This is a genomic window from Seohaeicola saemankumensis (assembly GCF_021021435.1).
Lineage (GTDB): Bacteria > Pseudomonadota > Alphaproteobacteria > Rhodobacterales > Rhodobacteraceae > Seohaeicola.
The window spans coordinates 170,477-274,788 of sequence record NZ_JAINWI010000012.1 but is presented as its reverse complement, the minus strand read 5'-3'; the positions used below and the strand labels follow the sequence as shown (position 1 = coordinate 274,788).

General features: G+C 61.6%; 100 protein-coding genes and 4 tRNA genes (1 of these 104 cut by a window edge). 60 read left to right on the top strand and 44 right to left on the bottom strand.

Annotation, left to right across the window (positions count from 1 at the left end):
* Nucleotides 1-350: 350 nt before the first annotated feature.
* Nucleotides 351-983, top strand: coding sequence for a hypothetical protein (locus tag K7H22_RS11205; protein ID WP_230800898.1), 633 nt, complete (start codon nt 351-353; stop codon nt 981-983).
* Nucleotides 984-1,210: 227 nt separating this feature from the next.
* On the opposite strand, the gene K7H22_RS11200 is transcribed toward K7H22_RS11205, so the two are convergent.
* The 4 genes from K7H22_RS11200 to K7H22_RS11185 all read right to left on the bottom strand — a co-directional run bounded on the left by K7H22_RS11200 (nt 1,211) and on the right by K7H22_RS11185 (nt 5,100).
* Nucleotides 1,211-1,285, bottom strand: a tRNA-Glu gene (locus tag K7H22_RS11200).
* A gap of 139 nt (nt 1,286-1,424) precedes the next feature.
* Entirely contained in the window at nt 1,425-3,170 is a 1,746-nt protein-coding gene (gene recJ, locus K7H22_RS11195) for a single-stranded-DNA-specific exonuclease RecJ (protein WP_230800897.1), read from the bottom strand.
* Between the two features lie 103 nt (nt 3,171-3,273).
* Complete coding sequence (locus K7H22_RS11190) at nt 3,274-4,560, bottom strand: homoserine dehydrogenase (RefSeq protein WP_230800896.1); 1,287 nt, start codon at nt 4,558-4,560, stop codon at nt 3,274-3,276.
* A 177-nt stretch (nt 4,561-4,737) separates the two neighbouring features.
* Nucleotides 4,738-5,100: a hypothetical protein gene (locus tag K7H22_RS11185; RefSeq protein WP_230800895.1), complete on the bottom strand. Its 363-nt coding sequence runs from the start codon at nt 5,098-5,100 to the stop codon at nt 4,738-4,740.
* 158 nt (nt 5,101-5,258) lie between these two features.
* On the opposite strand from K7H22_RS11185, the gene K7H22_RS11180 reads away from it, so the two are divergent.
* Both K7H22_RS11180 and K7H22_RS11175 read left to right on the top strand, forming a co-directional pair.
* Nucleotides 5,259-5,846: a TetR/AcrR family transcriptional regulator gene (locus K7H22_RS11180; RefSeq protein ID WP_230800894.1), complete on the top strand. Its 588-nt coding sequence runs from the start codon at nt 5,259-5,261 to the stop codon at nt 5,844-5,846.
* A 97-nt stretch (nt 5,847-5,943) separates the two neighbouring features.
* Nucleotides 5,944-6,417 carry a hypothetical protein gene (locus tag K7H22_RS11175; protein ID WP_230800893.1) on the top strand — a complete coding sequence of 158 codons (474 nt, stop codon included), beginning with the start codon at nt 5,944-5,946 and terminating at the stop codon, nt 6,415-6,417.
* A 39-nt stretch (nt 6,418-6,456) separates the two neighbouring features.
* On the opposite strand, the gene K7H22_RS11170 is transcribed toward K7H22_RS11175, so the two are convergent.
* Genes K7H22_RS11170 through K7H22_RS11160 form a run of 3 tightly spaced genes read right to left on the bottom strand, consistent with a single transcriptional unit; the run spans nt 6,457 to nt 9,337 of the window.
* Nucleotides 6,457-7,017 (bottom strand): TadE/TadG family type IV pilus assembly protein, encoded by a 561-nt coding sequence (locus K7H22_RS11170; RefSeq protein ID WP_230800892.1) that lies wholly within the window; start codon nt 7,015-7,017, stop codon nt 6,457-6,459.
* On the bottom strand, nt 7,014-7,580 hold the full coding sequence (locus K7H22_RS11165; protein ID WP_230800891.1) for a TadE/TadG family type IV pilus assembly protein: 567 nt from the start codon (nt 7,578-7,580) through the stop codon (nt 7,014-7,016). Before K7H22_RS11165 ends, K7H22_RS11170 begins: the two co-directional genes overlap by 4 nt.
* Nucleotides 7,577-9,337 (bottom strand): TadE/TadG family type IV pilus assembly protein, encoded by a 1,761-nt coding sequence (locus tag K7H22_RS11160; RefSeq protein WP_230800890.1) that lies wholly within the window; start codon nt 9,335-9,337, stop codon nt 7,577-7,579. The genes K7H22_RS11165 and K7H22_RS11160 overlap by 4 nt, the downstream gene beginning before the upstream one ends.
* A 421-nt stretch (nt 9,338-9,758) precedes the next feature.
* On the opposite strand from K7H22_RS11160, the gene K7H22_RS11155 reads away from it, so the two are divergent.
* The 12 genes from K7H22_RS11155 (at nt 9,759) to ribD (ending at nt 23,806) form a co-directional block, all read left to right on the top strand.
* Entirely contained in the window at nt 9,759-11,189 is a 1,431-nt protein-coding gene (locus K7H22_RS11155; RefSeq protein ID WP_230800889.1) for a Glu/Leu/Phe/Val family dehydrogenase, read from the top strand.
* Between the two features lie 223 nt (nt 11,190-11,412).
* On the top strand, nt 11,413-12,666 hold the full coding sequence (locus K7H22_RS11150) for a sarcosine oxidase subunit beta family protein (protein WP_230800888.1): 1,254 nt from the start codon (nt 11,413-11,415) through the stop codon (nt 12,664-12,666).
* Nucleotides 12,667-12,699: 33 nt separating this feature from the next.
* Nucleotides 12,700-12,972: a sarcosine oxidase subunit delta gene (locus tag K7H22_RS11145; RefSeq protein ID WP_230800887.1), complete on the top strand. Its 273-nt coding sequence runs from the start codon at nt 12,700-12,702 to the stop codon at nt 12,970-12,972.
* Nucleotides 12,969-15,899: a sarcosine oxidase subunit alpha family protein gene (locus tag K7H22_RS11140; RefSeq protein ID WP_230800886.1), complete on the top strand. Its 2,931-nt coding sequence runs from the start codon at nt 12,969-12,971 to the stop codon at nt 15,897-15,899. The genes K7H22_RS11145 and K7H22_RS11140 overlap by 4 nt, the downstream gene beginning before the upstream one ends.
* Complete coding sequence (locus K7H22_RS11135) at nt 15,892-16,443, top strand: sarcosine oxidase subunit gamma (protein ID WP_230800885.1); 552 nt, start codon at nt 15,892-15,894, stop codon at nt 16,441-16,443. Before K7H22_RS11140 ends, K7H22_RS11135 begins: the two co-directional genes overlap by 8 nt.
* 48 nt (nt 16,444-16,491) lie before the next feature.
* Entirely contained in the window at nt 16,492-16,818 is a 327-nt protein-coding gene (locus K7H22_RS11130) for a hypothetical protein (protein ID WP_230800884.1), read from the top strand.
* A 64-nt stretch (nt 16,819-16,882) separates the two neighbouring features.
* Entirely contained in the window at nt 16,883-18,859 is a 1,977-nt protein-coding gene (gene dnaG, locus K7H22_RS11125) for a DNA primase (protein ID WP_230800883.1), read from the top strand.
* A 155-nt stretch (nt 18,860-19,014) separates the two neighbouring features.
* Nucleotides 19,015-21,003: an RNA polymerase sigma factor RpoD gene (gene rpoD / locus K7H22_RS11120; RefSeq protein WP_230800882.1), complete on the top strand. Its 1,989-nt coding sequence runs from the start codon at nt 19,015-19,017 to the stop codon at nt 21,001-21,003.
* Between the two features lie 134 nt (nt 21,004-21,137).
* A complete protein-coding gene (locus K7H22_RS11115; protein WP_230800881.1) occupies nt 21,138-21,566 on the top strand; it encodes a hypothetical protein in 429 nt (142 codons plus the stop codon).
* 38 nt (nt 21,567-21,604) lie between these two features.
* Complete coding sequence (locus tag K7H22_RS11110) at nt 21,605-22,045, top strand: hypothetical protein (RefSeq protein ID WP_230800880.1); 441 nt, start codon at nt 21,605-21,607, stop codon at nt 22,043-22,045.
* Nucleotides 22,046-22,231: 186 nt separating this feature from the next.
* Complete coding sequence (gene nrdR / locus K7H22_RS11105) at nt 22,232-22,699, top strand: transcriptional regulator NrdR (RefSeq protein WP_230800879.1); 468 nt, start codon at nt 22,232-22,234, stop codon at nt 22,697-22,699.
* A gap of 33 nt (nt 22,700-22,732) precedes the next feature.
* Nucleotides 22,733-23,806, top strand: a complete 1,074-nt coding sequence (gene ribD / locus K7H22_RS11100; RefSeq protein WP_230800913.1) for a bifunctional diaminohydroxyphosphoribosylaminopyrimidine deaminase/5-amino-6-(5-phosphoribosylamino)uracil reductase RibD — start codon at nt 22,733-22,735, stop codon at nt 23,804-23,806.
* Between the two features lie 47 nt (nt 23,807-23,853).
* Here ribD and K7H22_RS11095 read toward each other — a convergent pair whose 3' ends face one another.
* The 3 genes from K7H22_RS11095 to K7H22_RS11085 all read right to left on the bottom strand — a co-directional run bounded on the left by K7H22_RS11095 (nt 23,854) and on the right by K7H22_RS11085 (nt 28,484).
* Nucleotides 23,854-25,887 (bottom strand): capsular polysaccharide biosynthesis protein, encoded by a 2,034-nt coding sequence (locus tag K7H22_RS11095; protein WP_230800878.1) that lies wholly within the window; start codon nt 25,885-25,887, stop codon nt 23,854-23,856.
* A 6-nt stretch (nt 25,888-25,893) separates the two neighbouring features.
* Nucleotides 25,894-27,030, bottom strand: a complete 1,137-nt coding sequence (locus tag K7H22_RS11090) for a polysaccharide biosynthesis/export family protein (protein ID WP_230800877.1) — start codon at nt 27,028-27,030, stop codon at nt 25,894-25,896.
* 140 nt (nt 27,031-27,170) lie between these two features.
* The gene (locus K7H22_RS11085; protein ID WP_230800912.1) at nt 27,171-28,484 is read right to left on the bottom strand and encodes a capsule biosynthesis protein; all 1,314 of its coding nucleotides are present in this window, start codon (nt 28,482-28,484) and stop codon (nt 27,171-27,173) included.
* Between the two features lie 188 nt (nt 28,485-28,672).
* On the opposite strand from K7H22_RS11085, the gene K7H22_RS11080 reads away from it, so the two are divergent.
* The 8 genes from K7H22_RS11080 to K7H22_RS20065 all read left to right on the top strand — a co-directional run bounded on the left by K7H22_RS11080 (nt 28,673) and on the right by K7H22_RS20065 (nt 34,176).
* A complete protein-coding gene (locus tag K7H22_RS11080) occupies nt 28,673-29,275 on the top strand; it encodes a riboflavin synthase (protein ID WP_230800876.1) in 603 nt (200 codons plus the stop codon).
* Nucleotides 29,276-29,427: 152 nt separating this feature from the next.
* Nucleotides 29,428-30,411, top strand: coding sequence for an MBL fold metallo-hydrolase (locus tag K7H22_RS11075; RefSeq protein WP_230800875.1), 984 nt, complete (start codon nt 29,428-29,430; stop codon nt 30,409-30,411).
* 147 nt (nt 30,412-30,558) lie between these two features.
* Nucleotides 30,559-31,695, top strand: a complete 1,137-nt coding sequence (gene ribB / locus K7H22_RS11070; RefSeq protein WP_230800874.1) for a 3,4-dihydroxy-2-butanone-4-phosphate synthase — start codon at nt 30,559-30,561, stop codon at nt 31,693-31,695.
* Between the two features lies 1 nt (nt 31,696).
* Nucleotides 31,697-32,248 (top strand): 6,7-dimethyl-8-ribityllumazine synthase, encoded by a 552-nt coding sequence (locus K7H22_RS11065; RefSeq protein ID WP_230800873.1) that lies wholly within the window; start codon nt 31,697-31,699, stop codon nt 32,246-32,248.
* On the top strand, nt 32,245-32,736 hold the full coding sequence (nusB, locus tag K7H22_RS11060; protein ID WP_230800872.1) for a transcription antitermination factor NusB: 492 nt from the start codon (nt 32,245-32,247) through the stop codon (nt 32,734-32,736). Before K7H22_RS11065 ends, nusB begins: the two co-directional genes overlap by 4 nt.
* A gap of 52 nt (nt 32,737-32,788) precedes the next feature.
* Nucleotides 32,789-33,022 carry a hypothetical protein gene (locus K7H22_RS11055; RefSeq protein WP_230800871.1) on the top strand — a complete coding sequence of 78 codons (234 nt, stop codon included), beginning with the start codon at nt 32,789-32,791 and terminating at the stop codon, nt 33,020-33,022.
* Nucleotides 32,944-33,906, top strand: coding sequence for an NAD(P)H-dependent flavin oxidoreductase (locus tag K7H22_RS11050; RefSeq protein WP_269063092.1), 963 nt, complete (start codon nt 32,944-32,946; stop codon nt 33,904-33,906). The genes K7H22_RS11055 and K7H22_RS11050 overlap by 79 nt, the downstream gene beginning before the upstream one ends.
* Before the next feature lie 147 nt (nt 33,907-34,053).
* A complete protein-coding gene (locus K7H22_RS20065; RefSeq protein ID WP_269063084.1) occupies nt 34,054-34,176 on the top strand; it encodes a hypothetical protein in 123 nt (40 codons plus the stop codon).
* Between the two features lie 116 nt (nt 34,177-34,292).
* Here the strand turns inward: K7H22_RS20065 and K7H22_RS11045 are convergent, their stop codons facing one another.
* Both K7H22_RS11045 and K7H22_RS11040 read right to left on the bottom strand, forming a co-directional pair.
* A complete protein-coding gene (locus K7H22_RS11045; RefSeq protein WP_230800870.1) occupies nt 34,293-34,988 on the bottom strand; it encodes an anti-sigma factor in 696 nt (231 codons plus the stop codon).
* A complete protein-coding gene (locus K7H22_RS11040; RefSeq protein ID WP_230800869.1) occupies nt 34,985-35,527 on the bottom strand; it encodes a sigma-70 family RNA polymerase sigma factor in 543 nt (180 codons plus the stop codon). Before K7H22_RS11040 ends, K7H22_RS11045 begins: the two co-directional genes overlap by 4 nt.
* A 234-nt stretch (nt 35,528-35,761) precedes the next feature.
* On the opposite strand from K7H22_RS11040, the gene K7H22_RS11035 reads away from it, so the two are divergent.
* On the top strand, nt 35,762-36,091 hold the full coding sequence (locus K7H22_RS11035) for a hypothetical protein (protein ID WP_230800868.1): 330 nt from the start codon (nt 35,762-35,764) through the stop codon (nt 36,089-36,091).
* Nucleotides 36,092-36,433: 342 nt separating this feature from the next.
* Nucleotides 36,434-36,889, top strand: a complete 456-nt coding sequence (locus K7H22_RS11030; protein WP_230800867.1) for an MmcB family DNA repair protein — start codon at nt 36,434-36,436, stop codon at nt 36,887-36,889.
* Between the two features lie 10 nt (nt 36,890-36,899).
* Here K7H22_RS11030 and K7H22_RS11025 read toward each other — a convergent pair whose 3' ends face one another.
* Entirely contained in the window at nt 36,900-37,088 is a 189-nt protein-coding gene (locus K7H22_RS11025; protein WP_230800866.1) for a DUF6324 family protein, read from the bottom strand.
* Between the two features lie 80 nt (nt 37,089-37,168).
* On the opposite strand from K7H22_RS11025, the gene K7H22_RS11020 reads away from it, so the two are divergent.
* Together K7H22_RS11020 and K7H22_RS11015 are read left to right on the top strand one after the other, a co-directional pair.
* The gene (locus K7H22_RS11020; RefSeq protein WP_230800865.1) at nt 37,169-37,651 is read left to right on the top strand and encodes a GNAT family N-acetyltransferase; all 483 of its coding nucleotides are present in this window, start codon (nt 37,169-37,171) and stop codon (nt 37,649-37,651) included.
* 43 nt (nt 37,652-37,694) lie between these two features.
* Nucleotides 37,695-37,771, top strand: a tRNA-His gene (locus tag K7H22_RS11015).
* Nucleotides 37,772-37,783: 12 nt separating this feature from the next.
* Here the strand turns inward: K7H22_RS11015 and K7H22_RS11010 are convergent.
* Entirely contained in the window at nt 37,784-38,083 is a 300-nt protein-coding gene (locus K7H22_RS11010; protein WP_230800864.1) for a DUF6476 family protein, read from the bottom strand.
* On the opposite strand from K7H22_RS11010, the gene K7H22_RS11005 reads away from it, so the two are divergent.
* The 3 genes from K7H22_RS11005 (at nt 38,082) to K7H22_RS10995 (ending at nt 40,550) form a co-directional block, all read left to right on the top strand.
* A complete protein-coding gene (locus K7H22_RS11005) occupies nt 38,082-39,107 on the top strand; it encodes an RluA family pseudouridine synthase (RefSeq protein ID WP_230800863.1) in 1,026 nt (341 codons plus the stop codon). The genes K7H22_RS11010 and K7H22_RS11005 overlap by 2 nt on opposite strands.
* Nucleotides 39,108-39,306: 199 nt before the next feature.
* On the top strand, nt 39,307-40,203 hold the full coding sequence (rpoH, locus tag K7H22_RS11000; protein WP_230800862.1) for an RNA polymerase sigma factor RpoH: 897 nt from the start codon (nt 39,307-39,309) through the stop codon (nt 40,201-40,203).
* A 77-nt stretch (nt 40,204-40,280) separates the two neighbouring features.
* The gene (locus K7H22_RS10995) at nt 40,281-40,550 is read left to right on the top strand and encodes a DksA/TraR family C4-type zinc finger protein (protein WP_230800861.1); all 270 of its coding nucleotides are present in this window, start codon (nt 40,281-40,283) and stop codon (nt 40,548-40,550) included.
* 203 nt (nt 40,551-40,753) lie between these two features.
* Here the strand turns inward: K7H22_RS10995 and K7H22_RS10990 are convergent, their stop codons facing one another.
* From K7H22_RS10990 to K7H22_RS10975, 4 genes are all read right to left on the bottom strand, one after another.
* Nucleotides 40,754-41,089 (bottom strand): GNAT family N-acetyltransferase, encoded by a 336-nt coding sequence (locus K7H22_RS10990; protein ID WP_230800860.1) that lies wholly within the window; start codon nt 41,087-41,089, stop codon nt 40,754-40,756.
* Complete coding sequence (locus tag K7H22_RS10985) at nt 41,086-42,918, bottom strand: M3 family oligoendopeptidase (RefSeq protein WP_230800859.1); 1,833 nt, start codon at nt 42,916-42,918, stop codon at nt 41,086-41,088. The genes K7H22_RS10990 and K7H22_RS10985 overlap by 4 nt, the downstream gene beginning before the upstream one ends.
* A gap of 64 nt (nt 42,919-42,982) precedes the next feature.
* Nucleotides 42,983-44,572 carry an ATP-dependent DNA ligase gene (locus tag K7H22_RS10980; protein WP_230800858.1) on the bottom strand — a complete coding sequence of 530 codons (1,590 nt, stop codon included), beginning with the start codon at nt 44,570-44,572 and terminating at the stop codon, nt 42,983-42,985.
* Entirely contained in the window at nt 44,569-45,591 is a 1,023-nt protein-coding gene (locus tag K7H22_RS10975) for a ligase-associated DNA damage response exonuclease (RefSeq protein ID WP_230800857.1), read from the bottom strand. Before K7H22_RS10975 ends, K7H22_RS10980 begins: the two co-directional genes overlap by 4 nt.
* Nucleotides 45,592-45,721: 130 nt before the next feature.
* Here K7H22_RS10975 and K7H22_RS10970 point away from each other — a divergent pair, with 130 nt between their 5' ends.
* Entirely contained in the window at nt 45,722-46,552 is an 831-nt protein-coding gene (locus K7H22_RS10970; protein WP_230800856.1) for a fumarylacetoacetate hydrolase family protein, read from the top strand.
* A 34-nt stretch (nt 46,553-46,586) separates the two neighbouring features.
* On the opposite strand, the gene K7H22_RS10965 is transcribed toward K7H22_RS10970, so the two are convergent.
* Both K7H22_RS10965 and K7H22_RS10960 read right to left on the bottom strand, forming a co-directional pair.
* Nucleotides 46,587-47,558, bottom strand: coding sequence for an alpha/beta fold hydrolase (locus K7H22_RS10965; protein ID WP_230800855.1), 972 nt, complete (start codon nt 47,556-47,558; stop codon nt 46,587-46,589).
* A gap of 3 nt (nt 47,559-47,561) precedes the next feature.
* Nucleotides 47,562-47,852, bottom strand: coding sequence for an SCP2 sterol-binding domain-containing protein (locus tag K7H22_RS10960; RefSeq protein ID WP_230800854.1), 291 nt, complete (start codon nt 47,850-47,852; stop codon nt 47,562-47,564).
* A gap of 66 nt (nt 47,853-47,918) precedes the next feature.
* Here K7H22_RS10960 and K7H22_RS10955 point away from each other — a divergent pair, with 66 nt between their 5' ends.
* From K7H22_RS10955 to K7H22_RS10935, 5 genes are all read left to right on the top strand, one after another.
* Entirely contained in the window at nt 47,919-48,494 is a 576-nt protein-coding gene (locus K7H22_RS10955; RefSeq protein WP_230800853.1) for a tetratricopeptide repeat protein, read from the top strand.
* A 15-nt stretch (nt 48,495-48,509) separates the two neighbouring features.
* Nucleotides 48,510-51,431: a helicase-related protein gene (locus tag K7H22_RS10950; protein WP_230800852.1), complete on the top strand. Its 2,922-nt coding sequence runs from the start codon at nt 48,510-48,512 to the stop codon at nt 51,429-51,431.
* 12 nt (nt 51,432-51,443) lie between these two features.
* On the top strand, nt 51,444-51,818 hold the full coding sequence (locus K7H22_RS10945; RefSeq protein ID WP_230800851.1) for an RNA-binding S4 domain-containing protein: 375 nt from the start codon (nt 51,444-51,446) through the stop codon (nt 51,816-51,818).
* 65 nt (nt 51,819-51,883) lie between these two features.
* Nucleotides 51,884-52,222 (top strand): ferredoxin FdxA, encoded by a 339-nt coding sequence (gene fdxA, locus K7H22_RS10940; RefSeq protein WP_230800850.1) that lies wholly within the window; start codon nt 51,884-51,886, stop codon nt 52,220-52,222.
* 315 nt (nt 52,223-52,537) lie between these two features.
* The gene (locus K7H22_RS10935; RefSeq protein ID WP_230800849.1) at nt 52,538-53,047 is read left to right on the top strand and encodes a CarD family transcriptional regulator; all 510 of its coding nucleotides are present in this window, start codon (nt 52,538-52,540) and stop codon (nt 53,045-53,047) included.
* Nucleotides 53,048-53,127: 80 nt separating this feature from the next.
* Here K7H22_RS10935 and cobS read toward each other — a convergent pair whose 3' ends face one another.
* Nucleotides 53,128-53,889, bottom strand: a complete 762-nt coding sequence (cobS, locus tag K7H22_RS10930) for an adenosylcobinamide-GDP ribazoletransferase (RefSeq protein ID WP_230800848.1) — start codon at nt 53,887-53,889, stop codon at nt 53,128-53,130.
* Between the two features lie 67 nt (nt 53,890-53,956).
* Between cobS and cobT the strand changes: the two genes are divergently transcribed.
* Nucleotides 53,957-54,985, top strand: coding sequence for a nicotinate-nucleotide--dimethylbenzimidazole phosphoribosyltransferase (gene cobT, locus K7H22_RS10925; RefSeq protein ID WP_419248172.1), 1,029 nt, complete (start codon nt 53,957-53,959; stop codon nt 54,983-54,985).
* Between the two features lie 20 nt (nt 54,986-55,005).
* Here cobT and K7H22_RS10920 read toward each other — a convergent pair whose 3' ends face one another.
* Nucleotides 55,006-56,883, bottom strand: a complete 1,878-nt coding sequence (locus tag K7H22_RS10920) for a monovalent cation:proton antiporter-2 (CPA2) family protein (protein WP_230800847.1) — start codon at nt 56,881-56,883, stop codon at nt 55,006-55,008.
* Between the two features lie 21 nt (nt 56,884-56,904).
* Nucleotides 56,905-57,360 (bottom strand): Lrp/AsnC family transcriptional regulator, encoded by a 456-nt coding sequence (locus tag K7H22_RS10915; RefSeq protein ID WP_230800846.1) that lies wholly within the window; start codon nt 57,358-57,360, stop codon nt 56,905-56,907.
* Between the two features lie 146 nt (nt 57,361-57,506).
* On the opposite strand from K7H22_RS10915, the gene hppD reads away from it, so the two are divergent.
* Nucleotides 57,507-58,604: a 4-hydroxyphenylpyruvate dioxygenase gene (gene hppD, locus K7H22_RS10910; protein ID WP_230800845.1), complete on the top strand. Its 1,098-nt coding sequence runs from the start codon at nt 57,507-57,509 to the stop codon at nt 58,602-58,604.
* 382 nt (nt 58,605-58,986) lie between these two features.
* Nucleotides 58,987-59,640 carry a DUF6946 family protein gene (locus K7H22_RS10905; protein ID WP_230800844.1) on the top strand — a complete coding sequence of 218 codons (654 nt, stop codon included), beginning with the start codon at nt 58,987-58,989 and terminating at the stop codon, nt 59,638-59,640.
* A 128-nt stretch (nt 59,641-59,768) separates the two neighbouring features.
* Here K7H22_RS10905 and K7H22_RS10900 read toward each other — a convergent pair whose 3' ends face one another.
* Nucleotides 59,769-62,444: a hypothetical protein gene (locus K7H22_RS10900; RefSeq protein ID WP_230800843.1), complete on the bottom strand. Its 2,676-nt coding sequence runs from the start codon at nt 62,442-62,444 to the stop codon at nt 59,769-59,771.
* 196 nt (nt 62,445-62,640) lie between these two features.
* Here K7H22_RS10900 and K7H22_RS10895 point away from each other — a divergent pair, with 196 nt between their 5' ends.
* The gene (locus tag K7H22_RS10895; RefSeq protein WP_230800842.1) at nt 62,641-63,402 is read left to right on the top strand and encodes an SIMPL domain-containing protein; all 762 of its coding nucleotides are present in this window, start codon (nt 62,641-62,643) and stop codon (nt 63,400-63,402) included.
* Between the two features lie 118 nt (nt 63,403-63,520).
* Here K7H22_RS10895 and K7H22_RS10890 read toward each other — a convergent pair whose 3' ends face one another.
* Complete coding sequence (locus tag K7H22_RS10890; RefSeq protein ID WP_230800841.1) at nt 63,521-64,813, bottom strand: O-acetylhomoserine aminocarboxypropyltransferase/cysteine synthase family protein; 1,293 nt, start codon at nt 64,811-64,813, stop codon at nt 63,521-63,523.
* A gap of 113 nt (nt 64,814-64,926) precedes the next feature.
* On the opposite strand from K7H22_RS10890, the gene K7H22_RS10885 reads away from it, so the two are divergent.
* The gene (locus K7H22_RS10885) at nt 64,927-65,340 is read left to right on the top strand and encodes a VOC family protein (protein WP_230800840.1); all 414 of its coding nucleotides are present in this window, start codon (nt 64,927-64,929) and stop codon (nt 65,338-65,340) included.
* Between the two features lie 12 nt (nt 65,341-65,352).
* On the opposite strand, the gene K7H22_RS10880 is transcribed toward K7H22_RS10885, so the two are convergent.
* Nucleotides 65,353-66,372, bottom strand: a complete 1,020-nt coding sequence (locus K7H22_RS10880) for a hypothetical protein (RefSeq protein WP_230800839.1) — start codon at nt 66,370-66,372, stop codon at nt 65,353-65,355.
* Between the two features lie 300 nt (nt 66,373-66,672).
* Here K7H22_RS10880 and K7H22_RS10875 point away from each other — a divergent pair, with 300 nt between their 5' ends.
* Nucleotides 66,673-68,469 carry an ABC transporter ATP-binding protein gene (locus tag K7H22_RS10875; RefSeq protein WP_230800838.1) on the top strand — a complete coding sequence of 599 codons (1,797 nt, stop codon included), beginning with the start codon at nt 66,673-66,675 and terminating at the stop codon, nt 68,467-68,469.
* Nucleotides 68,470-68,535: 66 nt separating this feature from the next.
* On the opposite strand, the gene K7H22_RS10870 is transcribed toward K7H22_RS10875, so the two are convergent.
* Nucleotides 68,536-68,619: transfer RNA gene (locus K7H22_RS10870), tRNA-Tyr, on the bottom strand.
* 143 nt (nt 68,620-68,762) lie between these two features.
* On the opposite strand from K7H22_RS10870, the gene rlmB reads away from it, so the two are divergent.
* The 3 genes from rlmB (at nt 68,763) to K7H22_RS10855 (ending at nt 70,589) form a co-directional block, all read left to right on the top strand.
* Nucleotides 68,763-69,542: a 23S rRNA (guanosine(2251)-2'-O)-methyltransferase RlmB gene (gene rlmB, locus K7H22_RS10865; RefSeq protein WP_230800837.1), complete on the top strand. Its 780-nt coding sequence runs from the start codon at nt 68,763-68,765 to the stop codon at nt 69,540-69,542.
* Nucleotides 69,543-69,552: 10 nt separating this feature from the next.
* Nucleotides 69,553-69,885, top strand: a complete 333-nt coding sequence (locus K7H22_RS10860; RefSeq protein WP_230800836.1) for a hypothetical protein — start codon at nt 69,553-69,555, stop codon at nt 69,883-69,885.
* Nucleotides 69,886-70,115: 230 nt separating this feature from the next.
* Nucleotides 70,116-70,589: a CoA-binding protein gene (locus K7H22_RS10855; RefSeq protein WP_230800835.1), complete on the top strand. Its 474-nt coding sequence runs from the start codon at nt 70,116-70,118 to the stop codon at nt 70,587-70,589.
* Nucleotides 70,590-70,644: 55 nt separating this feature from the next.
* Here K7H22_RS10855 and K7H22_RS10850 read toward each other — a convergent pair whose 3' ends face one another.
* The 4 genes from K7H22_RS10850 to hisA all read right to left on the bottom strand — a co-directional run bounded on the left by K7H22_RS10850 (nt 70,645) and on the right by hisA (nt 72,879).
* Nucleotides 70,645-70,956, bottom strand: a complete 312-nt coding sequence (locus K7H22_RS10850) for a phosphoribosyl-ATP diphosphatase (protein WP_230800834.1) — start codon at nt 70,954-70,956, stop codon at nt 70,645-70,647.
* Nucleotides 70,953-71,717 (bottom strand): imidazole glycerol phosphate synthase subunit HisF, encoded by a 765-nt coding sequence (gene hisF, locus K7H22_RS10845; protein ID WP_230800833.1) that lies wholly within the window; start codon nt 71,715-71,717, stop codon nt 70,953-70,955. The genes K7H22_RS10850 and hisF overlap by 4 nt, the downstream gene beginning before the upstream one ends.
* 70 nt (nt 71,718-71,787) lie before the next feature.
* Nucleotides 71,788-72,141, bottom strand: coding sequence for a hypothetical protein (locus tag K7H22_RS10840; RefSeq protein ID WP_230800832.1), 354 nt, complete (start codon nt 72,139-72,141; stop codon nt 71,788-71,790).
* A gap of 15 nt (nt 72,142-72,156) precedes the next feature.
* Nucleotides 72,157-72,879 (bottom strand): 1-(5-phosphoribosyl)-5-[(5-phosphoribosylamino)methylideneamino]imidazole-4-carboxamide isomerase, encoded by a 723-nt coding sequence (gene hisA / locus K7H22_RS10835; RefSeq protein ID WP_230800831.1) that lies wholly within the window; start codon nt 72,877-72,879, stop codon nt 72,157-72,159.
* 148 nt (nt 72,880-73,027) lie between these two features.
* On the opposite strand from hisA, the gene K7H22_RS10830 reads away from it, so the two are divergent.
* Entirely contained in the window at nt 73,028-73,417 is a 390-nt protein-coding gene (locus tag K7H22_RS10830) for a DUF2147 domain-containing protein (protein ID WP_230800830.1), read from the top strand.
* Nucleotides 73,418-73,441: 24 nt separating this feature from the next.
* Here K7H22_RS10830 and hisH read toward each other — a convergent pair whose 3' ends face one another.
* Both hisH and hisB read right to left on the bottom strand, forming a co-directional pair.
* Nucleotides 73,442-74,080, bottom strand: a complete 639-nt coding sequence (hisH, locus tag K7H22_RS10825; protein ID WP_230800829.1) for an imidazole glycerol phosphate synthase subunit HisH — start codon at nt 74,078-74,080, stop codon at nt 73,442-73,444.
* 5 nt (nt 74,081-74,085) lie between these two features.
* Nucleotides 74,086-74,673, bottom strand: a complete 588-nt coding sequence (gene hisB / locus K7H22_RS10820) for an imidazoleglycerol-phosphate dehydratase HisB (protein ID WP_230800828.1) — start codon at nt 74,671-74,673, stop codon at nt 74,086-74,088.
* A gap of 170 nt (nt 74,674-74,843) precedes the next feature.
* Here hisB and K7H22_RS10815 point away from each other — a divergent pair, with 170 nt between their 5' ends.
* Nucleotides 74,844-75,083 (top strand): Lrp/AsnC family transcriptional regulator, encoded by a 240-nt coding sequence (locus K7H22_RS10815; RefSeq protein ID WP_230800827.1) that lies wholly within the window; start codon nt 74,844-74,846, stop codon nt 75,081-75,083.
* A 168-nt stretch (nt 75,084-75,251) separates the two neighbouring features.
* Here the strand turns inward: K7H22_RS10815 and K7H22_RS10810 are convergent.
* From K7H22_RS10810 to K7H22_RS10795, 4 genes are all read right to left on the bottom strand, one after another.
* Nucleotides 75,252-75,326 (bottom strand) — tRNA-Gly (locus K7H22_RS10810).
* Between the two features lie 99 nt (nt 75,327-75,425).
* Nucleotides 75,426-75,815 carry an MAPEG family protein gene (locus tag K7H22_RS10805; RefSeq protein WP_230800826.1) on the bottom strand — a complete coding sequence of 130 codons (390 nt, stop codon included), beginning with the start codon at nt 75,813-75,815 and terminating at the stop codon, nt 75,426-75,428.
* On the bottom strand, nt 75,812-79,258 hold the full coding sequence (locus tag K7H22_RS10800; protein ID WP_230800825.1) for a pyruvate carboxylase: 3,447 nt from the start codon (nt 79,256-79,258) through the stop codon (nt 75,812-75,814). The genes K7H22_RS10805 and K7H22_RS10800 overlap by 4 nt, the downstream gene beginning before the upstream one ends.
* A gap of 164 nt (nt 79,259-79,422) precedes the next feature.
* The gene (locus K7H22_RS10795; RefSeq protein WP_230800824.1) at nt 79,423-80,559 is read right to left on the bottom strand and encodes an alpha-hydroxy acid oxidase; all 1,137 of its coding nucleotides are present in this window, start codon (nt 80,557-80,559) and stop codon (nt 79,423-79,425) included.
* Between the two features lie 134 nt (nt 80,560-80,693).
* On the opposite strand from K7H22_RS10795, the gene K7H22_RS10790 reads away from it, so the two are divergent.
* Nucleotides 80,694-83,069 carry an ATP-dependent helicase gene (locus K7H22_RS10790; RefSeq protein WP_230800823.1) on the top strand — a complete coding sequence of 792 codons (2,376 nt, stop codon included), beginning with the start codon at nt 80,694-80,696 and terminating at the stop codon, nt 83,067-83,069.
* A gap of 52 nt (nt 83,070-83,121) precedes the next feature.
* Here the strand turns inward: K7H22_RS10790 and K7H22_RS10785 are convergent, their stop codons facing one another.
* From K7H22_RS10785 to K7H22_RS10770, 4 genes are all read right to left on the bottom strand, one after another.
* The gene (locus K7H22_RS10785) at nt 83,122-83,997 is read right to left on the bottom strand and encodes an SRPBCC domain-containing protein (RefSeq protein WP_230800822.1); all 876 of its coding nucleotides are present in this window, start codon (nt 83,995-83,997) and stop codon (nt 83,122-83,124) included.
* On the bottom strand, nt 83,994-84,470 hold the full coding sequence (locus K7H22_RS10780; protein WP_230800821.1) for an SRPBCC family protein: 477 nt from the start codon (nt 84,468-84,470) through the stop codon (nt 83,994-83,996). Before K7H22_RS10780 ends, K7H22_RS10785 begins: the two co-directional genes overlap by 4 nt.
* Nucleotides 84,467-84,808 (bottom strand): ArsR/SmtB family transcription factor, encoded by a 342-nt coding sequence (locus K7H22_RS10775; protein WP_230800820.1) that lies wholly within the window; start codon nt 84,806-84,808, stop codon nt 84,467-84,469. The genes K7H22_RS10780 and K7H22_RS10775 overlap by 4 nt, the downstream gene beginning before the upstream one ends.
* A 510-nt stretch (nt 84,809-85,318) precedes the next feature.
* Nucleotides 85,319-85,555: a DUF1127 domain-containing protein gene (locus tag K7H22_RS10770; protein WP_230800819.1), complete on the bottom strand. Its 237-nt coding sequence runs from the start codon at nt 85,553-85,555 to the stop codon at nt 85,319-85,321.
* Nucleotides 85,556-85,806: 251 nt separating this feature from the next.
* On the opposite strand from K7H22_RS10770, the gene K7H22_RS10765 reads away from it, so the two are divergent.
* A complete protein-coding gene (locus K7H22_RS10765; protein ID WP_230800818.1) occupies nt 85,807-86,877 on the top strand; it encodes an Mrp/NBP35 family ATP-binding protein in 1,071 nt (356 codons plus the stop codon).
* Nucleotides 86,878-86,951: 74 nt separating this feature from the next.
* On the opposite strand, the gene K7H22_RS10760 is transcribed toward K7H22_RS10765, so the two are convergent.
* Entirely contained in the window at nt 86,952-89,342 is a 2,391-nt protein-coding gene (locus tag K7H22_RS10760; protein WP_230800817.1) for a DEAD/DEAH box helicase, read from the bottom strand.
* A gap of 871 nt (nt 89,343-90,213) precedes the next feature.
* On the opposite strand from K7H22_RS10760, the gene mraZ reads away from it, so the two are divergent.
* The 7 genes from mraZ to mraY are packed head-to-tail and all read left to right on the top strand — an operon-like array spanning nt 90,214 to nt 97,889.
* Nucleotides 90,214-90,717, top strand: a complete 504-nt coding sequence (mraZ, locus tag K7H22_RS10755; RefSeq protein ID WP_230800816.1) for a division/cell wall cluster transcriptional repressor MraZ — start codon at nt 90,214-90,216, stop codon at nt 90,715-90,717.
* A 3-nt stretch (nt 90,718-90,720) separates the two neighbouring features.
* Nucleotides 90,721-91,713, top strand: coding sequence for a 16S rRNA (cytosine(1402)-N(4))-methyltransferase RsmH (rsmH, locus tag K7H22_RS10750; RefSeq protein WP_230800815.1), 993 nt, complete (start codon nt 90,721-90,723; stop codon nt 91,711-91,713).
* A 1-nt stretch (nt 91,714) separates the two neighbouring features.
* Entirely contained in the window at nt 91,715-92,065 is a 351-nt protein-coding gene (gene ftsL, locus K7H22_RS10745) for a cell division protein FtsL (protein ID WP_230800814.1), read from the top strand.
* Nucleotides 92,062-93,846, top strand: coding sequence for a peptidoglycan D,D-transpeptidase FtsI family protein (locus tag K7H22_RS10740; protein WP_230800813.1), 1,785 nt, complete (start codon nt 92,062-92,064; stop codon nt 93,844-93,846). Before ftsL ends, K7H22_RS10740 begins: the two co-directional genes overlap by 4 nt.
* Nucleotides 93,847-93,868: 22 nt before the next feature.
* Nucleotides 93,869-95,365 (top strand): UDP-N-acetylmuramoyl-L-alanyl-D-glutamate--2,6-diaminopimelate ligase, encoded by a 1,497-nt coding sequence (locus K7H22_RS10735; RefSeq protein WP_230800812.1) that lies wholly within the window; start codon nt 93,869-93,871, stop codon nt 95,363-95,365.
* The gene (locus tag K7H22_RS10730; protein WP_230800811.1) at nt 95,362-96,807 is read left to right on the top strand and encodes a UDP-N-acetylmuramoyl-tripeptide--D-alanyl-D-alanine ligase; all 1,446 of its coding nucleotides are present in this window, start codon (nt 95,362-95,364) and stop codon (nt 96,805-96,807) included. Before K7H22_RS10735 ends, K7H22_RS10730 begins: the two co-directional genes overlap by 4 nt.
* Nucleotides 96,807-97,889, top strand: a complete 1,083-nt coding sequence (mraY, locus tag K7H22_RS10725) for a phospho-N-acetylmuramoyl-pentapeptide-transferase (RefSeq protein ID WP_230800810.1) — start codon at nt 96,807-96,809, stop codon at nt 97,887-97,889. Before K7H22_RS10730 ends, mraY begins: the two co-directional genes overlap by 1 nt.
* A 74-nt stretch (nt 97,890-97,963) precedes the next feature.
* On the opposite strand, the gene K7H22_RS10720 is transcribed toward mraY, so the two are convergent.
* Nucleotides 97,964-98,350, bottom strand: a complete 387-nt coding sequence (locus K7H22_RS10720; protein WP_230800809.1) for a hypothetical protein — start codon at nt 98,348-98,350, stop codon at nt 97,964-97,966.
* Nucleotides 98,351-98,480: 130 nt separating this feature from the next.
* On the opposite strand from K7H22_RS10720, the gene murD reads away from it, so the two are divergent.
* A complete protein-coding gene (gene murD, locus K7H22_RS10715; protein WP_230800808.1) occupies nt 98,481-99,884 on the top strand; it encodes a UDP-N-acetylmuramoyl-L-alanine--D-glutamate ligase in 1,404 nt (467 codons plus the stop codon).
* Between the two features lie 183 nt (nt 99,885-100,067).
* Here the strand turns inward: murD and K7H22_RS10710 are convergent, their stop codons facing one another.
* Nucleotides 100,068-101,252 (bottom strand): NAD(P)/FAD-dependent oxidoreductase, encoded by a 1,185-nt coding sequence (locus K7H22_RS10710; RefSeq protein WP_230800807.1) that lies wholly within the window; start codon nt 101,250-101,252, stop codon nt 100,068-100,070.
* 131 nt (nt 101,253-101,383) lie between these two features.
* Here K7H22_RS10710 and ftsW point away from each other — a divergent pair, with 131 nt between their 5' ends.
* The 3 genes in view from ftsW to murC are tightly spaced (each overlapping or abutting the next) and all read left to right on the top strand, a layout consistent with a single transcriptional unit that may run on beyond the window.
* On the top strand, nt 101,384-102,550 hold the full coding sequence (gene ftsW / locus K7H22_RS10705; protein ID WP_230800806.1) for a putative lipid II flippase FtsW: 1,167 nt from the start codon (nt 101,384-101,386) through the stop codon (nt 102,548-102,550).
* Nucleotides 102,547-103,665 (top strand): UDP-N-acetylglucosamine--N-acetylmuramyl-(pentapeptide) pyrophosphoryl-undecaprenol N-acetylglucosamine transferase, encoded by a 1,119-nt coding sequence (locus K7H22_RS10700; protein ID WP_230800805.1) that lies wholly within the window; start codon nt 102,547-102,549, stop codon nt 103,663-103,665. The genes ftsW and K7H22_RS10700 overlap by 4 nt, the downstream gene beginning before the upstream one ends.
* Nucleotides 103,662-104,312, top strand: partial view of a UDP-N-acetylmuramate--L-alanine ligase gene (murC, locus tag K7H22_RS10695; protein ID WP_230800804.1) — the start only. The gene runs 747 nt beyond the window's last position; the window shows 651 of its 1,398 coding nt (coding positions 1-651); its start codon is at nt 103,662-103,664; the stop codon falls past the right edge of the window. The genes K7H22_RS10700 and murC overlap by 4 nt, the downstream gene beginning before the upstream one ends.

Below are 104,312 nucleotides of genomic sequence, written 5' to 3'. Positions count from 1 at the left end.
AACTCTCGGTATGAATGAGGGAGCTTCGGGGGGCAGGTCAAACCCGAGGCAGCCGCTGCGCTTACGTATCGTAACCTTCTCGACCTGACCGGTCAGGATCACGTCACGCCCGAGTTGGTTGCCGCGCTAAATGTTCTGACGACGTCTGAGTTTGCCATTTTAGATGCAGGTGGTTTTTTCATCGATGAGGAAGACGAGAGCCATGAACTGACGGCTGAAGAATTTGAAGCTGTTGTCCGAAGAAATTTTCTAATTCATCCCGATCTTGGGCAACCTGTCGAAGACGCGGCAACCAAAGTCTGTCCTTTCTTCTCGCTACGAGAAGGGGCGATTTCAAAGGGCGCGTCATAGTGGGACAGGAAATTACTGTAGATACGTTGCTGCTGCTACAAAGCGGTACGGCGCTTGAAGCCGCAAACAAGTACACCCTTGCCCAATCGCATGAGGCGAGGCTGGAGGCCGTAAGAACCGCATTAGACTACGCATGCAACGAACTGGAGATAAACAAGCATCTCAAGCAAGACCTTAGTGAAGATCAACTTACCATAGAGATTTGCCAGTTTCTGAGCGCGCTAGGGTTTCAGCCACGACATGACGAGCAAGTTGGCGGGCATTGTGACATCGTCATTCGCGGCAAAGACCTGTTTGTGTGGCTCGCTGAGGCAAAGTGGCACACACGATACGGATGGCTAGATCAAGGTTTCAAACAGCTTGCCACTAGGTACTCGACTGGCGTGCATGGCCAAGATCAGGGCGAAGTCGTCATCTACTGCAAAAACCGGGATGCCAAGGCTATGCTAGCCCGATGGCGCAAAGAACTCGGCGATAGAAACGAAGGCATAAGTACATTTGACGACCCTGCAGGCAACGAGCTTGCGTTTTGGTCGCAGCATCAACACGATGCTTCGGGCTTGCAGTTCCGAGTAAGACACAAGGTCGTTTCTCTGCACCATGAACCTGCGGACAAGAAAGAAGCCGCATAGCGGGTTCGATTTCTGCGAGTTCCAGCTGCTACTCACCTACTGGCAGCCGTTGAGAGTACCTTTGTTTCGGTTTTCCGTACGACAAAGGAGCCAACTGACACGGCATGCAACAGGATGAGACTGCCTGATACAGCAGATGTGCCGGCTACTCTATGATGGGCAAACTGATGGGAAGAGCGCCGTAGTGGCCGAAAAAGCATTTTTTATCAGTACTTTGTGGGAAAAATTGGCAGCCCGTAGGGGAATCGAACCCCTCTTTCCAGGTTGAAAACCTGGCGTCCTAACCGATAGACGAACGGGCCACTTGCTGACGTGACGCGTATCTAGGCAAAGGTGCTATCCGGCGCAAGCGGAAATTCGTGCCTTTTTGCAAAATAATTCGGATGCTGGCGTCCTCTGTCGGGAATGCTGCCAAGGGCGGTATTTCGCGTCGCCCAGCGGTCACTGCGCGGCGGGCGCGGCATCTTCGAGCCGGAGTTGCACGCTTTGCCGTCCGCCCCAGCGATTGATCTCCAGCCGTCCGGCCAGATGGAATCTGGCGCCGCCATGTGCTTCGAGCACGGGACCCAGATTCGTGTCATAGGCGCCAAAGCAGATTGCCTCGAGCCGCGTGCCCAGACCGTCGCCGAAGCCCAGTTTCAGGTGGCTGTCGCCGATCCGCTTGGCGAAATGAACCACCATATCGGCAAAGACAAAACGCGGGGCAGGGGCGCCTGCGCCAAAGGGGCCGGCGGTCTCGATCTGCTCGACCAGTTCGACGGTTGCTGCGGCGGGCATCAGCATACCATCCAGCCTCAGGTCGGCGGGACCGCCTTCGCCCGCGCCCTGACGCGCCAGCAGGTCGGTCAGACGCGCCATCGCAGGTTCCAGCTTGTCGCGTGCCACGGTCAGGCCCGCTGCCATCTTGTGCCCGCCGCCCTTGATCAGCAGACCTTCGGCGGCTACTCGCTGGATCGCGGCTCCCAGATCCACGCCCGCAACCGAGCGGCCAGAGCCTTTGCCCTCGTCACCGTCCAGCCCGATCACGACAGCAGGGCGGCCGGTGGCCTCTTTCAGGCGGGCCGCGACGATTCCCACGACGCCGGGATGCCAGCCCTCGCCCGCCGCCCAGACCAGTGGCGCCTCCAGCCCGCGGGTCTCGGCCTGTGCCAGTGCAGCAGCGCGCACCGCGGCCTCGATCTCGCGGCGCTCGGTATTGAGCTGGTCCAGACGTTCCGCCATGGCTTGCGCCTCGAACGGGTTGTCGCAGGCCAGCAAACGCGCGCCCAGATCGGCTTTGCCGATCCGGCCCCCCGCATTGACGCGTGGCCCCAGAAGGAAGCCCAGATGATAGGTCGAGGGCGGTCCGTCCATCCGCGCGACATCTGCCAGCGCCACCAGACCAGGTCTTTCGCGTCGGGCCATAACGCGCAGGCCTTGCCGCACAAGGGCGCGATTGACGCCGATCAGGGGGGCGACATCGGCGACGGTCGCCAGCGCCACCAGATCCAGCAGCGCCATCAGATCGGGGCCGCTGCGACCGGCCTCGCGCAGTTGCCGGTTGGCATCCACCAGCATCAGAAAAACTACGGCGGCGGCACAGAGATGGGCCAGATCGCCGCTTTCATCCTGCCGGTTGGGATTGACCACGGCCAGCGCGGGCGGCAGGGTTTCGGCCCCCAGATGGTGGTCCAGAACGATCACATCCGCGCCCTGCGCCGCGGAAATCGGCCCGTGCGACAGGGTTCCGCAATCGACACAGATGATCAGGGCGTGATCGCGTGCCAAGGCCGCCATGGCGGTGTCATTGGGGCCGTAGCCTTCGTCGATCCGGTCAGGGATATAGAGCGTGGCCGCAAGGCCAATCTGGCGCAACCAGAGAATCAACAGTGCCGCGGAACTGCCTCCATCCACATCATAATCCGCGAAAACCGCGATCCGTTCGCGTCCGTCCACCGCCTTGAGAAAACGCGCCGCGGCGGTTTCCATATCGCGCAGGCTGCGCGGATCGGGCAACAGGTCGCGTAGTTGCGGTTCCAGAAAACCCGCAGCCTCTTCGGGCTGGACGCCGCGTCTTGCCAGCACAAGACAAAGCGCGTCGGGCAGGCCCGTGCTCTGGGCAATCGCTTCGGCGTGACGGGTGATTTCGGTGGCTGGGCCGACCCAGCGGCGCCCGCCCAGCGATTGATCAACCCCCAGAAAGCTCATGCGCCTGCCTCTGCTTCTTCTTGCTCCAAATATCCAAGCACGGCGTATCCGTTACAGGGCGCGGTTGTGGTTCGCAGAACGCCCTGAGCGGATGCAGCCCTGCTCACACTGTCTCGATCCTAAGGGCCACGGGCGTATCCGTGACCACATCGGTTTCCGAGATCGCGACCAGCGCCTCGTCAAGGGCGGCGCGAGTGGTTTTGTGTGTCACGATCAGGACAGGCGCCTTGTCGTCCACGTGGTCATACTGCCGCATCCGGTGGATCGACACGCCTGCATTGCCCAGAATGGCCGCTACCTTGGCCAGGGCGCCCGGTTTGTCGCGCAGGCTCATCCGCAGGTAATAGGGCGCGGGCAGGACCGATTGCGCGCGCAGTGCGGTTGTCAGGCTCGCGGCCGGCTGGCCGAAAACAGGCAGGCGGAAACCGCGCGCGATATCGCAGACATCCCCCATCACGGCGCTGGCGGTCGGGCCTTCGCCCGCACCGGCTCCGCGCAGCACGATCTGGCCTACGGAATCACCCTCGATCACCACCATATTTGTGCCGCCGTCCAACTGACCCAGAGGGCTGGCTGCGGGCACAAGGCAGGGCGACATCCGCTGTTCCAGTCCACGTCCGGTCATCTGTGCTACGCCCAGGAGCTTGATCTTGTAGCCCATATCGGCGGCTTGCCGGATATCATCAAGGCTGATGCGCTGGATACCTTCCAACTCGATCCCCTCGAAATCGACACGGGTGCCGAACGCGATGGAGGCCAGCAGCGCCAGTTTGTGACCGGCATCAATGCCGCCGACATCCAGATTGGGGTCAGCCTCCAGATAGCCCAGCTTATGGGCTTCCTCGAACAGCGTGTTATAGCCTTGGCCTGTGGCTTCCATCCGCGTCAGGATATAGTTGCAGGTGCCGTTCATCACGCCCATGACGCGGCTGATCCGGTTGCCAGCCAGTCCCTCGGTCAGCGCCTTGATCACCGGAATGCCGCCCGCGACAGCCGCCTCGAAACGGATGACGCTGCCGGCGGCTTCGGCGGCTTCGGCCAAGGCTTGCCCGTGGATCGCCAGCATCGCCTTGTTGGCGGTCACCACATCCTTGTTTGCGGCAATGGCGGCTTCGGTCGCGGCCTTGGCGGGGCCGTCCGAACCGCCCATCAATTCCACGAACACATCCACATCGTCGCGGGTGGCCAGCGCGACCGGATCGTCTTCCCATGCGAATTTCGACAGAGAGACACCGCGATCCTTGTCGCGCGTCCGCGCCGAGATGGCCGAGATCGTGATCTCGCGTCCCGTCCGCGCGGCAAGAAGTGCTGCTTGCTGCTTGATGATCTTCACGACACCGATGCCGACAGTGCCCAATCCGGCAATGCCTAGGCGCAGGGGTTGGGTCATCGGTGCCTCCGTAAAATGCTGTGATCATGGGCGATGTATCGGGTTCGGATCAGCCTTGCAACGCCGTGCCTGTGGTTTAGTCCTGATCGCTTGGCGGAGTGGCGCGCGCGGTGTCTTTTGCAACTGCGGGTTTTGGGTTCTGTGCCGCTGGATGGCTCCCTATTGTCCGCCAAGTGCTCAGTCGTCTGTCAGGGTCACACCGCGTTGCATGCGGTCGCGCGTGTCGTCGTCCATGCCCGCAGCGCGCAGGCCATCGGCGCGACTGTTCAAGGCGGCGATCCTGTCCTCCAGCGTGTCCTTGGTGTCGGGTTGCAGGTTTTCCGGCTCAACCCCCGCCAGCAAGGTCTCGACCGGCACCAGCTTGGGAAAAGTCTGATTTTCCTCGGCTTGGGTCAGTCTGTCACCCATTTCAGGAAAATGGGTGCAGGCTGCCATGCCAAATCCGCTTGCCAGTAAAACAGCGGTGAGTATGACCCGTCCGCCATGCTGCGCGCGGGGCTTGGTCGAGTATGGCATCAGGTCAGGGTTGGCAGCGGGCATGATCAGCAGTCACTTTCGAGGGCTATCTTGTCATGCAACAGCCGCGCCCGCAGCGCAAGCGGCGAGGGTGCGCGACCGGCTGACACCCTGTGACGACAGGTGAACGTATCTGACAGGGAAGTCTTTGATCTGAACGGATGTTCAGTTATGAAGGTAGTATGGCACGTACCGCAGGTTCTCATTCCGATATTACCGGCCCGCGCGTCGCCCAGACAGCGCTGCGCCTGTTCGCGCGCCATGGCTACGCGGCCGTATCCATGCGTCAGATCGCGGCCGAGGTTGGCGTGCAGGCGGGCGCACTCTATAACTACACTGCTGACAAGCAAAGCCTGCTATTTGATCTCATGCGTGGGCATATGGACGAACTGCTTGACGCACGTGCCGCTGTCCCGATGCTGCAAGACCCCGTGGCGCGGCTTGAGGGTTTCACGCGGTTCCATATCCATTTCCATCTGGAACGGCTTGATGCGGTCTTTGTCTCCTACATGGAGTTGCGCAACCTCTCGCCCGAGAATTTTGCCGTGATCGAAGGGCTGCGCCGCCGCTACGAGGACGAGTTGGAAGCGATTTTGCGCGATGGTGTGCAACAGGGTCTGTTTGGCGTCGCGGATACCAAGATCACAACACTGGCCGTGATTGCGATGCTGACAGGGGTGACCACATGGTACCGGGCACAAGGCCGTCTGACCGTGCCCGAGGTGGAATCGATCTATTGGGACATGATCCGCAAGACCGTTTCAGCATAGGCAGTCGTTCAAATACTCTCGCGTCGCGGAATGAACCCCGCTAGGGAGAGGGGCAAGGATCAGGGCGCGCAGCCCGCTCAGCAGCAATGGACAGGATATGCAGCAAGAGATTTTGGCCACTGTTTCCGCCTCGGCCCCACGGCGGATGATGGGAATTGTCGTTTTGGCGTTGCTGGGTGGTCTGCTGGTCTATGCTGGATTGATGCAGCCCCCCGGCACTTTCGGCTGGCAGGTCATTTTGCTGGCCGCAGGCGTGGTGACGCTGGTGCTGACCGAAAGAATGCGCCGCGCAAGCGTTGCCTCGCTGGAACTGACGCGCGACGAATTGCGCGACAGCGACGGGCGCGTTCTGGCGCGGCTGGACCAGATCCAAAGCGTCAATCGCGGGATGTTCGCGTTCAAACCGTCTAACGGTTTTGTTCTGGTGACAACCGCACCGCAAGACCGGCACTGGAGCCCGGGCCTGTGGTGGCGCATCGGGCGGCGTGTGGGTGTTGGTGGTGTCACGCCACCGGCCCAGACGAAGTTTATGGCCGAGACGATCCAGACACTTCTGACCAAACAACGCTAGTGTCGTCTGGACTGTCTGGTTTGGCGTCGTGATCCGGTCTTAGCTTTCGAACTTCACCTGCGGCGCAAAGCGCGGGCGGGTGAAGACGAAGTTATATAGATCCTGACGGTCGATGCCCACATTGAAGGGCGGGTTATAATCGGCCCATGTCTCGACCAAGATCAGACGCTCGTTGTCCGGCACTGCGGGAAGGCGGTCCTGCATTGTCTGAACATCGGCATTGCTAAGGACTGCGACGCCGCCCCGTTCTTGCGACCAATCGCGGTAGAATTTTTGTTGTCCGGCGTTGTAATAGACAACCGTGACACGCATGCGCGACGGTGTCGCCGTGCGGGCCAGTTCATTGAACAGGTTGCGCGCGCCATCCAGATAAGCGGGCGTGATCGGTTCCACCTCGCGCGAGAGCATGTCGCTGATCGTATAGGCTGCCTTTACGTTCAGGCTGCTCTGGCGGTAGGCGTCGAAAAATACAAGCATCGACAGCAGGGCCCAGAACAGCAGCGGGAACATGATCAAGGCTTCGACAGTCAACGATCCGCGCGTGTCGCGTGCGAACCGCCGCAACCTCTGCATCACTTTGGCACAGGATGAAAATGTCATGTCGGCTCCTGAACGAATGCTGTGGCTGTGACCATGGCTTTATAGCCGTTCACACTGGTTTCCTTGAGGTCGCGACCCAGTCCCGACAAGGGGAAAATCGGTTCGAACATGGCGCAGATCCGCAGCAGGATCATCTCGTTCTCCATCCCGTTGGTGAAGGTGCGGACGGGCTGCACCTCCTCGGAATGGTCGATGCAGTCGTAATCGGCAGGCGGGGACTGCCAATTGCGCAGGTCCATACGGATCATTTCGAGTTTGATGTTGTTTTGACAATCCGGAATGACGCCTGCGCGTTCGCAGATCGTATCGCGGATCTGCGCGTATTGCGGCGCTGTTCCGGTGCCAAGGCGTATGTCGCGCACGGTCAGATCCACCGCGCGGTCCAGCATGGTGTGGCGCATGGTGATGAAACCCAACTCGACCGCCGAGACCAGCAGGAAGACAAACATCGGAAAGAGAATAACAAACTCGATCGTGGCATTGCCCTCGTCCCGCTGCGCCCTGCGCCACAGGCGCAAAGCCCATCCACGCCGACCGCTTTTTGTGCTTTTTGACCCCGTCATTGTGTCAGCCTCAATTTGCGGATGGATGTGGCGATGGATGCAAACGCGCTCTTGATTTCGAGACCGTCCACGTCGAAGGCATGGCTGACCGAGCTGGCGCAATCGCGCAGCAGACTTTTACCGACAGTCGGGGCCTCGAAGGCAATCGTGTAGATCACGACACCCTCGTCCTTGACCTTGCCGCACAGGTTCTTGAGGCGGGTATTCATCATCGACACTTCATGCGGGCCGGAACCGATGACTGTGCCCTCGCGAGTCCGGAGTGTATCAATCCAGCTGGAGAGGGAGCCGCCAAGGGCGCGGCGATAGAGCTGGTTCGCAACCCATTGTACGCGCAACTGTTGCCAGACTTGCGGCCAGTCAAGGCGCACGGCGTTGCCGTTGGACAGTGTTGTCGTACAGGTTTGGCTCCACCACCGGCCTGTGCAGGTTTGGGTTACAGACCCACCCCAGGGAACCTGGCTCCAGGTGTCGTTATGGGGCACCCAGTACTTGTTGTCGCCAGATTTGCTGGCGTGGTAGATCGAATACCGGTCATCCGAGCTGTTGCGGAACACTGTGGACGGACCAGAGCGGAAGCCGTCATTGACGTATTCATTGGGCCAATGCTCACCATCCGTCATCAGCACCATGATCTTGAGCACTTCGGGATCGCCGTAGTCCAAGGGGCGGCCCGAGAAGGGGGCGATCACCTTGCCCTCCGCGACCAGTTCGGTCACGACGCCACGGGCACTTGGGTCCAGCAATGCCGCACCCCAGCGCATACCTGCGTCGATCGAGGTAGCACCAATGGGTTGCAGTGTCTGGATGTGACCTTTCAGATGGCCCACGTTGTTGCTGTGCACGCGAATGCGGTTGGCCGAATTGGGGTCACACCAGCGGTTCGAGGAAGAGGGCGTCATACTCGACGTGTCATAGCTGTTGCTGCTATTGGAAGAGTTGTACGTATCGGCAAACACATGCTGCGGCATGGTCAGCGAGCGTGACAGCGCCGCCGTGGTATAGACCGATGTCGGCAAGTCGACGCAATAGCTCTGGTTGTGCCGGTCCGTTACGGCGTATTTCGAAATCAGATCAGGCCCGACATTGACCTGTCCGTTATAGGGGATGATGGACATCGACACTTTGTCTTCGGCGCTGTTCTCGAAAATCGCGTCAATGAAATCGTATGCGGCAGTACGCAGGTTCCCGATGCGACCGTTGCTGCCCATCGAGCCCGAGATATCGAGCACTAGCGAGATTTCCACGGCGTCCACGCGTTCTTCGGCGGCGCCCGCAGCAGGGGCGCTCATCGTGTCGACACCGAACATATGGACAAGTTGCGTCTTGATGGATTTGCTGGCTGTCGCGCTCACGGCACGATACCCCAGACCTTCCGTTACAGTCACGCTGCCGACAGAACCCTCAAGGCCGGATTTGGTGAAATAGTCGTTCACAACAGCCGAGGGATTAAGGCTCTGGTCGATATCGGCCGCGGCCAGAACAGCGCGGTCCAACGTGCTTTGTAGCTTGGAACGCTCCATCTCGAAGCGCATCAGGTCGACACCAAGCGCGCCGAGAAAAACGATGATGAGAAACATGAAGACCGAAAAGATCACGATTGCCCCGTCTTCGTCACGGCGGAAATGCGACAGTTTCAGCCAGCGGAAGGCGCGGCCCGAGACCGTCCTTTGACGGCTCTGGCCGTGGGCACATGTCGCTGTCCGTGACGCCGCAGTCGTGATGGCGCTTTGGACCGTTTTTGAAATACCGGTCATAGTGTGAACCTCGAATCAAATCGCCCTGCAAATGTTCAGGGCAAACCCGCAAGCTATCTTCGGATATCTAGAAATGCCCTTAGACTATGGCTGAATTTTGTCCTCTAGGCAAAATTTGTTCGTTTTTTTACATGAGTTTGGGGTACATTCTTGCTGCTTTTCCGTGGATTGTTCCTTGCGCAGAAACAGCGTGTCAAAGTTGAGGCGGCCTCGGATTTTCAATATTCGCCATTAAGACGATCTTGGTCGGAAGATATCTAAAGTTGAGTGCTGCGAAATGAGTCGCCGGTGCTGCGGCAAGCTGGCGAATAGATAAAAAGGTGCACAAAGTTTGGGCAACTGTTAACTCTTGTTCTACTCGGTGGTGCGACAAGCTTTGCACAGGTCGTCCCGCCCGCGACGGAACAGGAAGGAACACATTATGGCTGAACCGAATGAAACCAGTTTCCGCGAAAGCGTCGATCTCATGTTCAACCGCGCCGTGGCGCTAATGGACCTCTCGCCGGGGCTCGAGGAAAAGATCCGCGTGTGCAATTCTACCTACACCGTGCGTTTTGGCGTCAGACTGCGTGGAACGATCCACACCTTTACCGGATACAGGTCTGTTCATTCCGAACATATGGAACCCGTCAAGGGCGGTATCCGCTATGCGATGGGCGTCAACCAGGACGAGGTCGAGGCGCTGGCTGCGCTGATGACCTATAAATGCGCGCTTGTCGAAGCGCCTTTCGGTGGCTCCAAGGGCGGCTTGCGGATCGACCCGCGCGCCTATGACGAACATGAGCTTGAATTGATCACGCGTCGTTTCGCCTATGAGTTGATCAAGCGCGATCTAATCGACCCGGCGCAGAATGTGCCAGCCCCTGACATGGGCACGAGCGAACGGGAAATGGCTTGGATTGCGGATCAATATGCCCGCATGAACACCACCGATATCAACGCGCGCGCCTGTGTGACAGGCAAGCCGTTGAACGCGGGCGGTATCGCGGGGCGGGTCGAGGCGACGGGACGCGGTGTGCAATATGCGCTGCGCGAATTCTTCCGCCATCCCGAGGATGTGAAAGCAGCAGGGCTCAGCGGCGATCTGGATGGCAAACGTGTGATCGTTCAGGGCCTTGGCAACGTGGGTTATCACGCCGCGAGTTTCCTGCGCGCCGAGGACGGGTGCAGGATCACCGGGATCATCGAACGCGATGGCGCGCTGTTCAATCCGGACGGGCTGGATGTAGATGCTGTGCGCGACTGGATTGCGAAACACGGGGGTGTCAAAGGTTTTCCGGATGCCGGCCATATCGCCCACGGGGCGGATGTTCTGGAGGAGGAATGCGATATCCTGATCCCCGCGGCCCTTGAGGGGGTGATCAACCGCAGCAATGCCAGCCGGATCAAGGCGCCTCTGATTATCGAAGCAGCGAACGGTCCGGTGACTGCGGCTGCCGATGATATCCTGCGGGAGAAAGGCACAGTGATCATTCCGGACATGTATGCCAATGCAGGCGGTGTCACGGTGTCCTATTTCGAATGGGTCAAGAACCTGAGCCATATCCGCTTTGGCCGGATGCAGCGCCGCGCCGAGGAAGCGCGCACATTGATGCTGGTCAATGAACTGGAGCGGTTGAGCAGCGACAAGGGACTTGGCTGGACCTTGTCGCCGGGATTCAAGGACAAGTATCTGCGCGGCGCCGACGAGTTGGAACTTGTGCGCTCGGGGCTGGATGACACGATGCGGATCGCCTACCAGTCGATGCGCGCGGTCTGGCATGCGCGCGAAGACGTCAAGGATTTGCGGACGGCCGCCTATATCGTGTCGATCAGCAAAGTAGCTGCAAGTTATCAGGCCAAGGGGATCTGACAGAAGCACGCGCTTGTCCGTCTTGCAGACGTCCGCGCTGCGACGGGACGCGCAGACGCCCGCAGGGCGGACAAGCAGAATTGGAGACGCGGCGATCGTCAGAGAAATACGACGATCTATGTCGCGAACGGGCAAGGCTTTTGCGATTGCCTGTTGAAGACTCGGCTGTGAACCGATTGACTGCCGCGCAAGGCGGGCGTCCGGAGCACAGGGGACAGGCAAAATGCGCTTTTCGGGCCTTCGGGTTTTCAAGGAAGGTTCGACCGGCAACCGTGGCTGGGCGCCGCATTGGCGCGACCCTGCGCCGAAATCCGACTATGACATCATCATCATCGGCGGCGGAGGGCACGGCTTGTCCACGGCCTATTATCTTGCACGCGAACACGGGCTGACCAATGTCGCCGTGCTGGAAAAGGGCTATATCGGCGGCGGCAATGTCGGGCGCAACACCACCATCGTGCGCGCCAACTATTTCCTGCAGGGCAATTCGGAATTCTACTCGCATTCGCTCAAGCTCTGGGAAGGGCTTGAGGATGACCTGAATTATAATGTCATGCACTCGCAACGCGGGTTGATCAACCTGTTCCATTCCGACGGGCAACGCGATGCCTTTGCACGGCGCGGCAATGCGATGATCAATCAGGGCGATGACGCCGTGTTGCTGGACCGCGAAGGCGTGCGGAAATATCTGCCTTACCTTGATTTCGACAATACCCGCTTTCCAATTTTTGGTGGTCTGTTGCATCCGCGGGGCGGCACGGCGCGCCATGATGCGGTGGCATGGGGCTATGCGCGCGGTGCCGACCAACGCGGCGTCGATCTGATCCAGAACTGCGAGGTGACGGGGATCGATATCGAGAACGGCGTGGTCAAAGGCGTGCAGACCACGCGCGGCGCGATCCGCGCCAAGAAGGTCGGCATTGTCGTTGCAGGCCGTTCGGGTCAGGTGGCGGCCATGGCGGGGATGCGCCTGCCCATTGAGAGCCATGTCCTGCAGGCTTTCGTGACCGAAGGGGTCAAGCCGGTGATCGACCATGTTGTCAGTTTCGGCATGGGGCATTTTTATATCAGCCAGTCCGACAAGGGCGGTCTGGTGTTCGGCGGCGATCTGGATTTCTACGCCTCCTATGCCAGCAGGGGCAATCTGCCGATGGTCGAGCATGTGATGGAGGCAGGGATGACCCTGATGCCGATGATCGGCAAGGCACGCGTGCTGCGGTCATGGGGCGGGATCATGGATATGACGCCCGATGGCAGCCCGATCATCGACAAAACTCATATCGACGGGCTCTATCTTGATTGCGGCTGGTGCTATGGCGGGTTCAAGGCGGTGCCGGGATCGGGTTTTTCCTTTGCTCATCTGATCGCCACCGATGGCCATCACGCGCCCGCGGCTCGGTTCCGGCTGGACCGGTTCCGCACAGGGCGCGGGCTGATGGATGAAGAAGGCACGGGATCGCAACACAACCTGCATTAAGGGCAAGAACCGCCCATCTGGAACGGAGCAAGCATGAGGATCACCTGCCCCATCTGCGGTGAGAGAGACCGGCGCGAGTTTACCTATCAGGGTGATGCGGTCGCCCTGCGCCGTCCTGCTGTCGATGACATGCCCGAAGATTGGGACGCCTATCTGCATCTGCGCGACAACCCTGCCGGTGTGACGCGCGATCTGTGGTATCACGAGGCGGGTTGCGCTGCGTGGCTGGTGGTGACACGCGACACCGTTACCCATGCCGTACTGGATGCGGATTTGGTCAGCCGTCACCCGGGCGGTGCCGCATGAGGCTGGGCAAGGGGGGGCAGATCGACCGCAGTCAGCGGATCGGCTTCAGTTTCGACGGGCACCGCTATGAGGGATTTGCGGGGGATACGTTGGCCTCGGCTTTACTGGCGCATGATATCCGGCTGGTCGCAAGGTCGTTCAAATATCACCGGCCGCGCGGGGTTCTGACGGCAGGCTCGGAAGAGCCCAACGCGCTTGTCACGGTCGGGCGGGGCGGCACGCAAGAGCCGAATATCCGCGCCACGGTGCTGGAACTGTCCGAAGGGCTGGCGGCGCGGTCGCAAAACGCATGGCCCTCTCTCGAGATGGACCTGCTGGCGATGAACGATCTTGCAGCCCCTTTTCTGGCGGCGGGGTTTTATTACAAGACCTTCATGTGGCCACGTGCCTTCTGGGAACGCGTCTACGAACCGTTGATCCGGCGCGCTGCAGGGCTTGGTGCGCTGTCGGGCCAAAGCAATACCGACCGCTACGAGCGGGCCTTTGCCTATTGCGATCTGCTGGTGATCGGCGCGGGGCCTGCGGGTCTGATGGCAGCGCAGGTGGCGGCAAGGTCGGGCGCGGATGTGATCCTGTGCGACGAGGATACGCGCACCGGCGGACGGCTGAATGCCGAAACGTTTGAGGTGGATGGCAAGCCCGGCAGTGATTGGGCTGCCTTGGTGACGGCTGAACTGGCCGCCATGCCCAATGTGCGGATCATGACCCGCACGACCGTGACGGGGGCCTATGACCAAGGCACCTTTGCCGCGCTGGAAAAGCTGGCCCCCGAAGTGGCCGCGCGCCCCAATACCCCGCGCGAGGCGTTCTGGCGCATCGTGGCACGTCGCGCTGTGCTGGCCGCGGGGGCGCTGGAACGGCCAGTCGCGTTCCAGAACAACGACCGTCCGGGCGTGATGATGGCAGGGTCCGTGCGCGCCTATGTCAACCGCTGGGCGGTCAGCCCCGGAAGGGCGGTCACGGTTTTTGGCAATCATGACGGTGCCCATCGCACCGCCGCCGATCTGATGGCGGCAGGCGTACATGTCGCTGCGCTGATCGACAGTCGCCCCGATGCGGTGACTGATCTGGACGTGCCTTTCTACAAGGGCGCGCAGGTCTGTGACGCGCAGGGGCGCAAAGGGCTGGAATCCATCAGCATCGCCACCACCTCGGGGATCGAGAAGATGCGCACCGATTGTCTGGCCATGTCCGGCGGCTGGAACCCGACCGTGCATCTGACCTGCCACATGAATGGTCGCCCGACATGGAATGCAGATCTGGCCAGTTTCGTGCCGACGCCCGACGCGGTTCCGGGGCTTGTTGCGGCAGGGGCCTGCAACGGTACCATGTCGACGCATGGTTGTCTGGCGGAAGGCGCGCGTATCGCTGCGGCAGCACTGGGTGATCTGGGCTTCAAGGTGCCGGACATGGCGCTGCCGCAAGCCGAGGATGCGCCTTACGCTATCGCGCCGCTTTGGGCTGTGCCGGGCAAGGGGCGCGCATGGCTGGATTTCCAGAACGATGTGACGGTCAAGGATATCAAGCAAGCAGCGATCGAGAATTTCCGCTCGGTCGAACATATGAAGCGCTACACGACCCAAGGTATGGCGACGGATCAGGGCAAGAACTCCAACGTGGCGGCTTTGGCGGTGCTGGCCGATGCAACCGGGCGGGGGATTCCCGAAACCGGTACCACGACCTTCCGCCCGCCCTATAGTCCGGTCAGTATCGCGGCGATGGGGGCGGGTGCGCAGGGCGCGGGCTTTGCGCCGCAGCGCTTCACCACCAGCCACGCGGCCAGTGTGGCGGCAGGTGCCCCGGTGGTCGAGGCGGGGCTGTGGTATCGCCCCAGCTATTTTCCCCGCAAGGGCGAGACCACGTGGCGGCAATCCTGCGACCGCGAAGTCACTATGGTCCGCAATGCCGTGGGGATCTGCGATGTCTCCACGTTGGGCAAGATCGACATCAAAGGTCCGGGCGCAGGGGCGCTGCTGGATTTCGTCTATACCAACATGTTTTCGACCCTGCCGGTGGGACGTGTGCGCTATGGTCTGATGCTGCGCGAGGATGGGCATGTCATGGATGACGGCACCACCGCGCGGCTGGGGCCGGATCATTTCGTGATGACCACAACCACCGCTGCTGCGGGGGCGGTGATGCGGCATCTGGAGTTTGTGCACCAGGGCCTGCGGCCCGATCTGGATGTCAGCCAGTGCTCGGTGACCGAGCATTGGGCGCAATTCGCCGTCGCGGGGCCGAAGTCGCGCGATCTGCTGAACGGGTTGCTGGATGCCCCTGTGGATGATGCCCGCCTGCCATTCATGGCTTGCGGCGACGTGGCCGTGCAGGGGATCGCGGCGCGGCTGTTCCGCATCTCTTTCTCGGGTGAGCAAGCCTATGAAATTGCCATTCCCGCGCGCTATGGCGACAGCCTGTTCCGTCTGCTAATTGCACGTGCCGAGGCGCTGGGCGGGGGGGGCTACGGGATGGAGGCGCTGAATGTCTTGCGGATCGAAAAAGGTTTCCTGACCCATGCCGAAATGGACGGGCGTACAACGGCCTTCGATCTGGGGCTGGAGCGTATGATCTCGGCCAGGAAGGATTGCATCGGCAAGGCGGCTGCCGCTCGACCTGGACTGGTCGATCCCGACCGACCGCAACTGGTGGGAATCAAGCCGATCGGAGCGGTCAAACAACTGACAGCAGGCGCGCATCTGTTCGAAAAGGACGCAGAAGTGACGCGCGAGAATTCGCAGGGGCATGTCACCTCGGTCGGGTTCTCGCCAACGCTAGGGGTCTTTCTCGGGTTGGCATTCCTGAAACAGGGGCGCGCGCGGCATGGCGAGGTGGTACGCCTTGTCGATCACCTGCGCGGGATCGAGACCCTGTGCGAAGTGTCCGATCCGGTCTTTTTCGATCCAGACGGAGGGCGCGCCCGTGGCTGATCCTGCTGCCGTTTTGAAACCACTCAGCCCTTTTGCGGGGCTTCTGCCGTCAACTGTTGGCAATATAACCCTGTCTGGGGTCCATGCTGGCCATCTGACGCTTCTGGCACCCTTGAGGGGCAAGGATCTTGCTGCGGCGCTCAAATCCGCGCATGGCATGGCACTGCCCGCGGCAGGGCGCAGCACCGGCAAGGATGGTGCGCGGGCTATCTGGTTCGGGCACGCCCATATCCTGCTGATGGGGCCGGTCCCCGATCCCAGTCTCGCCGCGCATGCAGCCGTGACGGATATCAGCGATGGCTGGGCCGTCGCGCGTCTGGAAGGGGCAGGGGCTGCCGATGTGCTGGCGCGTCTTGTGCCGATTGATTTGCGGGCGGGGCATTTCAAACGCGGCCACACCGCGCGCACCGAATTGGCGCATATGCATGCCTCGATCACGCGGCTGGGCGAGACGGCTTTCCAGATCATGGTCTTCCGCTCGATGGCGCGGACAATGTCACATGATCTTGTAACCGCGATGGAGGGGGTTGCAGCCCGCGCATGACGCTGCCATTTAATGCATCGTTAAGTATTCAACTGAAAGAACACAATTATGATGCGCGCCATTGTCCTGTCGACCCTTACCCTGACGGGCTTTGCTTTGGGGGCAACATCGGCCAGTGCCGAAACCGACGCCGAACGCGCGGCGCGCTGCACCGGACAGGCGCAGATCGTCTCAAGCGCTGTCGCGCTGCGCAGCGGCGGCGCAGACCAGAACGGCGCTCTGGCACGGCTTGAGGGCAGCGACAGCGGCATTGATCCGAAATACGCGCCGTCGATCTCGGTTCTGGTGGGCTGGATCTATTCGCTTCCCGCCGATCAGATGACCGCCGAGACAGCCGCAGCATTCGAAACGCAATGCCTTGGCTACAAGCCCTGATATCCACAGATGATCCACCAGCCGGCCATGGCTTTGCCTGACCGATGGGCCTATATTGTCCGGCATGAGCCTGCCACCCGGATTCCTTGACGAACTACGCACACGCGTCAGCCTGTCTCAGGTTGTGGGGCGCAAGGTCATGTGGGACATGCGCAAGTCCAATCAGGGCAAGGGCGACATGTGGGCGCCATGCCCTTTCCATCAGGAAAAAAGCGCGTCTTTCCATGTGGATGACCGAAAAGGCTTCTATTATTGCTTTGGCTGTCATGCCAAGGGCGACGCCGTAACCTTCGTGAAGGAGACCGAGAATGTCGGCTTCATGGAAGCGGTCGAGATTCTGGCGCGCGAGGCCGGTATGCAGATGCCCGTCCGCGATCCGCAAGCCCAGCAAAAGGCCGACAGGCGCACGCAACTGGCCGAGGTGATGGAGCAGGCGGCGCAGTTCTTTGTCTTGCAACTGCGCACCGGACAGGCGGGGGCGGCGCGGGACTATCTAGCCAAACGCGGACTCAAGCCCGCTGCGCTGGAACGGTTCGGGATCGGATTTGCGCCCGATGGCTGGCAAGGGCTATGGGATCATCTGACCGGCAAGGGCGTCAGCGAGGATCTGATCCTTGATGCGGGATTGGCTAAAGCCTCGACCAAGGGCAAGAAGCCCTTTGATGTATTTCGCAACCGGATCATGTTTCCGATCCGCGATGTGCGCGGGCGCTGTATCGCCTTCGGCGGGCGGGCGATGGACCCCCATGACAACGCGAAATACCTGAATTCGCCCGATACGGAACTATTCGACAAGGGGCGCACGCTTTACAACCACGCACCGGCTCGCGAAGCGGCGGGCAAGGGCAAGCCGCTGATCGTGGCCGAAGGCTATATGGACGTGATCGCCCTGTCGGAGGCCGGGTTTGCCGCCGCAGTAGCCCCTCTGGGCACGGCCGTGACCGATACACAGTTGCAACTGATGTGGCGTATCACACCCGAACCTGTCATCGCGCTGGACGGTGACCGCGCCGGATTTAACGCAGCCCTGCGCGTGATTGATCTGGCTTTGCCACTGTTGGAGGCGGGACAGTCCTTGCGTTTCGCAATGATGCCCGAGGGCAAAGACCCCGATGATCTGATCCGCGCAGGCGGTGCCGGTGCCATGCAGTCGCTGCTGGATCAGGCGCTGCCGATGGTGGATCTGCTCTGGCGGCGCGAGACAGAAGGGCAGGTTTTCGACAGCCCCGAACGCCGCGCCATGCTGGACAAATCCCTGCGTGCCAAGATCAAGCTGATCAAGGACCCCTCGATCCGCGCCCATTATGGCGAGGCGATCAAGGAAATGCGGTGGGAGCTGTTCGGCACAAGGCGCAAGGCCACCGCTTTGGATCGCGCAAAGGCGGCATGGACCCCCGGTGGTCCGCGCTGGCAGGCCCCTGTTGTGCCGCAATCCAGCACGAAATCCTCGTTTCTGGCTCAGGCCGGTGACGCCGTCGGGGACCAGCTGCGCGAGGCGGTCATTCTGGCCACTTTGATCTGCACCCCTTCCGTGATCGAGGAATTCGAGGGCGAGATCGAGCGGATGGAATGCCTTGCCGCAGGTCACGCCGCGCTGCGCGATGCATTGTTGCGACTGACGGCACAGCAGGCGCATGACGATCAGTCCCTGCAGGCGGCTCTGGCCCAAGAGTTGGGGGGCGAGGCCCTTGAAAGCCTCTTTGCGCTTCCCCATGTCCGTATCGTGCCCCCTGTCCGCCAGCCGGGTAATACCGAAATGGCGCGGATGACGGTGGCAGAGGAATTGGCCAAGCTGACCTGTCAGCGGGGCCTGATCTCGGAAATCGCCGAGGCGGAGGAGGATCTTGAGGGCTTGGCCGATGAGGCGGTGACGTGGCGCCTGAGCCAGGCAGCCGAAGCCAATAATCGGGCTGTTCGCAGCCAGCACGAGGACCAGACCGAATACGATACCGGCCCCAATGGCGCGCGAATCAATCGTAGCGAACGCAGCGCGCTTGATGCTTTAATGGACAAGATTACCTTTACCAAACGCGATCGATAGAGGTTTTATGAGGGAATTGGTAAACAAAAGAGGGTAAACAATTTGCGAATCACTTTGAATCAGGGTTGATTCGTTTCCGAATCAGTGCCGCCCAAGCACAGCCCGTGTGTCGCTTTTCGACCGCGACAGACCGACCGCCAATGCAGGAGCATTTCATGGCCGCAAAAGACACCGACGACACGCCGCAGGACGATCAGGACAGCGAAGTCTCTCTCGACATGAGCCAGACCGCGGTCAAAAAGATGATCGCCGACGCGCGTGAGCGGGGTTACATCACCTATGATCAACTCAACCAGGTTCTGCCGCCCGAGCAGGTCTCGTCCGAGCAGATAGAGGATGTGATGTCTATGCTGTCCGAAATGGGCATCAACATCATCGAGGATGACGAGGTCGAGGACGAAGAAGCGAAATCGACTGCCGTTGTCGATATCTCGTCCAACCGCGATCTGGCGCTGGCATCCGGCACCTCCGAGAAACTTGACCGCACAGACGACCCCGTCCGCATGTATCTGCGCGAGATGGGCAGCGTCGAACTGCTGTCGCGCGAGGGCGAGATCGCCATCGCCAAGCGGATCGAGGCAGGGCGTAACACAATGATCGCTGGGCTTTGCGAAAGCCCGCTGACCTTTCAGGCGATCACGATCTGGCGCGACGAACTTCTGTCCGAGGACATCCTGCTGCGCGACGTGATCGACCTTGAGGCGACATTCGGCACGCAGTTGGGTGACGAGGTGGAGGTCGGCGATACGCCCGCCGTGGCTGCCAATGTCAGCCGTGCGCCCCGTCCCGCTGCGGGCGAGGACGAGCAGGAGCTTGATGCGGATGGAAACCCGATCAGCCGCGAGGATGATGACGACGAGGACGAACAGGCCAATATGAGCCTTGCAGCGATGGAAGCCGCGCTGAAGCCGCGGGTTCTGGAAACGCTGGACCGGATCGCCGACGATTACGCGCGCCTGTCGGAAATGCAGGATAGCCGCATCTCGGCCACGCTGAACGAGGATTCCAGCTTCTCGGTCGATGACGAGGGCACGTATCAGACGCTGCGCTCGGAAATCGTGCTGCTGGTGAACGAGCTGCATCTGCATAACAACCGCATCGAAGCGCTGATCGACCAGCTTTATGGGATCAACCGCCGCGTGATGCAGATCGACTCGGCGCTGGTCAAACTGGCGGACCAGGCTCGGATCAACCGCCGCGAATTCGTGGACGAATATCGCGGCTACGAGCTGGACCCGAACTGGCTTGACCGGATGGCCGAAAAGCCCGGTCGCGGCTGGCAGGCGCTGATTGAGCGCTCGGCCGACAAGGTCGAGGAATTGCGCGCCGATATGGCACAGGTTGGCCAGTATGTGGGCCTTGATATCAGCGAATTCCGCCGCATCGTGAACCAGGTCCAGAAGGGCGAGAAGGAAGCGCGTCAGGCCAAGAAGGAAATGGTCGAGGCGAACCTGCGTCTGGTGATCTCGATCGCCAAGAAATACACTAACCGCGGCCTGCAATTCCTTGATCTTATTCAGGAAGGCAATATCGGCCTGATGAAGGCGGTTGATAAATTCGAATACCGTCGCGGCTATAAATTCAGCACTTATGCGACATGGTGGATCCGTCAGGCGATTACCCGCTCCATCGCGGATCAGGCGCGTACGATCCGTATCCCTGTTCATATGATCGAAACCATCAACAAACTGGTCCGCACGGGTCGCCAGATGCTGCATGAAATCGGCCGCGAACCGACACCGGAGGAGTTGGCCGAAAAGCTGCAGATGCCGCTGGAAAAGGTCCGCAAGGTGATGAAGATCGCCAAGGAACCGATTTCGCTGGAAACCCCCATCGGGGACGAGGAAGACAGCCAGCTTGGCGATTTCATCGAGGACAAGAATGCTGTGCTGCCGTTGGACAGCGCCATTCAGGAAAACCTCAAGGAAACCACGACCCGCGTTCTGGCCAGCCTGACCCCGCGCGAGGAACGTGTGCTGCGCATGCGCTTCGGGATCGGCATGAATACGGATCACACGCTGGAAGAAGTGGGTCAGCAGTTCAGCGTGACCCGCGAACGTATCCGCCAGATCGAGGCGAAGGCGCTTCGCAAGCTGAAACACCCCAGCCGTTCGCGCAAGCTGCGCAGCTTTCTGGACCAGTAATCAACTAAAACGGGGCGCTCCAGGCAGGACCGCCCCGTTTTGTCTCACGCATCTGTGTTGCGGAAGCGTTTTACGCGGGCCGGGGGATGCACTATCCTGTCAGTTGATTGAGCCTATGCGAAAGCAACGCTGTCATGCCGTCACGTCCGCGCCTGTTATCTGCCATAGCACTGGCACTGCTGTGCTCCGCACCTGTCGCCGCGTTCCAGCCGCATATTCCTTTGGATGTGCGCGCATCAGGCAGTGCAACAAGTTTTGAAGTGTTCGAGTCGCGCGGGGTCGGCCCCACCCATTTCTGGTGCGTCGCTGCAGACCATGCCCGCCGCGTTCTGGGCGCAGCGTCAAACCAACGGATCTATGTTGCAAGACCCTTGGGGGCCAGCCAGATCGAACCGGGCCGCAAAGCCGTAGGTTTTACCCTATCTGCCGCTGAGGTCGAAGCCGAGAAGCCGAAACCTTCGCCGCTGACGCTGTTGACTTACACAACCATTCGTAGCGCAGGGGCTAGCATGAACCTGACGCAGGCGCTGCAATACTGCACAGACCACATGAGCGTGCCCTAGCAGACAAGACTTGATTTCAATACGGAAGGTTTCTGACGATGTCCCGTTCCGGTGTCCGCATCGCCATTTTCACAGTTGTTGTATCGACGTTTGCCCTGACAGCAGGCCAACCGGCCCAGGCGTTTCGCCCCAGCCACGATTTACCGGTCTTGCAGGTGCCCGGCAGTCGCAATTTCGAGGTGGTCCAGCAGCATGCATCTGGCCCGCGCGAAGTATGGTGCGCCGCGGCCGAACATGCCCGCGATGTGCTGCGCCTGCCCACAGCGACACGGCTTTATATCGCAAAGGGCCGTGGACCCAGCGCGCTGGCGGGCGGACGGACCGCGATCCGGTTCAGCCCCGAACCCGTTGCGCCGACGGGGCCGCAGCAGGACAGCAAATATAGTGTCTCGTTGAATGACGTCGGATTTTCATTGTCGATCGGTCATGCCTCCAGTTTTTGCTGGGACCGGGTCGAAGACTTTTTCAAGCATTTCTGACAGGCCCTAGTCTATGACGATCCGTGACAGTCCCTGTCTGCTCGGGTCGCATGACCAAAAGGTCACGCCCTATCTTGCGGTGCTATTTTCCCGCTACCCAAAACTTGGCCGCTACCCTATAGTGCCTGTGGATAAGTGGGGGCTGAACCCCATAACCAGAGGCAGAGTAGATAGAGGGAACCGGCAATGCGCTGTCCGTTTTGCGGAAATATAGATACCCAGGTCAAGGATTCCCGCCCAGCCGAGGATCATGTCTCGATCCGGCGCAGGCGGTTCTGTCCGGCATGCGGCGGGCGGTTCACCACATACGAGCGGGTGCAGTTGCGCGATCTTGTTGTGATCAAATCAAATGGCCGGCGCGAGGAATTCGACCGCGACAAGCTGGAACGCTCGATCCGTATCTCGCTGCAAAAACGCCCCGTCGAGCCCGAACGGATGGACCAGATGGTATCCGGCATTGTCCGGCGACTGGAAAGCATGGGCGAGACCGACATTCCCTCCAAGGTGATCGGCGAGATCGTGATGGAAGCTCTGGCGCGGATAGATACCGTGGCCTATGTGCGCTTTGCCAGTGTTTACAAGAACTTCCAGGCTGCGGATGATTTCGACAAATTCGTTTCGGAATTGCGCCCCGACACCACGCCCGAGACGTGACGCGGCCCCGTGTCCTGGGCTGATACAAGTTACATGGCGCTCGCCCTGTCATTGGGGCGGCGCGGTCATGGGCAGACCTGGCCCAACCCTTCCGTGGGATGCGTGATCGTGCGTGATGGCCGGATCGTCGGGCGGGGCTGGACAGCACCCGGTGGGCGGCCCCATGCCGAGCCGCAGGCGCTGGCCCGTGCAGGCAGCGCGGCACGTGGGGCAACCGCCTATGTCAGTCTGGAACCCTGCGCCCATCACGGCAAGACACCGCCCTGCGCCGAGGCGCTGATCGCGGCAGGGATCAGCCGCGTTGTCGCCCCATTGCAGGATAGCGACCCGCGGGTATCGGGGCGCGGTTTTGCCATGCTGCGCGCCGCGGGTGTCAGCGTGACGACGGGCGTTCTGGCGGACCGTGCAGCACAGGATCTTGCGGGCTTTTTCCTGCGGATCAAGGCGGGCCGCCCCTTTGTGACGCTCAAGCTCGCCTCCAGCTTTGACGGGCGCATTGCTACGGCCACAGGGGATAGCCAGTGGATTACCGGACCACAGGCGCGCCGTGTCGTGCATGCGATGCGTGCGCGCCATGATGCGGTGATGGTGGGGGCTGGCACGGCGCGGGCGGATGATCCGTCATTGACCGTGCGCGGGCTTGGCATCACGCATCAACCCGTCCGGATTGTGGTCTCGCGCCATCTGGATCTGCCGCTGACCGGCAAACTGGCGCAAAGTGCTACAGATACACCGCTCTGGCTGTGCCACGGGGCCAGCGCCGATCCGCGTCTGGTCGAGGCGTGGACAGGGCTGGGCGCAAAACTGTTGCCCTGCGCCACCCAAGCCGGACAGATCGACGCGGCGGCCCTATTGCAGGCGCTTGGTCAGGCTGGCCTCACTTCGGTGTTCTGCGAGGGTGGCGGCGCCCTGGCCGCGTCGCTGCTGTCGGCGGGGCTGGTGGACGAACTGATCGGTTTTACCGCAGGTGTGATGATCGGTGCCGAAGGCCGTCCCGGTTTCGGGGCTTTGGGGATCGCGCAACTGGCCCATGCGCCGCGTTATCGCCTGATCGAGGCGCGTCCTGTCGGGCCGGACATCCTGCATCGCTGGCAGCCGCAGGACTGATCCGCGCTTCTTCTTGCCTCAAATATCCAGTATCGGCTGCATCCGGATCAGCGCCACAGATAGGCGTGACCGGCCAACAACCCCTGTAATTTTGCCAGCAGCCGGTTCGTCAGCCCGCCCTGTGCGATCTCGCCCTGTGCCAGCCTTTCAACTGCAACCTCGGCAGGGCAGGGCAGGCCGCTGACGGGATCGCGGTAGCGCGGATAGTCGATCAGCGCGGCATGCACCAAGCCTTCCAGACTGACCCGCTGCCCGCGTCGTGGCATAGCAGGGCCGCGGTGCTCGGTCAGGCACCAGCCCGCATAGAATGGCGCGCCCAGTGTCACGACCCGCCGCCCGCGGATCAGCGCCTCGAAGCCCAGCAGCGATGTCATGGTCCAGACGGTATCAATCTGCCCCAGCAGGGCGGCAGGATCGGTCTGTGTCGCAACCAGATCGGCCAGTCTGTCAGCATCCGGCAAAAGTCCAGGACGCAGGCCTGCCTCGACATCGGGATGGGGTTTGTAGATCAGAAAAGCCTCGGGATGGTCTGCCCGCGCGGTCTCGAGCAAGGCGCGGTTGGTACGGATCTCGCCCGCGCCGGCAAGGATCGACGCATCGTCCTCGACCTGTCCCGGCACAAGTATCACAGGGCGCCCCGCCGCCTGTGCCGCGATATCCGGTGCGGCTTGGCCAAGGTTGTATTTGCTGACCCCCTGCGCCACCAGCGCGGCCATCAGGTCTTGCGCGCGCCTGCTCTGGTCGGGGCGCATATTGGCCCGCGCGGCGATCATACGTTCCAGACGGCTTGGGCCGCGCGGGTCGTAGTAGATGCCCAGATCATCGCAGACCAGAGATAGCGGGGCCACCAGATCGGCCCCCAACCCGCGCGAGCGCAGGAACCCGTCTTCGATCCGGACCGTGCCTTGAGGGGCATCGCCCACCTTGCTGGCCCACACCATCGCACGCCTGCCGTGTTTGGGCAGTCCCTCGCGGAACAGCACCGGCTTGACCCCGCCGTAAAAGCCATTCACGGCCCCGCGTTTCCATAGACGCATGCCGCTGGCCTGCCATCCGTGGCGATCCTCGCGCCATGCCCGCACCTGCGCTTCGAGCAGGGAAATCGCCTGATCCAGCGAACAGAGCCTGTCGCGGCAGGGATCATACCAGACCGGATAGAGGATCATCGCTGCCGCAAAAAGCTGCGCGCGTGTCAGGCGGCGTTGGCGGCGCTGGATCGGTGTGAAATCCTCGCTTAGACCCCAGCCGGCATAGAAGGGCTGGCCGAAGACATACGGGCGGTGGCCGGCCAGAATGGCCTCGAACCCCATTTGCGACGATACTGTGTACACGGCCACCGCACCTTCCAGCAAAGTGCGGGGGCTGACGGGGGCGTCCAGCAAGGTCACATCCGCACCGGGCGCTAGCGCCAGCGTTGCGGCGTCGAAATAGCCTTGCCTATGGCCTGCGACCGTTTCGGGATGGGTCTTGATCACGATCCGCGCGCCGGGATTGTCCTGATGCGCGTGAAACAGCATCTCGCGGAATGTATTGGCATCGGCGCGCCCGTGGCTGACCGATGCATCGCCGCGTGTCTGGTCAATCAGCAGCACATAGCCCGGCGCGGGCGGGTCCGCGTCAGGATCATGGGCGTTGTATTTGCTCAGATCCGCCTCTTGCAGTCTTGCCATGGCGCTTCTGGCCGCTTCCAGCAAGGCGCTGTCATCCAGCGGATGGGTGGCCAGCAGCACCTCGAGATCAGAGGGCTGGTCGGGGTTGAAATGTATCCCCCTGCTGTCGATTACCAGACCCAAAGGTGCCTCGCCGCTCCGGCCGGGATGGACCGAGCGGAGAAAGGCATCCTCGATCCGGACTAGTCCAGCCCCTGTCTGGCGCGCCATCGCCTCACCCCGTGCGGCATAGGGTGAATGGCCCCAGACCGCGATCCTGTCATTCAGATCCGGAACACCAAGGCGCAGGTCATGGCCTGCCAGTTCCAGTATCCGCCGGATACGGGGTTGGGTCAGAAAGCCTGCATTGTAATAGAAAAGCCGCCGCGAGGTTTGCCCCGCAGCGGCCATATCACTTGCCGTTTCAGGCATGTTGGATCACAGACCTGACGGGGCAGAGGCCAGCGTGTCGACAGCGCCCAGCGAGCCGGTCAGCGCCGAGATCACCTTGCTCCATTGCGTGAACGGTGCTTCGGTCACGTAAAGCGTATCACCGTCGCGTACTGAAAAGTCGCGGGCGGTAAACAGGCCGTTGGGCTTGGTCAGATCGAGCACATAGATCATACGCTGCGGGCCTTGCAGGTCGTTGCGGCCCAACACGGTGTTTGCGATATCCGCAGGCTCGTTGCGCAGGATGAAAACGCCGGTGGGATCGGAACTGGTGCTCATCAGGCCGCCGACCTGTGCAATGGCCTCAACACCGGAAAGGGTCTGGCTTTCGAAGGGCACGCGTGATTGCGACCCTGTGGCACCCAAGGCGGTAAAGGACCGCGTGTCGCCCTCGATCAGGATACGGTCACCGCCGCGCAGGGCGATGTCGAAACGGGGATGGCGGAAAAGATCCTGAAACCAGACCTTGCCAGTATGGTTTCCGCGGATCACCGTGACCTGCGCGATTTCAGGTTCGATTGTCACGCCACCAGCCTGTGCCAGCATGGCGGACAATGTGCGCGTCGGGCGTTCGATCGGATAGACACCCTGTCCGCCGATGGCCCCCACCAGCGACACGGTCGCCCCGTCACCGGCCAGACGGCGCACCTGCACTTGCGGTTCAGGCGTCTGGTCTTTCAGCCGGTCCGTGACAATGCGCCGCAACGCTTCGGGCGTGTTCCCGGAGGCTTTGACGCGACCTGCATAGGGCACGAAAATAAAGCCCGATCCGTCAACCTGCACTTCTTCCAGAATTGTCGAATTCGCGCCAGTGCTGGCCAGCAGGCCATCATCGACGTTTTCCCAGATGGTCAGTCCCAGCGTATCGCCAGACGAGATCGTGTCGGAGCCCACAACACCCGCATTCAGGAATGCATCTGAAAAGCCCAAGGCAGGCACAACAGCGGTAGCGCGCGTCACGCGGTCATTGACCTGCACCACAAAGGCGTCGCCCTCTTTCTGGACAGAGCCTGCAAAAATCTCGCGTTTATTTGGCCCGACACGGGGCAATCCGCAGGACGCCACAAGCGACACAACGAGAACTAGGGCGACATACTTCGCCCATGGATTTGCTCGGGATTTCACTGCACGGTCTCCTCGACCTGAATTTACTGCCTCAAGAACACTTTTTTGTTTTTACAACGCCTGTTTGCACGGCGAAGTTTGTGTTTCAGGCCACAGTAGCGCGAAGACATTCGCAAATCCAGTCTTTCGACGCGGCGTCTTCAGGTCACCAGCCGCAACTGTTGCCGCGGTGCCGCGGTGCCCGAGCGCAGCGCGTCATAAGGATCTTCCTTTGCCAGCAACATATCGACCACCTGTCGCAGCAACTGGCGTCGTCCGCGGGTGGAATAGAAACCACCGGAGATCTGGCTGGTTTCCAGCAGGTAACGGCGGTAATCCTGATAAGCGCGACGGTCGGGTCGGCTTGCCCCGGCAAAGAATTCGGGCAGTGGTTGGGCCGAGACAAATTCAGGCTTGGCATAGACGGCCTGTCCGAAAACCCTGAGTGGAATCCCGCGCCAAAGCACCTGCTGGGCGGCCGTGGAATTGACGGTGACGGCGCTGCGGGCGCCCTGCAACAGTTGCGCCAGCTTTCCGCCGCTGACGAAATGCACGCGTCGCTGAACGCCGGCGTCGGTTGCGATGCGCTTGATCTCGCGCGCCAGAGGCACGCGCCCGTCCTCCAGCGGATGGGCCTTGATCACCAGCCGGTGATGCGCGGGCGCACCGGCGGCAAAGCCGCCTATCACGACCTCCAGAAACTCGGTCATGCTGGCGAAGGGTGAATGTTTGCGGAAACTGGCATCATGCTCCAGTTGCAACAGCGCCAGATGATAGGGAAAGCCGCCATGCCGGATACGCCACTGCGCCACAAGCCGTTCAATGGCATTCCACGGCATAGTGACCAGGCGGCGCAGGTAAAGCTGGAATTCCTGTGTCACCGGCAGGTCGCGATGGGGGCGAAAGTTGCGATACTGGCCGTTCCGGAACATCACGAACCAATGGTAAAGCGCACCGTAGAACACGTGCTGGCGCATCTCGCCCCAACGCGCGGGCGGCTCGGGTGTGTCCATGTCCGACAGCGACAGTGCCGCGCGCATGTCGGCGACGGACATGTGCATCAGGCGCGAATGGCCGTTGGCACCGCCGCGCTCGTAAGTGACCCAATAGGGACGGATATAGCCTTCTTCAAAGACATGCACGGTCAGTCCGGCGGCGCGCGCCGCGGTGATCGCCTGCGAATGGATCTGGCGGGTGTCACCGTAAAGGACCAGATCGGTTGCGGATTTTTCCGCGATCAGGCTGCGGATGCGTTCGGGCCAATCCTCTGGACGGTCGCGAAACGGGATGTAGCTGGCCGGATCAAACCAGAAGGCACGATCGCCCGCATTGAAACCGACGCGCCAGACTGTCGCGCCCGCGACCTTGAGCATCTTGGCAAGCGAGTTGAAAAAAGGCCCGTGAGGTCCTTGGAGAAACAGGAAAACACGGTCAGCCTTCTGGCCAGAAGCCGGGGCCGTGGGGCGTGTACTCATATCCATCACTACCAATTCAACCATCACACGGGTCCAGACGTAAACGGAATCCGCGGCAAAATTATGGCTCTCTCGCGCGGCATCTTGTCTCCGGTGCGGGCAGGGGCTAGGTCTTGAACACGCTGACGCATCACCGGCGGCGGGGCAAGGGGCAAGTCACCTTGCTGCGGCAGGAAAGGAAAACCCGTATGTTTACAGGCATCATCACCGATATCGGCACCCTACGCGCCGTCGAGCAGCGCGGCGATCTGCGGGCGCGGATCGGCACGGGCTATGCGGTTGCCGGTATTGATCTAGGGGCCTCCATCGCCTGTGACGGTGTCTGCCTGACGGTTGTAGCCAAGGGGCAGGATGCCGCGCAGGGCGGCTGGTTCGACGTCGACATCTCGGCCGAGACCGTGTCGAAAACCAACCTGTCCGCATGGCAGCAGGGCCGGCGCGTCAATCTGGAGCGCGCGTTGAAGGTGGGCGACGAACTGGGCGGACATATCGTGTCCGGCCATGTCGACGGGTTGGCCGAGGTGGTGGCGATGCGGGATGACGGTGACAGCACGCGCGTCACCTTGCGCGCGCCGAAAGCGCTGGCGCGGTTCATTGCGCCCAAAGGGTCGGTTGCGCTGAACGGCACCTCGCTGACTGTGAACGAGGTGGATGGGTGCGATTTCGGGATCAATTTCATCCCGCATACCAAGCAGATGACCACATGGGGCGATGTGGCGGTGGGCGATAGCGTCAATCTCGAGATCGACACGCTGGCGCGCTATGTCGCGCGTCTGGCCGAGATGTCCTGAGCCTCTTGCCGGTGGTTGCGTGACGCGCCGCTGATGCCTCCGGCGGGGATATTTGGCGCAAGAAGAAGCGGGCGGATGTCTGCAACATATTCATGAATTCGGTTGCGTTGTCTGGGGGCAGGATTATCCTGCGCCCAAAGAGGGAGGACAACATGACACTATTCAAACCCAGCCGCCGCGAGATGTTGAAACTGGCCGCGATAGCCCCATCCCTTGCGGTGCCGGCCCTTGGTGCCGGAGGCGCGCGCGCCCAATTGGGCACGCCGGCGCAGAACAACCCCGCGCATTTCCGCTTCACGCTGGGAGAGGCGCGGCTGACGATCCTGTCGGACGGTTTTTTCTCGCTTCCCACTTCGGGACTGGGTGTGAATGCCGATCCCGCCGAGGTGCGCGCCTTTCTGGAACAGCACTACCTGTCACCGGACGAGGGATATTCCCATACAAACCATCTGCTGATCGAGACAGGAGATGCGGTTGTATTGGTCGATGTGGGGTCAGGCAGCCGCTTCATGCCTACCACGGGGCGGCTGATGGCCAATCTTGCGGCGGCGGGTGTCGATCCGGACGGCATCACCCATGTGGTGATCACCCATGCCCATCCCGATCATATCTGGGGCATCCGCGATGATTTCGACGAACCGCTGTTTCCGGATGCGGAATATGTGATCGGCGCGGTCGAGCATGCCCATTGGCTGCAGGACGATCTGGTCAACCAGGTGCCTGCTGCGGATCAGCAATTCGTGCTGGGCGCCGTGAACTCGTTGACGCTGGAGGGCGTTGAATGGCGGCTTCTGGAAGACGGAGAAGAGGTTGTGCCTGGGGTGCGGATGATCGCCACACCCGGCCATACACCCGGCCATATGAGCGTGGTTCTGGAAAGTGGTGGCAAGCAGTTGATGGCGCTTGGCGATGCAATGAGCCATGCCTATACGAATTTTACCCATCCCGAATGGTATAACGGCTTCGATGCCGATGGCCCGCAAACTGTCGAGACACGGATACGCCTGCTGGATATGGCCGCAGCCGACCGGATCGCGGTGCTGGGCTACCATTTCCCTTTCCCGGGGGTGGGCCATGTGCTGCGCGAAGGGGATAGCTGGCGTTTCCTGCCTGCGCTGTGGCAGTTTGAGGGCTGACAGGGGGCTGCTACCGGCTTGCGGGCGCGGGATCTGTGCTTTATTGCACGGCTTGCGCGCCCGCGATTGGCCTTGTGCCGCCGCGTAGCCTCTGGCCAATGCGGGGCTGCTGCGCTATCTGCGGGGCAACAGAAAAAGGAACGTCCCATGGCTGATAGCGCCCCTTTCGAGACACCCGGCCCGGTCGAGGAAAACTGGCGCGATGCGATCAGTTCCATCGAGGATATCATCGAGGATGCGCGCAACGGGCGCATGTTCATCCTTGTCGACCACGAGGACCGCGAGAACGAGGGTGATCTGGTGATTCCCGCGCAGATGGCAACGCCCGAGGCTGTGAATTTCATGGCGACCCATGGGCGCGGGCTGATCTGCCTGACGCTAACAGGGTCGCGGGTGGATGCTTTGGGTCTGCCGCTCATGGCCTCCTACAATTCGTCGCGGCACGAGACCGCCTTTACCGTATCCATCGAGGCGCGCGAGGGCGTGAGCACCGGCATTTCCGCCCATGACCGCGCGCGCACGATTGCCGTGGCGATCGACGCTGGCAAGACATCCGCCGATATCGCGACGCCAGGCCACGTGTTCCCGCTGCGGGCGCGAGATGGCGGCGTGCTGGTGCGCGCGGGCCATACCGAGGCGGCTGTTGATGTGGCGCGTCTGGCGGGGCTGAACCCGTCGGGTGTGATCTGCGAGATCATGAACGAGGATGGCAGTATGTCGCGCCTGCCCGATCTGGTAGGGTTCGCGCAGAAACACGGGCTGAAAATCGGTACGATCAGCGACCTGATCGCCTATCGCCGCCGCCATGACAATCTGGTCAAGGTGCGCTCGGAAGAGGTGATCCAGTCAGAGTTCGGCGGTGACTGGACGCTGCGGATCTATACGGACGAGACACAGGGTGCCGAACATATCGTGCTGATCAAGGGCGATATCGCAGGCGATGCACCTGTGCTGGTGCGGATGCACGCGCTTGATCCGCTCAAGGATATGGTCGGGGCTGGTCCCAAGGGGCGGGCGTTCGAGTTTACCAATTCGATGCAGACCATCGCCGAGGAAGGTCGCGGCGTGCTGGTCTTGCTGCGCGATACCCATATGAAGCTGGCCACCGGGGCCGAGGTCAGCCCGCAAACCCTGCGCCAATATGGGCTTGGGGCACAGATATTGTCCTCGCTCGGGCTGTCCAAGCTGGAATTGCTGACCAACTCGCCCACACCCAAGATCGTGGGGCTTGAGGCTTACGGGTTGGAAATTACCGGCACCCGCAAGATCACGGAAGGACACTGATATGGCCGGACACGAGGCGCATTACATCCTGCCGCGCGCGGAATTCGACAAGCCGGTCAAGACACTGATCGTCGTCGCGCCCTATTACAAGGATATCGCCGATAACCTTGTGGCTGGTGCCAAGGCGGAAATCGAGGCGGCTGGCGGCACATGGGATCTGGTCGAGGTGCCGGGCGCTCTGGAGTTGCCAACCGCCATCGGCATCGCCGAGCGGATGAGCAATTTTGACGGCTATGTCGCCCTTGGCTGCGTGATCCGTGGCGAGACCACGCATTACGACACGGTCTGCAACGACAGTAGCCGCGCGATCAGCCTTCTTGGGTTGCAGGGCCTGTGTATCGGCAACGGCATCCTGACGGTCGAGAACCGGCCTCAGGCCGAGGTGCGCGCCGATCCGGCAGGGCAGAACAAGGGCGGCGGCGCGGCCGCTGCGGCCTTGCATCTGGTCGCGCTCGCCCGTAAGTGGGGCACGGCCAGCAAGGGGGTCGGGTTCAAACCGGCCACTGACGAATACAGACTGGCAGGGTCCACCAAAGGCACATCCACCGCATGATCGACGAAACTGCTCCGCTGAAAACCCTGTCCGGTAATGCCAAGCGCAAGATGCGTACGGCATCGCGGCTTTATGCCGTGCAGGCGCTGTTTCAGATGGAGCATTCCTCCCAGACGGTCGAGGTCGTGCGGCACGAATTTCTGGAGCACCGCTTCGGGGCAACCTATGACGGCACCGAGATGCTGGATGGCGATGTTGACCTGTTCCGCAAGATCATGGAAGACGCGGTAAACTGGCAGGCCAAGATCGACCAGATGACAGATCGCGCGCTCGTGGCCAAATGGCCTATAGCACGGATCGACCCCGTGTTGCGCGCGCTTTTCCGCGCCGCCGGTGCCGAACTGGTGCAAAGCGATACGCCGCCCAAAGTGGTGATCGTGGAATATGTCGGCGTGGCGCAGGCGTTCTTTCCCGAAGGCAAAGAGTCTCAATTCGTGAATGCTGTGCTGGACCATATGGCCCGCGAAGCGCAGCCCGAGGCGTTTTAACACACAACTTGCTACGGCTTTTCCTGCCCGCGTTATCCGTCAGGATAGCCGTGTGGCAACCGGAAAGGACGGCACGATGTTTCCAACCGATGCGACCCAGAAACTGCTGGGCATCGCCCTGCCGATCCTGCAATCACCGATGGCTGGAGCGGGCGATCACCGTCTGGCCCTTGCCGTGGCGCAAGCCGGCGGCTTGGGGGCCTTGCCCTGCGCCATGCTGTCACCGATCAAATCCGCGCCGAAGTTGCGGCTTTCCGTCAGCACAGCGACAGGCCGCTCAACCTGAACTTCTTTTGTCACGCCGCGCCAGAGCCTGATCCGGCAGGGCTTGCCGCATGGCAGCGGCGTCTTGCTCCGTATTGCACCGAGCAGAGTCTTGATCCGGATGCGCCCTTGCCGCTGTCCAATCGTGCGCCTTTCGATGCCACTCTATGCGCGCTGGTCGAGGAGGTGCGCCCCGAGGTTGCCAGTTTCCATTTCGGCCTGCCCGATGTCGCCCTGTTGGCCCGTGTCAAGGCAACAGGCGCAAAAATCCTGTCATCCGCAACCACAATAGCCGAGGCGCGCTGGCTGGAGGCTGAGGGCGTTGATGCGATCATCGCACAGGGGGCCGAGGCTGGCGGGCATCGCGGGATGTTTCTGACGGGTGATGTGGCCACGCAGATCGGCACCCTGTCACTGGTGCCGCAAATCGTGGACGCGGTACGCTGTCCGGTGATCGCGGCGGGCGGGATAGCCGATGGTCGCGGTATCGCTGCGGCCTTCATGCTGGGCGCATCCGCCGTGCAGATCGGCACAGCCTATCTGTTCTGTCCCGAGGCAACGATCAGCCAACCCCACAGGCAGGCTTTGGCGGATGGCAACACCCGTGAAACCGCCCTGACCACGGTTTTTACGGGTCGTCCGGCGCGCAGCGTGGTCAACCGCGCGATGCGCGAACTGGGCTGTCTTGCGCCAGACGCGCCCGCGTTTCCCTTGGCCGCAGCCGCAATGGCACCGCTGCGCGCGGCCACCGAGCCGCAGGGATCAGGTGATTTTATGCCCCTCTGGTCGGGTCAGTCGGCAGGGCTTGGCCAATCAATGACAGCGCAAGCGCTGACCGAAAAACTGGCCGAAGCGGCGGCGGGTCTGCTTGCATGCCAGAGCGTCGAGACCGACGCCATCACTTGAATCCGCGTCAGAAATGCACAGGTTGTTCATAAGCTGGATGCTGGGTTCCCACCATCGCGGCGCGCCTGAATGATGTTCCGCAAGATATGCGATACCTCGCATCACAAGGTTGGTCTGCGGTTTCGTCCCGTTTTGGAAAGGCACAGTATGAAAAAGATTGATGTCGACAAGGACTACAAGCGCACGCGCTTCCTGATCGTGGCCATGGTGCTCCAGATCGTTGTCGTGGTGCTGCTTCTGGCAGCCTATACCATGTGGTTGCGCTGGTAGCAGCGAACGATTGGCGGTTCCGGCCTGCTATCGCGTCATAGGCACAGCATTGAACTGGGGTGAAGGAAGGGCCGGCACCCGGCCCTGACAGCGACCCTGTTCCGTGCAAAATTTTCCTACAGCGCGCTAACCTGACCCACGGCCAGAACCGCCCCTGTGGGCGCGCCGGTGGGTGAGCCGCCGGGGGGTTCGTCGCTGACCGCCAGCACCAGATCGGCCACACCTTCGCGTAGGGCTTCGGGCAGGACCACGGCTGTTGTCGTATCCTCGGGCAAAACGCCCAGTGATACCGGTGCCGCCTCGCCAGCGATGGCCCAGAGTTGCAATACACGCCCGCTGGCGGCGCTGCCGGTGGTGCGGGTCAGGCGGACTTCGCCCGATGCACTGTTATAGACAGCCAGCAGACGCAGGCTTTGATCCTCGGCGGCGATGTCGCTGACGAATAGCGGGGCAGGGGCCGTGGCTTGTGGAACTTGCAGGGTCTGGAAGGCAAAGAATGCAGCCACCGCGACCGAGGCAAGGCTGATCCCCTGCCACAATCCGGCGCGCTGCCAGAAAGACTTCCGATCAGGCAGACCGAACAGGCGTTTCTCAAGCTCTGCCTTGACTGATGCCCGTGGCGCGATTGTGTCCACCTCGGCGTCAAGACCAGCGAAACGGGTTGTCCAGGCCGCGACTTCTGCGGCCAGTGCGGGATCGCTGGCAAGGCGTGCGGCGACGGCCGCTTCCTCGACCGGATCAAGCAGGCGCAGCACGTATTCTGCGGCCAGGATGCTGTCATCGGGGGGGATATCGTCGATGCGGTCGCTCATTTTGCCATACACTCCTGCAGGGTTTGCAGGCTACGCCGCAGCCATGTCCGCATCGTGTTCAGGGGGACATTGAATGCCGCTGCCAGATCGGCATAGCTGCGCCCCTCCAGATAGGCCCCGCGCACCGCTGAACCCTTATCCTGTTCCAACTGGTCAAGGCAGGTTGCGATCCGCTTGGCTTCCCCCGCAGCGACGGCGCTTTGTTCAGGATTAGGGCCGGGGGCGGTCAGATGCTCGGCCACACCGTCAAGATCGACGGTCGCGCGGGTCTTGCGGATCCGGTCTATCGCGGTGTTGCGGGCAATCGTGATCATCCAGGTCATCGGGCTCATTCCATTTGCGCTGTACCGTCCGGCGTGGCGCCATATCTTCATGTAGGCGTCCTGCACAACATCTTCTGCACTGGCCCTGTCATTCAAGACACGCAGCACCACACCAAAGAGTTTCGCGCTGGTATTGTCATAAAGCGCCGAAAAGGCACGTCTGTCCCCAAGGGCGACGCGTGAAATCAGGTCTTCTATTTCTTGTGCCGTGGCCATGCTGTCCGCTTTCGCCTGCTATATCAGTCGCGCATGACCTTATCGCGTATGAGTCGAATCACAAGCGAAGGCTGCGAAAAAAAAGTGCAATTCCGCGGGCGTGACGGCGCCTCGGATAATGTTTTCCGGCGCAAGAGCGGGTTTTCAAGCGGTGAATGGCCCGTCTTGCAACTGCCCCCTTGTGACGCAGCGAAAGGGCGTTACATTAGGGTTAAGCGTCGAAAAGAGGGCCACATGCCGAAACTCATCCGCCTTTACATCATTCAAGCTGCCATTGGCTTTGGGCTGGCAGCCGTGTTTGTGGCGATGCTGTTGTGGTTCAATATTGCCAATCTGTGGCATCTGGTGACGCATTCCGACATGGGATTTCTGGCTGTCCTCATCCTGTGGGTGTCAAACGGCGTGGTGTTTGGCGGTGTGCAATTCGCAATTGCCGTGATGCGCATGAAGGACGATGACGATGACGAACCGCGCGGCGGACGTCGTGAGCCGATCCGTGTGGATACATCGCGGATGATCCCTGTGCGGGTCGCGGCCAAGGGCGGCCGCGGGCCGAGGCGCTAAGTCTTACCCGATAACCGACAACAAAGGGGCCTTCGCGGCCCCTTTTGCATTTCGGTCGTTAGGATTTCTGCCTGATGCAGACCGGCGGACCATCTATTTGTGCGAGAGTGGCGGGCCCGCAGCAGCCGTGTGGTTCATGCATTCCCGAGAGCCTGTAAGTACAGGTGGGCGTCAGGTAATAAGACCAGGGTCAGATCAGAGCCAACTCCCTCGGAAGTTTTTATGGCCACTGGAATGTAACCGTTCACGTGAAGAGCAGCACCCGCCACGCCAACAGTTAGGCGCTCTTATGCCTTTCGGCAAGGGGTTGTAAGCGTTCCTGTTCTGTTCGATATTCGCGGCATGAGCAATGTAGCACCCCAGATAATCCAGCATGGTCGCCTTCTGGCGCGGGGTGTCGCGCGGCACCTGCTGGGCCACGGGGTCGTCACGATCGAAGAATTCGTGCCAGCGCGCGGTTTGCGCGTCGATCTTATGGGATTGTCCGACAAGGGCGAGATCTGGGTGGTCGAGTGCAAATCCAGCCGTGCGGATTTCATGCAGGATGCGAAATGGCAGGGTTATCTGGACTGGTGCGACCGTTTCTTCTGGGCGGTCGATGCGGAATTTCCGGTGGAACTGCTGCCCGATGACAGCGGGCTGATCCTGTCCGATCCCTATGATGCCGAAATTGTGCGGATGGCCCCTTCAACGCCTTTGGCCCCTGCGCGGCGGCGCAAGCTGACGCAAATGTTCGCACGTCACGCCGCACAACGACTGCAGGTCTTGCGTGATCCAGACGCGCGGATCGTCTTATGATATCAGTGTCTTAGCGCTTGACCAGTCGCGCGGCAGCAGCTGCGGCGCGAATTTCTTCGGCGATTTCTTCGGCCTCTTCGGGGTCGAAATCCATCGGCACCTCGATGCCCTGCGACTCGACAAATATCCGCACCATACCCAGTTCGGTCGGTCCGATCTGAAGGTTCGCCTCGATGTCGCGCTCGCTGTTGATACCCATGATGCATTCTCCGCTGGATGGGGAGGGGTGCTACCTGTTTCCCACTTGCTTGGCAAGCGTGGGCAGGATCATATCCCGCCATGCCCGAGACAACCCTGCGCCCTTTTGATCCTGCCGATGCGCCTTGGCTGATAGAACGCCACAGCACACTCTACGCACAAGCCGACGGTTTTGACGCGACATTCGCCCCGCTTGTCGCCACGATTCTGGATGAATTCATCGCGTCCCGCGATCCTGGGGCCGAGGCCGGATGGATCGCCGAGAATGCGGGGCTGCGGGTGGGCAGCATCTTTTGTGTGCGTCTGGATAACCAAACAGCCAAGCTGCGCTTGTTCCTGCTGGAACCGCAGATGCGCGGGCAGGGGCTGGGCAAGCTGATGCTGGCGCATTGCATGGCCTTCGCACGGCGAGCCGGTTACAGCCAGATGAAGCTTTGGACCCATGAAAGCCACAAGGCTGCCTGCGCGCTCTATGCGGCCACGGGCTGGCGCATGACAGCCTCCAGACCGGTGCATTCCTTCGGGTGCGCTCTGGTCGAACAAAGCTGGCAAATTGATCTCTGACGCTCTTGCAATCAGTGGGGCTTGCGGTTAAATCCGCCACAGTGCCGCCTTAGCTCAGTTGGTTAGAGCGCTTGATTGTGGATCAAGAGGTCCCCCGTTCGAGCCGGGGAGGTGGTACCATCTGAACCTTGGTCAATCCATCTGGACGGTGATGTCCTGCCGCAACTGCCCGTCAGTGCGGTTATAGATCAGGATGCGGTCATCGGTGGTGATCACAGCATACCAACCCGCTGTTGCCGTGAAAGCCTGCGCACGCGCGCCGTCCGGCAGGGTGATCGTATCGGGCAAAGGCGGCGTGGCGCTGGGGAAACGGATGACAAGCAGGGCAATCAGCACTAGAAGCCCTGCAATCATCGTGCCCGTCAGAACCGTCACCAGCAGGCGCAGAAACCGAAGATTGCCCGGTTCGGGTGTAGGAGAGTCATCGCTCATGGGCATTTGTCGCCTTTCTGTCCGGATTTTCGCCGATCCACCACAGCGTCTTGATAAGGCGCTTTCGCGGGATGTTCCAGACGATGCGAACCTGTCGCGCACGCGACTGATGCGCCTGATCGCTGACGGCCATGTCACGCTGAACGGGCAGGTCGCTACCGATCCCAAGGCCAAGGTCCAAGAAGGCGATATCGTGGATATTGACGTGCCGGAGGCCGAGGATAGCCATATCGGCCCCGAGGATATCGCCCTGTCGGTCGTGTTCGAGGATGAGGACCTGATCGTGATCGACAAGCCTGCCGGCATGGTCGTGCATCCGGCCCCCGGCTCGCCTTCTGGCACGCTGGTCAATGCGCTGCTGGCCCATTGTGGCGATGCCCTGTCGGGTGTGGGGGGGATGAAACGCCCCGGTATTGTGCACCGGATCGACAAGGATACTTCAGGTCTGCTGGTTGTGGCGAAATCCGACCGTGCCCATCACGGGCTGGCTGCGCAATTCGAGAAACATACGGTCGAGCGCTATTACAAAGCGGTCGCTTACGGCGTGCCCGATGCCAATGATCCGCGTCTTCGCGGGATCAAGGGCGTTAATTTCGAGCCGGGCAATATCATGAAGATCACCACCCAACTGGCGCGGCACAAGGCCGACCGCCAGAAGCAGGCGGTGCTGTTCCACGGCGGGCGCCATGCGGTGACGCGGGCGCGGATCGTCGAATCCTTCGGTGCGCCTGCGGTGGCCAGTCTGGTGGAATGCTGGCTGGAGACAGGCCGCACCCACCAGATCAGGGTGCATCTTGCCCATGCAGGGCACGCGCTTGTCGGTGATCCCACCTATGGCGGGCGACGCAAGCTGGCGCAGGGGGCGGTCAGCGAGGCGGCAGCCCTCGCGGTGCGGGCGTTTCCGCGTCAGGCGCTGCACGCGCAGGTGCTGGGCTTCGTGCATCCGGTCAGCGGTGAAACCCTCAGGTTCGAGGCGGAAATCCCGCAGGATATGGCCGGTCTGATCGACGTTCTGCGCGGTTAAGGTCCTTTCAGGGGGAACCGATACGCGCACATCGGCGTTACTATTGTGACATGCGCTGTCCTTTGTGACGGAAAATCGGTTATGGTTCGTGAAACATTTCGCTCCATCAGACTTGAAACGCCATGTGGAGCGCCATAAATGTAATGTTAAGCCCCTTAACTTAAGCGAGGGGTCCCTCATCTCGAAAGGGACTGTTTATATGAGCAATTATGCAAATCTTCCGGCACCAACGCCCGAGGGCGGTCTGAACAGGTATATGCAGGAAATCCGCAAGTTTCCTCTGCTGGAACCGGAAGAGGAATATATGCTGGCCAAACGCTGGGTCGAAGAGCAGGACACCGAGGCGGCGCACCGCATGGTGACCAGCCACCTGCGACTGGCCGCCAAGATTGCCATGGGTTATCGCGGCTACGGGCTGCCGCAGGCCGAGGTCATTTCCGAAGCGAATGTCGGCTTGATGCAGGCCGTCAAGCGGTTCGACCCTGAAAAGGGGTTCCGCCTAGCAACCTATGCGATGTGGTGGATCAGGGCCTCGATCCAGGAATATATCCTGCGCTCGTGGAGCCTTGTGAAACTGGGCACGACCTCGGCGCAGAAGAAGTTGTTCTTCAACCTGCGCAAGGCGAAGTCGAAGATCGGCGCGCTGGAAGAGGGCGACTTACGCCCCGAGAACGTCAAGCAGATCGCGACCGATCTGGGCGTGACCGAGGCCGAGGTTATCAGCATGAACCGCCGCCTGTCGGGGGGCGATGCATCGCTGAACGCGACGGTCGGCTCCGAGGGCGAAGGCTCGATGCAGTGGCAGGACTGGCTTGAGGATGAGGATGCCGACCAAGCCAATGACTATGCCGAGCGTGACGAGATGACAGCACGCCGCGCCTTACTGGCGCAAGCGATGGATGTGCTGAACGAACGCGAGCGCGATATCCTGACCCAACGGCGTCTGTCGGACGAGACTGTGACTCTTGAGGATCTGAGCGCGCAATATGACGTAAGCCGCGAACGTATCCGCCAGATCGAGGTGCGCGCCTTCGAGAAACTGCAAAAGCGGATGCGCGAACTGGCGCAGTCCAAGGGCATGCTGGAAAGCGCGTGAACGCAAAGGGCTTGAACATGACGGCACCGGCCTTTTAGGCTGGTGCCGTTTTGCATTGTGCAACGGAGGGCGGGATCATGGCAGGTGGCTGGGCGCGCGATGGCGCGGTCAATGAACAGATCGAGGCCTCCATTCAAGACGAACTGGCCCGCCTCAAGGCGCGGCGCACGCCGGTCGGCGACAGCCTGACCCATTGCGCCGATTGCGAGGACCCCATCCCCGAGGCACGGCGTGCCGCATTGCCGGCGGTAAAGCTGTGCATCGATTGCCAGTCCGAGCGGCAGGGCGCAAATCAGCGCCGCGGCGGGATCAACCGGCGCGGATCAAAAGACAGCCAGATGAAATAGGGGGCGCTGCCCCCAAGTCCTGACGGACTTCCCCCGGGATATTTGCGGCAAGATGAAGCCGGTCAGAGCGTGAGGCGCATGATATGCTGCGGTCCGGCATCGCCATGCGGCCAGAGCGCGCCAGTGTCGGTGAAGCCGCCTGTGAGATAGCTGGCAATGGCGGCAGTGTTTTGCAGGTTGACGGTAAGCCAGAGGCGACGAGCCTACGGATAGGTTTCATGCAGAAAGGCAGGCAGGGCGCGCATGGCGGATGTGCCGATCCCTTTGCCCTGACGGGCCGCGTCGATCATGACGGTTCGCAAGCCCAGATCGCCCTGCAGGGCAAATCCATATGCGGCGGTATATCCCGTGTCGATCCTGAAGAGACCGACAGGCGCGTCGTCGGAGTTGATCGCGAGCACATCCACATCCACATCCGGCGCAGGGTTTTCAAACACCTCGCGCACCGAGCCGGAAAAGAGTATTTGGTCAGCCCGCACATTGATGGCTGCGACAAGGGGGAAATCGGTCAGGCGCAAGGGCGCCAGCGTGACCCTCACCCCTCCATCGCCTCCAGCTCGTCGATCATATCCGAGATCATCGACAGACCCTTGTCCCAGAATTTGGGGTCCGAGGCGTCAAGGCCGAAGGGGGCCAGCAGGTCCTTGTGGTGCTTTGACCCGCCTGCCTTGAGCATGTCGAAATACTTGTCCTGAAAGCCCTCGGGGTTTTCCTCATAGACCGCATAGAGCGCGTTCACGAGGCCGTCGCCGAAGGCATAGGCATAGACATAGAAGGGCGAATGCACGAAATGCGGGATATAGGCCCAGAAGGTCTCGTATCCGTCCATGAAATCGAAGGCCGGCCCAAGGCTTTCGGCCTGCACGCTCATCCACAAGTCGTTGATGTCATCCGGCGTCAACTCGCCATGGCGGCGCGCGGCGTGGAGTTTGCATTCGAAATCATAGAACGCGATCTGGCGCACGACCGTGTTGATCATATCCTCGACCTTGCCGGCCAGCAGGGTCTTGCGCTCGGCCTGTGTCTTTGCCCCGTCCAGCAGTTTGCGGAAGGTCAGCATCTCGCCGAACACACTTGCGGTTTCGGCCAGTGTCAGCGGGGTGGATGACAGCATTTCTCCCTGACCTGCGGCCAGAACCTGATGCACGCCATGTCCCAGTTCATGCGCCAACGTCATCACGTCACGCGGTTTGCCAAGATAGTTGAGCATCACATAAGGATGCACTTCGGTCACGGTCGGATGCGCGAAGGCACCGGGGGCCTTGCCGGGTTTCACGCCTGCGTCGATCCAGCCCTTGTCGAAGAAGGGTGCGGCCAGATCGGCCATGCGGGGATCGAAACCGGCATAGGCATCCATCACCATACTGCGCGCAGTGGGCCAGTCGACGGTCTTGACCTCCTCGACCGGCAAGGGCGCGTTGCGATCCCAGACCTGCATGCGGTCAAGGCCCAGCCATTTGCGTTTCAATTCGTAATAACGGTGGCTCAGCTTGGGATAGGCCGCGACCACGGCGTTGCGCAGCGCGTCAACCACGTCGGGTTCGACATCGTTGGACAGGTGCCGCCCCGTCTGGGGCGTGGGCATGCCGCGCCAGCGGTCGATGACCTCTTTCTCTTTGGCCTGCGTGTTGTGCACGCGCGCGAAAGTCTTGATATTCATGCCGAAAACGCGCGCTAGTTCGGTTGCGGCAGCTTCACGCTTGGCGCGGTCATGATCGGTCAGCAGGTTCAGCGTGCCTTCGATGTTCAGCGGCTCGCCATCCACTTCGAAGCCCAAACCGGCGATGGTTTCATCGAACAGACGCTCCCATGCGTCGCCCACAACGCCCAGATCATGGAGAAATTTCTCCATCTCGTCCGACAACTGATAGGGTTTCATCGCGCGGATGCGGTCGAATACGGGCTTGTAACGCGCAAGTTCGTCGCTGGCAGCGAAAAGTCCTGCCACATGGTCATCGTTCAGCCGGTTCAGTTCCAGTGTGAAGAAGACCAGAGGCGTCGTGAAATTGGTGATCTTTTCTTGACAATCCGACATGAATTTGGCGCGGGTGGCGTCGATCGTCATCTGGTAGTAGCGCAGGCCCGCGAAGGACATGATCCGCCCTGCAATGCTTGAAATACGCTCGTTCCGCAGCACGCAATCCAGCATTCCCTTGGCATCCAGCGTGGCCAGCTTACCCTCGTAATCCGCCGCAAAACTGGCGCAGGCCTGTTCCAGCCAATCCAGATCGCGCTTCAACTCGGGCGCATCCTCTGCGGTGTAAAGATCCGACAGATCCCATTCCGGCAAATCCCCCAGATCCTTGCTGCCACGGCTGGCATGGGCGTCCCAGACGGGATCAAGGGCGGGAAAGGGAAGCTGGAACATGGGATCACCTGTCTTGTTGCGTTCCGTCAGACATAGGGGCTTGGCCGCAGGCTCTCAAGCCGGATCAGCCATATTGCGCCAGCATTTCACGCAGGTGGTCCAACGTATCGGCCTGATCCACGGTCTTGTCCTGCCGCCAGCGCAGCATGCGGGGAAAGCGCAGGGCGATACCCGACTTATGGCGCGGGCTTTCCTGAATGCCCTCGAAAGCGATCTCGAACACATGATGGGGGGTGACCTGCCGCACAGGGCCGAAGCGTTGCAGCGTGTTGCGGCGCACCCATTGGGTGATCTTGGTGAATTCCGCATCCGTCAGGCCGGAATAGGCTTTGGTAAAGGGGACAAGCTCGTTGCCCTGCCAGACCGCGAAGGTGAAATCCGTGAAGAGGTTGGCGCGGCGCCCGTGGCCGGCCTGTGCGTAGATCATCACGGCATCCACGGTCAGCGGATCCAGCTTCCATTTCCACCAGTCACCGCGCTTGCGGCCCACGTGATAGGGGCTGGAGAGGCGTTTGATCATCACCCCCTCGGCCTTCATGTCGCGGGCCTGTGATCGGCTGTGGCGCAGGCTGTCCCAGTTCGCAGATTGGATCAACGGCGAAGGGCGCAGGGGACTGTCTTGGGGACCAGCCGCCAGAAGGCTGTCCAGCATCGCGCGCCGTTGGTGCAGCGGGGCTGCGCGCAAGTCACGTCCCGCGCTTTCCAGAAGGTCATAGGCCAACAGAATGACGGGTGCCTCGGCCAGCAGTTTCTTCGGCACGGTCTTGCGTGTTATGCGTTTTTGCAAAATGGCAAAGGGCAGGGGAGATGCGCCGTCCCATGCCACAAGTTCGCCGTCCAGCACGGTGCCGTCCGGCAGGTCAACGGCCAGGCGCGCCAGTTCGGGGAAGCGGTCTGTCATCAGTTCCTCGCCCCGCGACCAGATATGGACCGCGCCGCCGCGGGCAATCACCTGCGCGCGAATGCCGTCCCATTTCCATTCGGCCTGCCAGTCGGTCAGGGGACCAAGGCTGTCGGGATCATCGACTCCATGCGCCAGACAGAACGGATAGGGGCGCGACAGGTCCGCCGCAGGGTCATCCGCCTCGATCAGGCTGGCAAAGCTGGTCGTGTCGGGCGACCAGTCCCCCATCAGGCGGTGCGCCAGTTCCGCCTCGGGCTTGGCCGTGGCCTGCGCCAATGCGCGCGTCATCAGCTTCTGGCTGACGCCCATGCGGAACCCGCCCGTCAGAAGTTTGTTGAAAACCAGTCTTTCGGTCGTGTCCAGCCTGTCCCATGCAGCCAGCACAGTGGTTTTCCGAACCTCGTCATTTGAATCAGATATGGAGCGTAATACATTGATCCAATGAGATAAAGAGGATTCTGACCTATGGTGGGCAGGGGGCAGCACAAGGGCGATTGTCTCGGCCAGATCGCCGACGATGCTATAGCTGTCCTCGAACAGCCAAAGCGGGATATCCGCCACTTCGGCAGCCCAGTCGCGCAGGCGTGTGGTCGTCACTGCCCGTTTCGGGCGGCGACCGGAAAACAACGCGATGGTCCAGAGCTTGTCATCGTCGGGGGCTGCGTTGAAATAGTCCGCCAATGCCGCGACCTTGACCGAGGTGCGAGTGGTCTGGTCGATGGCCAGAAAGAGCGCGGCAAAGCCTTTCATGCAGTTTCTCCGGTGTCGGGGGTATCATCCGCCTCCTCGCCGCCGAACTCGGTCGCAAGGATATGGGCATTATACCCTTGCTCGCGCAGGTGCCGTGTGAAGATCTCTGTGTAACCATGCGTTAGAAAAAGATTTTCCGCGCCGGTTTCCCTGATGGCCCCAAGCAGTCCGGGCCAGTCCGCATGATCCGAGATCACAAAGCCGCGGTCGGCCGCGCGCCTGCGCCGCACGCCGCGCATTTGCATCCAGCCGCTCGCAAAGCCCGTGGATAACGGCCCGAAGCGGCGCGCCCAAGTGCTGCCCAGAACCGAGGGCGGTGCCACGATCAGCGCGCCGGATTGGGCCTTACGGTCCAGTTCCGGCGTGATGCGGGTGGTATCCGGCAGGGTCAGGCCTTGGGCGCGCAAGACCGCGTTGGTATTCTCGACCGCTGCATGGGTCAGGATCGGACCGATCGTCGGGTCCAGCAGGTGCAGCACCCGCTGCGCCTTGCCTAGCGAATAGGCTGTCAACAGGCTGGTGCGCCCCTCGGCCTTGTTCGTGGCCCACCACTGGTTGATCTGCTTTGCTACCACTGCCTGCGGTTGCCAGCGGAACACCGGCAGGCCAAAAGTGCATTCCGAGATGAATGTGTGACAGCGTACGGGCTGGAATGTCTCGCAGAAACCGTCCGCTTCGGTTTTGTAATCGCCCGATACCACCCAGACTTCGCCCGCCACCTCGACCCTGATCTGCGCCGATCCCGGCACATGGCCTGCGGGGTGGAAACTGACTTGCGCATCCCCGATCCGGCGCATCTCTCCATAGCTTATTGTCTCGCCGGTGATGTTTCCCAAACGGTGCCGCATGACCGGCATACAGGCATCGGTGCAAAGGTAGTGCCTGTGCCCCGGCCTTGCATGGTCAGCATGGCCATGCGTGACCAGTGCGCGATCCACCGGACGCCACGGGTCGACATAGAAATCCCCCGCCGCGCAATAAAGCCCGCGATCTGTCAGGGTGAGGACCGGGGCGGGCATCGGTATTCCTTGGAGTTGCTGCGGTTAGGGGAAAGCTAGGGCGCAACGGGTGGTGAAACCAGTCCCAAGCCGTCTTGCACATCGCGGAGGGCTGGCTAGGGTAACCCGCAAACCAGCGGGAGGAGCCAGAATGCGTTTTGTCAGATACGGTGAGATCGGGGCCGAGAAGCCCGGCGTGCTGGATGCACAGGGGCGCATCCGCGATCTGTCGGGCATTGTGCCGGATCTGGCGGGGGCTGTGCTGTCGAGCCTGCCACAAGTTGATTCTGACAGCCTGCCTTTGGTTGCAGGCAATCCGCGTCTTGGCGCACCTGTGGGGCAGGTAGGCAAATTCATCTGCATCGGGCTGAACTATGCCGATCACGCTGCCGAGGCAGGGATGGAGCCGCCCGCCATGCCGATCGTCTTCATGAAGGCCACATCCGCGATCTGCGGGCCGAACGATCCGGTCTATCTGCCGCGCGGCGCTGCAAAAGGCGACTGGGAGGTGGAGTTGGGCGTCGTGATTGGCAAGACCGCGAAATACGTGACCGAGGCGCAGGCGCTGGATCACGTCGCGGGCTATTGCGTGATCAACGATGTCTCGGAGCGCGCCTTCCAGCTTGACCGTGTGGGCCAGTGGACCAAGGGCAAAAGCGCCGATACGTTTGGCCCCATCGGACCCTGGCTGGTCACACCGGACGAGGCGGGCGACCCGCAAGCCCTTGGCCTGACGCTGGATCTGAACGGCCAGCGCGTGCAGACTGGCACGACGGCTACGATGATCTTTTCCGTGGCGCAGATCATTTCCCATCTGAGCGAGATGATGAGCCTGCAACCGGGCGATGTGATCGCCACAGGCACGCCGCCGGGGGTTGGCATGGGGATGAAGCCGCCACGCTATCTGACCGAGGGCGATGTGATGGAATTGCAGATCGAGGGGCTGGGCCAGCAACGACAGGAGGTGCGGCGCGACGCCTGAGCGATGTGACTAACCGCTTCGCAAAGCGCCCGTTTCAGGCGCTTTGCAGGGTCAGGGTCGTTGCGGGGTTGGATGCGAAATGTTCGGCAACCCCGTTGAATACCATCGCGCGGGTGGCTGGCGTATCCATCATCACCTCATGCTCGCCGCCCTGCACCGTCCGCAATGTGGCATTCGGCCAACTGTCGAAGCGCGAGGTGATTCGATCTGGGCAGACGATGCGCTCGTGAGTGCCCAGATAGGCCAGACATGGCAGGTCGGGCGCTGGTCTGCGTGCCAGATGCGCCATCTCGACAAGCGCCTCGTTCAGCCAGCGCAGGCTGGGCCCGCCAAGCGCAAGATCAGGATAGGCGGTCATGTGCTGCTGCATATAGCTATACATGTCGCGGTCGCGGGTCAGGCTGTTATCGTCGAAGGGCTCGGCGAGCACATAGGTTTCGGGCTTTGTCCCTGGGGCAAGGTAGTGCCCCAGACCAAGCCGCGCGCTGCCCCATGACAGCGCCCAAGCCGCAGGGCGCGTGGCCGCAGCCATCTGGATGCCCCACATCGGCCCCGTAAAGGCGCAGGCCGCCACGGGCAGTCCCTCCATCAAGGATCGCAACCCGATGCAGCCACCCATCGAATGGGCCAGCAGATAGAAGGGTTGCGGCAGATCAAACGCCTGTGTCGCCGCGACCATTGCGGCCACGTCTTTTTGATAATCCGTGAAACGCCCGACATGACCGACCCTACGGTCTGCCAGCAGGCGGTCGGACAGGCCCTGGCCACGCCAGTCTATGGTCAAAGTATCAAAGCCGCGCTGCGCCAGATCGGCAGCAGCGCGGCCGTATTTTTCGATATATTCCGTGCGTCCGGGAAACAGCAGCACGGTGCCGCGCGCGCTGTCTTCTCCGGCGCGGGGCCAATGCCCCAGCCGGATACGACAGCCATCAGACGTCTTGACCCACCAGGCTTGCCCGCCTGCCGGTCCATCTGCAACGTCATGAAAAAGCGGCGCGGGATCCATGGCTTAGCTCAGGACAGAGCCGAGTTGCATCGCCATGCCCATATCGCCATCCACAGCCAGTTTGCCGCTCATGAAAGCCGAGGTCGGGTTCATCTCGCCCGACATCATCGCCTCGAATGTTTCGGCACTGGCGGTCAGCGTCACATCTGCTGCCTCGTCAGCTGCGCGGGCACCTGTCGCATCCACCATGACGGCACCTTCGCCCTCTATGACAAATTTGGCCGAACCGTCAAAGCCGGAACCGCCCATCTTTTCGTTAAGTGCGGCTACGGCCGCGTCGATTACATCGCTCATTCATATGGTCCTTTTTCATGCACGAGGGGCTAACAATTCCCGAAGCGCGCGTTACACTCATCTGTTATGAGCGCGAACCGTTTCAATCTCAAACCTATCGTCGCGGCACTGTTCGCGATAGTCATGTATTCCCTACCCTTGTCCGCGCAGGACGGGACGGAACCGGGCAGTCGTCTGGACAACCTCTATGACGATCTGGCCACAGCCAGCCCCGCCGATGCGAGCGGGATCGTGCGCGAGATCAAGCTGGAGTGGCGCAAGACCGGATCACCCGCGATGGATCTTCTGCTCAAGCGGGGGCGTGACGCGCTGGAGCGGGGAGAGTACAGTGTCGCGATCGAGCATCTGACCGCTTTGACCGATCATGCACCGGATGTTGCCGAGGGTTATCACATCAGGGCGCGGGCCTATTTTCGCGCCGAACAAGTGGGGCCGGCGCTGGCGGATCTGGAGCAAGCGCTGATCCTTGATCCGCGCCATTTCGAGGCCGCCCACGGGCTGGCCGTTGTGCTGGAAGATCTGGACCTTCCTGAACAGGCCTATGCGGCCTATCGCCTTGTGCTTTCGATACATCCCCATTACGACCCCGCCGCGGAAGCGGCGACGCGGCTCAAGACCCGCGTCGAGGGTCTCAAACTCTGATCGGGGAACAGGCCCATGGCGCAGCCTTCACGGATCACGGCGGTCTTAGGGCCGACGAATACCGGCAAGACACATTACGCCATCGAACGGATGCTAGGGCACCGGACAGGCATCATCGGCCTGCCGTTGCGTCTGCTGGCGCGTGAGGTTTACGACAAGATCGTGCGGGCGCGCGGGCCGTCGGTGGTGGCGCTTGTTACAGGCGAAGAACGGATCGTGCCGCCGCGCACGCAATATTGGGTTTGCACGGTCGAGGCGATGCCCGAAGGCATGGGGGTCGACTTTCTGGCACTGGACGAGATCCAGCTTTGCGCCGATCCCGAGCGCGGTCATGTCTTCACCGACCGCTTGATGCGGGCACGCGGCTTGCATGAAACGCTGTTTCTGGGTTCGGACACGATGCGCGGCACTATCGCTGCACTGGTCCCGCAGGCGCAATTCATGCGGCGCGACCGGATGTCGAAGCTGACCTATACAGGTTCGAAAAAGATAAGCAGAATGCCTGCGCGCAGCGCCATTGTCGGCTTTTCGGTTGATAATGTATATGCTATCGCCGAGCTGATCCGTCGTCAGAAGGGTGGTGCGGCGGTCGTGATGGGCGCGCTTTCCCCGCGAACCCGCAACGCGCAGGTCGAGCTTTATCAGAATGGCGATGTGGATTACCTCGTGGCCACTGACGCTATCGGCATGGGGCTGAACCTTGACATCAACCATGTCGCCTTCTCGGCGCTGACCAAGTTCGACGGGCGGCGGATGCGCCACCTTGCCCCGAACGAGTTGGCCCAGATCGCAGGGCGGGCAGGGCGTGGCATGTCGGATGGCACTTTCGGCGTGACCGGCGAGGCCGAACCGCTGGATGACGAGGTGGCCGAGGCGATCATGGAGCATCGCTTCACCCCGATCCGCAAGTTGCAATGGCGCAATCCCAACCTGCAATTCGGCGCGCTTGACCCTTTGATTGCCTCACTCGAGGATACGCCGAAAGACGAGATTCTGGTCAGGGCCCGCGAGGCGGATGACCTGCTGGCGCTCAAATCCCTGTCGCAAGTCGCCGAAGTCCGCGCACGGGCCTCGGATGCCGCCTCGGTCCGGTTGCTCTGGGATGTCTGCCGGATCCCCGATTTTCGGGGGATCAGTCAGGCCGAGCATTCCAGCCTGCTTGAGGCGATCTTTAACTTCCTGCACCAGTCGGGCCGCGTCCCCGATGACTGGCTGGCGACGCAGATCAAGCGCATCGACCGGACCGAAGGCGAGATTGACACATTGTCGAAACGTCTGGCCTTTATCCGGACATGGACATATGTCGCGCAGCGCAGCGGGTGGGTGCGTGACGAAAGCCATTGGCGCGAGGCCACGCGCGCTGTAGAAGATAGACTGTCGGATGCGCTCCACGCGCGGCTGACCCAGAGATTTGTGGATCGCCGGACCTCTGTCCTGTTGCGGCGGCTCAAGCAGAAGGAGGCCCTTTTGGCCGAAGTGAACGACAAGGGTGAAGTGACCGTCGAAGGAGAATTCGTCGGTCGTCTCGAAGGGTTCCGGTTCCGTCAGGACCGTGATGCCACCGCGCAGGAGGCCAAGACGATCCGTCAGGCCAGCACCGCAGCGCTGGTGCCGCATTTCAATCTGCGCGCGGACCGTTTCTATAACGCGCCCGACACCGAGATTGACTATACCGAACAGGGCGGCCTCATGTGGGGCGAACAGGCGGTGGGCAAGCTGGTGGCTGGTGCCGACCCGCTCAAGCCGCAGGTCGCGGCCTTTGTCGACGAGGAAGCGGGCCCCGACGTGGCGCAGAAGGTGCAGCGTCGTCTGCAGCATTTCATTGACCGCAAGATCGCCGCCCTCTTCGAGCCCTTGCTGGCTCTCAGTCGGGACGAGGCGCTCAACGGTCTGGCGCGCGGCTTTGCCTTCCGCATGGTCGAGAATATGGGGATCATGCCCCGCGCCAATGTCGCCGAAGAAGTCAAGGCACTGGATCAGGAGGCGCGTGGCGCCCTGCGCAAACACGGTATCCGGTTCGGCCAATTTACCGTGTTCATGCCCCTGTTGCTGAAACCCGCACCGACCCGCCTGCGGGTTGTGTTGTGGTCGCTGGCGCGCGGTCTGGATGAATTCCCCGAAGCCCCGCCACCGGGACTGGTGACGGTTCCCACGGTCAAGGATGCGCATCCAGAGTTTCACATCATGTCGGGATACCGCGCCGCAGGCGAGCGGGCGATCCGTATCGACATGCTGGAACGTCTGGCCGATATGCTGCGCGCCGAGGATAGCCGCGCAGGGTTTGAGGCCAAAGCCGATATGTTGTCGATCACCGGCATGACTCTGGAGCAGTTTTCCGATCTGATGCAGGGGCTTGGCTACAAGGCGGAACGCGGCGAACGTGCCAAGGTCAAGCCGGTTGCCGCAGATGTACCTGCGCCGGTCGCGTCTGACGCGGCCACGCCCGATATGGCGGAAGGCCAGCAGGCCGAGGCCGAGGCCGAGGCCGTTGCGCCACCGGCACAAGAACCCGCCGCTCCGCAACCCGACGACAGCGCGATAGCGCCGACCGAGACCGCTGGCGAACCCGCCGAGATGGAGGTGTTCTATACCTTCACATGGGGGCGCAAACCGCCATCCCATCAGGGCCGACCGGCGCGCGCGCGTCACGATGCGCCAGCGGCGACGCAGGCCTCCCCGTCGCGGGATGCAACCGAACAGCGCGGCGAGCACAGTGGTGGCAAGCCACGCGGCAAGGGCAAGCCACGCGGCGATGGGTCTCGCGGGGACAACAAGGACCGTGGGCGTGATGATCGTAACAAGGGTCGGGGCCGTGATCAGGACAAGCCGCAGCAGGGTGCCAAAACCTACGAGGCGCGCCCGCCGCGCGCCAAGGACCGTATTGACCCTGACAACCCCTTTGCCGCAGCCCTGATGGGTCTGCGCGACAAAACCTGAGGCAGGCCGCTCTTGGACGCGCCCGTCCCGCGTATGCGGATCGACAAATGGCTGTGGCATGCGCGCTTTTTCAAAACGCGCACGCTAGCCGCCGCCACTGTCAGCGCGGGCCATGTGCGAATCAACAGCGTCAAAGCTTCCAAGCCGGCGCATGGCGTTGTAGCGGGGGATGTTCTGACCTTCGCGCAGGGCGATTTGGTGCGCGTTGTCCGTGTTCTGGCGCATGGTGTGCGCCGTGGTCCCGCCAGTGAGGCACAGGCGCTTTACGAGGATCTGACACCCGCAAGGGACGATGTTCCGTCCGGCGCACCCGACAGCGAAGGCGGTCGCCCGACCAAGCGTGATCGCCGGATATTTGATCTTGATCGTCGTCGCATGCTTGAATGACGCTACAGCCTGTTCTAGCTAGGCCCTAACGGGTTTGTCACAGACCGCAGAGTTGAGAGAATAAAATGACATATGTCGTCATAGATAATTGCATCGCCTGCAAATACACCGATTGCGTCGAGGTTTGCCCTGTGGATTGCTTCTACGAGGGCGAGAACATGCTGGTGATCCATCCTGACGAATGCATTGATTGCGGCGTTTGCGAACCGGAATGTCCTGCGGATGCGATCCGTCCCGATACCGAACCGGACATGGATGCATGGGTGACATTCAACCGGAAATATTCGGAAAAATGGCCGGTGATCATCTCGAAGAAAGATCCGCTGCCCGAGGCGGAAGAACGTGACGGCGAGTCCGGCAAGCTGGAGAAGTATTTCTCCGAAACACCCGGCGAAGGCGGCTGACCAACCCGATTCGCGGTTGCCGTGATGCGGCGCTGACTGCCCGAGGGGTCTGATGCCCGTGTGATTTGGGTGAACCTTATGGTTTATCAAGGGATTGACGCTGCCAATAGACTGTCGCCGCGCGTGCAGCTTTCTTATATGTATTTTTTGTGATACCTTAGGGAAACATGATGTAGACCCCATGGCCCCCGTCCCGCCAAGCCACAGCCCGTGGACGGACATTCTGCGAGACAATTCCCGGTCAACGAGATTAGCAATAATCTCGGCCGTTTTTTTGTCGCGCAGGGCCAGACGGTCGCAGTGAGGAAAGATTGCATGAGCAAAACGAAAAAGTCCGAGTTTCGTCCCAATGACTACGTGGTCTATCCGGCCCACGGCGTGGGTCAGATCATTTCGATCGAAGAGCAGGAAATCGCGGGAATCGCGCTGGAACTGTTCGTGATCTCGTTCGAAAAGGACAAGATGACCCTGCGGGTACCGACCAACAAGGCGACAGAGATCGGCATGCGCTCGCTCTCCAGCCCTGATGTGGTCTCGAAGGCGATGACCACGCTGAAAGGCAAAGCCAAGGTCAAGCGGGCCATGTGGTCGCGCCGCGCGCAGGAATATGAACAGAAAATCAACTCCGGTGACCTGATCGCCATCGCCGAAGTGGTGCGCGACCTGCACCGCAGCGACGACCAGCGCGAGCAAAGCTATTCCGAACGTCAGCTTTACGAGGCTGCTCTCGAGCGTCTGACCCGTGAAGTGGCTGCTGTCAGCGGCGGCGATGAGGTGATGGCTGCCAAGCAGGTGGACGAGGTTCTGGTATCGCGCGCCGCGTGATCGCCTGATCCCTTGGTTCTGTCGTCAAGTTCTGAAAGCCGCGTCCCTCGGGGCGCGGTTTTTTCATCGGCTGCGCCGGGTCAGAGGCTGACCAGCACCAGAAGGCAGGTAATCTCGACCAGTTGCTGCGCTGCCCCCAGAACATCGCCGGTCTGTCCGCCGATCTTGGCGCGTGCCAGCGCAGCCACGGCCCATGTGGCGATGATCGCTGCCGTGGCCAGCGCAATGGCCGACAGCCCCAGAACCAGCAAGGCAAGGATGACAGCGATCACAGCCGCCAGAACAGCCGTGTCAAAGGGCACCCGCCCGACAGAGCGCGACAGCCCGCCATCGCGGGCAGCGGGCAGCGTGTGCATCAGCGCGGGCATGGCCGCACGCGACAGCGCCCCCACAGCCACCAGCACAGGCAGGGCCAGCCCTGCCTCGAACACTGCCGACAGCGCGATCCAGCGCAGGCCCAGCGACAGGATCAACGCAATCACACCGTAGCTGCCGATATGGCTGTCCTTCATGATCTCCATCCGGCGGGCAGGGTCCCAGCCGCCCCAGAACCCGTCGGCACTGTCAGCCAGTCCGTCCTCATGCATGGCCCCTGTCATCGCTGTCGCCAGCGCCAGACAGACCCCCGCTGCCAAAAACGCGGGCAAGCCAAACGCCAGCAGCGCCCATGCTGCACAGCCTGTCATCGCACCCAGCGCGCCACCCACCAGCGGCCAGCCCCATGCCGCCGCCGCACCGCGCGCAAAGGCGCCGTCAGGCGCACGCACTGGCAGGCGGGTCAGCAGGACAAATCCTGCGGCCAGATCGGACAGGGCGGTTGCCAGCTTGTCGTTTTGCGCCATCACAATGCCTCTTCATAGCTTGTCACGGGGGACCCGTCGGTTAAACACGGGATCAAAGACCTAATCAATGAGAGAGCAGATGCCTCCCAGCTTCCAGACCCTTGACGCGTTCCGCGCCGCCTTGCGCTCTTTAACCGCATCAGATGAGGGGGCGATGCAAGCGGCGACTGCGCGCAACGGGATGCTGACAAAACCGCCGGGGGCTTTGGGGCGGCTCGAAGATCTGGCGATCTGGATGGCGGGCTGGCAGGGCACTGACAAACCCCATGTTGATCAGCCACAAGTGATTATATTTGCGGGAAATCACGGGGTCACCGCGCGGGGCGTGTCGACCTTTCCGGCGGCTGTTACGGAACAGATGGTGTTCAATTTTCAGGCAGGCGGGGCGGCGATCAACCAGTTGGCCAAGATCTTTGGCGCGCGAATGGATGTGCATGCGCTGTCACTGGACCGGCCCACAGCGGATTTTACCCTCCAGCCCGCCATGACCGAGGACGAACTGCTTGAGGCGCTTTGCACCGGATGGGAGGCGGTCGATCCCGAGGCCGACCTTCTGGTGACGGGTGAAATGGGCATCGGCAATACGACATCGGCGGCGGCGCTGGCCCTTGCGATCTGTGGCGGCGCACCTGCCGATTGGGTCGGGCGCGGCACAGGCGTCGATGATACGGGTCTTGCGCTGAAAGCGCAGGTCGTGGCTGAAGGTCTGGCGCTGCACGGCGAGGCCCGCGCCGACGGGATCGAGGCGCTGCGCTGCTTGGGCGGGCGCGAACTGGCTGCCATGGCGGGGGCGATAGCCCGCGCCCGCAGCCTGCGGATTCCGGTGTTGCTGGACGGGTTTATCTGCACCGCTGCCGCCGCTTGCCTTGAGGCTGCGCAAAAAGGCGCGCTGGATCATTGCCTTGCGGCGCATGTCAGCGCCGAATCAGGCCATGCGCCGCTTCTGGCCCATTTGGGTAAGGTTCCGCTTCTGTCTTTGGGTCTGCGGCTGGGCGAAGGATCGGGCGCGGCATTGGCGATAGGTATCCTCAGAGGTGCGGTCGCCTGTCATTCGGGCATGGCCACTTTTGCCGAGGCGGGCGTGTCCGAGGGCTGAACCTCAATGGCGGGGGCGGGTTAACCCGCCTCTGCGGGACGTTCGGATTCGATCTTCGCCAGCATCATCATCTCGAGTTCCTTGTTCAACTCGCGCGCGCGCTTGACATAAGCTGTGTTCTGATCGGCCGGCAGGGTCGGGTCCCAGAGTTCTGCCAACTCGCGCAGGGCGTCGCGGTCGTGGTGGTAAAAGACGGTTTCCGCTTGCGCCGCCTCGTATTCGGTCAGTCCCATATTCTCCAGAACATATCGACCCGCACGCAGCGAGCTGTCGAACATTTCGCGCACCACGTCATTGGCACCTGCCTTGACCAGTTGGAAGACATGCACGCGGTCGCGGGCGCGCGCGATGATATGCAGATCGGGCCGCTCCTGACGGGCAAAGGTCACAAGTCGGGTCGCCGCTGCGGGATCATCCAGCGCCACGACCAGCACGCTTGCCTTGTGCAGCCCCGCCGCATGCAGCAATTCGGGGCGGGTAGGATCGCCGAAAAACCCTTTGAAACCGAATTGCCGCATCAGTTGGATTGTCGCCATGTCATGGTCCAGAACCACGGTCGTAAAGCCGCTGGCTTGCACCAGGCGGTTGACGATCTGACCGAAGCGGCCAATGCCCGCGATGATCACTGTCCCTTGCTCGGTAATCTCGTCATGTGGACGGGATTTGTCTGCCTCAGCCATGCGGCGCGACAGGACTTCGTAGAGAATGAACAACAGCGGCGTGATCAGCATCGAAAGCGCAACCACCAAGAGCAGTTGATCCGCCAAACCGCGTGGCAGCACGTTTTGCTGCACCGAAAAGGACAGCAGCACAAAGCCGAATTCGCCCGCTTGCGCCAGCGACAGTGTGAACAGCCATTGGTCACGGCCCTTGAGTCTGAAAATCAGACCCAGACCGAACAGAATCACGCCTTTCAGCAGGATCAGGCCAAGCGTCAAACCGATCAGCAGCAGCGGATCACCGAAAAGCATGCCAAAGTTGATCCCCGCGCCCACGGTGATGAAAAACAGACCCAGCAACAGGCCCTTGAAAGGTTCGATATCGCTTTCCAGCTCATGCCGGAATTCGCTGTTTGCCAGCACCACACCGGCCAGAAACGTACCAAGCGCGGGGGACAGGCCGACGAGCATCATCAGAAACCCGATGCCCAGCACGATCAGAAGGGCCAGCGCCGTATACATCTCGCGCAGATGGGCCTGATGGATGTAGCGGAAAAGCGGCCTGATCAGGTAGATGCCCGCAAGAATCACCAGCGCCACGGCCCCCAGGGTGACCAGTGTCACGCCCCAGCCCGGTAAACCTTCGACCAGCGACATTGAATGACCGTGATCTGCCAATTCAGAGGGGCGCAACACCTCGCCATTGGGACCGACCTGCGCGAGCATCGGAAAGGCCAGAAGCGGCATCAGGGCCAGCATCGGGATCACCGCGATATCCTGCGTCAGCAAAACGGAAAAGGCGGATCGCCCGCCGCCCGTTTGCATCAGCCCCTTTTCCGACAGAGTCTGCAGCACGATAGCCGTGGATGACAGCGACAGCACCAGCCCCACGGCCAGCGCCGTGCTCCAGCCCAGACCGAACGCCATGCCTGCAGCCATTACAGCGCCCATGGTCAGCAAGACCTGAGCGCCCCCCAGACCCAACAGCTTGTGCCGCATATCCCACAGCGCGCGGGGTTCCAGTTCCAGTCCGATCAGAAACAGCATCATCACGACGCCGAATTCGGCGAAATGCTGCAAGTCCTGCGTTTCGGTGCCGACCAGCCCCAGAACCGGGCCGATGACAATGCCTGCGGCCAGATAGCCCAGCACCGAGCCCAACCCCAGCCTTGCGGCGATCGGCACCGCTATCACGGCGGCGGCAAGGTAGATCGAGGCCTGATAGAGGAAACTTTCCATGGGTCATCCTTGCTGTTGCGCTCAGGTCGGCAGGGGCGCGTCCTGTTTGAACTGGTCCATCACGATCTGGCTTTGCACGCGGGCCACAGCAGGATGCGGCAACAGTACCTCGTGGATCAGCCGGTTCAGCGCGGGCAGGTCGTCACAGTAGACACGCAACAGGTAATCCGCATCGCCTGTCAGGGTCCATGCCGAAATGATCGCAGGCTGTGTGGCGACAAGTCGCGCGAAGCTGCGCGACTGCTCTGGTCCGTGAGTGGCCAGTTGAACCTGCACGAAGGCTTGCACGGAGAGACCCAGCTTCAACGGATCAAGCCGTGCGGCGTAAACGGTGATGAAGCCTTCGGCTTCGAGCCGTTGGCGGCGGCGTCCGGCCTGACTGGGCGACAGGTTCAGCACCTCGCCCAGTTCTTGCGCGGTCAGATGGGCGTTCTTTTGCAGCGCGGCCAGAAGGCGTTTATCGGTGTCATCCAGCATATGCGTAAATCCCGCGCCTGTCCGTCAATTTCCGTCAGCATAGCGCATGAACAACCAAAAGCGATCCTAAAAACGCGCAGAAATCCGGTCTTGTTCGCGCTATCTTGTCAGCAGCGAAACAGGAACACTCGACAGGAGACCGCGCAATGGGACCATTTCCACATGACGCCCCGAAATCGGCCATCACTCCGGCCAATCCCGCAGGTACTGACGGGTTCGAATTTGTCGAATTCGCCCATCCCGAACCGCAGCAGTTGCGCGATCTTTTCGCCAAGATGGGCTATGCGCTGACCGGACGCCACAAGACCAAAAATATCGAGCTGTGGCAGCAGGGAGATATCACCTATATCATCAATGCCGAGCCGGGCGCGATGGCAACGCGCTTTGTCGCGGATCACGGGCCCTGCGCGCCCTCGATGGGGTGGCGGGTTGTCGATGCGGACAAAGCGCTGGCCCATGCCGTGGCGCGCGGTGCCGAGGAATACAAAGGCGCCGACAAAACGATGGATGTGCCCGCGATTGTGGGAATCGGCGGATCACTGATCTATTTCATCGACGAATACCACGACACCAGCCCCTATAACCGCGAATTCGACTGGCTGGCCCCGTCCAAGCCTGCGGGCGTGGGGTTCTTCTATCTCGATCACCTGACCCACAATGTCTACAAGGGCAACATGGACAAGTGGTTCAGCTTCTACAGCAAGATCTTCAATTTCCGCGAAATCCGCTTCTTCGATATCGAGGGCAAGTTTACCGGCTTGTTCAGCCGCGCGCTCACTTCGCCCTGCGGGCGTATTCGCATCCCGATCAACGAGGATCGTGGCGAGACAGGGCAGATCGTGGCCTATCTCAAGAAGTATAACGGCGAGGGTATCCAACATATCGCGGTGGGCACTGACAAGCTTTATGATGCCACCGACGAGATTTACGCGCGCGGTATCCGCTTCATGCCCGCACCGCCGCCGGCCTATTACGAGTTGAGCAAAACCCGCGTGCAAGACCACGAAGAACCGCTGGACCGAATGCAAAAGCACGGCATCCTGATCGACGGCGAAGGCGTGGTGGATGGCGGCGAGACCAAGATCCTGCTGCAGATCTTCTCGAAAACCGTGATCGGGCCGATTTTCTTCGAGTTCATCCAGCGCAAGGGCGATGACGGTTTCGGTGAGGGCAACTTCAAGGCGTTGTTCGAGTCGATCGAGCAGGAGCAGATCAACGCGGGCGAGATTTCCGCCGCCGAGTGATCGGTCTGCCTTGAGCGCCGCAAACGCCTCCGGTGCGCCGGGGGCGTTTTTTTTGGGTGTGTCCCGTGATGGCGTATTCTTGAGGCCAATGATGTCAACGGATTGGGCGGGCGCGTTTACCTTATTTTAGGGGTTTGGCGGTGGTTGGGTTGCCTTGGGGAGGCCCCCAATCATTGCCGCGGTAAGGCCGCTGCTTAGCGGGACGACAGCAGGTCTGGCGCAAGGGCAGAGAGCGGTCTTCGCTGCAATGGGCACGGATGTCCGGTACGCGGACGAGGGGGACATTGGCAACTTCAGGGGTCGAGAATCATTCGTAGACTTGGAAAGCAGTGGCTCTATCGTCCGAACTGTCATTCAATTTTCGAACCAAGGGGTTTTCGTTGTGACGATATTTATTCCGACTACAGGGCCCAACGATTGGCGGCGCTTTCTTGCTGACCCAGAGAAGCAATGGAAACGCGGTTACTCAGCTATGGCAACTGCATTGTCGTGGGAGGCTGCAAACGGTTTGCCCCCGGACATTTCAAAACTTTTGGGTGAATCAGTTGAACTCCTTCTGGCGATTCCGGAACACAAGGTTGCGTTGCCCGGCGGGAGTAGAGAAAGCCAATGTGACGTGTTTGCATTGGTTCGGGTTGGCAATGAATCAATGGCAATCGCAGTAGAGGAAAAGGTGAACGAGCCTTTTGGTCCGACGGTCAGTGAGTGGATGATGAATGCGAGCAAAGGGAAGATTGAACGCATGGGTTTCATCTGCGATCTACTGGGGTTGAGCGCACCGCCACCCGGAAATCTGCGTTACCAGTTGTTACACCGAACAGCTGCTGCGGTGCTCGAAGCAAATCGTTTTAGAACGGATAAGGCTGGCATGATTGTTCAGTCTTTTTCACAGGAGCATCGCTGGATTGAAGACTTCCAAGCTTTTGCTGAACGATTCGAACTCAAGATTGACCCTGGACAAGCGCAAACCAGCATCTTGCCTTCGGGGATACCACTTACGTTGGGTTGGGCTGTTGGTTCGGCAACATTTCTTTGAAGTTAGTGTTGGCTCAAAGCAGACTTCCGCTGTATTGGCCACAAAAGGCCGCTATCGGTCATTTGCGTAGAGAGCTAACGGCATTCGGTTATGCCCTGTCCGGGTATCCTGCGTGCTTCACCCCCACGTCACCCCCGCGGCATGGTCAGCACGATGGCGCGGTTGCCCTTGACGTAGCTCAGCTCGCTTTCGCCGATGGCGCGGACCTGTCCGCCGTCCAGCCGGTCACCGACCTGCACTTTCTGGTAGCGTCCGTTTGACAGGCGGACCAGGGCGCGGCGGTTCGAGGGTTGGCCATAGACGCCGATCAGGTTGACTTGCCGCAGATTGATCGCGCCGCGGACTGTGGCTTGTTGCGCAACCGAGGCCGACGAGGGGATTTGCGGTGCGGCATTGCGTTGCGGGGCAAGGGTCGCTGCGGCGGCCACCTGCTGCGGGGCCGGTTGCTGTTGCTGCCTCTGACGGGTGTTGTCTACGGTCGAAGCAAAGTTGCGCGGGCGCGCCAGCGGTTTCAGCGATGTGGCGATTGCCTGCGCTGTGGCCGTTTCCAGCGCCGCCACTTCGGCCTCGTCTTCTGCCGCTTCGGCAGTGTCGTCCTCTTGCAGGGCTTGTGCAACGGCTGCCAGTGTCGCGGGGCGCAAACGGGGACGCAAATTGGACAATTCGCTGCGGCTCAGCCCGCCCAATTGCGCCCTTTCGTTGCTTTCGGCCAGCGTGTCAGGACGCTCGCGGGGACGGAAAGCCGCCAAAGCGGGATCGGCTTGCGTCTCGGCTGCGGGTGTGCGTTCAAAGCGCGTCGGCATTCCCTCGGGCGTCACTGGCGGGCGGCCTGCGAAGACCATGATGCCATCAGGGGTTTGCGCGCCTTGCGGGGTTGCCCTGACAAGGCCCCGCGTATCCATGTCGAAACGGGTGCCCTGGGGGGCAGGGCTGGACTGCGCCACGGGCATATTGTCGGGCGAGGATCTACGCGGTTCGGGCAGGGCCACCGCGTCGAAATTCTGTAGGCTTGTGTCGATGGAGGCGAGATAAAGATCGTCGAGCGTCTGGGCCGGTGGCGCATCGGGTTGCGCGGGCGCAACCTGCCATATCCCCGAGGCGGCATAGCTGGGGCTTGTGCCGTCCGGCATGAGGTCCGGATCGGTTGCCGCGGAGGTATCGGCAGGCGCGGTATCGGCTGGCCCTGGCGCAAGTTCTTCCGCGGTCAGATCTGTTAGCATGTCGCTGCTGTCCAGCCGTGCCAGTTCGATGCCGGTTTGATCCGGCGCGGTTCCCCGGGGTGCGGTTTCCAACACCAGCGCATCGGCGAGCCCGCGCTGCTCTCCGTCGGGGGGCTGGCTTGCGAATTCCGTATCGGGCGCGCCGAAGAAGCCCTTGATAAACCCCGTGTCGCTGACCATTGCCGACCAAGCGGCGACTGCGGCCATGAAGAGCAACAGAATGCCGGTCAGGATGAGGCCCAGAAAACGCGGCCTTCCACGGGTCATAGCCATTGCCGAGTCAGGCTTGCGCGCGCCGAAGATTGTCAGCCGCTGCTTTTCGCTTTGGGTGATGAAGGCGGGCTTGGTTCCGGGAGGCGTTGCCGTGGTGCCGTCTGCCTCTGCATCCGCGCCCGCCAGACGTCTGAGCAAAGGTGCGAGCACGCCTGCAGAGTCAGCCTGCGGCGCTGTCGGGGCCGCAGATGCAGGCGGCGAGCGAAAGGCTGCGGGTTGGGGAAGGGTTTCATCCGCCAAGGCCGGTGCCGCGGATTTGTTCTTGGCATTCTTGCCCGCAAAGGACGGGCCGGTTTCCGCAAAACCGGTCAACGGCGGCGTAACCGGCGCGCCCGCGCGCGTCGCGGCCAGGGCAGGGGAGGATTTCGGCAAAGGCGGAAGGTCGACGACGATCGGGCGACGCGGCGCGGCAGGTCTTACCTCCGGCAATTCCGGTGCTCGGCGGCGGCTTGAAAAACTGGGCAGCGCGTCGGGCGCGCTGTCTGCGTCATCCGCTTTCTTTTCATCCGCCGACTGTGAATCCAGTTCTGATCCGGTTGTATCCTCGGCCGTTCTGGTCGCCACATGCGCTGCATAGCCCTCAGACGCGGGGTTTTTCGGCGATGCGCTATCCGCTGCGGTTTCGACAGTGTCGGATGAGCCAAGCTGATCCGGCGCCATGGGCGTATCCGCGGTCGTTGTATCGGCGAGTGGCGCAGCGTTCGGTTCCGCATGCAAGACGGGTTGATCCGCCGCAATCCCTTCCGCCTTGGGCACGGGAAGCGTCGCGCGGCCCAGAACGCGGATCGCATGGCTGTCGCGCATCAGCCGGTCCGATGGATCAATCAGGCGCGCGGCGGCCTTGGCAAGCCCGAAAAAGGGCTCTCCGGGAAAACTGTCTGCTGCGGGGGTGGCCACAAAACTGACAGGGCCAAAGCCATATTCTTCGGCAAAGGCTTCGGCCTCGTCCAGCGTTTCAAGGGCCACGGCGGCAATATGCAGATCGTTACCCACAATGATCCAGTCGAACCGCAGATCCGCAACGTCATAGGGTGTGGTGCCGTCCAATGCGTCGGCCACATGAGCGGCGACATCGACGCCCTTGGCGGGCGCAGGCAATGACAGATAGCGGATCTGCTCGTTCGGCAGGACAAGCTTGCTGCGCAGGCCCGCGCTGTCCAGTTGCACCGCGGTACGGCGTAAAACAGCCAGATCTGCCGCCAGATCATCGGTATCCAGCGCTACTTCGCCCACAACATGCCAGCCGGATGCAGCGCGATGCAGCAATCCGATACCGTCGAAAGACAAGGTCAGGGCAAAGTTCGGTTTCATATGCCTTTTAATACCACCCCGAGGCGCGCGACGGGAGTCCGCGCCAATCACAATCCGGTTTTACAGCAGCTTATTGCCGAGGGAAAGAAAAACACCCAGAAGGAGAGACGGCGACCCTTGGCCGGACACGCAGGGTAGTGCAGTCTGACGCGGAAATCCGGTTCAATTCCGGACATCTGGACTGAAAGGGAAAACCATGCTGAACCTGTTCAAACCGCTGATGCTGACAGCCTGCAGCGGGGCTGCACTTGTCATGCTGCCTTTGATGGGGGCGCAACTGCCATTGCCGGGTGGTGCCTATATGGCCCATGCACAGACAATGGCCCCCGCCGAGACCCTGCGCCAGATTGTCGTATCGGGCACAGGACGCGTGGATATGGCACCCGATATGGCCACGATCCGGATCGGCGTCACGCATCAAGCCGAGGTTGCTGCCGAGGCGCTGCAACAGACCTCGGACGCGCTTGCGGCGATGCTGGAGCGCCTGTCCGGTCTGGGGGTCGAGGCGCGGGATGTGCAGACATCGGGGCTGTCGCTGGGCCCGGTTTGGCGTGACCGGCCCGACCCGCAAGCCCAGACTGTGCCTTGGGGCTTTGAGGCCAGCAATGTCGTGACTGTGCGCCTGCGCGATATAGACAGTGTTGGCACCGTGCTGGATGCGCTGGTGTCCGACGGGGCGAACCGGCTGGACGGGGTCAGCTTCGGCTTGCAGGCCGCAGATGACGCAGAGGACGAGGCGCGGCGCAAGGCGGTCGAGAATGCTCGGCGCAAGGCGGCCCTTTACGCAGAAGCGGCGGGTGTGAGCCTTGGCGCGGTGGTCAGCCTGACCGAAACGGGCGGGTCAAGCCCGCGCCCGATGATGATGGAAATGGCCGCGATGCGCGCTGATTCCGTGCCGGTGGCCGCGGGAGAGATCGGCATTTCCGCCTCGGTCCAGATGGTCTTTGTGCTTGAGTAAGGCAGGCTGTCAGGGGGGCGCTGCCCCCCGTCCTGCGGACTCCCCCCGGGATATTGCGGGCAAGAAGAAAGGGCGCGGTTTTCGCGCCCCTTTGATGTTTTGCCTCACATGGAACCGATCAGGCAGTGGCTTTTTTCAGCGCCTGATCCAGATCGGCCATCAGATCCTTGGTATCCTCGATCCCGATCGAGATCCGCACAACATTGGGGCCGGCACCTGCCGCGACCTGCTGAGTCTCGGACAATTGTCGATGCGTGGTAGAGGCGGAGTGGATCACAAGGCTGCGGGTATCGCCAAGGTTCGCGACGTGGCTGAAGAGTTCCAGACTGTCGACAAACTTGACGCAGGCGTCATAGCCGCCCTTGAGCGCCACCGTGAACAAACCGCCCGCACCTTTGGGGCAGATCGTTGCCACGCGGTGGTTATAGGGCGAGGAGGGCAGTCCCGCATAGGTCACGTAATCGACCGCCGGATGCTTTTCGAGCCAGCCAGCCACGGCCACCGCATTTTCCACATGGCGCTGCATCCGCAGGCTGAGGGTCTCGATCCCCATCAGCGTGTAATGCGCGGCTTGCGGGTTCATCGTCATGCCCAGATCGCGCAGGCCGATCGCGATGCCGTGAAAGGTAAAGGCCAGCGGGCCGAAAGTCTCGTGGAACTTGAGGCCGTGATAGGCGGGTTCGGGGGCCGAGAGCGAGGGGAACTTGTCGGAAGCCGACCAGTCGAATTTGCCGGAATCTACAATCGCGCCGCCTGTAACGGTGCCGTTTCCGGTCAAGTATTTCGTGGTCGAATGCACCACCAGCGTCGCACCATGTTCAATGGGGCGGCACAGATAGGGCGTGGCGGATGTGTTATCCACAATCAGCGGCAGGCCGGCGGCGTCCGAGATCGCGCTGATCGCGTCGAGATCGGTAATATAGCCGCCCGGATTGGCGATAGATTCGCAAAAGATCGCGCGGGTGTCATCGTCGATCGCCGCCTTGACCGCGTCCAGATCGTCGAAATCGACGAACTTGGCCGACCAGCCGAAGCGTTTGATCGTCTGGCTGAACTGGGTGACCGTGCCACCATAAAGCCGGGTCGAGGCCACGACATTGCGTCCCGGTGCCATCAGCGCGAACAGCGCCATGATCTGCGCGGCATGGCCGGACGAGCAGCAAACCGCGCCAACACCGCCCTCAAGCGTGGCGATCCGTTCCTGAAGCACGGCCACGGTCGGGTTGGTGAGGCGCGAATAGATATAGCCCACTTCCTGCAGGTTGAACAAAGCCGCAGCGTGATCGGCATCGCGGAACACATAAGCCGTCGTCTGGTAGATCGGGGTCTGGCGCGCGCCTGTGGCGGGATCCGGCCGCGCGCCGGCATGAACCTGTAGCGTGTCAAAGCCGTAGCTGGGTGCATCTGTCATTGAACTCTCCTCCGGTTTATAATGAATTGACCAAATCAGTAGGCCATCGTGCAGCGCATCACAACGGTGCAGCGCGGGGCAAAACGCGGGCAACGCCCCGGAAAGGACAAATCATGCGTTCAGTCTTCCATCTGGCCATCCATGTTCACGATCTTGATGCTGCGCGCGAATTCTATTCCGGCGTCATGGGGGCAGAAGAGGGGCGCAGTACTGATACATGGGTGGATTTCGATTTTTTCGGTCACCAGTTGAGCCTGCATCTGGGCACGCCATTCGTGACATCGAACACCGGGCGCGTGGGCGAGCATATGGTGCCTATGCCGCATTTCGGGATCGTGCTGGGCCTGGATGACTGGAAGGTACTGGCTGCCAGGCTGGACGCGGCAGGAGTCGATTTCGTCATTCCGCCGTCGGTCCGGTTTCAGGGCGGGCCGGGCGAGCAATGGACGATGTTTTTTCGCGACCTGTCCGGCAACCCGATCGAGGTCAAAGGCTTTGCAGATACGACGGGTATTTTCGCGTCCTGAGGGGCTTGGGAGCTACCGCATCCAGAAACCGGCTTTCTTGATCTGGTTGCGGATCATCTGTTCGCGGCGGGGCAGGGCGTTGCGGTCGAACATCTCGCGCAGCTTTGTCCCGCGGCCCTGATAGATCATCCGCTTGGCCGGATCATGGCCCTTGAGGACGCGCTTGATCCGGTTCGGGCTTGTCACCTCTTCCAAGAGGGCGACAACAGCATCGCTTTCGCGGGCATAGAGCATCGGCAAAAGGCGGTAGTGGCAGCTGATATCCCCGTCCAGCAACCCATCCGGCAGGGTGTTACGCCCGCCGCCCAAAGCGTGGATCACCAAGGGCAGGGCCACCTGATCCAGCCAGGGGTCCAGCGACTGGCAGACCAGTTCGGGCGGCGGTGTATCGCGGATCGCCAGCGCCGTGTCCAGAAAACGCTGTCCGAAGACGTGGGGACAGCGGTAAAAAAAGAAACCTGCGTTGAAATACAGATATTTCTGCCAATAGCCATCAGGCTGCTCGGAGTCGAGAGAGCTTTCGAAATCCAGTCCGAACTTGGCATAGAGCGAGGACCAGATCGCGCTGTGGTCGGGTCCGTAAAGCTCGATCTGCGGCCATGTCCCCTCACGCCGGAGCGATGCTGTGGGGCGGTCGAAATCGAACGGCACAGAGCCCAGATCGCCGGTGATCAGCGTGTCGGTGTCGAAAAACACGAAAGCTTCGCCTTCCGGCATGGCCAGCAGCGCCTCGATCTTGTTGCCATAGGGATATTGCGCGCCGAAATGACGGCTTTCAAAGGGCAGGATTTCGGCACCCATCTCGGCCAGAAGCGCCAAAATATCTGGGTCGATCACGGACGGGTCAGTGGGCCAAAGCGGGCCTGGCTGCGGCACCGCGACGAACAGGCGACCGGCAAAGTCGGGGCAGGAGTGGCGCAGGCTGGCCGCGAAAATCAGCGCCTCATACTGTAGCCGCCCCCGCTGGGCGACGATCATGATATTGAAAGGCTTGCGCTTTTCTGCCTTGGGTTTGCTTGCCCGCTTTGCCATCTTTGCCCCGTCTGCGCCTGTCGTCTTGCCGCTTTGCTGGCGCAACTATAGGCAGGTTCTGTCGCAGGCAGAAGGGGCATCATGCGCGCGACGTGACGCGCGGGATCATCCTGCCGCCCTCTTGCAATTTGTGCCCCGCATCAACAATTAGGCGTCAAGCCTTAGCCCTCTGCCTTGTCGCTGCGCTGCATCATCGCGCGGGGCATCACAGGGCGGACGTCAAGTTACATGTCGACCCGTCGTGACCAAGCTGTTAGGTGAAACGCCACGATACGACCTAGAAGCATCGACCGCGGATAAATGACACAAAAGAAGCCTTGGAACGAGCGTTGGCTGGAACGTCTGCCTGCAGACAGCCTTCTTATGCGGCTGTTGCTGGAAAGCTTTCAGGAGCATCGCTGGAAATACATGGCGGCCTCGGCGGCGATGTTGCTGGTTGCGGCCTCCACCGCGCTGTCGGCATGGATGATGGGCGAGATCATCGACACCCTGTCCACGCCCGAGGACCGGATGCGCGTTTTCATGGTGGGTGCGGGCGTCGCGCTGATCTTTGCGTTCAAAGGTGCCGCCTTTTACGTGCAGGCGGTTCTGATGGCTCGCGCCGGCAACAGGATCGTAGCGCAAAAGCAGATGCAGCTTTACAGTCGCCTGCTGCAGCAGGGCGTGGCATTTTTCAACACCAACGAATCTTCGGATCTGCTGTTGAAGATCACCCAGAGCGCGCAGGCCGCGCGGCGTGTAATCGACACCATCGTCACAGGTTTTATCCGCGACCTGTTTACCCTTGTGGGGTTGGTTGCGGTCATGTTCTACCAGCAGCCGTTCCTGTCCCTGATCAGTCTGATCGTAGGACCTGCGGCGCTTTACGGGTTGCAGAAAATCCTCAGACGCGTGCGCGAGGTTATGGCGCAAGAAATGGCGGGTCTGGGCGAGATCATCAAGGTCGTGCAGGAAACGTCGACCGGTGCGCGGGTGGTCAAGGCCTTCGGGCTAGAGCCGCGTATGTCGGGGCGTATGGATGTTGCTGTGCGTCAGGTCGAAAGCCGCGCCAACAAGATGGTCCGGCTTGAGGCTGCAACGATGCCGCTTCTGGATGTTATCACAGGGTTGGCCATTGCCTCGATCGTGATCCTGAGTGCGGTCAACATTTTCGGACAGGCCCCCGGTACGCCGGGACAGCTGATGTCCTTCGTGACCGCCTTTTTGATGGCTTACGAACCGGCCAAGCGCCTGTCGCGGATGCGTGTGATTATCGAAAGCGGTATGGTCGGGGTCAAAATGATGTATGACCTGCTGGACGCTCCGCAGACCCTTCTGGAAGCCGAGAACGCGGTGCCCCTTCAGGCTGGCCCCGGCGCTGTCCAGATGGAGGATGTACGGTTTTCCTACAATGGCAACGAATCTGTCCTGAACGGTGTCAGTGTTGCCTTTCCTGCGGGCAAGACCACAGCGCTGGTGGGGCCGTCAGGCGGAGGGAAGTCAACGCTTTTGAACCTGGTTCTGCGGCTCTATGATCCGACCGATGGCAAGGTCCTGATTGACGGTCAGGACATCAAGATGGCCAGTTTTACATCTTTGCGCGACAAGATCGCCTTTGTCGGTCAGGATACATTCCTGTTCTCTGCCACTGTGATGGAGAACCTGCGCCTGGCGCGCCCCGACGCCACCGAAGAAGAGGTGATCGAGGCCGCGAAAATTGCCCATGCCCACGAATTCATCGACAAACTGCCCGGCGGCTATGAGACCCAGATCGGTGAGAACGGCTCGTTCCTGTCAGGCGGACAGAGGCAGCGATTGTCGATTGCACGTGCCGTGCTGCGGCGTGCGCCGATCTTGCTGTTGGACGAAGCAACCAGCGCGCTGGACAGCCATTCAGAGGTACTGGTGCGCGATGCGCTGGCGCGTATCACGCAAGGCGTGACGACAATCGTGATCGCACACCGCCTGTCGACCGTGATGAACGCCGATTGCATCTGTTATCTGGAGGCTGGCGAGATTCTGGAGCAGGGCAGCGTGCAGGAATTGTTGGCGCTCAACGGCAAGTTCAAGGCGCTGCATGACGTGCAGTTCGGCGGCGGGACCTCGGCAGCGGAATAAGGCGGGTGAATGGGGCAAAGCATCCGCATGCCCCGCCGGTCTTTTGCAAAGCATGCTGAAATTTAATGGTGGGCGACCCTGGAATCGAACCAGGCGTGCGTCTCCGCGAGGGAGTTACAGTCCCCTGCCACACCTTGCGGCCTGTCGCCCACTGCGCCGGTTGCCCGCCGCGTGAGGCGCTGATTAATGCCCCACCAAGGGGACGTCAACAGGAAAAACCTTGCAGCCGCGCGGCCCAGAGCGCATGAACGGCAGCGGCGCGTTGGGCGCGGACCATATGGGGGCCGGAGACTATGAAAAAACCCAAATGGGTCGTTGAAAAAGAACAGGCTCGCAAGGCCGATGTCAATGAAACCGTGTGGCTGTTCGGGCTGCATGCGGTGCGCGATGCGTTGTTGAATCCCGCGCGCAAGAAGTTGCGTCTGGTCGTAACCAAGAATGCCCATGACAAGCTGGCCGAAGCGATTGCATCAAGCGGGATGGAGCCTGAACTGGTGGACCCGCGCCGGTTTTCGGTGCCGATTGACCCGCAATCCGTGCATCAGGGGGCGGCATTGGAGGCCAAGCCGCTGGATTGGGGGCGTGTCGCGGATATCTGCGCGGGCGTGCCGGGGCGGGTGCCGCGCGTGATCTTGCTGGACCGTGTGACCGATCCGCATAATGTGGGGGCGATCCTGCGCTCGGCCGAGGTGTTCGGTGCTTGTGCGGTGATCGGCACGCGCCATCACTCGGCCCCTGAAACCGGTGCGCTGGCCAAAACTGCCAGCGGCGCGCTGGAGCGTCAGCCCTATCTGCGGGTCAGGAATCTGGCCGAAACGATGGAGGAACTGCGCGCGATGGGTTACATCCTGCTGGGCCTCGACGGTACCGGCACGCAGACTATCGAACAGGCGCTGGAGGGAAGGCGCGACCGGCCTGTCGCACTTGTGCTGGGGGCCGAGGGGCCGGGACTGCGCGAAAAAACGCAAACCACCTGCGACCATCTGGTCAAAATCGCCTTCGCGGGAGATTTCGGATCGCTCAATGTCTCCAATGCGGCGGCTGTCGCCCTATATGCGTCTATGGAACATTGAAGGACGCAGGATGACTTACGGGACGAAAGTGGCCACCTGCTGCTATTGCGGGACGCGGGCAGCATTGGTGTTGCGGGGCAAGGAGCGACACGAGCTGTCTTGTGCCAGTTGCGGTGCGCCGCTTCACAACATGAAGATGCTGCGGTCCGAGGCGGTACGCGACCATCCTGTGGTGACCCCGCAACCCGAACGGGGTGGGCCGCGCAATCGCCCTGTCGCCGTGAACATCGACTGGTCGCGCGCCGATGCACGGCCCGCGCAGAGCAAGGCCAAGAAGCGCAAAAGCAAGGCACGCTGGATCGCCTCGGAAATCTGGGACATCGTTGAGGATGTCTTTGATTGATCCTTAGGCGGACCGGTCCAGATCGCGCTGTGATCACATGTTTATTACTGGATCTTCATTATTTGGTCATGCTTCCCATTTCAGTATGGAAGGTGCGCTATCGGAACATACGCGCTTTCTTCACTGTCCCTCGTTCCGTGACTGGCGCCCAAGGTTTCCTTGGGCGCTTTTTTATCCGATATGTCGCTGCCAGGCTTCTCGGCAGGCGGGTCAGTGGTTAAGGTGAGCGGATGAGCCAGACCTATTCCGACGCGTTCCTCAAGGACATTCTGAAACGCACGCGCCGTATCGCGGTGGTGGGCGTGTCGATGAACCCTGTGCGACCCAGCTATTATGTGGCGCGCTATCTGTCGCTGAAGGGGTTTCAGGTTATTCCTGTCAATCCGGGTCACGCGGGCGAGATGCTGTTCGGGCAGAAGGTCAGGGGGCATCTGTCCGAGATCGAGGGCGGGGTGGATTTGGTCGATATCTTCCGCCGCTCTGAACATGTGCTGCCGATTGTGCAAGAGGCGCTGGAGTTGTTTCCCAAGCTGCAGACGATCTGGATGCAGATCGGTGTGGTGAATGACGAGGCTGCGGCGCTGGCGCAGGCGCGCGGAGTGGATGTGGTGATGAACCGCTGCCCCAAGATCGAGTACCAGCGCCTGTTCGGTGAGTTGCGGATGGGCGGCTTTGCGACGGGCGTGATCTCCAGCAAGCTGTGATCCGGCGGAACGCGTGGCGTTTGGATATTTGGGGCAAGAAGAAACTGCGTGCGGCCTAGCCTTTGCGGGCCGCTTTTTCCGCGATGCCGGAAGTGCCCTGACGGCGCGCAAGCTCGGCCATCACATCGGATAGGGCCACATCGCGCGATTGCAGCATGACAAGCAGGTGGAACAGCACGTCGGCGGCTTCCGAGGTCAGCGCGGCACGGTCGCCCTTGACCGCCTCGATAATGGCTTCGACAGCTTCCTCGCCGAATTTCTCGGCGCATTTTTCAGGGCCTTCGGACAGCAGTTTCGCGGTCCAGCTTGACTCGGGGTCCGCTGTGGCGCGGGCAGCGATCAGGGTGGCTAGGTCGTCAAGTGTCATGCGTCCATCCTCATGGGGATACCTGCGGCAGCCATATGGGCCTTGGCCTCTGAGATTGTATAGTCGCCGAAATGGAAGATCGAGGCCGCCAGCACCGCCGAGGCACCGCCCTTGGTGATGCCTTCGACCAGATGATCCAGATTGCCGACGCCGCCCGAGGCGATGACGGGAATATCCACCGCATCCGCTATGGCGCGGGTCAGCGGCAGGTTGAAGCCCTGCTTCGTGCCGTCGCGGTCCATCGAGGTCAGCAGGATCTCGCCCGCGCCTTTGGCCGCAACCAGACGCGCGAATTCCACGGCGTCGATTCCCGTGGCCTGCCGCCCGCCATGGGTAAAAATCTCCCATTTACCCGGCGATACGGTTTTGGCGTCGATGGCCACGACGATGCATTGGCTGCCGAACTGGTCTGCGGCCTGCGCCACCACATCGGGGTTGGCAACGGCGGCCGAGTTGAAGCTGACCTTGTCGGCCCCTGCCAGCAGCAGCGCGCGTACATCTGCGGGGGTGCGGACACCGCCGCCTACGGTCAGCGGAATATAGCACTGTTCGGCTGTGCGGCGCACCACATCGAACATGGTGCCGCGGTTTTCATGCGTGGCGTGGATATCGAGAAAACACAGTTCGTCAGCGCCAGCGGCATCATAGGCGCGCGCCGCATCGACCGGATCGCCCGCATCGCGCAAATCCACAAAGTTCACACCCTTGACCACGCGGCCATCGGCGACATCGAGACAGGGGATGATGCGGGCTTTGAGCATGTGGGTCGGGCCTTTTTGCACGGGAACGCCTTGCGTTTACTCTGGGTGGGCAGGCTATGCAACGGCGCGGCTATCTACCGGTGCGACGCAGGACCAGTTCCAGCGCAAGACCGGCGACCAGCGGCAGCAGGAACAGAGCGAGGCTTGTCAACCCGTGCGAAAGCAGGAGCACCACCAGAACCGAGGCCAGCGGGCCGAAGACAGCATAGATGGCCTCATGCGCCCTTGTAGGACAATCGAGGTAACCGCCGACAGAGGTATATGGCAGGTTGGCGCAGCCCGACATTCCAAGGTCGAAGCCCAGCAGAAAAAGCACCGGGCCAAGCCATAAGGCAATGATGATAATCGCCACGCGGCGGGCGCGAAAGTAACGCCAGACTAGAACCGGAACCGTGACGAAGACCATCAGGAAGATGAGCGTCAAGACCGGCCCGATCCGTCAGGCTTTCAGCGCGGCCAGCGCCTCACCCAGATCCAGCGCCCCGTCGTAAAGCGCGCGACCCGAAATCGCGCCGTTGAGGGCTGCCCCGCAATCGCGCAGCGCGATCAGGTCTGCCAGCGATGACACACCGCCCGAGGCAATAACGGGGATGCTGACGGCATGGGCCAGCGCCGCGGTGGCGTCGATATTCGGACCCTGCATCGCGCCGTCGCGATTGATGTCGGTATAGATGATCGCAGCGACGCCTGCGTCCTCAAAACTGCGGGCCAGATCGGTCACCATCACATCGGTCTCGGTCGCCCAGCCCTTGGTGGCGACACGGCCATCGCGGGCATCAATACCGACAGCGACTTGTCCGGGAAAGGCGCGGGCCGCCTCGCGTACCAGCGCGGGATTTTCCACAGCGACAGTGCCAAGGATCACGCGGGCCAGCCCCTTTGACAGCCAGCGCTCGATCGTGGCCATGTCGCGGATGCCACCGCCCAGTTGTGCGGGCACTTTCGTTTGCGCCAGAATCGCCTCGACGGGGGCGGCATTGACCGGCTCGCCCGCGAAAGCGCCGTTCAGGTCCACCAGATGCAGCCATTCGCAGCCTGCGTTCACGAATTCCATCGCCTGTGCGGCGGGGTCATCATTGAAGACCGTGGCCTGCGCCATTTCGCCCTTATAGAGGCGCACGGCCTTGCCGTCTTTCAGGTCGATGGCGGGGTAGAGGATCATGGGTGCACCTGTTTTATCGGAGATTGCCGGCTTTTGACCACGGGCTGCGGGAAAATGCAACGCAGGCCGCATGGGTGGCCTTACGTTATGCTTGATCGGTGCCACGACGCGCGGCAAGGTCCGAACAGGCATCAGGGAGGATGATGGCATGCGCAAGACAGGACTATTAGTGGTGGGTATGATCATGGCAGCGGGCGGCGCAATGGCCGAGCCGCTTCTGGGCACATGGCGCACGGCACCCGATGACAACGGCAATACCGGCCTGATACAGGTCGCGCCATGCGGTCAGCAGATTTGCGGCACGCTGGTCAAGTCGTTTGACGGCGCGGGCACAGAGATCGCCAGCGCGAATAACGGCAAGATGATCATCTCGGAAACCGTGAGTGCCGGTGGTGGCGCCTATAAGGGCAAGGTCTGGGCCCCTGATCGCAACAAGACCTATAATTCCAGGCTGGAACTGTCGGGCAATACGCTGAAAGTCAGCGGTTGCGTGATGGGAATTTGCCGCGAAGGCGGAAACTGGAGCCGCGTGAAATAGCACTCCAGTCGCTGGTGGTCCCTATCAGGGCCGCCAGCGCAGGAAGTTGGCAATCAGCCGCAAGCCGGTTTTCTGGCTTTTCTCGGGATGGAACTGCATCCCCAACATATTGTCGCGCCCCACGATGGCTGTAATCGGGCCTGCGTAATCGACATGGGCCAGCAGATGCGCTGGGTTTGTCAGGCGCATGTGGTAGCTATGCACGAAATAGGCGTGATCGCCGGTTGTGACACCATCGAAGACGGGGTGAGGCTGGTCGATCACGAGATCGTTCCAGCCCATATGCGGTACTTTCAGCGCAGGATCGGCAGGCGTGATCCGTGCTACCTCGCCCCCTATCCAGTCAAAACCGGGGGTGGGGGTATATTCCAGCCCGCGTGTCGCCAGCATCTGCATCCCGATGCAGATACCCAGAAAGGGACGGGCTGTGGTGATCACGGCCTCTTCCATCGCCTCGAACAGACCACGGTGGTCGAACAGCTCTTTCCGGCAGGCGGGGAAGGCCCCGTCACCGGGCAGCACGATCCTGTCGGCACCACGCACCACTTCGGGGTCCGAGGTGACGGTGACTGTTCCTGCCCCGACCTCTGCGGCCATGCGCTGAAAGGCTTTCTCGGCGGAATGCAGGTTTCCGCTTTCGTAATCAACAATGACAGTCTGCATGGCGCTTACAGCGTTCCCTTGGTCGATGGGATGGCGTCAGTGCGGCGCGGATCGGCCTCGACCGCCGCGCGCAGGGCGCGGGCCACGGCTTTGAACGCGGCTTCCACGATGTGGTGGCTGTTGAAGCCGTGCAACTTGTCGACATGCAGGGTGATGCCGCCGTGCGTGGCGAAGGCCTGAAAGAATTCGCGCACCAGTTCGGTGTCGAATGTGCCGATCTTTGCGGTGGGCAGATCGACGTTCCAGACAAGGAAGGGCCGCCCCGACAGATCGAGCGCCGCACGCACTTGCGCGTCATCCATCGGCAGGTGGCATGATCCATAACGGCGGATACCGCGCTTGTCGCCCAGCGCCTGCGTCAGCGCCTGACCGAGCGCTATCCCCACATCCTCGACCGTGTGGTGATCGTCGATATGCAGATCACCTGCCGCGCGGATGGTCATGTCGATCAGCGCGTGGCGCGACAACTGGTCCAGCATGTGGTCGAAAAAACCCACGCCGGTCCGGTTGTCATATGCGCCCGACCCGTCCAGATCAATCTGCACGGTGATATCGGTCTCGGCGGTCTTGCGCGTGATGGTGGCTGTCCGCATGGGGAAGGCTCCGGTTCCTGTGTTGCCGCGCTTATAGGCGCAAGGGGCAGGCGGGGAAAGGGGCACAGGCACGCGACAGGGCGCAACGGGGCGCAACGTGTCCATTCGGCCATTGTCCGCGTGACCGGCCTGTGCCAGCTTGGAGCTGTATAGATCAAGAAAGAGACACCATGACCACCTGTGTTTTCATCCAGCTGCGCTGCACCCCCGGCAAGACCTATCAGGTGGCCGAAGAGATCGCCCTGCGCGAGATCCATTCCGAGCTGCATTCTACCAGCGGCGAATATGATCTGCTGATGAAGCTCTATATTCCCGAGCGGCAGGATGTGGGCAAATACATCAATGACGTCTTGCTGGACATTCCGGGGATCGAGCGGTCACTGACCACGCTGACCTTCAAGGCGTTCTGAGGGGGGGGGCTTGATCGTGGCGGTCCAGAACTAAGGAGTGGCAGGCACCGCACTTGTGCTGTGCGCCTTGATTGCGCGCGGGGTGGCAGCTTATTCTTTTAGGTCAAGCTAGTCACACCAATCCAAATATCAAAAAAGCCGGCCACGAGGACCGGCTTTTTTGATATTTGGAGCGGGCGAGGCGATTCGAACGCCCGACCCTAACCTTGGCAAGGTTATGCTCTACCCCTGAGCTACGCCCGCTTCCTTGGGTGAGGCGTGATCTATTAATTCTGCGCGCCGCCCGCAAGAGGAAAATTGCGGCTTGTCGCAAAAAACTTTGCCCTTCGCCCGACGCAACCTTCAGAACAAGGCATGGCCGATATTGGCGGCCGCGCCAAAAAACAATACCAGAAAGGTCAGCAGCGCGCCGCCGCCACGCAGCGGTGATTTATGAGGCAGGGTCGCCATGCCAAGCGCATGCATCACACGCGACACCAGCAGCGCCACACCAAGCAGATGCAATGCCAAGGAAGGCGCGCCCTGCATCTCGGCCAGCAGGATCAGGAACAAGCAGATGGGCACATATTCCGCGAAATTGGCATGGACCCTGATGGCATTGGCCATGACAGGATCGCCCTTGTCGCCCGCAAACACCTTTTGCTGCATGCGGACACGGACGACCCAGCCACTGATGACCAGATAGATCAGGCCCAGAAGCCCTGCATAAAGTGCTGTGATCTGCGGAATCATGCTTCGAACTCCACCAGCAGGTCCTTGGCGTCGATGGCGGCCCCCGGTGTGACATGCACCGTCTTGATCGTGGCGTCGTGGTCGGCGTGGATGCCGGTTTCCATTTTCATCGCCTCGATCGTCAGCAATAGATCGCCCGCTTTGACCTTGGTCCCGACCTTTGCGGCCACGCTGGCCACCACACCGGGCATCGGCGCACCAATATGGGCGGTGTTGCCCGCCTCGGCCTTGGGGCGCGCGGCGGTTTGCGATTTCACCAGACGGTTCGGCACACGGATCACGCGGGGCTGGCCGTTCAACTCGAAGAACACCTTGACCTCGCCGTCATCCGTGGTCTCGCCCACGGCTTGCAGGCGGATTTCCAGCGTCTTGCCGGGGTCGATCTCTGCGGTGATTTCTTCGCCAGCCTCCATCCCGTAGAGATAGGTGCGCGTGGGCAGGGTGCGGACCGGCCCATAGGCCCGGTGGCGGCCCATATAGTCCAGAAACACCTTGGGATACATTAGATATCCGTTCAGATCCTCGTTATCGACTTTCTTGCCCTCAAGCTGCTTTTCCAGATCGGCGCGGGTCGCTTCCAGATCGACGGGGGCCAGATGTGCGCCGGGGCGGCTGGTATTGGGTTTCTCGCCCTTCAACACCTTGGCCACCATCGCGGGTGGGAAACCACCCGGTGGCTGGCCCAGATTGCCGCGCATCATGTCGATCACGGAATCGGGGAAAGCCACATCGGTGGCAGGGTCTTCGACCTGCGCGCGGGTCAGGCCCTGACTGACCATCATCAGCGCCATATCACCCACCACCTTGGAGGACGGCGTGACCTTGACGATATCGCCGAACATCTTGTTCACATCGGCATAGGTGCGCGCCACTTCGGGCCATCTTTCCTCAAGCCCCAAGGATCGCGCCTGTGCCTTGAGGTTGGTGAACTGCCCGCCCGGCATCTCGTGCAGATAAACCTCCGAGGCGGGGGCCTGCAGGCCGGATTCAAAGGCCACATATTGCGCGCGAACCTGATCCCAGTAATCCGAGATTTCCCGCACGCGTTCTATGTTAAGGCCGGTATCGCGGGGCGTGTGGCGCAGTGCCTCGACGATAGATCCAAGGCAGGGTTGCGATGTCGCACCCGAAAACGCATCCATCGCTGCATCCACCGCATCGACACCCGCTTCCGCTGCGGCCAGAATGGTCGCGGCCGCAATGCCGCTGGTGTCATGGGTGTGGAAATGCACAGGGATGGTCAACTCGTCCTTGAGCGCCTTGACCAGTATCCGCGCCGAGGCGGGTTTCAAGAGCCCCGCCATATCCTTGAGGCCCAGCACATGTGCGCCTGCCGATTCAAGCTCTTTGGCCATGGCCACATAGTATTTCAGGTCGTATTTGGCGCGGTCGGGGTCAAGGATATCGCCGGTATAGCAGATCGCTGCCTCGCAGATCCGTTCCTCGGCCAGCACCGCGTCCATCGCGACCCGCATGTTCTCGGTCCAGTTGAGACTGTCGAACACGCGGAAGATATCCACGCCGGTTTCCGCCGCCTGCCGCACGAATTCCTGCACCACATTGTCGGGATAATTGGTGTAGCCCACGCCGTTGGAGGCGCGCAGAAGCATCTGCGTCAGCAGGTTGGGCATGGCGGCGCGCAGATCGCGCAGACGCTGCCACGGGCATTCCTGCAAGAAGCGGTAAGCCACATCGAAGGTGGCCCCGCCCCAGCATTCGACGCTGAAGAGTTCCGGCAGGTTGGCGGCATAGGCAGGAGCGACGCGGATCATGTCGATGGAGCGCATGCGCGTCGCCAGCAAGGATTGATGCCCGTCGCGCATGGTCGTGTCGGTCAGCAGCAGGCGTTGCTGCGACAGCATCCAGTCGGCCACGGCCTTGGGGCCTTGGCGTTCCAGCATCGTCTTGGTGCCTTCGCGCAACCCGCCAGATTCAGCTTTGGGCGGGCGCGGCTGGCGCGCCTCGGCGGGTGGTTTGGGGCGGCCTGCGGTTTCGGGATGCCCGTTCACGGTGATATCCGCGATATAGGTCAGGATCTTGGTCGCGCGGTCGCGGCGCTTGTGGAACTGGAAAAGGTCCGGTGTCTCGTCGATGAACTTGGTGTGGTATTCATTGTTCAGAAAGGTCGGATGTTTCAGCAGGTTCTCGACAAAGGCGATGTTGGTGCTGACCCCGCGAATACGGAACTCGCGCAAGGCACGGTCCATCCTAGCAATGGCAGCTTCGGGCGTCTGCGCCCAAGCGGTGACCTTTTCCAGCAGGCTATCATAAAAGCGCGTGATCACTGCGCCGGAATAGGCCGTGCCGCCGTCCAGACGGATGCCCATGCCGGTGGCCCCGCGATAGGCGGTGATGCGGCCATAATCGGGGATGAAGTTGTTCTGCGGGTCTTCGGTGGTGATACGCGTCTGCAACGCGTGACCGTGCAGGCGTATATCGGATTGCGCGGCGATGCCTGTCGCCTCGGCCAGCGTCTTGCCTTCGGCGATCTTGATCTGGGCCTGCACGATGTCGATGCCGGTGACCGCCTCGGTCACGGTATGTTCAACCTGCACGCGGGGGTTCACCTCGATGAAGTAGAATTTCCCGTCCGCCATATCCATCAGGAATTCGACCGTGCCGGCGCATTCATAATTCACATGGGCGCAGATGCGGCGGCCAAGCTCGCACAGCTCCTCGCGCTGGGCTTGGCTCAGGTAGGGGGCAGGGGCCCGTTCTACCACTTTCTGATTGCGCCGCTGGACCGAGCAGTCACGTTCCCACAGGTGATAAATCTCGCCGTGGCTGTCGCCAAGGATCTGCACCTCGACATGGCGCGCCTTCAGTATCATCTTCTCCAGATAACCCTCGCCATTGCCGAATGCGGCTTCGGCCTCGCGCCGGCCTTCCATCACCTTTTCGGCCAGTTCCTTCTCGCTGGCGACAGGGCGCATCCCGCGCCCGCCGCCGCCCCAACTGGCCTTGAGCATCAGTGGATAGCCCACATCCGCCGCCTGCGCGCGGATCTTGTCCATATCGTTGCCCAACACCTCGGTGGCGGGAATGACCGGCACACCGGCTTCGATGGCCACGCGCCGCGCGCTGGCCTTGTCACCAAGGGCGCGCATGGTTTCGGCTTTGGGGCCGATGAAGGTAATCCCGTTGGCCACGCAGGCATCCACGAAATCGGGGTTTTCCGACAGCAGACCATAGCCGGGATGGATCGCATCGGCCCCCGACAGCTTGGCTACGCGGATGATCTCGTCAATGCTCAGATAGGCGGCGACCGGCCCCAGACCCTCACCGATGCGATAGGCCTCGTCGGCTTTGAAGCGGTGCAGGCTGAGTTTGTCCTCTTCGGCAAAGACGGCAACGGTGCGCTTGCCCAACTCGTTGGCGGCGCGCATCACGCGAATGGCGATCTCGCCACGGTTGGCGATGAGGATTTTCCTGAACTCGGCCATTGCCTACTCCTTGTGAGGGTCGCGGTCCGAAAGGTCGGTCCGCTATAGAATAGCTATGCGTAGCGTCACGCCGCACTGCAGCGCAAGTGCGGGCATGACGCCTGTGTAACAATTTGCAAGAATTGAGGATGCGCCGAAAGCGACAAGGCAGGCGCAGGGAAAGCTCACGTGGGGATCAACCTTGCGGGCAAATCCTTTAGGCGATGAGTCCCCATTTGTCCCATATTCGACGCGATATCCTTTTTCAGCATCTCGATCAGATGGGCAGGGCCTGCTTCGCCCAAAGCACCCAAGGCGTAGTGCCAAGCGCGGCCCATCATCACGAAATCCGCGCCCAGTGCGATGGCGCGCAGGATGTCCAGACCGCCCTCGATCCCGCTGTCGAAGATCAGCGGCAGTTTGGTGGCCTGGCGGATCGCGGGCAGCATCGACACGGTCGAGGGCGCACCGTCGAATTGCCGCCCTGCGTGGTTGCTGACCCAGATCGCATCCACGCCTGCCTGTTCCAGTGCAGGCACATCGCGCGCATCCAGCACGCCTTTCACGATCAAGGGACCGTCCCAGGCATCGCGCAACGCCTGCAGATAGCTCATATCTGGCGAGGTCCGCAGCATATACCCGGCATGTTCTGTCGAGCTGAGGCCCGTCAACTGCCCTGCATATCCGTCAATCAGGCGCATCCGTGGCATGCCCAGACGCGCCGTGCCTAGCGCCCAAGCGGGGCAACGCGCGACTTGCGCCAGCAAGCGCGGCGTCAGGCGCGGGGGCGAGGTCAGGCCGGATCGCGTCTGCCGTTCGCGCCTGCTGGCGACGGGCACATCCACGGTCAGCACCAAGGCGCTGAAACCGGCATCGCTGGCACGTTTCAGCATATCGGCGCGGATCTCGGGGTCGCGCGGGGGGTAGATCTGGAACCAGCCATTGCCATCCAGATGCGGGCCGACATCCTCGGGCGTGCGGCTGGCGACGGTGGACAGGCCGTAGGGCAGCCCTGCTCTGGTGGCCGAGCGCGCAAGGATACGCTCGGCATCCGGCCAGAACAGGCCCGACATACCGACAGGGCTGACGCCGAAGGGCAGTTTATGGGCTTTGCCGAACAGATTGACCGACATATCCGGCACAAACTCGCCATGCAGGATGGATGGCATCAGTTGCACCGCGTCCAGATCGTCGCGGTTGCGGCGCAGCACGGATTCGCTACCCGTCGCACTGTCGAGATATTCAAAAACGAACCACGGCATCCGGCGGCGAGCCTTGGCCTTGAGGTCGGAAAGGGCGGGGTAGCGTTGAAACAGATCCATCCGCCGCATTTGTGTGATGCGGATGTGATTTGTCCATATCCGGAGATAGGGAAAACCCCTGGTGTGAAAATATCGCTGGAACAGAACAAGAACTTCTCTTTTATATGGCCGCACGCCGCGCTAGGATCACCAGTATGAGCCAGTTTGACGATATGCCCGCCGCCGCATCTGTTCCGCTATCTGCCCGTGCGATGGCCGCGCGCCCCGTTGCGCCCTATCTGGATGGTCTGAACCCCGCGCAGCGCGCGGCGGTCGAGGCGATGGATGGTCCTGTCCTGATGCTTGCGGGGGCTGGCACCGGCAAGACCAAGGCGCTGACCGCGCGGATCGTGCATCTGATGACGCAGGGCCGTGCGCGACCCGACCAGATTCTGGCGGTGACATTCACCAATAAAGCCGCGCGCGAGATGAAAAATCGTGTCGCCAATATGCTGGGCCGCGAGGTCGAGGGGATGCCGTGGCTGGGCACTTTCCATTCGGTCTGCGTCAAGCTGCTGCGGCGGCATGCCGAACTGGTGGGACTGAAATCGAATTTCACGATTCTGGACACGGACGACCAAATCCGCCTGTTGAAACAATTGCTTGCCGCCACCAATGTGGATGACAAACGCTGGCCCGCGCGGATGCTGGCGGGGATCATTGACGGCTGGAAAAACCGCGCCTGGACGCCCGACAAGGTGCCCGCCGCCGAGGCAGGGGCCTATAACAATCGCGGGACAGAGCTTTATGCCGCCTACCAGACCCGCCTGCGCGAACTGAACGCTGTCGATTTCGGTGATCTGCTGCTGCATATGGTCCATATCTTCCAAACACATGACGATGTGCTTGAGCTGTATCGCAGCCGTTTCCGTTATATTCTGGTGGACGAGTATCAGGATACCAACGTCGCCCAATATATGTGGCTGCGTCTTCTGGCGGGCGGGCATCGCAACATTTGTTGCGTCGGCGACGATGATCAGTCAATTTACGGTTGGCGTGGGGCCGAAGTGGGCAACATTCTGCGGTTCGAAACCGATTTTCCCGGCGCTGTCGTCGTCAAGCTGGAACAGAATTACCGCTCGACCCCGCATATTCTGGCGGCAGCCTCGGGTGTGATCGCCGAGAACCGCGGGCGGTTGGGCAAGGAATTGTGGACGCAAGCGCAGGAGGGCGAGAAAGTCCGCCTGATCGGTCATTGGGACGGCGAGGAAGAGGCCCGTTGGATCGGCGAGGAGATCGAGGCGCTGCAACGCGGCACGCGTGGGATGCGCCAATATTCACTCGACGAAATGGCGATTCTGGTGCGCGCCAGCCACCAGATGCGCGCTTTCGAAGACCGGTTCCTGACCATCGGTCTGCCTTACCGCGTGATCGGTGGCCCGCGGTTCTATGAGCGGATGGAGATCAGGGACGCGATGGCCTATTTCCGCGTGGTCACCAGCCCTGCGGATGATCTGGCTTTCGAGCGGATCATGAATACGCCCAAACGCGGGCTTGGCGACAAGGCGACACAGACGATCCAGCGGATCGCGCGCGACAATGGTGTGCCGTTGGTGCAGGGCGCACAGATCGCCGTGGCGGAAAAAGCAATTACCGGCAAGGGTGCGGCCGCGCTGGGCCAGTTGGTCACCGATATCGCCCGCTGGGGGCGGATGGTGGGTGATGACGCGATCAGCCACATGGATCTGGCAGAGCAGATATTGGACGAAAGCGGCTATACCGCGATGTGGCAGGCGGACAAGACACCAGAGGGACCGGGGCGTCTGGAGAACCTCAAGGAATTGGTCAAGGCACTGGAACAGTTCGAGAATCTTCAAGGTTTTCTGGAGCATGTCAGCCTGATCAAGGACAATGAATCCTCGGAAGACGGGGCCAAGGTCAGCATTATGACGCTGCATGCCGCCAAGGGCCTTGAATTTCCTGCCGTGTTTTTGCCGGGCTGGGAGGACGGGCTGTTCCCGTCCCAACGCTCGATGGATGAAAGCGGCACCAAGGGGTTGGAGGAGGAACGCAGGCTGGCCTATGTTGGCATCACGCGGGCCGAGAAGGTCTGCACCATTTCCTTTGCAGGCAATCGCCGCGTCTTCGGGCAGTGGCAATCGGCGCTGCCCTCGCGGTTCATCGACGAGCTGCCTGAGGACCATGTCGATGTCCTGACCCCGCCCGGCCTTTACGGGGGGGGCTATGGTGCGGCGGGCATGGGCGGTTTCGGAGACGGTTCCGGTTCTGCGCGCTCGGGCATTGAAACGCGTGTCGCCAGCGCGGATGTCTATAACTCTCCGGGGTGGCGGCGTTTGCAGAACCGTGCGGCGCAACGCCCTGTCAGCCAGCCTGCCGAGGCGCGCAATACCGTGATCGACATGCAGGCGGTCAGCGCCCATACGATGGGGGAACGGGTGTTCCATCAGAAATTCGGCTATGGCCTGATCGTGGGGATCGAAGGCGATAAGCTGGACATCGACTTTGAAAAGGCAGGCGTCAAGAAAGTCGTTGCTCGCTTTGTCACAGGGGCGGACGACATTCCGTTTTGATCGGGGTTCAACGCCGGAACGGTCTTCCCCTGTCTTGCTGTGTCGGGCGCGATCAGACCGCGCCGACGAATCCGGCCAGCTTGCCGAGCGTCTGCAGTCCCAGCGCGTCGGCTCCGAAACTCTTGGCTGTCTGGAATTCGGCCTCGGAGCTGAAAACCATGCCAAGCGTAACTGTCGTGGCCCCGTCGGTGTCGTCGAACGCAGCCCAGGCGTCGGCATGTTTGGGTCCGTTTTCACCCGCCAGTCGTGTATAGGACAGGCCCGTTTCCGGCCGTATCTCGCCATAGCGGTGATGGTTCGGAAAGGCTGTGCCATCGGGACCGATCATGTCGAACAGCCATTCGCCACCCGTCCGCAGGTCGATTCTGTCGGTCCGACAACGGAACCCCTCCGGCCCCCACCATTGCGGCAGGGTTTGCGGATTGACCCAAGCGCCCCACACCACGGGACGGGGGGCGGCAATAACGCGGCGCAACACCATTGTCCGCATCGCAACGCTGACCAGACTGTCAAGTCCCGCACCGAAACCCTGCTGGTAGCCTTCGGCCATCGCGTTGGCCAAGGATGACAATTGCACTGTTACCACGATCTGGCTGCCGTCCCCGTCAGGGCTGAAATCGGCGGTGACCAACGCGGCGGACTGGGTTTGGCCTTCGCAGAAGATCATCTCGTAATTCACGCTGCGCGCGTTTTCCTCCAGGTCCAGCCAGCCGGCTTCGACGCGGACATCGGGATATCCCGCGACCTTGCAAACAGAGATTTCGCGCCCGCCGACGCGGGTATCGGCCTCCAAAAATACGACCGTCACTACCGGCGCGGGGGGCGCCCATATGGCGCGCGCGACAGGCGCAGTCCATGCCTGCCACAGGGTCGCGACAGGTGCCTTTACCTTGCGTTCAAAGGTCAGTGTCACGCAGCGGTCTGTCACGACATCAATCCCTTGGCATAGGTTTCCAACTGCGTGGCTGCTGTGCCCCAACCATCGAAAAAACCCATATCCTCGTGGGACTTGCATGTTTCGCGGCTGCGGTGGCGGGCGATTGCAGTATAGATCGTTCCGCCACCTGGTGCGTCGGCGAACAGCATGATCGCGGTCATGAATGGGTCGGCGGCGGGTTTCCAGCCTTCGGTATAGCTGTCGGTGAACACCAGCTTTTCGGTTGGCTGCACGTCCAGATAGACACCCTTGTTCTCGACAATGGTGCCATCAATATTGAATGTCGTGTTGAAGCGTCCACCGACGCGCAGGTCGATGTCGACGGATGTAACCTTGTGCGGGGCTGGCACAAAAAAATGCGGGATATGGACGGCCATGGTCCAGCAGTCCCAGACCAGTTGGCGCGGTACGGCCAAGGTGCGAGTAAGGCTGAGGTCTGTGAGCGGGTTGAGGTCCGAGGTCATTGCTTGCGCTCCTTCTTCATTTGCGTGACGTAATCATCCAACCGGTCCAGCCTCGCAACCCAGATGGCGCGCTGCGCGTCCAGCCATGTCCGCATCGGGACAAGTGCTTCGGGTACAATCGCGCAGGTGCGGACGCGCCCGTCCTTGGCGCTTGCGATCAGGCCCGCCTCTTCCAGAACCGACAGATGCCGCATTACGGTCGGAAGGCGCAGCCCTGTAGGGCTGGCCAGTTCAGACACCGGAGCAGGGCCTTCGGCAAGCCGTGTCAGGATCGCGCGCCGCGTGGGATCGGCAAGAGCGTGGAACAAAAGGGACAGGTCGGGATCATACTTAGCCATATGGCTTGCTAATACCGCAGGCCAGTTCTGTCAATATACTTTGCTAAGTAGCTAACTATCGGCGCCAGAAAAACCCGACCGGACCGCGACGCGACCGATGAAGCCGGCAAATTTAAGTGCACAGGATTGTGGGAAGGGAGGGAATAACGACGGCACCCAGGGAGGAGGAGAGGGTGCCGCCGTTTTTCAACGCGGCCCTCAGGGAGGAGGAGGAGGGCCCGCGTATGGTCCAAGATATGTCCGCACCCAGGGAGGAGGAGAGGGGCGACACTCTTGTATGTGAATAACCTCAGGGAGGAGGAGAGAGGCCTTCACAATTCTTTGGCAGATACGGCGGCACCCAGGGAGGAGGAGAAGGTGCCGCCGCTCTTGTCAACGAAAGACCTCAGGGAGGAGGAGGAAGTCTTTCGTATTCCTATAAGGTGCGGCGACATCCAGGGAGGAGGAGAGGATGCCGCCGCAAGTTCACAGATGACCCAGGGAGGAGGAGAGGGCCATCTGATCCCGTAGTTACTTTTTAACGCCGTAGGCGTATTCGTAGGCGACCGAGCGAATCTGTGACCGGTTCAGGCCCATATCGGCCAAAACGATGTCGGGCAGGATTGCCAGATCGTTGACGGTATCGCGGAACACCCGGTAGCGGGCGTAGCGCTGCGACAGGTCCGCCGTAAGCGTCTGCAGTTTGCTGGCAATGCCTGTCTGTGCGGCGCGCGGCTGTGCAAGGCGGAGATCTGATGTATAAGCCATGTTCGTTCACTTTCGATTTTGCGGTTTGTCGTCGTCGTTCCCGCTCTGTTGATCTCAAAATAACCCGATGCTGCGTGTGCACAATACCCTACCGTTGCAATGCTGCTATGCAGCAAATGCATATGACAAGCTGACCTAATTTTTAGGCAAAAAGCTTTCAAAACAGGCGCTTTGACGCGGCAAGCCTTCTGCTACTTGTGCATTTTTTAAAAACTGCCACCTATGACAGCACAGATGATGGAGGAATTGGCATGGCCCTGACGCGTGAGACAATCGAACAGACGTTGCGTCAACTTGCGTTGCCCGATGGTGGTGACCTGATCAGCCGCGACATGGTCCGCGCCCTAACCATTTCCGACGGGGCGGTGCGATTCGTGATCGAAGCACCCAGTCCCGCCATCGCCCGCCAGATGGAGCCGTTGCGCGTGGCTGCTGAACAGATCGTCTCGCGGATCGCGGGGGTGGAGGGCGTCAGTGTCGCGCTGACAGCGCATGGTCCGGCGGAAAAACCGTCCGCACCCAGCCTCAAGATAGGCGGGCACCCGACACCGCAGGCGGGCCCGACAAAACCATCCGGTGTGGACCGGATTCTGGCGATTGCGTCGGGCAAGGGGGGGGTGGGGAAATCCACTGTCTCGTCCAATCTGGCAGTGGCGCTGGCACGAGAGGGGCGGCGTGTGGGGCTGCTGGATGCCGACATCTATGGTCCCAGCCAACCGCGCATGATGGGTGTCAGCAAGCGGCCGGCCAGCCCTGACGGTAAGACGATCATCCCGTTGCAGGCGCATGGGGTGACGATGATGTCCATCGGTCTGATGCTGGACCCTGCCAAGGCCGTTGTCTGGCGCGGACCGATGCTGATGGGGGCCTTGCAACAGATGTTGGGGCAAGTGGAATGGGGCGAGCTGGATATTCTGTTGGTCGATCTGCCGCCGGGCACGGGTGATGTGCAGCTGACGCTCTGCCAGCGGACGCAACTGACGGGGGCTATCGTTGTGTCCACCCCGCAGGACGTGGCGCTGCTGGATGCGCGCAAGGCAATCGACATGTTCAACACGCTGAAAACGCCTGTGCTGGGACTGGTCGAAAATATGTCGGTCTTCTGTTGCCCTAATTGCGGGCATGAAACGCCGATTTTCGGGCATGGCGGTGTGCGCGCCGAAGCCAAGAAAATGGATGTGCCGCTTCTGGCAGAACTGCCGATTGATCTGGAAACACGGCTTGGTGGCGATGCGGGCACGCCGATTGCGGCCGGCGATTCAGCGGCGGCCGAAGCCTATGCTGCGCTGGCGCGCGGCCTGATCGCGGGCGGTATGGCCTGAGCAGTCATACTTTACGTATAGAGGTCAAGATGAAACGGGGCACGCAAGGATAACCTGGCGCGCCCCGTTGTTTGTCAGGGCTTGCGGCGCGGCACGGCGTTCGGGCCGCGCGCGGCCCCGGTGCGGGGCTTGCCGCCCTTGCCGGCGGGCAAAGGCTTGCCGCCCGGTCCCAGACGGGCCGAGGCGTTGGCGGCCGCATTGGTGCGGGGGGCAGGTGCGTCGCCTGCGGGTTTGGCCCAAGGTTTTCCGGCGGGTTTGCCTGAGGGCTTGCCGGTCGGTTTGCCATAGGGTTTGTCACCGCCTTTGGCCGCAGGTTTGCCAAAGGGTTTATCGCCCGGTTTTCCGGCAGGTTTGCCATAGGGCTTTGCGCCCGGTTTGCCTGCGGGTTTGGCATAGGGCTTGTCGGTGCGGGGTTTGTCTGCGCGGAGCTTGGGTGTGTCCAGACCGCGATGGACCTCGGGGTCCATTTCGCGCACAGGTGCGCTATGGGATTTCGGTGCATGGGTTTTACCTGCATGGGATTTCATCCCTTCCGATTTGGGCTTGCCCGCGCCGCCATGCGATTTGAAACCGGCTGATTTATAGCCCTCGGCTTTTGCGGCACGCGGGCGCTCTCCCTCGCTGGCGCGCGGTTTGGCTTTGGGCGCGTGGGATTTCATCCCTTCCGAACGAGGTGCTTGTGCTACCGGTGCCGCGCGGTCAGGCACATCAGCCCATTCCGGCGCTTCTGATGGCGGAGGCGCGCGGCGCGCGGGGGCAGAACGCTCGGCCCGCTCAGGACGGTCGGCACCACGATGGGCCTTGCGCTCGCCACGATCCTCGCGCGGCGGGGGGGCGACACGGGGCATCGCGGCCAGATCCGGCGCTTTATCCATCACCACGACCTTGGCGCCACCATCAAGGGCGGCATCGGGGCCAAGCGCCTTGAGAAAGCCCGGCAGGGCGCTTGAGAGCAGTTCAACATAGGTTTCATCCGCCTGCACGCGGATCGCACCTATATCGTCGCGGGTAATATCGCCCGCTTTGCACAGCGTCGGCAGAAGCCAGCGCGCCTCGGCCCGCTCGTTCGCACCGACCGACAGTTTCAGCCAGCTTGACGGGCCAAAAGTCTTGCGGGGGGCTGTATCGCGCTTGCGCTCGGGGCGGATGTCGGGATCGGGCAGTTCTTCCGGCGCGGAATGCTTGCTGTAGAAGAGGCGCAAGTAAGCGCCCGCGATCTGCTCGGCCGTATAGGTTGCGGTCAGACGGGCGACGAAATCCTCCTCGCCCTCGTTCAATGGTTCGGTCCAGACCGGATCATTGATCAGGCGGTCCTCGTCCTTGGCGCGCACTTCGTCAGCCGAGGGCGGCAGCGCCCATTCGGCAGTGATCTTGGCAAATTTCAAAAGACGTTCCGCTTTGGCGCGGGTCTTGGGCGTCACGACCAGCGCGGATACACCCTTGCGGCCTGCGCGGCCTGTGCGGCCCGAACGGTGCATCAGGGTTTCGGAATTGGTCGGCAGTTCGGCATGGATGACCAATTCCAGATTGGGCAGGTCAATGCCGCGCGCGGCCACGTCGGTGGCGACGCAGACACGGGCGCGTCCGTCGCGCATGGCTTGCAGCGCATGGGTGCGTTCTGCCTGTGACAACTCGCCCGACAGGGCCACGACAGAAAAGCCGCGATTGGCGAAACGCGCGACCAGACGCGCAACTGTGGCGCGCGTGTTGCAGAAGACGATCGCGTTCTGCGCCTCGTAAAAGCGCAGCAGGTTGATGATGGCGCCTTCGGTGCCGTCATAGGCGGCGGTCAGCGCGCGGTATTCGATATCGGCATGCTGGGTGGCACCCGTCGTAGTGGCGACGCGTACGGCATTGTCTTTTAGGTAGGTCTTGGACAGTTCCGCAATGCCGCGCGGCACGGTGGCCGAGAACATCAGCGTGCGGCGTGTCTCGGGCGCCTCAGAGAGGATATATTCCAGATCGTCCTTGAAGCCGAGATCCAGCATCTCGTCCGCCTCGTCCAGGACCACGGCGCGGATACGCCCCATGTCAAGCGATCCGCGCATGATATGGTCGCGCAAGCGGCCGGGTGTCGCCACGACGATATGCGCGCCACGGTCCAGCGCGCGACGCTCGTCGCGCATGTCCATGCCGCCCACGCAAGAGGCCATGACGACCCCTGCATCCTGATAGAGCCACTGGAATTCACGCTTGACCTGCAAGGCCAGTTCGCGCGTCGGTGCAATGATCAGCGCCAGCGGGGCGGCGGCGGGGGGCAGCATCTCGCTGTCACCCAGCAAGGTGGGGGCGATGGCAAGGCCGAAGCCCACGGTTTTGCCCGATCCGGTTTGCGCGGACACCAGCAGATCGGCCTCGATCAGGTCGGGGCGCATCATCTCGTGCTGGACAGGCGTCAGCGTCTCATAGCCGCGCCGCTCCAGCGCATCAGCCAGAGGTTTCATCGTCGGGTGGGGCAGGGTCATACGTTTACTCGGTCCTTGGGCGCAGATAGGGGAATTACAGCTCCCGCGACCGGAGGCGCCCGGGTCATAGTCAGGGAAATGGGTCAAGCGCTGGGCCTTACTGCCAACGCTGGCGGATGTATAGCGCAAACATCGCGCAGGCGACAGTATAAAGGCGGGTCTGTTTACTGGTGGCGGCGATGCGGTATTGCGCGGGGCATGGTCCCTGTTTTGCGGCATGGGATTTGATGGGATAGTCTGTTTGGCTGGGCAGCCGGTCGGATCTGTCGGCAGGCATCGCTGCGAATCACTTTCTCAGGATTCGGCCAATTTTACCTTGAATTGCGCCAATCCGTTGCGGATACAGGGCCTGTTTCGCGGGGGGCAGGGGGGTGCATCGCACCTGATGTCCTGTGAAGACGTAAAAAACTTGGGAAATCATGGGCAGGTTTTTTGCTGACCAGTTTTTACTACATATTGTGGTAAATTTTTCGCCATAGCCTAAACCAAGTGCTGAGTGGGCCGTTGCTGCGCTGGATGGCTGTGTTTAAAGGGTATTCAGGCAGGGTCGGCTCTGACTTTGTGGTCAGAAATTTGTTGCGTACCATGAAATCCCATACTATCCATTGTTACACGATGAGAACGGGAACTAAGGGGCACCCAAGACCCCGCAAAATCCCAAGTCAGGCTTCATACAGGCACCCCGCTATCATCGAACCAAGAGATCCGGCGCGCGAGCGAGCAGACATCCCCCCAGGTGGCGCGCGCAGTCGGACACCCCGCAAGAGCGGGACGAGGGCGGCGGATTGGGCAGTGGCAGCAGCTCAATCCGCCGTTTTCCGTTAAAAAGGCAGATTTTTTGGGGGGGACAGGTCAGAGGGATCACGGGACAGTGGTTCGCAGGTTCAGAGGCGAAAGCCAGCACAAGGTCGATGCGAAGGGGCGGGTGTCTATCCCGGCCCTGTTTCGTCGTGTGCTTGAAGCGGGCGACCCGAACTGGACCGATGGTCTGAACCCCGAGTTGGTCATCGTCTATGGCGACCATCGCCGCAAATTTCTGGAATGCTACACGATGGCGGCTATCGACGAGGTCGATGCCAAGATCGCAGCCCTGCCGCGTGGCGGTATGGAGCGCAAGATGCTGGAGCGGATGTTCCACGGGCAATCCTATCCCACCTCCGTTGACGAGACTGGCCGCATCGTTCTGCCCGCCAAACTGCGCGCCAAGATCGAGATCGACGACGAGGCGTTCTTTATCGCCGCCGGTGATACGTTCCAGATCTGGAAGCCCGAGACCTATGAAACCGAGGAACTGTCCCGCGCCGAGGCATGGCTGGACGGTCTGCCCGAGGATTTCGACCCGCTGATCTATCTGGATAATGCGAAAGGGGCCTGAGCCATGGCTGCTGCTGCCCCGACCCCCTCTGATGCCCCTCATGTTCCGGTTCTGCTGCGCCCGCTTCTGAAAGCGGTGGCACCAGTTGCGGGTATCTGGCTGGATGGCACATTCGGCGCAGGCGGCTATACGCGCGGTCTGCTCGAGGCGGGGGCCGCGCGGGTGATCGCAGTTGACCGTGATCCTTTGGCGTTTGAACTGGCGCAGGGCTGGGCCGCGAGTTTTGGCGACCGGATCCAGATGGTCCAGGGCGTGTTTTCCAAGATGGACGACTACGCGCAGGATCTGGACGGGATCGTTCTGGATCTGGGTGTGTCCTCCATGCAGCTTGATCTGGCCGAGCGCGGCTTTTCCTTCATGCGCGACGGGCCGCTGGATATGCGGATGAGCCAGTCTGGTCCCTCTGCCGCCGATATCGTCAACACCGCCGAAGAAGGCGTGATCGCCGATATCCTGTTCCACTACGGCGAGGAACGCGCCAGCCGCCGCATCGCGCGGGCTATCGTCAAGGCGCGCAGCGAAGCGCCCATTGAAACAACGCTGCAACTGGCGGGATTGATCGAGAAATGCCTGCCGCGGGGCAAGCCGGGGCAATCGCATCCAGCCACCCGCAGCTTTCAGGCGCTGCGGATCGCGGTGAATGATGAATATCGCGAACTGGCCGAAGGGCTGGCTGCTGCCGAGCGCGCGCTCAAGCCCGGTGGCAAGCTGGCCGTTGTGACCTTCCATTCGATCGAGGATCGCATGGTCAAACGTTTCTTGCAGACCCGCAGCGGTACGGCTGGCCGCGCCAACCGCTATGCGCCGCTGGAAGAAGAGGCCGACGCCCAATTCCGCCAGACGACGCGTAAGGCCATCGGCCCCGACGATCAGGAGTTGGAGGAAAACCCGCGTGCCCGCAGCGCCAAGTTGCGTGTGGCGATCCGCACCGATGCGCCTGCTGGCCCCACCGATATGTCCGGTCTGGGCATGCCTACAATCAAGGGAGAGTTCTGAGATGCGTTCCGTGCTGTTCGTGCTGACGGCCTGTGCCGTGATCGGGCTGGCCTTCTGGGCCTATCGCGAAAACTATCGCACACAGCAGGCTTTGGACGTGACCGAACAATTGCAGCGCGATATCGGGGCCTCCCGCGCCCGTCTGGCCGTGCTGCGTGCGGAATGGGCTTATCTCAACCGTCCGTCGCGTCTGCGCGATCTGGCTGATCTGAATTTCGACAGTCTCGGGCTGATGCCGATGGCGCCGGAACAGTTCGGCCGCATTGATCAGGTGGCCTATCCGCTTGAAGAGGAAGGGCTGTTGCCGATCACCGACCCGATCGAAGTGTCCAATATGGGGGAACGGCCATGATCCGCACGCCGCTACGCCCTCTGGCCCGTGTTCTGGAAGCCCGTGCCAAAGGGGACAACCCCGATGCGATCGAGCGCGAGAACCTGCGTCTGCGCCATGAGGAAATGCGTGACCGCGCCCGCCAGCGCGCTGAGGGGCGTTTGCTGGTGCTGGGCGTGCTGTTTGTCTGTGCCTTCACGATGGTGGGCGCGCGCATGGGCCTTCTGGCCGCCTCCGAGCCAAGCGAACCGCGCGCAAGTGCGGCTGGGGCTGATATTCTGGCACTGCGCGCCGATATCGTCGACCGGCAGGGCCGCGTTCTGGCCACGAATCTCGAGACATTCTCGCTTTATGCCCAGCCGCACCTGATGGTTGATCCTGAACATGCCGCCACTGAACTGGCGCGGATTTTTCCTGATCTCAAGCGCGACAGGCTTGTGCGTGACTTCACTGGGTCACGCAAATTCCTGTGGATCAAGCGCCGCCTGAGCCCTGAACAGAAACAGGCCGTGCATGATATCGGTGATCCAGGTCTGCTGTTTGGCCCGCGCGATATGCGGCTATATCCCAACGGTACGCTTGCTGCGCATGTGTTGGGTGGTGCCGGTTTCGGTCGTGAGGGCGTACATGCCGCCGAGGTGATCGGGGTCGCAGGCGTCGAACAGACATTCGACGAACAGTTGCGCGACCCCGCCCGCGCAGGAGAGCCGCTGCAACTGTCGCTGGACCTGACTATTCAGGCCGCCACCGAAGAGGTGCTGTCCGGCGGCATGCGCCTGCTGAACGCCAAGGGTGCCGCAGCCGTTCTGATGGATGTGCACACGGGCGAGGTGATCTCGGTCGCGTCATTGCCGGATTTTGACCCGAATGACCGGCCGCCGCTGCCCACCAAGGGCCGCCCCGATGACAGCCCGCTATTCAACCGTGTGGTGCAGGGCGTCTACGAATTGGGATCGACCTTCAAGATTTTTACCGTCGCACAGGCGCTTGAACTGGGCATGGTGACACCTGACACGATCATCAATACCAAATCCCCGATGACATGGGGGCGGCACAGGATCTCGGATTTCCGTAACTATGGTCCTGAACTGTCTGTGTCCAAGGTGATCGAGAAATCGTCCAACGTCGGAACGGCGCGGATCGCCATCGATATCGGTGGCGAACGCCAGCGCGACTTTCTGGACCAGCTTGGCCTGCTGGAGCCGACGAAATTCGAAATGGTCGAGGCCCGTGGCGGCAAACCATTGCTGCCGCCGCGCTGGTCGGAACTGTCCACGATGACAATTTCTTATGGTCACGGCTTGTCCGCAACGCCGCTGCATCTGGCTGCGGCCTATGCCACGATGGTCAATGGCGGCACCAAGGTGGAGCCGACCTTGATCAAGCAGGCAGGTCCGCAATACGGCCCGCGCGTGATCTCGGAAAAGACATCCGAACAGTTGCGCCGGATGCTGCGCCTGACGGTCAGTCAGGGCACGGCCAGCTTTGGCGATGTGCCCGGCTATGCTGTGGGCGGCAAGACCGGCAGCGCCGACAAGCCACGCATCGACGGTCGCGGCTATGAGAAAGACAAGGTTCTTGCAACATTTGCCGCCACCTTTCCCGCGCATGATCCGAAATATGTGCTGATCGTCACGCTGGACGAGGCGGTGGAAACATCAGGTTCCGAACCGCGCCGTACTGCTGGATGGACAGCAGTGCCTGTCGCGGCAGAAGTGATCCGTCGCGTTGCCCCGCTTCTGGGCCTCAGACCCGAGATTGAACCGGCTGAACTGACTGGTATAACGCTCACATCAAATTGACACTGACGCATAGGGGCATCGTTTGGGGCAGGCAAAAACTTTGGCGCAGCTTGGCCTGACCGCCAAATCGGGACGCGAGGCGCAGATCACGGGGCTGGCCGTGGACAGTCGGCAGGTCAAGGACGGTTTTCTGTTCGCGGCGCTGGCCGGAACCAAGATGCATGGCGGCGAATTCATCCAATATGCCTTGCGTATGGGCGCGGGGGCGATCCTGACGGATGCGACCGGCGCGCGCATTGCTGCGGCGGAACTTGCCGCCTCGGACGCCGCATTGATTGTTGCGGAAGATCCGCGTCAGGCTTTGTCCTATGCTGCGGCTCTGTGGTTTGGCGCGCAACCTGCCACGATGGTGGCGGTGACGGGCACCAATGGCAAAACATCGGTGGCCACCTTCACTCGCCAGATCTGGGAGGAGCTTGAGCTTCCCGCGATCAATCTGGGCACAACGGGCGTCGAGGGCGCATATGAAGTGCCGCTGCATCATACCACGCCCGAGCCGGTCACCCTGCACCGCGTGCTGGCCGATGCGGCAGCAGCCGGCGTGACCCATGCCGCAATGGAGGCATCAAGCCACGGTCTGGCGCAGCGCCGCCTTGACGGGGTGCAACTGATGGCTGCGGGGTTTACCAACCTCACGCAGGACCATCTGGATTACCACGCTGATTTTGCAGAATATTTTGACGCTAAAGCGGGGCTTTTCGCGCGTGTCCTGCCGATGGATCGCACAGCGGTGATCAATGTCGATGACAGCCGCGGTATGGAGATGGCAGGCATCGCGCGCAGCCGCGGTCAGGACGTGATCAGCGTCGGACGCCGCGAGGGGGCCGATCTGCAACTTCTGTCGCAACGCTTTGACGCGACGGGGCAAACCGTGCTGTTCCGGTTTCGCGGTAAAAGCTACAGTGCCGATCTGGCTTTGATCGGCGGGTTTCAGGCGGAAAACGTGCTTCTGGCCGCCGGATTGGTGATCGCCTGCGGTGCCGATCCCGACCGCGTGTTCGAGACATTGCCGTATCTGAGCACGGTGCGGGGAAGGATGCAGCTTGCCGCGACCCGCGATAACGGGGCTGCGGTTTTTGTGGATTACGCCCATACGCCCGACGCCGTGGCGACCGCCTTGAAAGCGATGCGCCCGCATGTGATGGGGCGTCTGGTGGCAATTGTCGGTGCAGGCGGCGACCGTGACACGACCAAGCGACCTCTGATGGGCGCTGCGGCGGCGGAACACGCCGACGAAGTGATCGTGACCGACGACAACCCGCGCTCGGAAGATCCGGCGCTGATCCGTGCGGCAGTGCTATTGGGTATTCCGGCGGATGCGCGTGTGCATGTGCGCGAGGTGGGCGACCGTGCCGAGGCGATCCTGCGCGGCGTCGATGCGCTTGGTCCCGGCGATGCGTTGCTGATCGCGGGTAAAGGGCATGAGACCGGCCAAACGGTCGGCGACATGGTGCTGCCCTTCGATGATGCCGAACAGGCCAGCGTTGCTGTTGCGGCTCTGGACGGGGGGCTGGCATGAGCCTCTGGATCGCACAAGACGCCATAGCTGCAACGGGGGGCACCTCAACCTCCGACTGGAGCGCATCGGGCGTGTCCATCGACACCCGCACGATCAGGCAGGGCGATCTGTTTGTGGCGCTCAAGGCTGCGCGGGACGGGCATGAATTTGTGGCGCAGGCCTTGGCCAAAGGGGCGGCGGCGGCTTTGGTCACGCATCGTCCCGAAGGCGTGGCCGAGGATGCGCCGCTGCTGATCGTGACGGATGTGCTGCGCGCGCTTGAGGATCTGGGGCGCGCCGCCCGCGCCCGCACAGAGGCGCGCGTGATCGCTGTGACCGGATCGGTTGGCAAGACCTCGACCAAGGAGATGCTGCGCTGCGTGCTCTCAGGGCAGGGCCGCACCCATGCCGCCGAGGCCAGCTACAACAACCATTGGGGCGTTCCCCTCACCTTGGCGCGGATGCCCGCGGATACCGAATTCGCGGTGATCGAGATCGGCATGAACCATCCCGGCGAGATCGCACCCCTCGCGCAGATGGCGCGGCCCCATGTTGCGATGGTCACAACCGTCGCCGCGGCCCATCTTGAGGCTTTCGAGGACCTTGCGGGGATCGCGCATGAGAAAGCGTCGATCCTGTCTGGTCTGGAACAGGGCGGCGTGGCAGTGCTGAATGCCGATCTTGATACAACGCCGATCCTGCTCGACTGGGCGGCAACCCATGCGGCGCGTGTCATCACATTTGGCGAAACCAGCGCCGCGCATCACCGCGTCACCGAGGTGACGCTGTGCGACCAGACAACGGTGGTGCAGGGCCGCGCATGGCGGCGTCCGGTCCTGTTCAAGGTCCATGCGCCAGGGCGGCATTTCGCTGTCAATGCGATGGGCGTGATGGCTGTCGCGCATGCGTTGCACCTGAACCCTGTTCTGGCGGCCAATGATCTGGGATCATGGCAACCGCCTGAAGGGCGCGGAACGCGGGAACGCTTTCTGCTCGATCCGCTGTCGGACGATCTCTATTTTGATCTCATTGATGATGCGTTCAACGCCAACCCCACCTCGATGGAGGCCTCTCTTGAAGTTCTGGCGATGGCCGAGCCCCGTGACGGGCTGGGCCGCGTGAAGCAGGGGCGCCGTATCGCGGTCCTGGGTGATATGCTGGAACTCGGCCCCGATGAAATCCGGCTGCATACCGAACTGGCGGCCTTGCCCCATATGTCCAGAATGTCGCTGGTCCATTGCGTCGGCCCCCGGATGCGCCATTTGTGGGAGGCCCTGCCGCATGCCAAGCGCGGTGAATGGGCCGAAAGCGCAGACGCGCTGGCAGCCCGCGCACATCGGCTGGTGGATGCGGGTGATATCCTTCTGGTCAAAGGGTCCAAGGGCAGCAAGGTCAGTCTTGTGGTTGACGCGCTGCGCAAACTGGGCCATGCCGCGCCGCAATCTGACAAAGGGACAGAGTAATGCTTTATTGGTTAACTGCGCTGTCCGACGGTGGCGATGTCTTCAACCTTTTTCGCTATATCACGTTCCGTGCGGGCGGAGCGTTTCTGACGGCTTTGATCTTCGGTTTCCTCTTTGGCCGCCCCCTGATCGACGTATTGCGCAAGCGGCAGGGCAAGGGGCAGCCGATCCGCAACGATGGACCCGAGGGGCATTTCGTCAAGGCAGGCACGCCGACAATGGGCGGGCTTCTGATCGTGGGCGCGCTTCTCACCTCGACCCTGCTCTGGGCGCGGCTGGACAATCCCTTTGTCTGGATCGTGCTGTTTGTCACCATGTCCTTCGCGGCGATCGGCTTTGCCGATGACTACGCGAAAGTGTCGAAACAGAATACCAAGGGTGTGCCCGGCAAGGTGCGTATGGCACTGGGCCTTCTGGTGGCCGCCATCGCGGGCTATTGGGCCGCGCAATACCACCCCGAGGCGCTGACCAACAAGCTGGCCTTTCCGGTGTTCAAGGAAGCGCTGTTGAACCTCGGTTTCCTGTTCGTGCCTTTTTCGATGATCGTGATTGTCGGTGCGGCCAATGCCGTGAACCTGACAGACGGTCTGGACGGTCTGGCGATTATGCCGGTGATGATTGCCAGCGCCACGCTGGGCGTGATCGCCTATGCGGTGGGGCGTGTCGATTTCACCGAATACCTGGATGTGCATTATGTGCCGGGAACGGGCGAGATCCTGATTTTCGTGGCCGGGCTGATCGGCGGCGGCTTGGGTTTCCTATGGTATAACGCGCCGCCAGCGGCGGTTTTCATGGGCGATACAGGGTCGCTGGCCTTGGGGGGAGCATTGGGCGCGATTGCGGTGTCAACCAAGCACGAGATCGTGCTGGCCATCGTCGGCGGTCTGTTCGTGGTCGAGGCGCTGAGCGTGATCATTCAGGTGCTCTATTTCAAGCGCACCGGCAAACGGGTGTTCCTGATGGCCCCGATCCATCACCACTACGAGAAAAAGGGCTGGGCGGAATCCACCATCGTGATCCGTTTCTGGATCATCTCTCTTATTCTGGCGATGATCGGACTGGCCACGCTGAAAGTGCGCTGAGGCGGACTGATCTTGTCTCGCCGCGCCGCGCGCCGCCCTTGCGGGCGTGTTCGGCGTGGATCAGGCCGCAGCTCTCAATCGTTCAGCGAGGCGTCGAATTGAACGGTTGTCCCGGTGCTGGCGGCGCCGCTGACGAATGTGATCTGGCCGTTGCGGATGCGTCCGCCCGAAAACTCGATCAGGCGCTGGTCCATGCCCTCGGCGGCGGGTTTCACCTGATAAGGGCCTTCCTCGAGCACCGCGCGCCATGTGGCGGCCATGCTGTCCGCGTCTTCTGCGGTCGAGAAGGAGAAGATGCGATTTGCAGATCCGATACTGCGGTCAATCGTGATCTCCATATCGTCGGGCAGGGTGATTTCAGGCGGAATCCAGCTTTGCGGTTGCTCTTGCGCGGCCACCGTGGCGGTGCCAAGGACAAAAGCCACAAAGGCGCTACGGGCGGTTCGGATCAGATATGTCATTCCTGAAAACTAGAGGCAGGGTCCCCGATTGCCAACCCTTGCCCCGTCAAACAGGGCGATCTTTCGCTCACTCTTGCGGTCAACAGGGTCACAACGCATTGTCTGCCACGACAGATGACAGGAGCAGGACATGATTCCGGTACGCGGATTTGAGGGCCAGTCGCTGGCCGTGCTGGGCCTTGGTCGGTCCGGCCTTGCCACGGCGCGCAGCCTTGAGGCAGGAGGCGCCACGCCGATATGCTGGGATGACAATCCCTCCGCGCGCGAGGTGGCCGCGGCGGAAGGTTTCACGGTCCGCGACCTGACCCGTTCAGGCGCGTTCGACGATATTGCAGCCCTGATCGTCAGCCCTGGCATCCCGCATCTTTACCCCGAACCCAACCGCGTGATCCGCGCCGCGATGGAGGCGGGCGTGCCGGTGGACAATGACATCGGGCTGTTTTTCCGCTCGCTGGCGGTGGACGAATGGGACGGGTTCGACACCGCCCCGCGGGTGATAGCGGTGACGGGATCGAACGGGAAATCCACCACCTCGGCGCTGATCCATCATATTCTGGAACAGGCCGACCGCGAGGCGCAGCTGGCGGGCAATATCGGGCGTGGCGTGCTGGATATCGACCCGCCGGGCGATGGCGGCGTTGTGGTGCTGGAACTGTCCAGCTACCAGACAGACCTTGCGCGCGCGCTTACGCCCGACGTGGCAGTGTTCACCAATCTTAGCCCCGACCATCTGGACCGCCATGCCGGCATGGGCGGCTATTTCGCGGCCAAGCGCCGGTTGTTCGCCGAGGGCGGGCCGGATCGTGCGGTGATCGGCGTGGACGAGATCGAGGGGCTGTATCTGGCGAACCAACTGTCCGAAGGCCCCGGCGATGACCGCGTAATCAGGGTCTCGTCAGGCCAGAAACTGACCGGACCGGGCTGGTTTGTTTTCGCCCGCAAGGGATTTCTGGCGGAATGGCGCAAGGGCAAGCAGGTGGCGGCTATCGACCTGCGCCCCATGACCGGATTGCCCGGCGCGCATAACCACCAGAATGCCTGCGCCGCCTATGCCGCCTGCCGCACATTGGGGTTGGCCCCAAGGGTGATCGAGGTCGGATTGGCGAGCTATCCCGGCCTGCCGCATCGCAGCCAGACCATCGCCGAGGCTGATGGCGTGCGTTACGTCAACGACTCCAAGGCCACCAATGTGGACAGCGCCGCCAAGGCGCTGGCGGCTTTCGACAAGATCCGCTGGATCTGCGGCGGGCTGGAGAAAGAAGGAGGGCTGGAAAAGTTGCGCCCCGCGCTGGGTTCGGTCGTCAAGGCCTATGTGATCGGCCGCGAGGCCGCGGGTTTCGCGCTGCAACTGGGCGATATCGAGGCCGAGGTTTGCACCACGATGGATGTGGCTGTCGCTCGCGCGATGGCCGAAGCCCAGCCCGGCGAAGTGGTGCTGCTGGCCCCTGCAGCGGCGAGTTTCGACCAGTATGACAATTTCGAGAAACGCGGCGAGGACTTCGCGGCACAGGTGAAGACGGGGCTGAAGGGGTAGGGCTTACTCGCGCCTTGCGCGGAAACAGAGCGCGGCTCGCGCCGCCGCGCGATCGCCAACGCGTCCTATCGGGGCGGCGATTTTGCAATGGTTCTGAAATCATCCAAGGCTCGAAGACGTGGCGGGGAAAAACTGCCAAATACTATTCTTGCATCCCACACCGCGCTACGGTGAACGCGCGGCTTACCCCATGAGCGCGGCTATATCCCGTCCGGCGGCAACGCCGCTCGACCATGCCCATTGGAAGTTGTAGCCGCCCAGCCAGCCGGTCACGTCCACGGCCTCGCCGATGAAATAGAGGCCCGGCACGGTTTTGGACATCATGGATTGCGAGGACAGACCGTCTGTATCCACGCCGCCCAGCGTGACTTCGGCGGTGCGGTAGCCCTCTGATCCAGTGGGGAGCAATTCCCAGCCCGTCAGGCGGTCCGCAAGTGCGCGCAGTTTTGTATCGTTCTGGTCGGCCAGATTGCCCGCCAGCGCCCAGTCTGCCGCCAAGTGGTCGGCCAGGCGCGCAGGCAGCATCTGCGACAGGACCGTGCCCAGTTGCCGCCGGCCGCTGGCTTGTCGCTGGGCGCGCAGCGCCTCATAGGGATCGGTGTCCGGCAACAGGTTGACGCGGATGCTGTCCCCCTCGGTCCAGTAGCTTGAGATTTGCAGGATCGCGGGCCCGGACAATCCGCGATGGGTGAAGAGCATCGCCTCGGCAAAGCTTGTGTCATGCGACTGCGCGGTGACGGGCAAGGCCACACCTGCCAGCGGCGCAAAGCGGTCCGGCTGGAAGGTCAGGGGCACAAGGGCCGGGCGCGTGTCGGTCAGCGCATGACCGAACTGGCGCGCAATATCATAGGCCAGACCCGTGGCGCCCATTTTCGGGATGGATTTGCCGCCCGTGGCCACGATGACATGCGCGGTTTGGACCACGACCTGCCGCCCCTCGCGCTCTAGCGTGACGCTGAAGCCTGCTGCGTCCTGCGCGACACCCAGAACAGAGGTTGAGAGCCAGAGATCGGCACCTGCGGCTTTCATCTCGGCCAGCAGCATCGCCACGATCTGTTTCGCCGACCCGTCGCAGAACAACTGGCCAAGGGTCTTTTCGTGCCATGCGATTGCGTGCCGTGCGACCAGATCCAGAAAATCCCACTGGGTATAGCGTTTCAGCGCCGACTTGCAGAAATGGTGGTTGTGGCTGATGAAACTGGCGGGGCTTGCGTGCATGTTGGTGAAATTGCACCGCCCGCCGCCCGAGATGCGGATCTTTTCGCCTGCCGCCTTGGCGTGGTCCACGACAAGAACCCGCCCGCCCGTATGGGCCGCGGCCATCAGTCCGGCGGCTCCGGCTCCGAGGATGACAGTATCGTATTGCATGCCCGCGAGGTGGCGCGATTTGTCCCTCAAGGCAAGGGGATAAGACTTTCATTGCGGGAATTTTCGCGCTACACTGTACGCACAGACCCCGAAAAGGGGCGATCTTCGAGGCAGTGTACGGCGGTTAATCCATGACAGAGATGGTCTATGGTTCTGTTCCGGTCAGGAATGCAGAGCCTGTTCTTCCCAAATGGTGGCGCACCATCGACACATGGTCGATGTCCTGCATCCTGATCCTGTTCGGGATCGGGTTGTTGCTGGGCTTTGCCGCTTCGCCACCGCTGGCCTCGAAAACGGGTTTGCCGCCATTCCATTATGTCGAGCGTCAGGCGTTGTTCGGGGGGCTTGCACTGATCGCGATGTTCCTGACCTCGATGATGAGCCCGCATCTGGTGCGCCGTCTTGCAGTGATCGGTTTTATCGGTGCCCTGATCGCGTTGATGGGTCTGCCGTTTTTCGGCACCGATTTCGGCAAGGGCGCGATGCGCTGGTATTCGCTGGGCTTTGCCAGCGTGCAGCCGTCCGAATTCCTCAAGCCGGGTTTCATTGTCGTGGCCGCATGGATGCTGGCCGCAGGACAGGAAATCAACGGCCCTCCGGGGCGTCTTTGGTCGCTGATACTGGCGGTGTTTATTGTGTTGCTGCTGGCCTTCCAGCCTGACTTCGGACAGGCCGCCCTTGTGCTGTTCGGCTGGGGTGTGATGTATTTCGTGGCTGGCGCGCCAATGGTTCTGCTGGTGGCGATTGCCGGTCTGGTGGTTCTGGGCGGTTCGTTTGCCTATAACAATTCGGAACATTTTGCCCGCCGGATCGACGGCTTCCTGACCCCCGAGGTGGATCCGCGTACCCAGCTTGGCTATGCTACCAACGCCATTCAGGAGGGCGGTTTTTTCGGTGTCGGCGTCGGTGGGGGTGAGGTGAAATGGTCGCTGCCGGATGCCCATACCGATTTCATCATCGCTGTTGCCGCCGAGGAATACGGGCTGGTTCTGGTGCTGTGCATCATCCTTCTTTATACCAGCGTGGTCGTGCGCTCTTTGCTGCGCCTGATGCGCGAGCGTGATCCGTTCATCCGGTTGGCAGGCACCGGGCTTGCCTGCATTTTCGGTGTGCAGGCGTTGATCAATATGGGCGTCGCGGTGCGGCTGCTGCCTGCCAAAGGCATGACCCTGCCATTCGTCAGCTATGGCGGGTCGTCGCTGATTGCGGGGGGCATCGCGGTGGGGATGCTTCTGGCTTTCACCCGCACAAGGCCGCAGGGCGAGATCGGAGATATCCTGAGGGGGCGGGTCAGATGAATATCGACGCACCTCTGCTGGTAATTGCCGCTGGTGGCACGGGCGGGCATATGTTTCCGGCCCAATCACTGGCCGAGGTAATGTTGCGGCGCGGTTGGCGTGTAAAGCTGAGCACCGATGCGCGCGGCGCGCGCTATACTGGCGGCTTTCCCCATTCGGTCGAGATCGAGCAGATCGCCAGCGCCACTTTTGCGCGCGGTGGCCTGCTGGCGAAAGCGATGGTGCCGTTTCGTATCCTGGGCGGCGTTCTGGGTGCGCTCTGGCGGATGCGTGGCGACCGGCCGATGGCGGTCGTTGGTTTTGGCGGCTATCCGGCCATCCCCGCGATGGCGGCAGCGACAATGCTGCGCCTGCCGCGCATGATCCATGAACAAAACGGTGTACTGGGCCGCGTCAACAAGCTGTTCGCGCCACGCGTCGACACTGTTGCCTGCGGCACATGGCCGACAGAACTGCCTGCGGGGGTCACGGGGTCCGATGTGGGAAACCCCGTCCGCGCCGCTGTGCTGGAGCGGGCAGGGGCGGGTTACATAGCGCCCGGCGACTATCCGATGTCGCTGCTGGTGATGGGCGGCTCGCAAGGCGCGCGCGTCCTGTCCGATGTGGTGCCCGCTGCCGTGACTCTGCTGCCCGAAGCGGTGCGCCGCAACATCCGCGTCAGCCATCAGGCCCGCGCCGAGGATGGCGACAGGGTCGAAGAGGCCTACGCTGCTGCCGGAATAGACGCCGATGTGCAGCCTTTCTTTCAGGATGTGCCGCGCCGGATCAGCGAGGCGCAACTGGTCATCAGCCGTGCAGGCGCTTCCAGCGTCGCCGATCTGAGCGTGATCGGTCGCCCTTCGATCCTGATCCCCTTTGCGGCCGCTACAGCCGACCATCAAAGCGCCAATGCGCGCGGGCTGGTCGATGCCGGTGCGGCGATCCTGATTCCCGAGGCGCGTCTGGACGCGCAGGCATTGGCCGAACAGATGATGCTGGTGCTGGACAATCCCCAAGGGGCCGAGGATATGGCCCGCGCGGCGCTGTCCTGTGGCCGCCCCGATGCGGCGCAGACGCTGGCCGATATGGTCGAGGCGCTTGCTGAAACAAGCAAGACCCGGAAAGGCAAAAGATGAACGCGGCCACCAAACTTCCCGGCGATGTCGGCCCGATCCATTTCGTCGGTATCGGCGGTATCGGCATGTCGGGCATCGCCGAGGTGCTGCTGAACCACGGCTATACCGTGCAGGGTTCGGACCAGAAGACGACCAAGATCACCGACCGGCTGGCCGGTCTGGGCGCTACCATTTTTGAGGGACAGGCGGCCGAGAACCTGACCGGCGCGCAGGTCGTCGTGATCTCGAGCGCGATCAAGACGGGCAACCCTGAACTCGACGAGGCACGCCGCTTGGGCCTGCCCGTCGTGCGCCGCGCCGAGATGCTGGCCGAACTGATGCGGCTGAAATCCAACATCGCCATCGCGGGCACACATGGCAAGACGACTACCACCACGATGGTGGCCGAAGTGCTGGTGGCGGGCGGGATCGACCCCACCGTGGTCAATGGCGGGATCATCCACGCCTATGGCTCGAACGCGCGGATGGGGCAGGGCGAATGGATGGTGGTCGAGGCCGACGAGAGCGACGGCACCTTCAACCGCCTGCCCGCAACCATCGCCATCGTGACCAATATCGACCCCGAACATATGGAACATTGGGGCGATTTCGAGCAGTTGAAACAGGGCTTCGTGGATTTCGTATCGAACATCCCCTTCTATGGTGTC

Excerpts from the sequence above, each read along its gene's own strand:
- recJ (WP_230800897.1), bottom strand. The coding sequence starts at position 3,170 with ATGAGCTTTCTGGGGGTTGATCAATCGCTGGGCGGGCGCCGCTGGGTC.
- K7H22_RS11190 (WP_230800896.1), bottom strand. The coding sequence starts at position 4,560 with ATGACCCAACCCCTGCGCCTAGGCATTGCCGGATTGGGCACTGTCGGC.
- K7H22_RS11185 (WP_230800895.1), bottom strand. The coding sequence starts at position 5,100 with ATGCCCGCTGCCAACCCTGACCTGATGCCATACTCGACCAAGCCCCGC.
- K7H22_RS11180 (WP_230800894.1), top strand. The coding sequence starts at position 5,259 with ATGGCACGTACCGCAGGTTCTCATTCCGATATTACCGGCCCGCGCGTC.
- K7H22_RS11175 (WP_230800893.1), top strand. The coding sequence starts at position 5,944 with ATGCAGCAAGAGATTTTGGCCACTGTTTCCGCCTCGGCCCCACGGCGG.
- K7H22_RS11170 (WP_230800892.1), bottom strand. The coding sequence starts at position 7,017 with ATGACATTTTCATCCTGTGCCAAAGTGATGCAGAGGTTGCGGCGGTTC.
- K7H22_RS11165 (WP_230800891.1), bottom strand. The coding sequence starts at position 7,580 with ATGACGGGGTCAAAAAGCACAAAAAGCGGTCGGCGTGGATGGGCTTTG.
- K7H22_RS11160 (WP_230800890.1), bottom strand. The coding sequence starts at position 9,337 with ATGACCGGTATTTCAAAAACGGTCCAAAGCGCCATCACGACTGCGGCG.
- K7H22_RS11155 (WP_230800889.1), top strand. The coding sequence starts at position 9,759 with ATGGCTGAACCGAATGAAACCAGTTTCCGCGAAAGCGTCGATCTCATG.
- K7H22_RS11150 (WP_230800888.1), top strand. The coding sequence starts at position 11,413 with ATGCGCTTTTCGGGCCTTCGGGTTTTCAAGGAAGGTTCGACCGGCAAC.
- K7H22_RS11145 (WP_230800887.1), top strand. The coding sequence starts at position 12,700 with ATGAGGATCACCTGCCCCATCTGCGGTGAGAGAGACCGGCGCGAGTTT.
- K7H22_RS11140 (WP_230800886.1), top strand. The coding sequence starts at position 12,969 with ATGAGGCTGGGCAAGGGGGGGCAGATCGACCGCAGTCAGCGGATCGGC.
- K7H22_RS11130 (WP_230800884.1), top strand. The coding sequence starts at position 16,492 with ATGATGCGCGCCATTGTCCTGTCGACCCTTACCCTGACGGGCTTTGCT.
- dnaG (WP_230800883.1), top strand. The coding sequence starts at position 16,883 with ATGAGCCTGCCACCCGGATTCCTTGACGAACTACGCACACGCGTCAGC.
- rpoD (WP_230800882.1), top strand. The coding sequence starts at position 19,015 with ATGGCCGCAAAAGACACCGACGACACGCCGCAGGACGATCAGGACAGC.
- K7H22_RS11115 (WP_230800881.1), top strand. The coding sequence starts at position 21,138 with ATGCCGTCACGTCCGCGCCTGTTATCTGCCATAGCACTGGCACTGCTG.
- K7H22_RS11110 (WP_230800880.1), top strand. The coding sequence starts at position 21,605 with ATGTCCCGTTCCGGTGTCCGCATCGCCATTTTCACAGTTGTTGTATCG.
- nrdR (WP_230800879.1), top strand. The coding sequence starts at position 22,232 with ATGCGCTGTCCGTTTTGCGGAAATATAGATACCCAGGTCAAGGATTCC.
- ribD (WP_230800913.1), top strand. The coding sequence starts at position 22,733 with ATGGCGCTCGCCCTGTCATTGGGGCGGCGCGGTCATGGGCAGACCTGG.
- K7H22_RS11095 (WP_230800878.1), bottom strand. The coding sequence starts at position 25,887 with ATGCCTGAAACGGCAAGTGATATGGCCGCTGCGGGGCAAACCTCGCGG.
- K7H22_RS11085 (WP_230800912.1), bottom strand. The coding sequence starts at position 28,484 with ATGAGTACACGCCCCACGGCCCCGGCTTCTGGCCAGAAGGCTGACCGT.
- K7H22_RS11080 (WP_230800876.1), top strand. The coding sequence starts at position 28,673 with ATGTTTACAGGCATCATCACCGATATCGGCACCCTACGCGCCGTCGAG.
- K7H22_RS11075 (WP_230800875.1), top strand. The coding sequence starts at position 29,428 with ATGACACTATTCAAACCCAGCCGCCGCGAGATGTTGAAACTGGCCGCG.
- ribB (WP_230800874.1), top strand. The coding sequence starts at position 30,559 with ATGGCTGATAGCGCCCCTTTCGAGACACCCGGCCCGGTCGAGGAAAAC.
- K7H22_RS11065 (WP_230800873.1), top strand. The coding sequence starts at position 31,697 with ATGGCCGGACACGAGGCGCATTACATCCTGCCGCGCGCGGAATTCGAC.
- nusB (WP_230800872.1), top strand. The coding sequence starts at position 32,245 with ATGATCGACGAAACTGCTCCGCTGAAAACCCTGTCCGGTAATGCCAAG.
- K7H22_RS20065 (WP_269063084.1), top strand. The coding sequence starts at position 34,054 with ATGAAAAAGATTGATGTCGACAAGGACTACAAGCGCACGCGCTTCCTG.
- K7H22_RS11045 (WP_230800870.1), bottom strand. The coding sequence starts at position 34,988 with ATGAGCGACCGCATCGACGATATCCCCCCCGATGACAGCATCCTGGCC.
- K7H22_RS11040 (WP_230800869.1), bottom strand. The coding sequence starts at position 35,527 with ATGGCCACGGCACAAGAAATAGAAGACCTGATTTCACGCGTCGCCCTT.
- K7H22_RS11035 (WP_230800868.1), top strand. The coding sequence starts at position 35,762 with ATGCCGAAACTCATCCGCCTTTACATCATTCAAGCTGCCATTGGCTTT.
- K7H22_RS11030 (WP_230800867.1), top strand. The coding sequence starts at position 36,434 with ATGAGCAATGTAGCACCCCAGATAATCCAGCATGGTCGCCTTCTGGCG.
- K7H22_RS11025 (WP_230800866.1), bottom strand. The coding sequence starts at position 37,088 with ATGGGTATCAACAGCGAGCGCGACATCGAGGCGAACCTTCAGATCGGA.
- K7H22_RS11020 (WP_230800865.1), top strand. The coding sequence starts at position 37,169 with ATGCCCGAGACAACCCTGCGCCCTTTTGATCCTGCCGATGCGCCTTGG.
- K7H22_RS11005 (WP_230800863.1), top strand. The coding sequence starts at position 38,082 with ATGGGCATTTGTCGCCTTTCTGTCCGGATTTTCGCCGATCCACCACAG.
- K7H22_RS11010 (WP_230800864.1), bottom strand. The coding sequence starts at position 38,083 with ATGAGCGATGACTCTCCTACACCCGAACCGGGCAATCTTCGGTTTCTG.
- rpoH (WP_230800862.1), top strand. The coding sequence starts at position 39,307 with ATGAGCAATTATGCAAATCTTCCGGCACCAACGCCCGAGGGCGGTCTG.
- K7H22_RS10995 (WP_230800861.1), top strand. The coding sequence starts at position 40,281 with ATGGCAGGTGGCTGGGCGCGCGATGGCGCGGTCAATGAACAGATCGAG.
- K7H22_RS10985 (WP_230800859.1), bottom strand. The coding sequence starts at position 42,918 with ATGTTCCAGCTTCCCTTTCCCGCCCTTGATCCCGTCTGGGACGCCCAT.
- K7H22_RS10980 (WP_230800858.1), bottom strand. The coding sequence starts at position 44,572 with ATGAAAGGCTTTGCCGCGCTCTTTCTGGCCATCGACCAGACCACTCGC.
- K7H22_RS10975 (WP_230800857.1), bottom strand. The coding sequence starts at position 45,591 with ATGCCCGCCCCGGTCCTCACCCTGACAGATCGCGGGCTTTATTGCGCG.
- K7H22_RS10970 (WP_230800856.1), top strand. The coding sequence starts at position 45,722 with ATGCGTTTTGTCAGATACGGTGAGATCGGGGCCGAGAAGCCCGGCGTG.
- K7H22_RS10965 (WP_230800855.1), bottom strand. The coding sequence starts at position 47,558 with ATGGATCCCGCGCCGCTTTTTCATGACGTTGCAGATGGACCGGCAGGC.
- K7H22_RS10960 (WP_230800854.1), bottom strand. The coding sequence starts at position 47,852 with ATGAGCGATGTAATCGACGCGGCCGTAGCCGCACTTAACGAAAAGATG.
- K7H22_RS10955 (WP_230800853.1), top strand. The coding sequence starts at position 47,919 with ATGAGCGCGAACCGTTTCAATCTCAAACCTATCGTCGCGGCACTGTTC.
- K7H22_RS10950 (WP_230800852.1), top strand. The coding sequence starts at position 48,510 with ATGGCGCAGCCTTCACGGATCACGGCGGTCTTAGGGCCGACGAATACC.
- fdxA (WP_230800850.1), top strand. The coding sequence starts at position 51,884 with ATGACATATGTCGTCATAGATAATTGCATCGCCTGCAAATACACCGAT.
- K7H22_RS10935 (WP_230800849.1), top strand. The coding sequence starts at position 52,538 with ATGAGCAAAACGAAAAAGTCCGAGTTTCGTCCCAATGACTACGTGGTC.
- cobS (WP_230800848.1), bottom strand. The coding sequence starts at position 53,889 with ATGGCGCAAAACGACAAGCTGGCAACCGCCCTGTCCGATCTGGCCGCA.
- cobT (WP_419248172.1), top strand. The coding sequence starts at position 53,957 with ATGAGAGAGCAGATGCCTCCCAGCTTCCAGACCCTTGACGCGTTCCGC.
- K7H22_RS10920 (WP_230800847.1), bottom strand. The coding sequence starts at position 56,883 with ATGGAAAGTTTCCTCTATCAGGCCTCGATCTACCTTGCCGCCGCCGTG.
- K7H22_RS10915 (WP_230800846.1), bottom strand. The coding sequence starts at position 57,360 with ATGCTGGATGACACCGATAAACGCCTTCTGGCCGCGCTGCAAAAGAAC.
- hppD (WP_230800845.1), top strand. The coding sequence starts at position 57,507 with ATGGGACCATTTCCACATGACGCCCCGAAATCGGCCATCACTCCGGCC.
- K7H22_RS10900 (WP_230800843.1), bottom strand. The coding sequence starts at position 62,444 with ATGAAACCGAACTTTGCCCTGACCTTGTCTTTCGACGGTATCGGATTG.
- K7H22_RS10895 (WP_230800842.1), top strand. The coding sequence starts at position 62,641 with ATGCTGAACCTGTTCAAACCGCTGATGCTGACAGCCTGCAGCGGGGCT.
- K7H22_RS10890 (WP_230800841.1), bottom strand. The coding sequence starts at position 64,813 with ATGACAGATGCACCCAGCTACGGCTTTGACACGCTACAGGTTCATGCC.
- K7H22_RS10885 (WP_230800840.1), top strand. The coding sequence starts at position 64,927 with ATGCGTTCAGTCTTCCATCTGGCCATCCATGTTCACGATCTTGATGCT.
- K7H22_RS10880 (WP_230800839.1), bottom strand. The coding sequence starts at position 66,372 with ATGGCAAAGCGGGCAAGCAAACCCAAGGCAGAAAAGCGCAAGCCTTTC.
- K7H22_RS10875 (WP_230800838.1), top strand. The coding sequence starts at position 66,673 with ATGACACAAAAGAAGCCTTGGAACGAGCGTTGGCTGGAACGTCTGCCT.
- rlmB (WP_230800837.1), top strand. The coding sequence starts at position 68,763 with ATGAAAAAACCCAAATGGGTCGTTGAAAAAGAACAGGCTCGCAAGGCC.
- K7H22_RS10860 (WP_230800836.1), top strand. The coding sequence starts at position 69,553 with ATGACTTACGGGACGAAAGTGGCCACCTGCTGCTATTGCGGGACGCGG.
- K7H22_RS10855 (WP_230800835.1), top strand. The coding sequence starts at position 70,116 with ATGAGCCAGACCTATTCCGACGCGTTCCTCAAGGACATTCTGAAACGC.
- K7H22_RS10850 (WP_230800834.1), bottom strand. The coding sequence starts at position 70,956 with ATGACACTTGACGACCTAGCCACCCTGATCGCTGCCCGCGCCACAGCG.
- hisF (WP_230800833.1), bottom strand. The coding sequence starts at position 71,717 with ATGCTCAAAGCCCGCATCATCCCCTGTCTCGATGTCGCCGATGGCCGC.
- hisA (WP_230800831.1), bottom strand. The coding sequence starts at position 72,879 with ATGATCCTCTACCCCGCCATCGACCTGAAAGACGGCAAGGCCGTGCGC.
- K7H22_RS10830 (WP_230800830.1), top strand. The coding sequence starts at position 73,028 with ATGCGCAAGACAGGACTATTAGTGGTGGGTATGATCATGGCAGCGGGC.
- hisH (WP_230800829.1), bottom strand. The coding sequence starts at position 74,080 with ATGCAGACTGTCATTGTTGATTACGAAAGCGGAAACCTGCATTCCGCC.
- hisB (WP_230800828.1), bottom strand. The coding sequence starts at position 74,673 with ATGCGGACAGCCACCATCACGCGCAAGACCGCCGAGACCGATATCACC.
- K7H22_RS10815 (WP_230800827.1), top strand. The coding sequence starts at position 74,844 with ATGACCACCTGTGTTTTCATCCAGCTGCGCTGCACCCCCGGCAAGACC.
- K7H22_RS10805 (WP_230800826.1), bottom strand. The coding sequence starts at position 75,815 with ATGATTCCGCAGATCACAGCACTTTATGCAGGGCTTCTGGGCCTGATC.
- K7H22_RS10800 (WP_230800825.1), bottom strand. The coding sequence starts at position 79,258 with ATGGCCGAGTTCAGGAAAATCCTCATCGCCAACCGTGGCGAGATCGCC.
- K7H22_RS10795 (WP_230800824.1), bottom strand. The coding sequence starts at position 80,559 with ATGGATCTGTTTCAACGCTACCCCGCCCTTTCCGACCTCAAGGCCAAG.
- K7H22_RS10790 (WP_230800823.1), top strand. The coding sequence starts at position 80,694 with ATGAGCCAGTTTGACGATATGCCCGCCGCCGCATCTGTTCCGCTATCT.
- K7H22_RS10780 (WP_230800821.1), bottom strand. The coding sequence starts at position 84,470 with ATGACCTCGGACCTCAACCCGCTCACAGACCTCAGCCTTACTCGCACC.
- K7H22_RS10775 (WP_230800820.1), bottom strand. The coding sequence starts at position 84,808 with ATGGCTAAGTATGATCCCGACCTGTCCCTTTTGTTCCACGCTCTTGCC.
- K7H22_RS10770 (WP_230800819.1), bottom strand. The coding sequence starts at position 85,555 with ATGGCTTATACATCAGATCTCCGCCTTGCACAGCCGCGCGCCGCACAG.
- K7H22_RS10765 (WP_230800818.1), top strand. The coding sequence starts at position 85,807 with ATGGCCCTGACGCGTGAGACAATCGAACAGACGTTGCGTCAACTTGCG.
- K7H22_RS10760 (WP_230800817.1), bottom strand. The coding sequence starts at position 89,342 with ATGACCCTGCCCCACCCGACGATGAAACCTCTGGCTGATGCGCTGGAG.
- rsmH (WP_230800815.1), top strand. The coding sequence starts at position 90,721 with ATGGCTGCTGCTGCCCCGACCCCCTCTGATGCCCCTCATGTTCCGGTT.
- ftsL (WP_230800814.1), top strand. The coding sequence starts at position 91,715 with ATGCGTTCCGTGCTGTTCGTGCTGACGGCCTGTGCCGTGATCGGGCTG.
- K7H22_RS10740 (WP_230800813.1), top strand. The coding sequence starts at position 92,062 with ATGATCCGCACGCCGCTACGCCCTCTGGCCCGTGTTCTGGAAGCCCGT.
- K7H22_RS10730 (WP_230800811.1), top strand. The coding sequence starts at position 95,362 with ATGAGCCTCTGGATCGCACAAGACGCCATAGCTGCAACGGGGGGCACC.
- mraY (WP_230800810.1), top strand. The coding sequence starts at position 96,807 with ATGCTTTATTGGTTAACTGCGCTGTCCGACGGTGGCGATGTCTTCAAC.
- K7H22_RS10720 (WP_230800809.1), bottom strand. The coding sequence starts at position 98,350 with ATGACATATCTGATCCGAACCGCCCGTAGCGCCTTTGTGGCTTTTGTC.
- murD (WP_230800808.1), top strand. The coding sequence starts at position 98,481 with ATGATTCCGGTACGCGGATTTGAGGGCCAGTCGCTGGCCGTGCTGGGC.
- K7H22_RS10710 (WP_230800807.1), bottom strand. The coding sequence starts at position 101,252 with ATGCAATACGATACTGTCATCCTCGGAGCCGGAGCCGCCGGACTGATG.
- ftsW (WP_230800806.1), top strand. The coding sequence starts at position 101,384 with ATGACAGAGATGGTCTATGGTTCTGTTCCGGTCAGGAATGCAGAGCCT.
- K7H22_RS10700 (WP_230800805.1), top strand. The coding sequence starts at position 102,547 with ATGAATATCGACGCACCTCTGCTGGTAATTGCCGCTGGTGGCACGGGC.